General features: G+C 70.1%; 79 protein-coding genes and 1 tRNA gene (2 of these 80 running past the window's edge). 53 read left to right on the top strand and 27 right to left on the bottom strand.

The window, feature by feature from the left end:
• A tRNA-Val gene (locus N7L95_RS05995) sits at nt 1–41 on the top strand; it begins 34 nt to the left of the window's first position.
• A gap of 101 nt (nt 42–142) precedes the next feature.
• On the opposite strand, the gene N7L95_RS05990 is transcribed toward N7L95_RS05995, so the two are convergent.
• Nucleotides 143–532 (bottom strand): hypothetical protein, encoded by a 390-nt coding sequence (locus N7L95_RS05990; protein ID WP_301258908.1) that lies wholly within the window; start codon nt 530–532, stop codon nt 143–145.
• 260 nt (nt 533–792) lie between these two features.
• On the opposite strand from N7L95_RS05990, the gene N7L95_RS05985 reads away from it, so the two are divergent.
• From N7L95_RS05985 to N7L95_RS05870, 24 genes are all read left to right on the top strand, one after another.
• The gene (locus N7L95_RS05985) at nt 793–2,514 is read left to right on the top strand and encodes a DUF2138 family protein (RefSeq protein ID WP_301258907.1); all 1,722 of its coding nucleotides are present in this window, start codon (nt 793–795) and stop codon (nt 2,512–2,514) included.
• Nucleotides 2,511–3,230, top strand: a complete 720-nt coding sequence (locus tag N7L95_RS05980; protein ID WP_301258906.1) for a DUF1175 family protein — start codon at nt 2,511–2,513, stop codon at nt 3,228–3,230. The genes N7L95_RS05985 and N7L95_RS05980 overlap by 4 nt, the downstream gene beginning before the upstream one ends.
• 3 nt (nt 3,231–3,233) lie before the next feature.
• Complete coding sequence (locus N7L95_RS05975) at nt 3,234–7,940, top strand: MG2 domain-containing protein (protein WP_301258905.1); 4,707 nt, start codon at nt 3,234–3,236, stop codon at nt 7,938–7,940.
• 29 nt (nt 7,941–7,969) lie between these two features.
• Nucleotides 7,970–9,715 carry a DUF2300 domain-containing protein gene (locus N7L95_RS05970; protein ID WP_301258904.1) on the top strand — a complete coding sequence of 582 codons (1,746 nt, stop codon included), beginning with the start codon at nt 7,970–7,972 and terminating at the stop codon, nt 9,713–9,715.
• Nucleotides 9,716–10,477 (top strand): YfaP family protein, encoded by a 762-nt coding sequence (locus N7L95_RS05965; protein ID WP_301258903.1) that lies wholly within the window; start codon nt 9,716–9,718, stop codon nt 10,475–10,477.
• Nucleotides 10,452–11,276 (top strand): YfaP family protein, encoded by an 825-nt coding sequence (locus N7L95_RS05960; RefSeq protein ID WP_435870063.1) that lies wholly within the window; start codon nt 10,452–10,454, stop codon nt 11,274–11,276. Before N7L95_RS05965 ends, N7L95_RS05960 begins: the two co-directional genes overlap by 26 nt.
• A gap of 25 nt (nt 11,277–11,301) precedes the next feature.
• Nucleotides 11,302–11,916, top strand: coding sequence for a hypothetical protein (locus tag N7L95_RS05955; RefSeq protein ID WP_301258901.1), 615 nt, complete (start codon nt 11,302–11,304; stop codon nt 11,914–11,916).
• An 11-nt stretch (nt 11,917–11,927) separates the two neighbouring features.
• Nucleotides 11,928–13,298 (top strand): AMP-binding protein, encoded by a 1,371-nt coding sequence (locus tag N7L95_RS05950; protein ID WP_301258900.1) that lies wholly within the window; start codon nt 11,928–11,930, stop codon nt 13,296–13,298.
• Nucleotides 13,295–13,864: a nicotinamide riboside transporter PnuC gene (pnuC, locus tag N7L95_RS05945; RefSeq protein ID WP_301258899.1), complete on the top strand. Its 570-nt coding sequence runs from the start codon at nt 13,295–13,297 to the stop codon at nt 13,862–13,864. The genes N7L95_RS05950 and pnuC overlap by 4 nt, the downstream gene beginning before the upstream one ends.
• Nucleotides 13,861–14,916, top strand: coding sequence for an AAA family ATPase (locus N7L95_RS05940; protein ID WP_301258898.1), 1,056 nt, complete (start codon nt 13,861–13,863; stop codon nt 14,914–14,916). The genes pnuC and N7L95_RS05940 overlap by 4 nt, the downstream gene beginning before the upstream one ends.
• Before the next feature lie 352 nt (nt 14,917–15,268).
• Complete coding sequence (locus tag N7L95_RS05935; protein WP_435870090.1) at nt 15,269–16,186, top strand: DUF2167 domain-containing protein; 918 nt, start codon at nt 15,269–15,271, stop codon at nt 16,184–16,186.
• 72 nt (nt 16,187–16,258) lie between these two features.
• The gene (locus N7L95_RS05930) at nt 16,259–16,876 is read left to right on the top strand and encodes a CDP-alcohol phosphatidyltransferase family protein (protein ID WP_301258896.1); all 618 of its coding nucleotides are present in this window, start codon (nt 16,259–16,261) and stop codon (nt 16,874–16,876) included.
• Between the two features lie 77 nt (nt 16,877–16,953).
• Nucleotides 16,954–18,711 carry a bifunctional alpha/beta hydrolase/class I SAM-dependent methyltransferase gene (locus tag N7L95_RS05925; protein WP_301258895.1) on the top strand — a complete coding sequence of 586 codons (1,758 nt, stop codon included), beginning with the start codon at nt 16,954–16,956 and terminating at the stop codon, nt 18,709–18,711.
• 9 nt (nt 18,712–18,720) lie between these two features.
• Nucleotides 18,721–20,028 carry a phosphatase PAP2/dual specificity phosphatase family protein gene (locus N7L95_RS05920; protein WP_301258894.1) on the top strand — a complete coding sequence of 436 codons (1,308 nt, stop codon included), beginning with the start codon at nt 18,721–18,723 and terminating at the stop codon, nt 20,026–20,028.
• Nucleotides 20,025–20,471, top strand: a complete 447-nt coding sequence (locus tag N7L95_RS05915) for a hypothetical protein (RefSeq protein WP_301258893.1) — start codon at nt 20,025–20,027, stop codon at nt 20,469–20,471. Before N7L95_RS05920 ends, N7L95_RS05915 begins: the two co-directional genes overlap by 4 nt.
• Before the next feature lie 29 nt (nt 20,472–20,500).
• Complete coding sequence (locus tag N7L95_RS05910; RefSeq protein ID WP_301258892.1) at nt 20,501–21,112, top strand: lysophospholipid acyltransferase family protein; 612 nt, start codon at nt 20,501–20,503, stop codon at nt 21,110–21,112.
• On the top strand, nt 21,109–22,068 hold the full coding sequence (locus N7L95_RS05905; RefSeq protein ID WP_301258891.1) for a phosphatidate cytidylyltransferase: 960 nt from the start codon (nt 21,109–21,111) through the stop codon (nt 22,066–22,068). Before N7L95_RS05910 ends, N7L95_RS05905 begins: the two co-directional genes overlap by 4 nt.
• A 315-nt stretch (nt 22,069–22,383) precedes the next feature.
• Entirely contained in the window at nt 22,384–23,790 is a 1,407-nt protein-coding gene (locus N7L95_RS05900) for a TIGR03013 family XrtA/PEP-CTERM system glycosyltransferase (protein WP_301258890.1), read from the top strand.
• Nucleotides 23,791–23,830: 40 nt separating this feature from the next.
• Nucleotides 23,831–24,466: an XrtA/PEP-CTERM system exopolysaccharide export protein gene (locus tag N7L95_RS05895; RefSeq protein ID WP_301258888.1), complete on the top strand. Its 636-nt coding sequence runs from the start codon at nt 23,831–23,833 to the stop codon at nt 24,464–24,466.
• A gap of 151 nt (nt 24,467–24,617) precedes the next feature.
• Complete coding sequence (locus N7L95_RS05890; RefSeq protein ID WP_301258887.1) at nt 24,618–26,165, top strand: XrtA system polysaccharide chain length determinant; 1,548 nt, start codon at nt 24,618–24,620, stop codon at nt 26,163–26,165.
• Nucleotides 26,166–26,180: 15 nt separating this feature from the next.
• On the top strand, nt 26,181–27,272 hold the full coding sequence (locus N7L95_RS05885) for an XrtA-associated tyrosine autokinase (RefSeq protein WP_301258886.1): 1,092 nt from the start codon (nt 26,181–26,183) through the stop codon (nt 27,270–27,272).
• Nucleotides 27,273–27,406: 134 nt separating this feature from the next.
• Complete coding sequence (locus N7L95_RS05880) at nt 27,407–28,840, top strand: TIGR03016 family PEP-CTERM system-associated outer membrane protein (RefSeq protein WP_301258885.1); 1,434 nt, start codon at nt 27,407–27,409, stop codon at nt 28,838–28,840.
• Between the two features lie 8 nt (nt 28,841–28,848).
• Nucleotides 28,849–30,933, top strand: coding sequence for an XrtA/PEP-CTERM system-associated ATPase (locus N7L95_RS05875; protein ID WP_301258884.1), 2,085 nt, complete (start codon nt 28,849–28,851; stop codon nt 30,931–30,933).
• Between the two features lie 727 nt (nt 30,934–31,660).
• Nucleotides 31,661–33,295: a right-handed parallel beta-helix repeat-containing protein gene (locus N7L95_RS05870; RefSeq protein ID WP_301258883.1), complete on the top strand. Its 1,635-nt coding sequence runs from the start codon at nt 31,661–31,663 to the stop codon at nt 33,293–33,295.
• 139 nt (nt 33,296–33,434) lie between these two features.
• Here the strand turns inward: N7L95_RS05870 and N7L95_RS05865 are convergent, their stop codons facing one another.
• Entirely contained in the window at nt 33,435–35,363 is a 1,929-nt protein-coding gene (locus tag N7L95_RS05865; protein ID WP_301258882.1) for a CocE/NonD family hydrolase, read from the bottom strand.
• A gap of 387 nt (nt 35,364–35,750) precedes the next feature.
• Between N7L95_RS05865 and N7L95_RS05860 the strand changes: the two genes are divergently transcribed.
• Nucleotides 35,751–36,896 (top strand): glycosyltransferase, encoded by a 1,146-nt coding sequence (locus tag N7L95_RS05860; RefSeq protein WP_301260081.1) that lies wholly within the window; start codon nt 35,751–35,753, stop codon nt 36,894–36,896.
• A gap of 370 nt (nt 36,897–37,266) precedes the next feature.
• On the opposite strand, the gene N7L95_RS05855 is transcribed toward N7L95_RS05860, so the two are convergent.
• Nucleotides 37,267–37,761: a serine acetyltransferase gene (locus N7L95_RS05855; RefSeq protein ID WP_301258881.1), complete on the bottom strand. Its 495-nt coding sequence runs from the start codon at nt 37,759–37,761 to the stop codon at nt 37,267–37,269.
• Nucleotides 37,745–38,980, bottom strand: a complete 1,236-nt coding sequence (locus N7L95_RS05850) for a glycosyltransferase family 4 protein (protein ID WP_301258880.1) — start codon at nt 38,978–38,980, stop codon at nt 37,745–37,747. The genes N7L95_RS05855 and N7L95_RS05850 overlap by 17 nt, the downstream gene beginning before the upstream one ends.
• 395 nt (nt 38,981–39,375) lie before the next feature.
• On the opposite strand from N7L95_RS05850, the gene N7L95_RS05845 reads away from it, so the two are divergent.
• From N7L95_RS05845 to N7L95_RS05825, 5 genes are all read left to right on the top strand, one after another.
• The gene (locus N7L95_RS05845; protein ID WP_301258879.1) at nt 39,376–40,713 is read left to right on the top strand and encodes an O-antigen ligase family protein; all 1,338 of its coding nucleotides are present in this window, start codon (nt 39,376–39,378) and stop codon (nt 40,711–40,713) included.
• A 63-nt stretch (nt 40,714–40,776) separates the two neighbouring features.
• Complete coding sequence (locus N7L95_RS05840; protein ID WP_301258878.1) at nt 40,777–41,946, top strand: hypothetical protein; 1,170 nt, start codon at nt 40,777–40,779, stop codon at nt 41,944–41,946.
• Nucleotides 41,947–41,985: 39 nt separating this feature from the next.
• Nucleotides 41,986–43,164 (top strand): glycosyltransferase family 2 protein, encoded by a 1,179-nt coding sequence (locus tag N7L95_RS05835; RefSeq protein WP_301258877.1) that lies wholly within the window; start codon nt 41,986–41,988, stop codon nt 43,162–43,164.
• 58 nt (nt 43,165–43,222) lie between these two features.
• Complete coding sequence (locus N7L95_RS05830) at nt 43,223–44,293, top strand: Gfo/Idh/MocA family protein (protein WP_301258876.1); 1,071 nt, start codon at nt 43,223–43,225, stop codon at nt 44,291–44,293.
• A complete protein-coding gene (locus N7L95_RS05825) occupies nt 44,290–45,297 on the top strand; it encodes an NAD-dependent epimerase/dehydratase family protein (protein ID WP_301258875.1) in 1,008 nt (335 codons plus the stop codon). The genes N7L95_RS05830 and N7L95_RS05825 overlap by 4 nt, the downstream gene beginning before the upstream one ends.
• A gap of 261 nt (nt 45,298–45,558) precedes the next feature.
• On the opposite strand, the gene N7L95_RS05820 is transcribed toward N7L95_RS05825, so the two are convergent.
• Complete coding sequence (locus tag N7L95_RS05820) at nt 45,559–46,695, bottom strand: glycosyltransferase (protein ID WP_301258874.1); 1,137 nt, start codon at nt 46,693–46,695, stop codon at nt 45,559–45,561.
• A 154-nt stretch (nt 46,696–46,849) separates the two neighbouring features.
• On the opposite strand from N7L95_RS05820, the gene N7L95_RS05815 reads away from it, so the two are divergent.
• Nucleotides 46,850–48,466, top strand: a complete 1,617-nt coding sequence (locus N7L95_RS05815; RefSeq protein ID WP_301258873.1) for a right-handed parallel beta-helix repeat-containing protein — start codon at nt 46,850–46,852, stop codon at nt 48,464–48,466.
• A 259-nt stretch (nt 48,467–48,725) separates the two neighbouring features.
• On the top strand, nt 48,726–50,555 hold the full coding sequence (locus N7L95_RS05810; protein WP_301258872.1) for a right-handed parallel beta-helix repeat-containing protein: 1,830 nt from the start codon (nt 48,726–48,728) through the stop codon (nt 50,553–50,555).
• A 132-nt stretch (nt 50,556–50,687) separates the two neighbouring features.
• Here N7L95_RS05810 and N7L95_RS05805 read toward each other — a convergent pair whose 3' ends face one another.
• On the bottom strand, nt 50,688–51,701 hold the full coding sequence (locus N7L95_RS05805) for a helix-turn-helix domain-containing protein (RefSeq protein ID WP_301258871.1): 1,014 nt from the start codon (nt 51,699–51,701) through the stop codon (nt 50,688–50,690).
• Between N7L95_RS05805 and N7L95_RS05800 the strand changes: the two genes are divergently transcribed.
• On the top strand, nt 51,700–53,160 hold the full coding sequence (locus tag N7L95_RS05800) for a cytochrome P450 (RefSeq protein WP_301258870.1): 1,461 nt from the start codon (nt 51,700–51,702) through the stop codon (nt 53,158–53,160). The two genes, N7L95_RS05805 and N7L95_RS05800, sit on opposite strands and share 2 nt — an antisense overlap.
• Nucleotides 53,161–53,280: 120 nt before the next feature.
• Here N7L95_RS05800 and N7L95_RS05795 read toward each other — a convergent pair whose 3' ends face one another.
• The 8 genes from N7L95_RS05795 to N7L95_RS05760 all read right to left on the bottom strand — a co-directional run bounded on the left by N7L95_RS05795 (nt 53,281) and on the right by N7L95_RS05760 (nt 74,268).
• Nucleotides 53,281–53,799, bottom strand: a complete 519-nt coding sequence (locus N7L95_RS05795; protein WP_301258869.1) for a GNAT family N-acetyltransferase — start codon at nt 53,797–53,799, stop codon at nt 53,281–53,283.
• A gap of 296 nt (nt 53,800–54,095) precedes the next feature.
• On the bottom strand, nt 54,096–55,634 hold the full coding sequence (locus N7L95_RS05790) for a lipopolysaccharide biosynthesis protein (protein ID WP_301258868.1): 1,539 nt from the start codon (nt 55,632–55,634) through the stop codon (nt 54,096–54,098).
• 98 nt (nt 55,635–55,732) lie between these two features.
• Nucleotides 55,733–56,866 carry a glycosyltransferase gene (locus tag N7L95_RS05785; protein WP_301258867.1) on the bottom strand — a complete coding sequence of 378 codons (1,134 nt, stop codon included), beginning with the start codon at nt 56,864–56,866 and terminating at the stop codon, nt 55,733–55,735.
• A 36-nt stretch (nt 56,867–56,902) separates the two neighbouring features.
• On the bottom strand, nt 56,903–57,919 hold the full coding sequence (locus tag N7L95_RS05780) for a polysaccharide deacetylase family protein (RefSeq protein WP_301258866.1): 1,017 nt from the start codon (nt 57,917–57,919) through the stop codon (nt 56,903–56,905).
• A gap of 484 nt (nt 57,920–58,403) precedes the next feature.
• A complete protein-coding gene (locus N7L95_RS05775) occupies nt 58,404–59,072 on the bottom strand; it encodes a 4'-phosphopantetheinyl transferase family protein (RefSeq protein ID WP_301258865.1) in 669 nt (222 codons plus the stop codon).
• Between the two features lie 342 nt (nt 59,073–59,414).
• Nucleotides 59,415–60,302: a serine aminopeptidase domain-containing protein gene (locus N7L95_RS05770; RefSeq protein WP_301258864.1), complete on the bottom strand. Its 888-nt coding sequence runs from the start codon at nt 60,300–60,302 to the stop codon at nt 59,415–59,417.
• A complete protein-coding gene (locus N7L95_RS05765) occupies nt 60,299–61,114 on the bottom strand; it encodes a serine aminopeptidase domain-containing protein (RefSeq protein WP_301258863.1) in 816 nt (271 codons plus the stop codon). The genes N7L95_RS05770 and N7L95_RS05765 overlap by 4 nt, the downstream gene beginning before the upstream one ends.
• The gene (locus N7L95_RS05760) at nt 61,111–74,268 is read right to left on the bottom strand and encodes a non-ribosomal peptide synthetase/type I polyketide synthase (RefSeq protein ID WP_301258862.1); all 13,158 of its coding nucleotides are present in this window, start codon (nt 74,266–74,268) and stop codon (nt 61,111–61,113) included. Before N7L95_RS05760 ends, N7L95_RS05765 begins: the two co-directional genes overlap by 4 nt.
• Nucleotides 74,269–74,801: 533 nt before the next feature.
• Here N7L95_RS05760 and N7L95_RS05755 point away from each other — a divergent pair.
• Nucleotides 74,802–75,836, top strand: coding sequence for an NAD-dependent epimerase/dehydratase family protein (locus N7L95_RS05755; RefSeq protein WP_301260080.1), 1,035 nt, complete (start codon nt 74,802–74,804; stop codon nt 75,834–75,836).
• An 83-nt stretch (nt 75,837–75,919) separates the two neighbouring features.
• On the opposite strand, the gene N7L95_RS05750 is transcribed toward N7L95_RS05755, so the two are convergent.
• On the bottom strand, nt 75,920–76,492 hold the full coding sequence (locus N7L95_RS05750) for a fasciclin domain-containing protein (protein ID WP_301258861.1): 573 nt from the start codon (nt 76,490–76,492) through the stop codon (nt 75,920–75,922).
• A gap of 497 nt (nt 76,493–76,989) precedes the next feature.
• Here N7L95_RS05750 and N7L95_RS05745 point away from each other — a divergent pair, with 497 nt between their 5' ends.
• The 5 genes from N7L95_RS05745 to N7L95_RS05725 all read left to right on the top strand — a co-directional run bounded on the left by N7L95_RS05745 (nt 76,990) and on the right by N7L95_RS05725 (nt 80,361).
• Nucleotides 76,990–77,229 (top strand): hypothetical protein, encoded by a 240-nt coding sequence (locus N7L95_RS05745; RefSeq protein ID WP_301258860.1) that lies wholly within the window; start codon nt 76,990–76,992, stop codon nt 77,227–77,229.
• 49 nt (nt 77,230–77,278) lie between these two features.
• Nucleotides 77,279–77,548 (top strand): hypothetical protein, encoded by a 270-nt coding sequence (locus tag N7L95_RS05740; protein ID WP_301258859.1) that lies wholly within the window; start codon nt 77,279–77,281, stop codon nt 77,546–77,548.
• Nucleotides 77,545–78,291, top strand: a complete 747-nt coding sequence (locus N7L95_RS05735) for a S1 family peptidase (protein ID WP_301258858.1) — start codon at nt 77,545–77,547, stop codon at nt 78,289–78,291. Before N7L95_RS05740 ends, N7L95_RS05735 begins: the two co-directional genes overlap by 4 nt.
• Nucleotides 78,292–78,395: 104 nt before the next feature.
• Nucleotides 78,396–79,229 (top strand): N-formylglutamate amidohydrolase, encoded by an 834-nt coding sequence (locus N7L95_RS05730; RefSeq protein WP_301258857.1) that lies wholly within the window; start codon nt 78,396–78,398, stop codon nt 79,227–79,229.
• A gap of 10 nt (nt 79,230–79,239) precedes the next feature.
• A complete protein-coding gene (locus tag N7L95_RS05725) occupies nt 79,240–80,361 on the top strand; it encodes an NAD(P)/FAD-dependent oxidoreductase (RefSeq protein WP_301258856.1) in 1,122 nt (373 codons plus the stop codon).
• Between the two features lie 58 nt (nt 80,362–80,419).
• Here N7L95_RS05725 and N7L95_RS05720 read toward each other — a convergent pair whose 3' ends face one another.
• Nucleotides 80,420–81,457 carry a quinone-dependent dihydroorotate dehydrogenase gene (locus N7L95_RS05720; RefSeq protein WP_301258855.1) on the bottom strand — a complete coding sequence of 346 codons (1,038 nt, stop codon included), beginning with the start codon at nt 81,455–81,457 and terminating at the stop codon, nt 80,420–80,422.
• Nucleotides 81,458–81,563: 106 nt separating this feature from the next.
• Between N7L95_RS05720 and rpiA the strand changes: the two genes are divergently transcribed.
• A complete protein-coding gene (rpiA, locus tag N7L95_RS05715; protein WP_301258854.1) occupies nt 81,564–82,223 on the top strand; it encodes a ribose-5-phosphate isomerase RpiA in 660 nt (219 codons plus the stop codon).
• 81 nt (nt 82,224–82,304) lie between these two features.
• On the opposite strand, the gene N7L95_RS05710 is transcribed toward rpiA, so the two are convergent.
• The 5 genes from N7L95_RS05710 to N7L95_RS05690 all read right to left on the bottom strand — a co-directional run bounded on the left by N7L95_RS05710 (nt 82,305) and on the right by N7L95_RS05690 (nt 89,283).
• Nucleotides 82,305–82,934 carry a glutaredoxin family protein gene (locus N7L95_RS05710; protein WP_301258853.1) on the bottom strand — a complete coding sequence of 210 codons (630 nt, stop codon included), beginning with the start codon at nt 82,932–82,934 and terminating at the stop codon, nt 82,305–82,307.
• A gap of 40 nt (nt 82,935–82,974) precedes the next feature.
• Nucleotides 82,975–85,002 carry a M3 family metallopeptidase gene (locus tag N7L95_RS05705; RefSeq protein WP_301258852.1) on the bottom strand — a complete coding sequence of 676 codons (2,028 nt, stop codon included), beginning with the start codon at nt 85,000–85,002 and terminating at the stop codon, nt 82,975–82,977.
• A 165-nt stretch (nt 85,003–85,167) separates the two neighbouring features.
• Nucleotides 85,168–86,043, bottom strand: coding sequence for a bifunctional methylenetetrahydrofolate dehydrogenase/methenyltetrahydrofolate cyclohydrolase FolD (gene folD, locus N7L95_RS05700; protein ID WP_301258851.1), 876 nt, complete (start codon nt 86,041–86,043; stop codon nt 85,168–85,170).
• Nucleotides 86,044–86,113: 70 nt separating this feature from the next.
• Nucleotides 86,114–86,737 (bottom strand): response regulator transcription factor, encoded by a 624-nt coding sequence (locus N7L95_RS05695; protein ID WP_301258850.1) that lies wholly within the window; start codon nt 86,735–86,737, stop codon nt 86,114–86,116.
• A gap of 11 nt (nt 86,738–86,748) precedes the next feature.
• Nucleotides 86,749–89,283: a PAS domain S-box protein gene (locus tag N7L95_RS05690; RefSeq protein ID WP_301258849.1), complete on the bottom strand. Its 2,535-nt coding sequence runs from the start codon at nt 89,281–89,283 to the stop codon at nt 86,749–86,751.
• A gap of 218 nt (nt 89,284–89,501) precedes the next feature.
• On the opposite strand from N7L95_RS05690, the gene aceE reads away from it, so the two are divergent.
• From aceE to lpdA, 3 genes are all read left to right on the top strand, one after another.
• Nucleotides 89,502–92,204 (top strand): pyruvate dehydrogenase (acetyl-transferring), homodimeric type, encoded by a 2,703-nt coding sequence (gene aceE / locus N7L95_RS05685; protein ID WP_301258848.1) that lies wholly within the window; start codon nt 89,502–89,504, stop codon nt 92,202–92,204.
• Nucleotides 92,205–92,305: 101 nt separating this feature from the next.
• Nucleotides 92,306–94,012, top strand: coding sequence for a dihydrolipoyllysine-residue acetyltransferase (aceF, locus tag N7L95_RS05680; RefSeq protein ID WP_301258847.1), 1,707 nt, complete (start codon nt 92,306–92,308; stop codon nt 94,010–94,012).
• Nucleotides 94,013–94,022: 10 nt separating this feature from the next.
• On the top strand, nt 94,023–95,816 hold the full coding sequence (gene lpdA / locus N7L95_RS05675; protein WP_301258846.1) for a dihydrolipoyl dehydrogenase: 1,794 nt from the start codon (nt 94,023–94,025) through the stop codon (nt 95,814–95,816).
• A 122-nt stretch (nt 95,817–95,938) separates the two neighbouring features.
• On the opposite strand, the gene N7L95_RS05670 is transcribed toward lpdA, so the two are convergent.
• A complete protein-coding gene (locus N7L95_RS05670; RefSeq protein ID WP_301258845.1) occupies nt 95,939–98,134 on the bottom strand; it encodes a sodium-translocating pyrophosphatase in 2,196 nt (731 codons plus the stop codon).
• 239 nt (nt 98,135–98,373) lie between these two features.
• On the opposite strand from N7L95_RS05670, the gene ppa reads away from it, so the two are divergent.
• Nucleotides 98,374–98,913, top strand: coding sequence for an inorganic diphosphatase (gene ppa / locus N7L95_RS05665; RefSeq protein ID WP_301258844.1), 540 nt, complete (start codon nt 98,374–98,376; stop codon nt 98,911–98,913).
• Nucleotides 98,914–99,012: 99 nt separating this feature from the next.
• On the opposite strand, the gene N7L95_RS05660 is transcribed toward ppa, so the two are convergent.
• The 5 genes from N7L95_RS05660 to N7L95_RS05640 all read right to left on the bottom strand — a co-directional run bounded on the left by N7L95_RS05660 (nt 99,013) and on the right by N7L95_RS05640 (nt 105,492).
• Nucleotides 99,013–99,549 (bottom strand): hypothetical protein, encoded by a 537-nt coding sequence (locus N7L95_RS05660; RefSeq protein ID WP_301258843.1) that lies wholly within the window; start codon nt 99,547–99,549, stop codon nt 99,013–99,015.
• A gap of 167 nt (nt 99,550–99,716) precedes the next feature.
• The gene (locus N7L95_RS05655; protein ID WP_301258842.1) at nt 99,717–100,877 is read right to left on the bottom strand and encodes a hybrid sensor histidine kinase/response regulator; all 1,161 of its coding nucleotides are present in this window, start codon (nt 100,875–100,877) and stop codon (nt 99,717–99,719) included.
• Between the two features lie 2 nt (nt 100,878–100,879).
• Complete coding sequence (locus N7L95_RS05650) at nt 100,880–101,500, bottom strand: chemotaxis protein CheB (RefSeq protein ID WP_301258841.1); 621 nt, start codon at nt 101,498–101,500, stop codon at nt 100,880–100,882.
• A gap of 4 nt (nt 101,501–101,504) precedes the next feature.
• Nucleotides 101,505–102,338 (bottom strand): CheR family methyltransferase, encoded by an 834-nt coding sequence (locus tag N7L95_RS05645; protein WP_301258840.1) that lies wholly within the window; start codon nt 102,336–102,338, stop codon nt 101,505–101,507.
• A gap of 10 nt (nt 102,339–102,348) precedes the next feature.
• The gene (locus N7L95_RS05640; protein ID WP_301258839.1) at nt 102,349–105,492 is read right to left on the bottom strand and encodes a response regulator; all 3,144 of its coding nucleotides are present in this window, start codon (nt 105,490–105,492) and stop codon (nt 102,349–102,351) included.
• 281 nt (nt 105,493–105,773) lie between these two features.
• Between N7L95_RS05640 and N7L95_RS05635 the strand changes: the two genes are divergently transcribed.
• The 8 genes from N7L95_RS05635 to N7L95_RS05600 form a co-directional block, all read left to right on the top strand.
• Entirely contained in the window at nt 105,774–108,569 is a 2,796-nt protein-coding gene (locus N7L95_RS05635; RefSeq protein ID WP_301258838.1) for a hybrid sensor histidine kinase/response regulator, read from the top strand.
• Nucleotides 108,570–108,753: 184 nt separating this feature from the next.
• Nucleotides 108,754–109,197, top strand: coding sequence for a hypothetical protein (locus tag N7L95_RS05630; protein ID WP_301258837.1), 444 nt, complete (start codon nt 108,754–108,756; stop codon nt 109,195–109,197).
• A 159-nt stretch (nt 109,198–109,356) separates the two neighbouring features.
• Nucleotides 109,357–110,562 carry an ROK family transcriptional regulator gene (locus tag N7L95_RS05625; RefSeq protein WP_301258836.1) on the top strand — a complete coding sequence of 402 codons (1,206 nt, stop codon included), beginning with the start codon at nt 109,357–109,359 and terminating at the stop codon, nt 110,560–110,562.
• On the top strand, nt 110,559–112,061 hold the full coding sequence (locus N7L95_RS05620; RefSeq protein ID WP_301258835.1) for a sugar ABC transporter ATP-binding protein: 1,503 nt from the start codon (nt 110,559–110,561) through the stop codon (nt 112,059–112,061). Before N7L95_RS05625 ends, N7L95_RS05620 begins: the two co-directional genes overlap by 4 nt.
• Entirely contained in the window at nt 112,042–113,052 is a 1,011-nt protein-coding gene (locus N7L95_RS05615; RefSeq protein ID WP_301258834.1) for an ABC transporter permease, read from the top strand. The genes N7L95_RS05620 and N7L95_RS05615 overlap by 20 nt, the downstream gene beginning before the upstream one ends.
• A 39-nt stretch (nt 113,053–113,091) precedes the next feature.
• A complete protein-coding gene (locus N7L95_RS05610; protein ID WP_301258833.1) occupies nt 113,092–114,048 on the top strand; it encodes a substrate-binding domain-containing protein in 957 nt (318 codons plus the stop codon).
• 19 nt (nt 114,049–114,067) lie between these two features.
• The gene (locus N7L95_RS05605; RefSeq protein WP_301258832.1) at nt 114,068–115,081 is read left to right on the top strand and encodes a sugar phosphate isomerase/epimerase family protein; all 1,014 of its coding nucleotides are present in this window, start codon (nt 114,068–114,070) and stop codon (nt 115,079–115,081) included.
• Between the two features lie 30 nt (nt 115,082–115,111).
• On the top strand, nt 115,112–115,343 hold the beginning of the coding sequence (locus tag N7L95_RS05600) for a Gfo/Idh/MocA family protein (RefSeq protein WP_301260079.1). It continues 899 nt past the right edge of the window; 232 of the gene's 1,131 nt are visible here — the first part of the coding sequence; its start codon is at nt 115,112–115,114; its stop codon lies off the right edge, out of view.

Genomic DNA, 115,343 nt, shown 5'->3' with positions numbered 1-115,343 from the left:
CACGGCAGGGGTCACAGGTTCAATCCCTGTACCACCCACCAATAAGAAGAACGACAAAGCCCTCCTCGTGAGGGCTTTGTCGTTTCTGGAGGGCTGAGGGCTGAGGGCTCCGCGTCGCGTTGCCCAGGTGCGGGGTGGCGAGCTACGCATGCGAATTCGTGAAGCGCTCGAAATCCTGCATGGCGCCGGTGTGCGGGCAGTCCTGCCAGGCCAGCGTGCCCGAGGCAAGGTCGACGGTGTAGAGATCCGTCACTGCCGGGAAGGGCTGGAAGCGGCTCTCGTCCCCTTCGAGGGTCAACACCGCGCCCTGGAAGTGCAGGGCACTGCCGTTGGGGTCGGCGAAGCAGCGTTGCCGCTCACGATCCACCACATACGTGACCGTGCCGAACTGCGCCTGCAGCGTCACATAACGATGGCTGCTGTCGCGCAGGGCGCGCTTGTACCACCGCTCGAAGACGGCGGGGTTCACTGGCCCGCCAATCAACAACGCCATCGCCTCCAGGACCCAGGTCGGCAATTCTTCATGGACCACCGACGCTGCGTCCGCTGCAGGCGTTCGGCTCGTGCCCCTGAAAAGCCGGGCCCAGGCACGCCGAAGTACTTGCATGCTCATCTTTTTCCTTTTGCTGTGATGCTTCTCTCGACTGCACTGCGACATAGTGCGCGGAAATGCCTGCTTCTCGCGCTCGAACCGCTGCCCATCCTCCATCATGGGGGGATGCAGAGCGTGGCTGAGCAGGTATGCTCGCGCGGGCCTCAGATACAAACGGACGCAGAGAGGGAAGGGCAGTTGTGAATCGCAAAGCGCGTTGGTTCGCCATCGGGATGGCGGGCGTGTTGGTGGTGGCGATCGCGGTGGCGGCGCTGACGCGGGGCCGCTTCGCCGGCAGCTTCAATGCGCTGGAGGTGGACCTGGGCCAGCCGGATCTGCTGGTGCGCTCGGCCCGCTTGTCCGCCCTGTCCAAGGACTTGGTCGCCGCGCCGCTGCTGCGCGACATCCTCACCGAAGACTTCGTCCACTACTACGAAGACCACCCGACGCGGCTCTCGCTGCTGGGCACCGTCAAGCGCCTGGCCTATGACCACCAGCTGACCTGGAGCGACCGCTTGGTCGCCACCGTGCTCGACGCGCCCGGCGAGATTGCGCTGTGGCGGGACGGCAAGGGCCGGCCCGAGCACTTCGTGCTGATGCTGGAGCACAACTTGGCGACGCAGGCGGTGCTGCAACTGGCCAAGGTGGCGCTGCCCGATTCGCAGTTGAGCGTGGCCGGTGAGGTCGGGCCGCTGATCGGTCGCAAGAGCACCGTCTATGCAGCGCGCATCAATGCGCGCACCACTTGGTTGTTTGCCTCGCGAGGCGAGCGCACCGTGGTCTTGTCGCATCCCGGCCTGCTGCTGAAGGAGGACGGCTCGGTGTCGGGCCCAGCCGCCGACATTGTGGCGAAGGCCCTGGGCACCGACGCGGGCGAGGTGTCGCCTTTTGCCCGCGACTTCGGTCTGGACGAGCCGCGTGGGCTGCAGCAACAGATCGCAGCGAAGACCGCATTCCTGTCCTTCGGCTACCAGCATTTCTTTCCTGATGTGAAGGCGCTGCGGCTGGACCTGTCGAGCCAAGGCAGCTGGTCGCTGTCGGCCCAGGCCAGCGGTGCTGCGCTGGATCTCTGGCGCGGTGGGGCCACCCGGCTGTGGAGCGCGCTGCCGCGTGCCAGTGCGCTGTGCGCCGCACTGCCGCTCGACCTGTCACGCGCCGAGCCGCTGCTGCAGACGCTGGACGGGGATGCCGGCGTCGCGCTGGCCAAGGACCTGCAGCCGGTGGCCGGCGTTTGCTGGGGCCGCGCCGGTGGACTGTTTGCGCCGACGTTGGCCCTGCAGCTGCGGGACGGTGTCGAAGGCCGGCATGACGAGACGCTGGCGCGCCTGCTGCAGCGGGTCACCGCCGACGCCCGCCGGCCGGCAGCCGACGACGCGGACGATGCCGACGACAGCACCGGTGCTGCCACCGCCGCTCCGTCGGCCGAGCAGGGCGTGCAGGCCAGCACCCTGAGCCGTCCCGCCGGTGGCAAGGTCTGGAAGCGCACGGTGGTGCACGAGTTCGGCGCGGTGAAACACAACGGCCAACGGGCCGACGTCGTCTCCATCGCCCGCCTCGGCCCCACACTGATCGCCTCGACCGATGCACGCGCGGTGGAGCAGGCGGTGGCCGTGGCCGCCAAGACCTACCCGGCCCTTTCGGACAAACCGGTCGACGGCGCGGTGCCGGTGCTCTACATCGACGGCGGCCAGCTGAGCGGGATGTTGGACGCCGAGACCTGGCGCGTGCTCAAGCCGTCGACGGTGCCCACCTTCAGCCGCGTCGCTCGCGAGCTGCTGCCCCCCCGCCTGAAGGCGGTGGCCCGCCTGGGCACGGTGCAGGTGGGCCTGCCGGCCTCGGCCAAGGGTGGCTCGCAAGCCGGCTGGGTGCCGCTGCTGGTGCACCAGGAGGCCGGCAGCAAGCAGGCCGCGGGGACGCCATGACGCTGCTGCGCTTGTCGAGTGGCCGCACCGGCCGGCTCGCTGCTGCGCCGGGCTGGTCACGTCGCCGCCTGCTGCAGGCGGGCCTGCTGGCGTCCTGCCCGATGCCGGCTGCATGGGCCGCGGCGCCTGAGCCGGTGGCTGCGTTGCGGCCGCTGGACGCGGCGCAGTGCCAAGCCTTCCGGCAGTGGTTCGTTGCGTTGGTGGAAGACCAGGTGCTGCGGCCCTCGCCGCGCTGGGTGCACCGCGACTGCGCGGGCCTGGTGCGCTTTGCGGCCGCCGAGGCCTTGCGCCCGCACACGGCGGCCTGGGTGCAGGCGATGGGCTGGAGCAGTGGCAAGCCGCGCCCCCCCGAGCTGGCGCTGGGCGAGGACCAGCGCGGCTGGGCCGGCGCCTGGGCCTTGCCCGAAGGCCGGCGTGCCGCTTACGCACCAGCCATCGCCATCGTGCAGAACAACACCCGCTATGTCGGCAAGAGCCGCACCGACGCATTGCCCGGTGACCTGCTGTTCTTCGACCAGGGGGACGACCAGCACCTGATGGTCTGGACCGGCCGCCGTGTGGCCTATCACAACGGCGCCGAACCCCGGCCCGGCGACAACGGCTTGCGCCAGCTGCCCTGGGAGCAGCTGATGCGCCTGTCCGATACCCGCTGGCGCCCGCATGCCCACAACCCCAACTTCGCCGGGCTGTTCCGCTTCGGCTTCCTGTCGCGCTGAGTCATGCCCTCGACTTCGACCCTGACCCTTTCCGCTTTCCGCCCGTCCCCGCTGCGTCGACTGGGGGCCGGCTTCGCGCTGCTGCTCGCGGCCTTGCTGGCGCTGCTGACGGCCGGCCTCGCCCTGGCTTCCGACGAGGAGGCCGGCTTCCGGCCGCCGCGCGGCGCACCGTTCTTCCTGCTGACCGACAGCAGCTTCTCCAGCACCGACGAAGCCCGCGTGCGGCTGGAGGTGGCCAGTGGCCGCCTGTCGGAGGTGGAGCACGCCGACGGTGCCGACATCGCGCTCTACCGCGTCGAGCGGCCGCTGGACTTCCTGCGCCAGCAGCGCAACCTGCACCGCATCGATGTCAAGGCGGCGGCCCGCCCCGAGGGCCTGGCCAACACGCTGAGCTATCTCTGGGACAGCTGGTGGCGCCGTGCGCGGCAGATCTGGCAGAACCTGTTCAAGGGCGATGTGCGGGTGGCGGTGACCGGGCAGGCGCCGCAGCTGAAGACCTCCAAGGACATCAACAAGGAGACCAGCTACACCTATCCCAGCCCCTACAAGGCGCTGCCGGGCCTGACCGAGGTGCAGCGCCTGCGGTATCCGGTGCAGTTCGCCAAGCCCATCGCACCGCCGGCCGAGCTGAAGCTGGCCGGCTCGTCCAGCGAATTCACGCCGCCGACGGAAGGCAATGTCTACGTGCCGCTGGGCCGCCAGAAGCCGGGCCTCTATGTGGTGGAGGCGGTGGTCGGCCGGCATCGTGCGGTGGCCTTGCTCTTCGTGTCCGACAGTGTGGCGGTGACCAAGACGGCGGGCGACCAGTTCCTGATCTGGACCGCCCTGCGTGAAGGCGGCAAGCCCGCCCAGGCGGAAGTGGTGTGGACCGACCTGGCCGGCGTGCTGGGCTCCGGCCGCACCGACGAGCACGGCGTGCTGGTGGTCGACAAGCCGGTGCCGCAGACCAGCTATGCCTTCGGGGTGGACGGGCAGGGCGGCGTGTTCGTCACCGAGAACTTCTACTACGACAGCGAGATCTACAACGCCAAGCTCTACGCGTACACCGACCGGCCGCTCTACCGACCGGGCGATGAGGTGAACATCCGCCTCTACGGCCGCGAGTTCAGCTCGGCAGTGCGTTCTACCGCCCTGCCGGCCGGCACGGTGGAGGTGCAGGTGCTGGACGCCACCGGCGCGCTGGTGCACAAGGACCGTGTGAACTACCACCCGCAAGACGGTGGCGCGACCCGCTTGCGCCTGCCCGAGAACGCGGTGGCTGGCGGCTATGAGATCGTGATGACGCGTGGCGAGGACAGCTACAGCGCTGCGTTCCGTGTCGCACCGTATGTGAAGCCGCACTACGAGGTGCTGGTGGAGCCGGCGCAAGCCAGCTTCAAGACCGGCGAGAAGATCACTGGCCGGGTGCGCCTGGCCTACCCGGACGGCAAGCCGGTGGCCGGCGCGACGCTGAAGCTGAGCGCACGGGCGCAGGTGCTGACCATGGTCGAAGGCGACCTGCTGTATGGCGGGCTGTTCCCGCTGCAGCTGGCCAGCGACACCGAGCTGAGCACCAACGGTGACGGCGTGGCCCAGTTCGAGCTGCCGCCGGCCAAGGAACCCAGCCGCGTGGTGCTGTCCGTGCTGGCCACCGACGGTGCCGCCACCCGCGTGAAGGCGACCAAGGAGCTGCTGGTGGAGCGCGCCGCGGCCGCCTGGCGGCTGCAGCCCCAGCGCCGTTATGCGGCGCCGGAGGAAAACGTGGCCTGGACCCTGGCGCCCGAGGAGGCGGCGGCCCAGCCGACGCAGCCGGCCAAGTGGGTCGCCCTGCACCAGGAAAGCCAGACCCGCACCGAGGGCAGCCTGGCGGCCGGTGCTCGCAGCCTGCAACTGGCGCTGAAGCGGCCGGGTTCGTACACGGTGGAGCTGCGCGACGCGCAGGACAGCCTGCTGGGCGCGGCACCGTTCTGGGTGTCGGGCGGCGAGCTCAAGCCACCGCAGGGCGCGGTGGAAGTCGTGCTGGACAAGGCGCGCTACCGCGCCGGCGAGACCGCCCGCGCGCTGATCACCTTCCCGGTGGCGGTGGACGATGCGCTGCTGACGCTGGAGCGTGACCGTGTCGAGCAGTACGGCCGCCTGGCCGCGCCGCGCGGCGTGGCCCGCCTGCGTCGCCTCAACGACCGGCAGTGGGAAGCGAGCATCGAGGTGCGTGCCGAGCATGCGCCCAACATCACCTTCTCGGTGGCTTATGTGAAGGGGCAGGAGTTCGGCTTCCAGAACGCCGGGCTGGTGGTGGAGCAGCCGGCCCTGCGCTTGAGCCTGCGCACCGACAAGCCGAGCTATCGTCCGGGCGAGACGGTGGTGCTCGACGTCACGAGTACCGATGCGGCCGGCCGGCCGGCGTCAGCGGTGCTGAGCATCGGGGTGGTCGACGAGATGGTCTACGCGCTGCAGCCCGAACTGGCGCCCAGCGTGCAAGAGTTCTTCTACCACCTGCGCCGCAACAACGTGCGCACCCAGTCCAGCCTGTCCTTCATTTCCTTTGACGAGGCGCTGGACCCGCAGGACGCCAGCTCCATCGGCCAGCAGCGCAACGAGCGCGGCATCAAGCTGCTGGAGCGTCCGCGCCGCGACGAGCGCGACACCGCCTACTTCGCACCGGTGGTGCGCACCGATGCGGCTGGCCGGGCGCAGGTGCGCTTCACCGTGCCCGACGCCCTGACCCGCTGGCGTGTCACTGCCAAGGCGTACGGCACCGGAGGGGCCGATGGGCTGGTGGGCGAGCGGCGGGCGTTTTTCCTGTCCGACCAACCGGTCTTCGCCAAGTGGACCGCGCCGACCTGGCTGCGTGAAGGCGACCGCCCGCAGGCCACGCTGGCCATCTTCAACCAGGGCACGAGCGCGAGCCGGCTGAAGGTGAGCTTCGAGCTGCCCGGCCAGCCGCCCCTGGTGCGTGAGCTGGAAGCCAAGCCGGGGGCCAACTTCCTGGCCACCGAACTGCCGGCGCTGAAGGAAGCGGCCGACGTGAAGGTGGAGATCCAGAGCAACGGCCAGCGGGTCGATGCGCTGCTGACCCGCTTGTCGGTGCTGCCGGTGGCCTGGCAGGGCGAGCAGGAGCAGCTCCTGTCGGTGCCGGCGGGCAGCACCCGGGTGCCGCTGGCGCTGCCGGCCGGGGCCGGCGATGTGCGGCTGCGCGTGCTGCCGAGTGGTGCGGCCTCCTGGTCGCGCGTGGCGGATGCCCTCATCGACTACCCCTATGGCTGCGTCGAGCAGACGGCCAGCCGCATGGTGCCCCTGGCACTGGCGCTGCAGGGCCTGGGTGCCGATGTGCCGGCGCAGTCGCCGCTGCGCCAGCGCCTCTATGCCGCGCGCTTGCGGCTGGCGGCCATGGCAGGCCCGAATGCGGTCTTTGGCTGGTGGGGATCGGGCACCTCCGACAGCGTCTTCCTGAGCGCCTACGCCTACTATGCCGACCAACGTGCCGCCGAGGCGCTCGGCACCAGCCTGCCGGACGGCCATGCCGACGGCCTGCTCGACCTGTACAGCCGCGAAGGCGTGAAGGAGCCGCTGGTGCAGCGGGCCTGGGCGTTGTGGCTGATGCATGAGCTGCAGCTGCCCACCGCCACCATGACCGAAGGCTTGCTCGCCGAGCTTGCCGGCAAGGTGCCGGCGGTGGCCGCACCGGCGGCGGCAAGCGCCGCCAGTGGCGTCGCGGCACCGGCCAGCGCGCCGGTGGCAGCGCCGGCGCCACGGGCCGTCGCGCGTGGTACGGCGGGCGAGCACTGGCTGAGCCGGGACGGCGAGGGCGAAGCCGCCAACGACCTGGCACTTGCCATCGCTGCCCAGCTGGCCCGTGCCGACCGCAAGGAGCTGCCGCCCGCGGTGCGCGCCGCGCTGGAGGCGGCCTATGCCCGGATGGAGGCGTCCGACTCGCTGCTGTCGCAGGCGGTGCTGGTCTGGGCCGGCCGCCGGCCGGTGAGCGGGGAGGCCTTGTCGGCCGCGTTGCAGCGCGCCAGCGAGGCCGAACCCACGGTGGATCGCGCGCTCGCGCTGGCGGTGCTGTCGCGCAGCCAGGGCCTGAGCCTGAAGCCCGAGGCCGCTGCGACCGAGGCGCCGAAGTCGGGCTGGAAGGCCCGCATGACGGCCAGCGGCAACACCGAATACGTGAGCACCGCCGCCCAGCCGCCCGCCGCGGTGGAGTGGAGCGCGCCGACCGCGCAGCCGCTGACCCTCTCGGTGCGCCTGCGCGGCCGCATCGATGCGAGCAAGAACACGCTGGCCGCCGAGGTGACGCGCACGCTGTTCCGGCTCAAGCCCAAGGGCAAGGGCTTCGAGGCGGAGGCGGTGGAGCCGGGCGACGCGCTGTCCACCAGCGAGCTGTACCTCGACATGGTCACCGTCAACTCGCGCCGGCCGCTGTCCTTTGCGCTGGTCGAGCTGGCACTGCCGCCGGGCGCACAGATGGAGCCGAGCACCTGGGGCGTCTCGCTGGTGGATGGCGCCAATAGCGAACCCATCGAGCGGGCGGTGGGCGAGGCCTCCGCCACCGGCTACACCGTGCCGGTCGATGCGCTGGAGGCGGGCAAGTCGGTCGTCTTCCAGCATCTGGTGCGCTTTGGCCAGAAGGGCCGCTTCGCGCTGCCGCCGGCACGGCTGTGGCGCATGTACCAGCCGCAGTCGCAGGCCTTCGAGGCGGTCGAGGGCGGCGTGCTGCGCTGGGAGGTGCGCTGAGGCGGCGCATCCCGGGCAAGGTGGCAGGCATGGCGCATTCCTCTCAGGCGTCCGGCCGCAGGCCGGGGCTGCGGCTGGCCGCCCTGGCGGCGGCCGGCTGCTGCGCCTTTGCCCAGGCGGGAGAACCGGCGCGCGGTGAGCTGCAACTGGCCTGGCTGGATGCCGCCGGCGGCTTCCATGCGGTGGCCCTGGCGCCCGACGGCAGCTCCCGCCCATTGCCGTCCGCTCCCTTCGCGCATGGCGACGAGGTGCCGCTGGGCAGCCTGTGGAAGCTGGCTGCCTATGCGCGGCTGGCCGACAACCCGGTGCGCGAGGGCGACTACACCTGCACCGGCCGGCAGCGCGAGGAGGTCTATTGCTGCGAGCCGGGCCAGCGCATTTCGCGTGGCGCCGCCCTGTGGCGTTCCTGCGGCCTCTATTTCCAGCCCTCGCGCCTGGGCTGGGACCGGCTGCTGCTGGGCGAGACGCTGCAGGCCCTGCCGCCGTCCTTGTCCGTGCTGCAGCAAGCCGGCGGGCTTGGCGAGCGCACCCGGGTGCCGCTGGCCGACTGGCTGGCCTGGCTCGGACGCTGGCCGGCTGCCACGCGCCAGCAGGCCCAGGACGACCTGGCCGGCTACTGGTTGCAAGGCCCGGGCCGCAAGGCGCTCGGCGAGGTGGGCGGGCGGCTGCGCCTGAAGACCTTCACGCTGGAGCGCCGCGAGCCGGGCGCGGCGGGCGAGCGCTGGTCCGGTGCCTCGGGCTGGACGCGCGAGGGCACGCCCCTGTGGATGGCCGCCCGCGGCAGCAGCGCGCAAGTGGTGCCGAGGTGGGCGCCCCTCGTGCTGCGCCACCTCGACGCACAGCGCGAGGCGGGCCAGCCCTGGCCGGCAGCCGACGGCGGCGCGTCCTGCGTCGAGGTGAGCTTCTTCAGCCGCTACCCGCTGCAGGCCATCGAGCCGGCGCCAGCGGCCGAAGGCGTGCTGCCCGATGGTCGATGGCGGGTGCGCTTCGCGAATGGCGTGCAGCTCGACATCGAAAGCCGGCGTGACCTGACATGGCGCCGGGACGCCACGGGGCAGCCGCATCTGCTGGGCCGCTTCACGCTGGACGACTACGTGGCCCGGGTGGTCGACCGCGAAGGCGCCGGCCAGCCCGCTGCTGCCGCCCAGGCCCTGGCGGTGGCGGCCCGCAGCTACGTGCTGGCCAACGGGCAGCCGGGGGCCGGTGGTTGCCTGGCCATTGCCGACAGCAGCGCGCGGCAGCGCGTCGCACCGCGACCGCCCACTGCCGCGGCGCAGGCGGCGGTACGCCACACGGCCGACCTGGTGCTGCAGGGCGCGGAAGGCCGCTACCACAGCACGCGGGCGGGCCGCGACGTGATGGCCTGGACCGACGCCGTGCGAGCGGCGGAGGCCGGGCAGGGCTTCGAGCAGATCCTCGCCAGTGCCTATCCGCGCGCGACGCTGGCCACCGCCGGTGGCCGGGGCAGCCAGGGCTGCGAGCCGCTGCCGCAGGCCGAGCAGTGGCTGGCCGCGCGGCGGGGGCGCTGGCAGCGGCTGCTGGCCGGCGAGGCGGGCTACACCGCGCCACCGCCAGTGCAGGTCTGCCGGTTGCAGCAGGGCCGGGCCCATGCGCTGCGCTCGGCGGCGCGCATCTATGCGGCAGGCCTGCATTCGCTGGAAGACCGGCTGACGCTGGTGCATGAATTTCTCCACCTGGCTTTCTCGGGACACCCCCGGGGCGCCGACGAACACTTCATCGAGCAGCAGGCACGCCGGCTGTTGGGAGTTGATTGAATGAAGCTACTTTGCAAGGCGGTGCTGCTGGCCGCGATGGGCGCGGCACTCGCCGCCCAGGCCCAGGTGGCCGTTGAGCTGCCGCGTGGCGGCTGGCGGGCCACCAGCGGTGACCGCGAGAACGAATTCGTGCAGGAGGTGCACTACCCGGCCTCGCAGGTGCAACTGCGGGCCGACGTGTCGTCGGCGGCCCAGATCCGGGGCCGCATCGCCGGACAGCGCAAGGCGGACGGCCCGGCGACCCTGGTCGTCAATGGCGTGTCGATGCCGCTGGAGACCGACGAATCCGGCCGCTTCGGCCGTCCCTATGCCTTCAGTGCCGGCTCCAACAGTGTCGAGGTGCGCTCTGCCGAAGGGCGCCGCCGCCTGCAGTTCATCGACGGCGGTTCCGGCGCGCGGCCCCGGCTGCGGGTGCTGCTGAGCTGGGACACGCCGGGCACCGACCTGGACCTGCATGTGATCACGCCGGACGGCCAGCACGCCTGGTATGGCCAGCGCGTGATTGCCGGCGGTGCCGCGCTGGACGTGGACGTGACGACCGGCTACGGGCCTGAGATCTTCGCCTCGCCCCGGCCTCAGCGCGGCATCTGGCACGTCTACGTCAACTACTACGGCAGCGGTGGCGACGGCCGGGTCACCAGCACCGCCCAGGTGGCGGTCATCACCGGCGAGGGCACGCCCAGCGAGACCCAGCGCGTGTACCGGGTGCCGCTGCGCGGCACCGGGGACCTTCTCCATGTGGCGAGCTTCAGTGTGCTCTGAACGGCCGCGGTGGCAGGCCGTGCTGGCCTTCCTGCTGGCCCTGGGCGGTGGGGCGGCCAGCCAGGCGGGCGAGGTGCAGCTGGACGGCCCGCGCGGCGGCTGGCGCGACGCCGGCCTGCTGGACGACGAGGACCGCCCCCAGGTGGCCTATCCCTACAACCTGATCGACCGCGGTGCCCAGAAGGGCCGCACGCTGATCCGCGGCCGGCTGCAGGCCATGCAGGGCGAGCGGCGGCCGCACACCCTGGTGGTCAACGGCAACCCCATGCCGCTCTACACCGGCAAGGACGGCGAGTTCGTGCGTCCCTATGCCTTCGGCGCCGGTTCCAACTCCATCGAGGTGCGCAGCCCGGACGGGCGGCCCACGCGCCGGGTGCAGTTCTATGAGACGCGGGGCAACGGCCCCCGGGCTGCGATGCGGCTGATCGCCAGCTGGGACGACAAGCAGGCCGAGGTCGACCTGCACGTCGTCACGCCCGATGGCCAGCACGCCTACTGGGGCTCGCCGGTGCTGCAGGGCGGTGGCGGGCTGGATGTGGACAGTGTCGATGGTGCCGGCCCCGAGATGTTCTCGCTCGCCGCGCCGGTGAAGGGCACCTACCATTTCTATGTGAACTACTGGGGCAACTTCGGCGACGCCGGCTACCACTTCGACGAGACGACGCGCCAGCGCCCGGTCATCACCGTGCGGCTGACGCTGGTGAGCCACGAGAACACCGCCCGCGAGAAGCGCGAGACGGTGGTGGTGCCCCTGCGGCGCATCGGCGACCTGACCTGGGTCAAGTCGGTCGCCTGGTGACGGGCTGAGGCAAGGGGGGCCGGCCATGCATCCACTGCTCGACGTGTTGTCCGGCGTGGCCGAGCCGCGGTCCCTGGTGGTCTGGCTTGCATTGCCGCTGCCGGCCCTGCTTGCCGCCAGCGCCGCCGTGCGCGAGGACCTGCCACGCGCCTGGCGCCGGCTCGGTGCGGCGGCTTTCCTGCTCGCACTGGCTGCCATCGGCCTGCACATCGCGCGGCTGGCCCTGCGGTCGTCGGGCCTGCCAACGGCGCTGTGGCCGCTGGCTGCGCTGGTGCTGCCCTGGCTGCTGCCACCCACGTCGGCGGCGCTTGGCCGGGGGGCGGCGCTGCTGCTGGCCGCCGCCTGGGTGGTGGCGGTCATGGGGTCGCTCGCCCTGCTGCTGGGACGGTGGTTCGACCCCCGGGTGCTGCAGGGCCTGTTGCTGCTGCTCGCCTATCCGCTGGTGACTGTGGCCAGCGTGAGGCACTGGATCACACCGCGTCCGCCCGGCGCGGCAGCACCGCGGTCGTCGTCGACCGTGCCATCGTCACCGCAGGCGACGTCCGTCTCGCCGCGGCCCGCGGACGGCACGCGCCCGGTCAGCGACCGCCTCGCCAGCGACGAGGCCCAGGAAGCGGCCGACAAATACACCCGCGACTGATGGGTAGCGCCATGGCCTTGCTGCCGGCCGACGTGCGTCGCGAGCTGTTCGACCCGCGGCGCTTTCCCCGGCTGTCGGCCCGCGGCCGCGAAATGCTCGCCTGGCTGCGCAGCCACCCGAGCGCACCGCAGTTCCGCAACTACAGCGGCCATCGGCTCGACAGCATGGCCCAGTGGCAGGTGCGCTGGCGCAGCTGGCGGGTGCGCCACGGCCAGGTGGTCATCGGCCCGCAGGGCGAGCCGGCGGCCTGGGTGGCCCGCTTCGTCCGGCGGACCTGGCGCACGGTGCCCCATTGGCAGGGGCGCGGTGCCTGCCCGGCAAGGCTGCAGGACATCGAGCCGGTGACACGTGCCGACCTGAGCGCCCGCATCGACGACTTCGTGCCGCCCGGGCTGCCCCTCGGGCGCGTGCTGTGCTTCAGCACCAGCGGCACCACCGGACACCCGCTGCGCGTGCCCTCGCACCCGCGGGTGGCTGCCGAGTACCTGGCCTACCACCGGCGTGCGCTGGCGCGCTTTGGCCTCGAGCTGCGCGCTGGCACGGGGCAGGTGGGCATCGTGCTGGCCGGCTACCAGCGGCGCTGCTTCACCTACGTCTCGGTCAACCCGCTGCAGGGCGACTGCGGGCTGGCCAAGATCAACCTGCATCCCGGCGAATGGTCGCGCGCGTCGGACCGCGCGGCCTATCTCGACGCATTGGCGCCCGAGCTGATTTCGGGCGACCCGGTCTCGCTCGTGGAGTTGATGCGGCTGCCGCTGCAGCATCGGCCGCGGGCGCTGCTGTCGACCTCGATGGCGCTGTCGCCGGCGTTGCGCAACCGGCTGGCTGAGCGCTTCGCCTGCCCGGTGCTCGACCTGTATTCGATGAACGAGGTCGGCCCCATCGCTGTCTTCGATCCGGCACTGGACGGCTTTGCACTGCTGCAGCCCCGGCTGCATGTGGAGATCCTGGATGCCCAGGGCCGCACCTTGCCGCTGGGCGAGCCGGGCGAAATCACGGTGACCGGCGGCTTCAACCCCTACCTGCCCCTGCTGCGCTACCGCACCGGCGACCATGGCCGCCTCGAGCGGGCCGCCTGCGGCACCTGGGTGCTGCGCGGCCTGCAGGGCCGGGCCCCGGTCCGCTTTCGCACGGCGGACGGACAGTGGCTCAACAACATCGAGGTCACCCATGCCCTGCAGGACTTGGCCTTGACCCGATACGCCCTGCACCAGCACGCCGACGGCATGCTGCGGCTGGCGGTCGACAGCCTGCTGCCGCTGGACGGCCTGGCGCCCGCCTTGCGTGCCCGCCTCGGGCAGCTGCTGGGGCCACTGCCGCTGCAGCTGGAGCCGCTGCACGCCGACGACAAAGTGCGGCAATACACGAGCGATCTGGCATGACGGCGCTCGAAGTCGCGGCCAATCTCGCCACCACGCTGTCCATTGCATTGGCGGCGCGCAACAGCCTGCACACCTGGTGGCCCGGCATCATCGGTTGCGTGCTGTTCGCCGCTGTGTTCCTGCAGGCCAAGCTGTATGCCGACCTGAGCCTGCAGGTGTTCTTCATCGGCACCAGCGTGCTCGGCTGGTGGCGCTGGCGGCGCGGCGAGCAAGCCGGGCAGCCCCCGGTGTCGCGCGTGCCGCCCTGGCAGGTGCTGGCGATGGCACTGGCGGCCATCGCCGTCACGGCGGGCTACGGCACGCTGCTGCACCGGCTCACCGATGCCTATGCGCCTTACCTCGATTCGGCCGTGCTCGCCCTGAGTGTGGTCGCGCAGCTGCTGTTGATGCAGCGGCGGCTCGAGACCTGGCCGGTGTGGCTGGCGGTGAACACCCTGGCGGTACCGCTGTTCGCCTCCCGCGAGCTGCACCTGACCGCGGCGCTGTATGCGTGCTACTGGCTCAATGCCTGGGTCGGCTGGTGGCGCTGGCGGGCCCAGTGGCAGGCGGCAGGAGCGGGCCGATGACGCAGCGACGCTACCGGCTGGGCCTGGTGGTGGGCAAGTTCGCACCGCTGCACGCCGGGCACGAGGCGCTGGTGGCTTTCGCCGCTGCCCGCTGCGAACAGCTGCTGGTGCTGAGCTACAGCCGGCCGGAGTTCCTGGGTTGTGGCGTCGAGGCGCGCCGCCGCTGGCTGGCCGAGCGATTTCCAGCGCACGACTGCGTGGTGCTGGATGACAGCGCCATCGCCCAGCGCTGTGCCGAACGCCGGCTGCCGCCGCGCGGCCTGCCGCCCAACGATGCGGACGATGCCACGCACCAGGACTTCCTCGGCTGGCTGCTGGCCGAGCTGTTGCAGCGCCTGCCGGACGCCATGTTCGGCAGCGAGGCCTATGTGGCGCCCTGCGCAGCGCGTCTGTCGCATCGCCTGGGGCATCCGGTGGACGGCGTGTTGTTCGACCCGCAACGCCGCACGGTGCCGGTGAGCGCCAGCCGGCTGCGCGCCAGTCCGGCGGACTGGGACCGGCACCTCGCATGGCCGGTGCGGGCGTCGCTGGTACAGCGGGTCTGCCTGCTGGGCGGCGAGTCGAGCGGCAAGACCACCCTGGCCGCGGCGCTCGCGGCACGCCACCGCACCACCTGGGTCCCCGAATACGGGCGAGAGCTGTGGGAGCAGCGGGCTGGCCGCCTGCAAGAAGGCGACATGTTGCACATTGCCCGCGAGCAACAGGCGCGTGAGGATGCGGCACTGCGCACGGCCCGCCGTCACCTGTTCTGCGACACCTCGGTGCTCACCACCTGCTTCTACAGCCTGGCGATGTTCGGCCGGGTGCATCCCGAGGTGTTGGCGCGCGCGGGGCGCCGCTATGCCCTGTTGGTGCTGTGCGCTCCCGACTTCGACTTCGTGCAGGACGGTACCCGCCGCGATGCCGGCTTCCGCGCGCGGCAGCACGACTGGTATCTGCAGGCTCTGCAGGAACGCGGCTGGCCGTTCGTGCTGGCACAGGGCTCGCTGCAGCAGCGGCTCGACCGCCTCTCCGCCTACTTGCCCGAGGGCCTGCCAAGCGAGGGAGGCTGAGCGCTTGCGATGTGGTGAGCCGGTGGCGGGCGAGGGCGGGGCTCGCCCGCCACCTGCCCTTGGCGCTGGCGCTCGATCTGGCCCGCTCACCGCCGCGGGCGGCGCGCGCTCGACCGAGCCCGATGGGCGCACCCATCGTCATCCCGGCCGCTGGCCTGATCCCGCTTCCCCCGTTCGAAGGGTGGTGCAGCGAGAAACGTCTCGCTACCATTTCGGCTCGGAGGGGAAGCGGCCGACACGGCGTTCCTCACACAACAAACAAGCTGCTGATCCTGAGGAACCCATGGTGTCTTCCACCGCCTGCACGTCCGCCCTGGCGGTCCCCGCCTTGCTGAACCGCCTGTCCCCGCTGATGCGCCGCGTGGCCGCCGCCGCGCTGCTGACCCTGGGGGCTGCCGTGCTGCCCGCCGCGCCCGCCTGGAGCGGCGAGGCGGAACCGAACGCTTCGGTGCAGGCCGGCCTCGATGCCGAGCTGGCCGCCGCCAGCCAGGCCGCACAAGCTGCGCAGACGGTGGGCCCGGCCGATATCAAGGTGCGTGACCAGGCGGTGCTGCACCTGCCGAAAGGCTATGTCTGGGTGCCCCAGACCCAGGCCAACCGCCTGATGCGCGCGATGGGCAACACGGTCGACAACCGCATGGTGGGTCTGGTGTTCCCGGCCGGTGAAGAGAAGTGGATGGTGGCGGCCGAGTTCGAGCCGGCAGGCTACGTGAAGGACGACGATGCCCGCGACTGGGACATCGACGAGCTGTACACCAGCCTGAAGGACGGCACCGAAGCCGGCAACGAAGACCGCAAGTCCCGCGGCTTCCAGGAGCTGGAGATCGGCCCCTGGGTGGAGAAGCCCACCTACGACAGCAGCAACCACCGCCTGGTGTGGGCCCTGTCGGTGCGTGACAAGGGCGCACCGGCGGACGGCACGCAGAGCATCAACTACAACACCTATGCGCTCGGCCGCGAAGGCTATGTCTCGCTCAACCTGATCACCGAGCTGAAGGACATCGGCCAGGACAAGGTGCATGCCGCCACCCTGCTGAGCGCGCTCGAGTACAACGCCGGCAAGCGCTACGCCGACTTCGACGCCTCCACCGACAAGGTGGCGTCCTACGGCCTGGCCGCCCTCATTGCCGGTGGCGCGGCCAAGAAGCTTGGCCTGTTCGCGGTGATCGGTGCCTTCCTCGCCAAGTTCGCCAAGGTCGCGCTGCTGGCAGGCGCCGGGCTGATCGCCGGCGTTGCGAAGCTCTTCAAGCGCAAGGCCGCTGCCGAGTGAGGCAAGAAGGGGCAGGTGGTGCGGCGCTGGTGCCGTGCCCCGGTCCCTAAGCCCGTCGGCGTCAGGAGTCGTGTGTCCATCTATCAACTCAAGCCGCGTTTCCAGGCCCTGCTGCGGCCGGCGGTGGCCGGGCTGGCCCGCCGGGGCGTGACGGCCAACCAGGTGACGCTGGCGGCATGCGCCGCCTCGGTGGCCTTGGGCCTGGCGCTTTATGTGGTGCGGCCCGCGCCGGCCTGGCTGGCGCTGCTGCCGTTGTGGCTCTTCCTGCGCATGGCGCTCAATGCGGTCGACGGCATGCTGGCCCGCGAGCACGGCCAGCAGTCACGCCTGGGCGCCTACCTGAACGAGTTGACCGACGTGCTCTCGGATGCCGCGCTCTACCTGCCCCTGGCCGCCTATGCGCCATTCGACGGCTTCTGGATCGCCACCATCGCCTTGCTTGCCGCACTGAGCGAGATGGCGGGCGTGCTGGGCCAGACGCTGGGGGCCTCGCGCCGCTATGACGGCCCGATGGGCAAGAGCGACCGGGCCTTCGTCTTCGGGGCGCTGGCCCTCGCCATGGCCGTCGCCCACCCGCTGCCGCCCTGGGCCGGAGCCATCCTGCCGCTGGTGGCGGCACTGACGGCCTGGACGGTCTGCCGGCGCGTGGCACGCGGGCTCAGCGAGGCGACAGCCCGCCCGCCAGGATGAATCGAGCACGAGGCCCGCATCGGCCGGCGTTTTGCAACGCGGGCCGCGACGCATCGCCCCGCAGGAAGGTTTCCGAAATGACACGCGTACATACAGAACACCAATTCGAAACGCACGATCAGCAGTCGCTCTACTACCGCCGCTGGGCCGTCGTGCCCGGCCAGCCGCGCCAGGGGGTGGTGGTGTTGCTGCACCGCGGCCACGAGCACTCGGGACGCATGGCGCACCTGGTGGACGAACTCCAGCTGGCCGACCATGAGTTCTATGCCTGGGACGCACGCGGCCACGGCCGCTCGCCCGGCCGACGTGGCCACAGCCCGAGCTTCGCGACCTCGGTGCGCGACCTGCAGAGCTTTGTCGACCACCTGGCCCATGTCCATGGCGTGAAGCAGGAAGACATCCATGTGGTGGCACAGAGCGTGGGCGCGGTGCTGGCTGCCACTTGGCTGCACGACTACGCGCCGCGCGTGCGCGGCGTGACGCTGGCATCGCCGGCCTTCCAGGTGAAGCTGTACGTGCCTTTCGCCCGCGCGGGACTCAAGCTGCTGACCGCCTTGCGCGGCGACTTCTTTGTCAACAGCTATGTCAAGGCCCGCTTCCTGACCCACGATGCCGAGCGCATCGCCAGCTACGAGCGTGACCCGCTGATCACACGGCCAATTTCGGCCAAGGTGCTGCTGGGCCTGTATGACGCGGCGGAGCGGGTGGTGGGCGATGCCGCGGCCATCACGGCGCCGGTGCAGCTGCTGATCTCGGGGGCCGACTGGGTGGTGCACGCGGCGCCGCAACACCGCTTCTTCGAGCGGCTGTCCAGCCCGGTGAAGGAAAAGCACGTGCTGCCGGGCTTCTATCACGACACCCTGGGGGAGCGCGACCGGGCCACAGCCGTGCGCTCCATTCGCGACTTCATCCTGAAGCTCGCCGAGCAGCGGCCTCAGCGGCCCTCCTTGCTCGACGCTCACCAGCGCGGGCCCACCTTTGAGGAGTCCCAGGCGCTGGCGCGGCCGCTGCCGGCCAGCTCGCCGCGCGGGCTGTACTGGGCCGCGACCCGGGCCGGCATGAAGCTCGGCGGCCTGCTCAGCGACGGTGTGAAGCTCGGACATGCCACCGGCTTCGATTCCGGCAGCACGCTCGACTACATCTACCGCAACCAGGCCCGTGGCCGTGGCCCGGTCGGCCGGCTGATCGATCGCAACTACCTAAATGCCATTGGCTGGCGGGGCATTCGCCAGCGCAAGCTGCATGTCGAGGAACTGCTGGGCCGGGCCATGCAGCGCGTGCGCTCGCGCCATCTGCCGGTGCAGCTGATGGACATCGCAGCCGGCCATGGCCGCTATGTGCTGGACGCGGTGGCGCAGCAGTCGCAGCGGCCCGACAGCATCCTGCTGCGCGACTACAGCGAGCTCAATGTGCGGGATGGTGCCGCACTCATCCGCTCGCGCGGCTTGCAGGACATTGCGCGCTTCGTGCAGGCCGACGCCTTCGACCGCGCCAGCCTGGCTGCCAGCCGGCCGGCGCCCACCGTGGCGGTGGTGTCCGGCCTCTACGAGCTGTTTGGCGACAACGCCCTGGTGGCCCGCTCGCTGGCCGGCCTGGCCGATGCGATGCCGCCGGGTGCCTGCCTGGTCTATACCAACCAGCCCTGGCACCCGCAGCTGGAGCTGATCGCCCGGGCGCTGACCAGCCACCGGCAGGGCCAGGCCTGGGTGATGCGCCGCCGCACCCAGCAGGAGATGGACCAGCTGGTGGAGGCCGCTGGCTTCCAGAAGATCGAGCAGCGCATTGACGAGTGGGGCATCTTCAGTGTCTCGCTTGCGGTGCGCAACGCCGGCTGAGCGCCCGCGATGATGCGCCTGCCTCCGCTGTGGCGGCCCGGCCTGTGCTGGCTGGTGGTGCTGGCCCCGCTGTTCTTCATCAGCTACGGCGTGGCCAACCACCATGCGGCCGGCTTGCCGGCGGTGCCCAGCATCGTGTTCGACTGGGAGCGCTGGGTGCCGCTGTGGCCCTGGACCATCCTGCCGTACTGGTCCATTGACCTGTTCTACGGTCTGTCGCTGCTCATCTGCCGCGACCGGCTTGAGCTGGCGCACCATGCGCGGCGCCTGTTGACGGCCCAGCTCATCGCCGTCGCCTGCTTCTTCCTGTTCCCGCTGCGGTACTCGGTGAGCAGGCCGCCGCTGCAAGGCTGGTCGGGCCGCTTGTTCGACGCCCTGGCCGGCTTCGACCTGCCCTACAACCAGGCGCCCTCGCTGCACATCGTGCTGCTGCTGATCCTGTGGGACTTCTACCGCCGTCGCACCCGCGGCGCAGCGCGTGCGGTGGTGCATGGCTGGAGCCTGCTGATCGGCGTGTCGGTGCTCACGACCTGGCAACACCACTTCATCGACATTCCCACCGGGCTGCTGGTGGGCCTGCTGTGCCTCTGGCTGTGGCCGCTGGACGGCGCGCGCCCGCAATGGCAGTGGCCTGCCGACGGTGTCCGCCGGCGTCTCGCGCTGCTCTATGGCGCGGGCGCGGCCGCACTGTCACTGCTGGCCGTACTGGCGGGACGGACCGGCTGGTGGCTGTTCTGGCCGGCGGCCTCCTTGCTGCTGGTCGCCTTGTGCTACGCGGGCGTGGGTGCCGGCGGCTTCCAGAAGCGCAGCAACGGCCGCCACACGCTGGCCTCCCGCTGGTTGTTTGCGCCCTATCGGCTGGGTGCCTGGGTCAATGCCCGGCTGTGGACGCGCTGCGTGCCGCCGGCAGCCGAGGTGTGCGACGGCGTCTGGATCGGCCGGCTGCCGCGTGCCGGCGAGCCCGAGCACCGGCAATTCGATCGCATCCTCGATGTGAGCGCCGAGCTCTCGGTGCGCCATCCGCGCCTGCACGCGCTGCCGCAGCTCGACCTGGTGGTGCCCGCGGCGACTCAGCTGCGCGCCGCTGCCGAGCACCTGCAGCGCCTGGCCGGGCAGGGCAGCGTGCTGGTGTGCTGCGCCCTTGGCTATTCGCGCAGCGCCGCCGTGGTGCTGGCCTGGCTCTGCCTCAGCGGCCGCGCACCGAGCGTGGCGGCGGCCGCGGACCTGCTGCGCCGGGCCCGGCCGCAAGTCGTGCTGAAGCCCGCCTTGCTGCTGGCGGTGGCGCAGGCCATTGCGCTGCCCAGCCCCACGCCATGAACGAGACCGGCTCCGCCCCGCTGCCCGAGCAGGACCGCTGCGACTGCGCGGTGACGGCGGACTTCCTCGCCACCTCCCGCTGCTGGGATGGGCTGGCTGCCGGCAGCGCGGCGCTTGCTGCCTGGCTGCTCGCTCGCCAGGCGCCGGCGGCCGGGTGGCCGGCGGCGATGCTCTTGCTGGCGCTCGGCATCGAGCGCTATCTCGCCGTGCGCCTGTCGCTGGACCGCCGGCTGTTCGAGCGCCTGGCGCGGGCCGAGGGCTTGTGTCTGGCCACGCTCGATGCGGCACTGGCCGCGCATTTCCGGCTGCCGCCACACAAGGTCGGCCGGGCACTGGCCCCGCGCATCGCAGGCGCTCGCCGGCTCTACCGCGCTCATGTGGCAGCCGCGCTGGCGCTGTCAGGGCTGGCGTTGGCGGCGCTGGCCGGTGGCGCATGGACCTGAATCAAGCTGACGTCAAGGAGTCGCACTGCATGTCCCGTGTGCATGACCTGATGGCCTGGCCGGTGCGCCTGCTGGTGCTCGCCGCGGTGCGCGCCTGGACCGGCGCGCGCCCGCTGTGGGCCGGTGAGCCGCCAGGCGGGCGCCCCTGCGTCTACTTTGCGAACCACACGAGCCACGGGGATGCCGTGCTGGTCTGGGCCACCTTGCCCGCCCACCAGCGCCGGCGCCTGTGCCCGGTGGTCGACGCGGAGCCGGGCGGGGCCACCGCGCTGCGGCGCTTCCTTGCGCGCTGCCTGTTCGCATGGCCCCGGCCGGCCGGTGACTCCGGCGCTGCCACGCTGCAGGGGCACTCGCTGCTGGTCTTTCCCGAAGGCTGCCGCAATACCGGCGAGCAGGCCTTGCTGCCATTTGCCGCGCCGCTGTACCAGCGAAGGCAGGCGCATCCGGAGATGGATTTCGTTCCGGTATGGATCGCCAACATGCGCCGCGTCATGCCGCCCGGCGAATGGCTGCCACTGCCGCTGGCCTGCACCGTGAGCTACGGCGTGCCGCTGGTACGGGTCGATGGCGAGGACGAGGCCACCTTCCTGGCCCGGGCTGCGGCCGCCGTGCTGGCCTTGCGCCCTGAGGAGGAAACATGATCCTGGATGCCTTGCCACTGCAGGACCCGACCTGGCAGCTCTTCGCCGGCACACTTGCGGTGCTGCTGGTGGCCTCCATCGTGGGTGGCCTGCTCAAGTGGCGTGTCGCCCAGGGCCGGCCCCATGCGGTGATCGACAACCTCAACAGCCGGGTCAACGCCTGGTGGGTGATGGTGGCGCTGCTCGGTGTGGCCTTCACCTTTGGCAAGCCGGGGGCGCTGGTCCTGTTCGCCTTCACGTCGTGGGCCGCGCTGCGCGAGTACATCACGCTCACCCACACCCGGCGGGCCGACCACCTGGCGCTGGCGCTGCTGTTCTACCTGGTGCTGCCGCTGCAGTACTTCCTGATCTGGATCGAGTGGTACGGGCTGTACTCGATCTTCATCCCGGTGCATGCCTTCCTCGTGCTGCCCATCCTCGCCTGCCTGCGCGGCGACACGCGGCGCTTCCTCGAGCGGACCGCCAAGGTGCAGTGGGGTTTGATGATCTGCGTCTACTGCGTCTCGCACGTGCCGGCCCTGCTCACGCTGGAGATTCCCGGGTATGAAGGCCGGCAGCTGCTGCTGGTGGCCTACCTGATCATCGTCGTGCAGGGCAGCGACGTGCTGCAGTACGTGTGGGGCAAGCTGCTGGGGCGGCACAAGATCGCGCCGGAGCTCTCGCCGTCCAAGACGGTGGAGGGCTTCGTCGGCGGCGTGGCGTCGGCCACCCTGCTCGGCGCAGCGCTTCATGGTGTGACGCCGTTCACGCCGCTGCAATCAGCCGCCGTGGCACTCACCCTGTGTCTGATGGGCTTCCTTGGCGGGCTGGTGATGTCGGCCATCAAGCGCGACCGCGGTGTGAAGGACTGGGGCACCCTCATCGAAGGCCATGGCGGCATGCTGGACCGGCTCGACTCGGTGGTCTTCGCCGCGCCGATGTTCTTCCACATCGTGCGGTTCTGGTGGACACCCTGACACATTGTGGATGAGGGGGCTGTGGCTCACTTGCGGTGTCTCAGCTTCATACAGTTCTGTCATGCAAGCACCTGGCTGGCCTTGCTGTTCTTGGGACCTGCGCCACAGCGCCGCATGGCCCACATCCTGCTACCTCCCTTACGTCTCTTGCGAAAGTGTCTGTTTTCGAGCGGAGCGACCCCTCACTCAAGGGGGCGCTAGCCCCTGTTTAAAGGATTGTGCGAAAAGTCCGATTGGGGAGAATGCCGTTGCAAGAGTTTCAGGCTCTTACCGCTCGCCTGTCGTTCGGCCGAGGGAGCTACTAGGGAGGACAGAATGAGGGTGTTCCGGGTTTTTCATCATCATGTCGCGCTATCAACGCTGTTGGAGTTGATCGCGGACAGCCTGCTGTGTTTTCTCGCAGCCCTGTTCATCGCTTCGATGATTCACTGGGTGCCGGGTGACCATGTCAAGGTCGTCGCACAGGCCGACATGTTCTGGCTGGCAGCCGGCTTCGCGCTGGCCATGCTGCTGCTGTATTCCTTTGTGGGCCTGTACCGCCAGGGTGCCGAGCCAATGGGCGCCGGAAGCATCGTGCGGCGCGGACTGCTGGCCCTGTTCATCGGTGCCTGCCTCACCTACCTGCTGATCGACTCGGTGACCGGCGGCGCCTCGCCGGGCTATGTGGTCGCGCTCGTGATGGCCTACCTGCTGGTCGGCCTGATCGTGGTGCGGCTGGCCGTCTTCATGATGCAGCGCCTGATCGGCGCGCCCCGGGTGCTCATCGTCGGCACTGGTCCCGAAGCGCAGAGCGTGGCGGCCGATCTGGCCGCGCTGCGGCGCATCGAGCGGCGTGTGGTTGGTTTCTACCCCACGTCCACCGAAGGTGCGGCTGCCGTGCCGGCCAACAAGGTGTTCGCGCGCGGGTTGTCCATCGAGGAGGTGGTGGCGCAGAACGATGTGGACGAGATCATCGTCGCGGTGCGTGAGCAGCGCGGTGGCGGCATCCCGGTCGACCAGCTGCTGGCCTGCCGCATTCGCGGCACCCCGGTGCTGGACCTGGCCGGCTTCTACGAGCGCGCGAAGGCCGAAGTGCCGATCGACAGTCTGAAGGCCAGCTGGCTCATCTACAGCCAGGGCTTCGTGCAGGGTCCGGCGCGCACGGTGGCCAAGCGCGTGTTCGACATCGTGACTTCGCTGCTCCTGCTGGTCGTGTCGGCGCCCATCATGCTGCTGACCGCACTGCTGATCCGGCTGGACAGCCCGGGCCCCATCATCTACCGGCAGGAGCGAGTGGGCCTAGGCGGCCGCTCCTTCATGTGCCTGAAGTTCCGCAGCATGCGCAGCGATGCCGAGAAGGACGGCGTTGCCCGCTGGGCCACGCAGAACGACTCGCGCATCACCCGGGTGGGCGCCTTCATCCGCAAGACCCGCATCGACGAGCTGCCGCAGCTGCTGAGCGTGCTGCGCGGTGAAATGAGCATGGTCGGCCCGCGGCCCGAGCGGCCCAGCTTCGTGCAGGAGCTGAAGGAGCAGATCCCGTTCTACGACCTCCGCCACAGCGTCAAGCCCGGCGTGACCGGCTGGGCACAGATTCGCTACCGCTACGGCGCCTCGGTGGACGATGCCCGAAAGAAACACCAGTACGACTTGTACTATGTGAAGAACAACTCCCTCTTCCTGGACCTTCTGGTCCTGATCGAGACGGTGAGTGTGGTGCTGTTCCGCGAAGGCGCCCATTGAGCGCGACAGTGACAGCGGTCCGGTTAGGAGGAAATCGTTGATGTGGAATTCGAGCTCGGGCGGCATGCGTCGCTCCCTGCGTGTCTGGCTGGCTGCCGCTGCTGCCGCCTTGCTGACGGCCTGCGGCACCACCGGCCAGTACCCGCCGGCGCCGGTCTCGGCACAGACGCCGGACCACCGTTATCAGATCGGTGCGCTCGACACCCTCAATATCGTCGTCTGGCGCAATCCCGAGCTGTCGTCCACCGTCTCGGTCCGGCCGGACGGTCGCATCTCCACCCCGCTGGTCGAAGACGTGATGGCCGCCGGCCGCAGCCCGGCCGAATTGGCTCGCGACATCGAGAAGGTGCTGGGCAAGTACGTGCGTGATCCGGTCGTGACGGTGGTGGTCAGCAACTTCCAGGGCACGTTCTCGGAGCAGATCCGCATCGTCGGCGAGGCCGCGCGCCCGCAGGCCGTGCCGTTCCGGCAGAACATGACCTTGCTGGACGTGATGATCCAGGTCGGTGGCCTGACCGACTATGCCAATGGCAACGGCGCGGTGCTCGTGCGCGGTGCCGAGGGCGGCAAGCAGTTCAGCGTGCGACTGAAGGACTTGCTCAAGCGGGGCGACATCTCCGCCAATGTCGACGTGAAGCCGGGCGACATCATCATCGTGCCGCAGAGCTGGTTCTGAGCCCGCAGGGCCGGACAGCTGCCGCGGGTGCGCCTGGGCCCGGCTCATCGCGGGCCGGGGGCCATGCTTGTGGCAGGGCGCGAATCGTAAACCGAGGTGGGTGCCTCGCGCCGTTGGCCGGCGCGGGGCCAGGAACAGGGTCTGAGACGGTATGAACGAATATGTTCGCCAGGCCGCTGGCGTGCTGTACGAGGTATGGCAACGCCGTTGGATCGCGTTGTTGGTCGCCTGGGCGGTCGCGCTGCTGAGCGGCGCGGTGATCTTCGTCTACAAGGACCGCTACGAGGCCACCGCGCAGGTCTACGTCGACACGCAGACGGTGCTCAAGCCCCTGATGGCCGGCCTGGCCTTCCAGCCCGATGTCGACCAGCAGGTGCGCATGCTGGCCAAGACACTGATCTCGCGGCCGAACGTCGAGAAGCTGGTGGACACGCCGGAGATGGACCTCGCCAGTTCCGACCCCAAGTTGCGCGCGCGGACCATCGACGCGCTGATGAAGAAGATCCGCGTCACCCCGAGCGGCGGCGGCAACCTCTACACCATCAGCTACCGCGACAGCGACGGCCAGCGCGCCCATCGCGTGGTCGAGGGCCTGGTGAACCTGTTCATGGAAGCCAGCATCGGTGGCAAGAAGCGCGATTCGCAGGAAGCCAGCCGCTTCATCGACGAGCAGATCCAGGAATACGAGTCCAAGCTGGTGGATGCCGAGAACCGCCTGAAGGATTTCAAGCTGCGCAATTTCGGCCTCACCGGCATGTCCAACCAGGACTACTTCGCCCGCATGTCGACCTTGTCGGACGAGGTCAACAAGCTGCGCATCGACCTCAGCGCCGCCGAGCGCTCGCGCGATGCGCTGCGCAAGGAGCTGAACGCCGAGGAGCCGCAGCTGCCCCCCGAGGCGATGTTGCCGGCCGGTGGGCCGGTGGTGTCCGAGCTCGATGCCCGGCTGGACGCCCAGCGCCGCCAGCTCGATGACCTGCTGCGCCGCTACACCGATGATCATCCGGATGTCATCAGCGTGCGGCGCACGATTGCGGCCATCGAGCAGCAGAAGAAGCAGGAAGTCGACGCGCGAGCCGTCAGCGGCCGCGGCCGGCAGGCGGCGGCGACCAACCCCGTGTTCCAGCGCATTCGCATTGCGCTGGCGGAGGCCGAGGCCAACGTCGCCTCGCTCAGTGGCCAGCTGAGTGCGCAGCAGACCCGGCTCGAGCAGATCCGCGCGCTGGCCGGGCGGGTGCCGCAAGTCGAAGCGGAGCTGGCCCAGCTCAATCGCGACTATGAAGTGATCCGGAAGAACTACGAGCAACTGGTGTCTCGCCGTGAGGCCGCCTCGCTGGGCGTGAAGATCGACCAGTCGTCGCACCTGACCGATTTCCGCATGGTGGAGCCGGCCCGCGTTTCGCCGGGGCCGGTGTTCCCGAGCCGCAAGATCCTGGGCTTGCTGGCCATGCTCGGCTCGGCTGCGGCCGGCTGCGTGGCAGCCTTCCTGATGACGCGGCTCTTCCCGTCCTTCCACGACGAGAAGGCCCTGCGCGAGTTGAGCAAGCGCCCGGTGCTCGGCAGCGTCGGGGTGGTTCAAACCGACGAGGGGCGGCGCAAGGAGCGGCGCGAGCGGCTGCAGTTCGCTGGCGCGGCCGGCGTGTTCTTCGTCGCCAATATGGCGTGGGTCGGCTGGATCACCCTCCAGGGCCGGGTCTGAGGACGGGTGGCAAGCATGAGCATCATCGAACTGGCCGCCAAGCGGCTCGAAGAACTTCGCCGCGCCGGCGTGGAGGTGCCCTGGGCGCCTTCGGAATTCGGCAGCTGGGATCCGCAGGAGCCGAGCGAGCCCATCGTGCGGCGGGTGCCGCCGCTTGGGGGCGCCGAGCCGGCCCCGGTCGCCGTGCCGCCGAGGCCTGCTGTACCCGCTGCGGGGCCGGCCCACGCGACAGCAAGGCCGCTGTCAGCGCCGCCGGCCGTGCCGTTCGCCGAGCCCGCCGGGGCAGCCCGATCCCCCGCCGCAGAGCCGGGCGATGCGCTGGCAGGCTCCGGCTTTCCGGCCTTGCCGCACATCGACGCGCCGGCTGATGCCGGCGCGGGCGCCGAGCGCCGCTCGCGCAGCGTGGCGCTCGACCTCGACCGGTTGGCGCGTGCCGGCTACCTGGTGCCGGGCCGACCGGAGGCCGAACTGGCCGACGAGTTTCGCGTCATCAAGCGCCCCTTGATCAAGAACGCCCAGGGCCAGTCGGCGGCGCCGCTGCACCGCCCCAACCTGATCCTGGTGACAAGCGCGATGCCTGGCGAAGGCAAGAGCTTTTGCGCCATCAACCTGGCGCTGAGCATCGCGATGGAGGTCGACAAGACCGTGCTGCTCGTCGATGCCGACGTCGTCCGACCGGCCGTGATGAGCCGGCTCGGCCTGGGCGTCGACCGCGGGCTGCTGGACGTGCTCAAGAACCCCGGGCTCGACCTGTCCGAAGTGCTGCTGCGCACCAACGTGCCCAAGCTGTCGGTGCTGCCGACCGGCGCGCCGGGCATCAACTCGAACGAACTGCTGGCCAGCAGTGCGATGGAACGTCTGCTCGACGAACTGGCCACACGCTATGCCGACCGCATCGTGATCTTCGACGCGCCGCCGCTGCTGCCGACCACCGAATCCCGGGTGCTGGCCACCCGGGTGGGGCAGGTGGTTATGGTGGTCGAGGCGGGCCGCACGACCCGTGCGGCCGCCACCGAAGCGTATGCGGCGGTGGAAAGCTGCCCGGTGGTGATGTCGGTGCTGAACAAGACGCGCGGTCCGGCTTCGGTCGCCCGTTACGGCTACTGAGCCGGGGACGACGCATGCCTGGTGCGCACCGCCCTTGCTTTCCCTTGCTGCGCCTCACGCGGTCCCTGCAACTGGCCATGTGCTGCCTGGCGGCGACGCCGGCCGGCGCGCAGCCGTTGCGGGCTGAGGCCGATGTGACGACGACCCTCACGGCCACCAGCAACAGCACCTATGGCCAGAGTGGCAAGGCCCATGGCGATGTGCTGCTCGACGTCGCACCACGCTTGCGGCTGCAGCGCGACGGTGCGCGGCTGAAGCTCTCGGGCGAGGTGGGCGCCAATGCGGTGCACTACGCACGCGGCACGCTGGCCGACCGGCTGCTGCCGAATGCCCGCCTATCGCTGGAGTCGCAGCCGGTGGAGCAGTGGCTGCGGCTTGACGCCAATGCCGCCGTCGAGCAAAGCGCTTCCGACGCCTTCGCCGGCCAGCCCGAGGCAGGCTCTTCGCTGAACCAGGCCACCACCAAGCGGCTGCGGGTGGCGCCTGCCATCGACCGGCGGCTATCGCCCACCTTGGCGCTGCTGGCACGCAGCGAACACGCCTGGACCCGGCGCAGCGGTGACGACAGCGCCACCAGCGCCGGGGGCGACCGCGTCTACCAGCAACAGCAGCTGGTCCGCCTCAGCCGGCAGCCGCTGCCCTTTGGTGGATCGGTGGAGTATTCCCGCGACGATGCTTCCTATGGCGGCGACAGCATCTCCGCGCTCGAGCTCGAGGCGATCCGCCTGGTGGCCAGCTATGCGGTGGACCCGGAGCTGGTGCTGAGCCTGGTCGCCGGCCATGAGCGCAGCGCCTTCCTGGGCACCGACGAGAGCGACGCCATCTACGGTGCCCGGCTGCAATGGTCGCCCACCGAGCGCACCGAGCTGCAGGCTGCGGTGGAGCGTCGCTTCATGGGCACCGGCTGGAACCTGCAATGGCAGCACCGCTCGCCCTTTGTCGCCCTCACCGTGCGCGCCAGCCGCCAGCCGGTGGCCCTCAGCACGTCCCAGCGGCTGGGCAGCAGTGGCGGCGACACCGCATCCCTGCTGGATGCCATCCTGACCACGCGGCACCCCGATCCTGTGCAGCGGCGCCAGCTGGTGCAGGACATGATCGCCCGCCTGGGCCTGCCGGCCCAGCTGTTGCGCCCGGTGGAGCTGTTCTCGAACTATGCACAGCTGGAGCAGGACACCTCTGCCAGCCTGGCCCTGCTGGGGCGGCGTACGACGCTCACTGCCACCCTGTACGTTCGCAAGCTCGAACGGCTGCGGCGGGCCGACGACCCCCTGGCCGACCTGGGCGGCGGCAGCGCGGACAACGAACAGCGCGGCATCGCGTTCAACCTGAACCGCCGCCTGAGCGCCACCACACAGGCCGACCTCGGCTTGTCCTGGGCACGGGTGGTGGGGCAGGGCTTGCTGGAAGGCTCGCGCAGCCATGAGAAAGTGCTGCGTGCAGGTTTGCACCACAATCTGTCGCCGCAGACCCAGGTCAGCGTCGGCCTGCGCCGTGCGCTGCTCGACTCCAGCGTGACCGGCTCAGCTCAGGAATCCGCCGGCTTTGTCGGCCTGGGCCACCGCTTCTGAGAAACCTCATGTACGAATCGCACTTCGGCTTTTCAGGCGCGCCCTTCCAGCTCAACCCGGACCCGTCGTTCTATTTCGACAGCCGCGGCCATGCCAGCGCGCTGGCCTACCTTCGTTTCGGCGTTTACCAGGGCGAGGGTTTCATCGTGGTCACCGGTGACATCGGTGCCGGCAAGACGACGCTGGTGCGCACGCTGCTCGGCGGGCTCGACCGCCAGCAGGTCGTGGCCGCCCAGGTGGTCAGCACCCAGCTCGAATCGGGTGACCTGCTGCGCGCAATCTGCACCGCCTTCGGCATTGCGCCGGCCGGCAAGACGAAGGCCGAGCTGATTGCCAGCCTGGAGGCTTTCCTCACCGCGGTGGCGGCCAGCGGCCGGCGCGCCTTGCTGGTGGTGGACGAAGCCCAGAACCTCAGCCTGGAGGCGATCGAAGAACTGCGCATGCTGTCGAACTTCCAGCTGGAGCACCATGCGCTGCTGCAGAGCTTCCTGGTCGGGCAGCCGGAGCTGCGCAAGCTGCTCGAATCGCGCGCGATGGAGCAGTTCCGCCAGCGGGTGATCGCGTCCTGCCACCTGGGCCCGCTTGACGTGGTCGAGACCCGGGCCTATGTCGAGCACCGCCTGCGCCGTGTCGGCTGGCAGGACCGTCCCTCGTTCGATGACGCGGCCTTCGAGGAAATCCACCGCTGGACCGGCGGTATCCCGCGTCGCATCAACCTGCTGTGCAACCGCCTGCTGCTCGGGGCGTACCTCGGCAACAGCGACGAGGTCAGCGCCACGCTCGTGATGCAGACGGCCCGCGAAATGCGGGGCGAGGTCGGCGAGACGACGCTGGTCGCGGCGGTTTCCAAGCCGGCGGCGGCCGAGTCCGGGGCCGGTGATGATCCGCTGCCTGCCTTGCCCGCCGAAGCGGTCCGCGAGCTGCATGTGGCCGGCGTGTCCCTGCAGCGGCCGATCGTCTGCCTGGTCGACTCACCGGCCAGCTACATGAAGGCCTGCGCCTTCGCGTCCGAAAGTGCCAGGCAGCCCGAGCTGCCGGCGGTCGTGACTTTCAATGGCGGTCTGCAGGCCGACGTGCGCCTGCCCGGTGAGCTGGCCGAGGTCTTGCCGCGGCCGGCGCTGGACGTCCACCTGCAGGCCCGGGGTGAGCGCTTCGGTCCTCGCGCAACGCAGGTCCTGGCTGCCTTCGACCAGCTGTTGCTGGAGCTGCAGCCCGCCGCGGTGATGGCCATCGGCAGCAATGACGATGTGCTCGCCTGCAGCCTGGCGGCGCACAAGGCCGGCGTGCCGGTGGTGCGCGCCGAGGCAGGCAGGCGCAGCGGCGATCCTTTTGGCGCCGACAGCAATGCCATCCTGCTGGACCGCCTGGCCACCGCCCTCTACACCAACGAGCTGAGCACGCACTACACCCTCTACCGGGAAGGCATTCCTGCCGACCGGGTGCACTGCTTCGGCAACCTGATGCTCAACCTGCTGCACCTGGCGGTGCCGGCAGCTGCCGAGGCGGAGGCAACGCTGCAGCGCGAGACCGCTGCAGCCCGCGGCCTCAAGCCGCAAGACGGCTATGTGTTGGTCACCTTGCAGTTCGAGCCGGAATCGACCCGGGTTGAAGTCCTGAGCGACCTGGTGTCCGGCTTTGTCGCGATGCCGCCGGACCTGCGCGTGATCTGGCCCATGCAGGACGAGACCCGCTCGGCGCTCGAGCGGGTGGGCCTGGGACGCTGGATCAAGAACAGCAAGATCGATGCGCTGAGCGGGCTCGGCTACCTGGAACGCCTGGGCCTGCTGCAACGCGCCAACTGCCTGCTGGCCGGCGGCGATGCCGACCTGGCCGAGGAGGCGCGCGCGCTGGGCGTCCCGGTGGTGCGCCTGGTTGCCGCCGGCCATCCGGCCGAGTTCGGCGAGGCCGGTGCGGTGCACGAGGTGCAGCGCGCCCTGGCCCTGGTGGGCGAGGCGGCCGCTCGCACCCGCCCGCGGCAGGAGGAGGCCGGTTACTGGGACGGCGGCCCCGCCGCCCGCATGGCGGAGCACCTCAGTGCCTGGCTGTGGCAGGAAGACGCTGCCATTCACCCGCAGGCCAGCCTGCGGTCGTGACCAGCGGCGCCGCCCGGCGGCGCCCTTTGTGCAGCCGCGACCGGCTGCGGTGGTTTGACACGCCGCTTGGCTTTGTCGCTGCCGGCTGACGAGAAACCGGGGGAATGCCAATTTCCTGCGGTCAGACCGTCAGAAACGTGAACTGCTTCACACATCGAGTTGCGTGGGACACATTTCCACGAACTCGCGCCACTTTGTAACCCCTGGAGGCGGCTAGCGCATCGGCTGTGCCTGCCTCCAGGAGAACCCTAGGTTTCGGTATAGCTGGCGATGCGGCCGCCCCAGGCCCTTTGCAGCGAGGGTGAACACTTGCCGCGGCAAGCACATGTCGTTACGGGAGCGTTACTTCGCTTACAGAAGAGCCCTAAGCCCCACCTAGCATTCCGCCGCATTCAAAGGAGTACCCGCCGGACATTCGCGGCGGACACAGGACCAGCGCCAATACAAGAGGTGGCCGACCCGCTCCCACGCGGTGAGCCCCTGGCACTGGAATAGGCCGACGGATCGAGGCAGCGCCCGCTGCCCCAGGACGCCGGCCGATATGTGGGGTCATTGGGGTTTCGCCGTGAATAAAGATCTGACCAAACGCGCCCGCCTTGCCTGGGCTGCTCACCTGTTCGCCTCTTGCGCCGTCCTGTCCGCCTGTGGCGGGGGCGGAAGCGATGCTTCCACGGACGAGGCGCTGTCCTCCGCCAATGCGTCCGAAGGCCAGGAGCGCGAAGACGCCATGGGTCGTCGCTGGTACTGGGACGGCAACACCTGGGTCCGCAAGCCGGCGGCCCCCACGCCGCCCGCGCCGACGCCACCGGCCCCCACGCCGCCCGCACCGACGCCGCCTGCGCCGACGCCGCCCGCTCCGACTCCTCCTGCACCGACGCCGCCTGCACCCACGCCCACGCCGAATCCCGCTCCTGCCCCCGCTCCCGAGCAGCTGGCGCTGAAGGCCTGCCAGCCGTCCGGCAAGGGCAAGGACTACCAGGTCGGCACCGGCGCGAACCAGCTGAAGGAACTTGACCAGGTGCCCTGGGACAAGCTGGCCGCCGGCGACACCGTGCGCATCTTCCATCGCGCCACTCCCTACCGTGGCAAGGTGCTGCTGGCCGCGCAGGGCCGCGCCGACGCACCGGTGCGTGTCTGCGGCGTGCCGAGCGCCAGCGGCGAGCGCCCCATCATCGACGGCAAGGACGCGGTGGCCCGCCGTGGTCTGGCCTATGGCCATGAGCTGCATGAGTCGCGCTCGGTGATCGTCGTCAACCGTCTGCAGACCGAGGCGTGGGAGGCGTATCCCAAGTTCGTCCAGATCGATGGCCTGCACATCCGCGGCGCGCATCCGAAGAACCAGTTCACCGACAGCAACGGCCAGCGCCGCAACTATGTGGAGTTCGGTGCCTGCATCTGGGTCGAGCGCGGCCACAACGTGGTGATCGCCGACAACGAGATCGACGACTGCACCCACGCCATCTTCAGTAACTCCAAGGAAGACGGCGACTTCGCCGTGACCCGCAACCTGCGCATTGCCGGCAACTACATGCACGGCAACGGCGTGGCCGGGGTCGAGCTGGTGCACAACACCTACATCCAGAGCGTGGGGGTGGTGTACGAGTTCAACCACTATGGTCCGCTGCGCAGCGGCGCCTATGGCAACCAGATCAAGGACCGGTCGGCCGGCGCCGTGATCCGCTACAACCGGCTCGAGGGTGGCGCCCACTCGATCGACCTGGTGGAAGCCGAGGACTACTTCCAGGCTGTCAAGGCCGATCCGAGCTATCGCAAGACCTACGTCTACGGCAACCAGATCACCAAGGACGGCACGCAGGGCACCACCATCCACTACGGTGGCGACCATGGCGGCAATGAAGCCAGCTACCGCAAGGGGACGCTGTACTTCTTCAACAACACGGTGCACATCGGCGGCAACGGCTATGCGGTGATCTTCCAGCTCTCGACCATCGACGAGAAGGCCGAGGTGTGGGACAACGTGTTCAGCTTCGCGCCCACGGTCGACTACCCCCGGATGCGCGAGAAGCAGGACAACGAAGGCGCGTACGCCGATCCGTCGAAGGCGGGCGGCATCGTGAACCTGTACCGCAACTGGATCGATGCCCGCTGGAGCGATGCCGGCCCGTGGCACACCGTGGGTGGCAAGCTCAACGGCGCGTCGAACCTGATCACCGGTACCGGCACGCCGATCGATCTCAAGACCTTCGTGCCGCTGGCCGGCAGCAAGCTGGTGGATGCCGCCAAGGGCGCGCCGGTGGCGCCGACCGGCTTCCCGGTGCAAGCACAGCTGGACGGCAGCGCGCTGCCCACCACCCGCACGGTGAAGGGCGCGGCGATGGACCTCGGCGCAGTGGAACGCTGATGCGGGCGGGCAGGGCGCTGGCCCTGCCACCTGCAGCCCGGACAACGCCCGGCGGCGACCCGCCGGGCGCCTGGCGGCCAAGTGCCGCCGACCGCCCGGGCGGGGCCGCCTGCCCCTGGCAGGTGATGATCATGAGCGACTACGGTCGCTCATTTTTTTTGGCGTCGCCGGCGCGAGAAGTGCCGGGCACGGCCGCAGCGGCGTCCGGATCCTCCGGCAGGATGGGCAGCTCGATGTAGGACGCCCGTTCCCCGCCATGGAAGACCTGGTTGCGAGCCAGCAGGACGCCGACCTCGTTCAGGTTGGCCCGGCCGGTGTTGCGGTTGCGCTCCAGCCGGGGGAAGCTGCTGCTGGTGATGTGCAGCCGCAGGCGATGACCGGCGGGCAGCCGGTAGGCGATGGAGCGCATGTCGATGCTGATCTGCTGCGGCTCGTCGCGAGGCAGCGGATGCGGCGATGCGTAGCCGTCCCGGTAGCGGGCGCGCAGCACGCCCTCCTGGATGGTGGTCGCCCGGCCGTCGGGCCACACATGGACCAGGCGGGCGATGAAATCGGTGTCCGGCGCGCTGGACGCGATATGAAGCTGCGCCTTCAGCCGGCCCGCGATCTGCAGCGGCGCTTCCAGCGGCTCGGACGTGTAGAGCAGCACATCCTCGCGCCTTTCGATCGGCCGCTGGTCGGCGGGCCCCGGGCGCTGCGCCGGATCCCCGGTGCAGCAGATCGCCCCGCCGACCGATGGCACCGGGTTGTCCGGGTCGTAGACGTAGCTGTCGGCCCCGGCGATCTCCGGCGCACGGCCGGGTGCCAGCGTGCCGGCGCCATCACCCATGCTGCCGTTGGCCCGGCCCTTGCCGCCCAGGTACCAGCGCTGCGGCCGGGCCTGGGGGGGTGGCCAGGCGTCAGCGGTGTGCCAGCCCCCCTCGCCCAGCATGTAGTAGAGGTAGGGCGGCATCTGCGCGAGGCCGTCACCCTTGCCCAGCAGCCAATGGTCGAACCACTTCAGGTACCACTCCCGGTAGGGCTGCTCGGCGTTGGGAATCTCCAGTTCGCCGTAGCGGCCCTGGGCCGCGTTTTCCTCGAAGTTGCAATGGTTGCCGGGCGCGATCACCACATGCTGCGGCACGCTGACCGCGGCCTGGCGGCGCGCATGCTCGGCCATCAGCAGCGTTTCCTCGACGGTCTGGTCGCCCCAGCTGTTGATGACCAGCGCGGGCGTGCTGAAGCGGTCCGTCTCATCGACGTAGCCCAGCTCGCGCCAGCGCGGGTCCAGCAAAGGGGTCGTCATGAACCAATCGTAGGCGTTGGGGCCCGGGCGGTGGCGCTTCAGCAGCTCGGCCACCGGCAACCCTTCGAGGGCCTGCAGGCGGTCGAGTGCGGCGGGGGGCGGCACCTCGGAGGAGCTGGCGCCGTGGTCCAGGAACCACCCGAAGCCGCTGGCCAGCGCGAACACGCCGCCCTCGAACCAGCCGTAGTGTGGATGGTCGCCACCGAGCGAGCCAAGCATGCCGCCGGCGCCCATCGGGATCATGGCGCGGTGGGCGGGATGGCGGGCGCGGGCGAGCGCCAGCTGCACTTCGCCCAGGGCCGAGCAGCCGTAGCTGCCGACCTTGCCGTTGGACCACGGCTGCCGGACGATCCAGTCGAGGGTGTCCACGCCGTCCTCCATGGCGTGCTGCCAGGGCAGCAGCTCGCCGCCCGAGGCGCCGGTGCCGCGCAGGTCCTGCACCAGCACCGCATAGCCGTGACGGGCGAAGAACAGGCCGGCATTGAGGCCTTCGGCATAAGCGAGCCGGTCGTAAGGCAGTCGCACCAGGACCGTGCCGCGCGGTTCCTTGCCCGCACGCGGCAGGTAGAGCGAGCTGGCCAGTTCGGTGCCGTCGCGCATGCGCAGGCGCAGGTCGTGCTGCACCGAGATGCCGGTCAGCAGCGCCCGGGCGTCGGTACGCCAGTGCAGGGGCACCCCGTCCAGCAGTTCGTGGCGATAAGCGGTGGCCACGGCCAGCGCGGCGGCCGTCACCGCCAGGATGGCGAGACTCCAGCGCTTGCGACGATTGCGTGCAGTAGCCATGTCTGTCTGAGAGAGGGAAGGTGGATCGCCGCGCTGCGGGCTGCAGCGCCAGGACGCGCATGGTAGTGGGGTCCAGCCGCGGGCGCAGCCCTGTCTAGCCTGGCAGGCGCACCGAAGATGCCTTCGCAGCGGAAAGCACGGCGCTTGCGCGATGGCCGCCACTATGGGCAGCCCGGCGGGGCCCGGCAATCCCTCATCCAGGCGGCCGCCGCTGCTGCGGCAGGCCGCCTGGCACATGCACAATGCCGGGCTCGACATGGGGAGGGGAAGATGCAGGGCTCGGACACGGCAATTTGGAGAAGCGCTGCTTCGTCCTGCGTCCTCGAAGGTGGGGTGGGCGGGCCGGCCGCGCAAGCGCGGCGCCTGCGCATTGCGCTCGTGACGCCCATGCTCCCGGTGCCGCACGACCAGACCCGCGGCCGCTACATCCACGAGACGGCGCGCTCGCTGGCCCGCTTGGCGGATGTGAAGGTCTTCTTCCAGACCATGCGCTATCCCGACGTGCCGCTGCTGCGGCCGCGCAGCTTCATCTATGGCGAGGTGGAGCGCGGCTACACGCTGGACGGCATCGATGTCGACGCCTTCGACTACCCGGCGCTGCCGGTCATCTCGCGGGTGCTCAACGGCCACGTGGCGGGCTGGGTGCTGAAGCCGCGCGTGCAGGCCTTCAGGCCCGACGTGGTACTGGCCTACTGGGTCTATCCCGACGGCTATGCCGCGGTGCGAGTGGCCCGTGCGCTGGGGGTGCCCTGCGTGGTCGGGGCGCTTGGCTCGGACATCCATGTGCGCAGCGGCATCAACGTGGTGATGACGCGCAAGACCATCGCCTCGGCCGACGCACTGCTCACCGTGAGCGAGGCCATGCGTCGCGCTTCCATCCGCGACTACGGTGCCCTGCCTGAACGGGTGCACACCATCGTCAACGGCTTCAACACCTCGGTGTTCCGCCCCGGCAGCCAGCTCGAGGCCCGCCGTGAGTTGGGGCTGGCGGAAGATGGCCGCTACATGGTCTTCGTCGGTCGCTTCGTCGAGGCCAAGGGGGTGCTCGAGCTGCTCGACGCCTTCTCGCAATTGGCGGCCCAGGACCCGAAGCTGCGCCTGGTGCTGATCGGCGACGGCGTGATGCGCGATGCGTTGATGGCGCGGGTGGCTGCGTCGGGCCTGTCCGAGCGCGTGCTGGTGCCCGGTGGCGTGCCGCCGCTGGAGGTGGCGCGCTGGATCCGCGCCTGCGACCTGCTCACCCTGCCGAGCTGGTCCGAAGGCTATCCCAACGCGGTGGTCGAATCGGTGGCCTGTGGCCGGCCGGTGGTGGCCACCGACGTGGGCGGCACCGCCGAGATCGTCGACGAGCGCAATGGCATCCTGGTGCCGCCGCGCGATGTGGAGCGGCTGCGCACTGCCTTGCGCGAAGCCCTGGACCGCCAGTGGGACCACGAGGGCATCGCCGAGCGCATGCGCCGCACCTGGGACGATGTGGCCGTCGAGACGCTGCAGGTCTGCGAGTCGGTGGTCGCGCTGCGGCGCAAGACCTGAACCATCGTTCCTGAACCTCTCGGGGGCCACCGCGCCGCCACCGCCACCGCGCCGCCACCGCGCCGCCACCGCCACCGCCACCGGCAGCGTCGGAGCGGACGAGGTCTCGGTCCGACGACCCCGCCAGGCGGTGATGCAGGGTGGACGGCATGTGCGCCCACCCCTGATGCTGATGCGGGCTGGCCGCAACTTGCAGGCCACCTGTGATGGTGGCGTGATGGTGGATCTTGCCGGCCGGTCATGCGGCGCGCCGTCACGGTGGGCGATGACAAGGGGGTGATGCCGGTGCACGGCGCGCTGCGTGGCTGACGCAAGGCGCATGCCCCGGCGCGCAACCGCAGGCCGCGCGGCGCGGAGGAAGCGCGCCGTGTCAGCGCATGCGGGCCGGGATGCCGACGGCAGTGGCACCGTCGGGCACGTCGTGCAGCACCACGGCGTTGGCGCCGATGCGGGCCCGGTCGCCCACCTGCAAGCCGCCAATGACCTTGGCGCCCGAGCCGATGAACACGTCGTTGCCAAGCCGCGGGCAGCCGCCACGGTTGTCGCCGATCACGACGCTGCTTTCCAGCCAGACATTGCTGCCGCCTTGCACGCTGGAGTTGATCACCACGCCCACCGGGTGGATCAGCACAAAGCCCGGCCCGAAGGACGCGCGCACGCCGATCACGCAACCGTTGAACCATTTGTTGAGGACGTGCGGCACCAGGGCCAGCGGCGCCAGCCGCCAGCGCGCCAGTGCGGCCTGCAGCCGGTACAGCGCGTTGGCGGAAGTGCCGTCGGCCATCACGGCCTTGAGCAGCGAGCAGCGCTCGCCGTACTGCGAGTAGAGGCGCTGCTTGGCGCGCAGGTCAGCCAGCAGCAGCATGGCGGGCGGGCAGGGCGGGGGTGTCGGCGACGCTGTGCTTGAAGTCGATCAGCTGCAGCACGTTGTTGCGCCATTGCCGCTCGGCCGCGATGTAGGCGCGCGCCGCCTGGCCGACGCGGGCCAGTTCCGCGGCATCGGTGCTGCGGGCCAGCACCGCGTTCACCGCGGCGTCCAGGTCACCGGCCTTGAACATCCAGCCGGTGCGGCCTTCGCTCAGCACTTCCTGGATCGGAGAAAAATCAGGGGCGATCGGCGGAATGCCACAAGCCATGAACTCGAACAGCTTGACTGGCGAGGTGTAGTCGCCAGCGCTTGGCAGTACCGCGAGGTCCATCGCGGCGAGCAGGCCCGGCACCTCGTCGTGAGAGACGCGGCCGGTCAGGATGACCTGGTGATCCAGCCCGCGGTCATGCACGAACTTGGCCACCGTGTCGAAGGTGGCGCCGTCGCCCACCAGCAGCAGCTTCAGGTGAGGGGCGGTGGCCAGCCGGTCGGCGATGCGGTAGACGAACTGGTCGATCGCATGCCAGGGCACGAAGGCGCCCAGGTAGCCGCACACCACGCTGCCCTGCAGGCCGTACTTGGCACGGGTGTCGTTGCGCTGGGCCTCGGTGAAGCTGAACTTGTCGATGTTCGCGGCATTGGGTGTCACGATGGCCGGCGCCATGCGACCGTGGGCCTGCAGCACCCGGTCGCGGAACAGGCCCGACACGAACACCAGCCCGCTGGCATTGCGCAAGGTCCAGCCTTCGATGCGCTTGGCCAGGCCGCCCAGGTGCAGCGGCCGCACCCGGTGCACCGCCGCCGAGTCGTTGATCTCGAGGATGATGGGCAGCCCGCGGCGCTTGGCAATCCACACCGTCACGAACAGGAACAGCGAGTAGCGCTCGTAGATCAGTTCGACGTCCGGATGCCGGCCGAGGTAGCGCAGGATGCGCCAGCCGGCCACCGCGTTGTAGGCCAGCTCGGCCAGCTCGAACAGCGGCTCGGGCAGGCGGGTGACGATCTTCATCCACCATTTCGCCTGCTGGGTCGGCGACATCGCCTTGGGGCTCGCATAGGGGTCGGCCCCCGGCACCGACACCACGTCGACCGCGACGCCCAGCGCACGCAGCGCATCGGCGATGCCGCGGATGTGCACACCCTCGACGGCCTTGCCTTGGGTTCGATGGTGGTACAGCACCCGTTTCAGCGGCGGCGTTGTCGTGTTCTCTGTCATGGGTCTCGGCCCCGCGATGCGGGGGCCCTGTTGGATGGCGGGAAGCAGGACGGCAGCGGCGGCGCGGATGCATGGCCGACCGCAGCCGGTCGGGGGCTGCCTGCAGGAGGCGCCTATCATAGGGGCGTGCACCCCCTCGGACAGGCCCGCCCCCCGCAGGCGCGGGGGGCAGATTCTCTGCAGCAGCAGGCGCACTCCCTTTAGCATTGGCACCGCTTGATACAAGGGGCAGGGTCGGGCCATCGTGGCTGGCCGAGCCCTGTGCAACGGGGGGCGGCGTGCCATGTGCCGAGGGTCGCGACGGTTCCTCTGCCGATCTCCCCTTCCAATCACTGCTCCGACACAAACACGAGGTGGGTGGGCGCCCGCGTCAGGCGCGCCTTCGAGTCCAGGCCATGAGCTTCGCCGTCTTCCTGTTGTATGTGGTCTGCAATTTCCTGCGGCCCATCGAGCTGCTCGCACCCGGGCTGGCGGAGCTGCGGCCGATGTTCTGGCTCTGGCTGCTGGCCTTCATGATGGCGCTGGGGCGCAGCGTATCGCGGCGCGAGTTCGCGGCGCGCGGCGTGCACATGGCGCTGCTGGGCAGCTTCACGGTGATCCTGGCGCTTTCGCAGGTGGCCAACGGCTGGGCCGGTGGCGCGATGCAGGCGGTCAGCCAGTTCAGCACCTCGGCCTTGCTCTTCGTGCTGGTGTGCATGAACGTCACCACCGTGCAGCGGCTGAGGTCCACCTGCATCGCCCTGGCGGTCACGATGGTCTTCGCCGCCTGTGTATCGATCTACTCGTACCACAGTGGCTACCGGGCCGACGAACTGGTGCTGCGGCAAGGCGGCTTCAGCGGCGAGCGCGGCGATGGCTCCACGCCGGACGAGAGCACCGTGCCGGCGCAGGACCAGTCGGGCCTCTACATGTGGCGGGTGCGCTGGCTGGGCTTTTTGAACGACCCCAACGACTTCGCCCAGATCATGGTGGCGACCCTGCCGCTGCTGTGGGCCGTCTGGATACCGGGGCGGCGCTGGCGCATGCTGGCGCTGCAGCTGCTGCCGAGCGCGGCGCTGCTCTACAGCATCTACCTCACGCAGTCGCGCGGCGCACTGCTGGGCGTGGGGGCGGTGTTCGCCATGTGGCTGCAGGGCCGGCTCGGCCGGGTCAAGAGCATGATCATGGTCGGCACGCTCGGGCTGCTGGCCATCGCGGCCAGCATGGGAGGCGAGCGCGCCATCTCCTCGAAGGAGGGCTCGGCCGGCGAGCGCATCGAGGCCTGGAGCACCGGCCTCATCATGTTCAAGTCGCATCCGCTGTTCGGGGTGGGCTTCGGCAACTTCACCGAGCACCATGAGCTGACAGCGCACAACTCCTTCGTGCTGTGCTTCTCCGAGACCGGGCTGCTCGGCTTCTTCACCTGGATGGGCATGCTGGTGATCGCGTTCAAGGGCATGAGCCTGGTGCTGCAGCGCCTGCCGGCGGACACCGAGGAGCATCGCCTGGCGCGGCTGCTGCGGCTGGCCCTGGTGGGCTTCCTGGCTTGCGCCTGGTTCCTCTCGCGCACCTACCAGTCGACGCTGTTCTTCCTGCTGGGGCTGTGCGTCGCCGTCTGGCATTGCGCCGGCCACCGTCTGCAGCCGGCCGGTGACCTGGCGCTGCAAGGCTGGGCCGGCAGTACCTGGAAGGCCATGCTGGTCACCGTGCTGGCCGTTTTCACCTTCGTGCGCATCCACTATGCCGGCGGCTGAGCCGGCCCGGCGGCGGCCGGCTTCGATTGCCCTTCACATCCTCTCTGCTGAACCGACCACTACATGAACATCGTGCTCCTGATTGTCCTGGCACTGCTGGCCGGCGTGGCCGCCGTGGTGTTGGCCTACCTGCGCCAGCGGAACATCTCGGTGTGGCTGCGCAGCTACCTGCGGCAGGACTGGAAGCCCGAGGCGCCGGCGCCCGGCCTGAAGCACCTGATGTTCTGCTTCGTCGACCACTATGAGCCGGGCTGGCAGCAGCCGGGCTACGACGTCGAATGCGCCCGCGTGGCGCGCTGGCGGCGCGACTATCCGGCCCTGTGCGCGCTGCACCGCGACGGCGATGGCCGGCCGCCGGTGCACAGCTTCTTCTACCCCGAGGAGGAGTACCGGCCCGAGCACCTGGACGCGCTGGTGGAGATGTGCCGCATGGGCATCGGCGAGATCGAGATCCACCTGCACCATGACAACGATACCGAAGCCGGCCTGCGAGAGAAGCTGCGCCGCTTCACCCGGCTGCTGGTGGACCGCCACGATGCGTTGCCGGTCGACCCCGCCACCGGGCAGCCGCGCTGGGCCTTCATCCACGGCAACTGGGCGCTGGACAACTGCCACCCACACGGCAGCGGCTGCGGGGTCAACAACGAGCTGGTGGTGCTGCGCGAGGAGGGCTGCTACGTGGACTACACCTACCCGGCTGCACCCGATCCCTGCCAGACCAGCACGATCAACAAGATCTACTACGCGAGCGATGACATCCACCGTCCCAAGTCGCACGACACGGGCGAGCGCGTGAAGGTGGGTGGCCAGCCGGTGGGCGACCTGATGCTGATCCAGGGGCCGCTCGGCTTCATGTGGAAGCACCGCAAGTTCGGCCTGCTGCCCCGCATCGAGAATGCCGACGTGCGCACCAGCAACCCGCCCACCGCGGCGCGGGTGGATGCGTGGGTCGACTGCGGCATCCACGTGCAGGGCAAGCCGGACTGGATCTTCGTGAAGGTGCACACCCACGGCACGCAGGAGCGCGACATGGACACGCTGCTCGGCGAGCCGATGCACAAGGCCTTCAGCCACCTGGAAAGCCGCTACAACGACGGCCGCGAATGGAAGCTGCACTATGTGAGCGCCCGCGAGATGTACAACATCGTCAAGGCGGCCGAGGCCGGCCTGCAGGGCGATCCCAATGACTACCGCGACCATGTCGTGCCGCGGCCGGCCTATGCACCGCGCTGAGCTGGCCATGGCCTCGCCCTTCGATCCGCGGGCCCGCTGATGGTGGCGGTGCTGGTGGTGGCCTGCCTGGTGGCGGTGCTCTATTCCTACCTCTTCTACCCGGTGGTGCTGTTCGTGCTGGGCGCCGCCGTGCAGGGGCGGCGCGATGCCGCCCGCGTCTTCCGCAAGACCGAGCGGCGCGCCTCGCTGAAGCAAGCCGAGCTGCCGCAGGTGGCCATCGTCATCTCGGCCTTCAACGAAGAGCGCCACATTGGCGAGCGCATTGCCAACCTGCTGGCACTCGACTACCCGGCCGACCGCTGGCGCGCCTACATCGGCTCCGACGGCAGCAGCGACGCCACGGGCGCCATCCTGTCGGCTTGCCAGGACGCGCGCATCCGGGCCTTCGTCTTCGAGCAGAACCGCGGCAAGGCCAGTGTGCTGAACGACCTCGTTTCGCGCACGCAGGAGCCGGTGCTGGTGTTCTCGGACGCCAACACCTTCTTCGAGCCAGGTGCCCTGCGCAAGCTGGTGGCGCCGTTCGAAGATCCGCGGGTGGGCGGCGTCAGCGGCGAGCTGCGCCTGCAGGGCAGCAGCGGCGACAACCAGGACAGCCTCTACTGGCGCATCGAGCAGTTCCTGAAGTTCTTCGAGGCGCGCATCGGCGGCCTGCTGGGTGCCAATGGTGCCATCTACGCGATCCGCCGCTCGGCCTGGAAGGTGCTGCGGCCGGACACCATCTGCGACGACTTCTGCGTGGCGATGAGCGTGGCAGCGGCCGGCCAGCGGCTGGTGTACGAGCCGTCGGCCTGGGCCGAGGAAGCGACGCCGGAGGCCATCGGCGAGGAGTACCGCCGCCGCGTGCGCATCGGCATCGGCAATTTCCAGGCGCTGTGCCGGCATCCGGAATACCTGCTGCGCACGTCCTGGGCCACCGCCTTCGCCTACCTGTCGCACAAGGTGTTGCGCTGGGTGGCACCGCACCTGCTGGTGCTTGCCTTGCTGGGGTCGGCCTGGCTGGGGCTCCACTCGGTGGGCTGGCGCGTGTTCGCGCTGCTGCAGCTGGGCGGCTACCTGGCGGCGGCGGCCCTGTTCGCCGGCAGCGTGCGGGGGGTCAAGCTGCCCTCGCTGCTGCGGCTGCCGGCTTTCCTGTTCGCCTTGAACTGGGCGTTCCTCGTCGCTTCGCTGCGATATGCCACCGGCCGCTACAGCGGGTCGTGGCGCCGCAGCAGCCGATGAACGCCGGGCGCCACCGGACAAGCGCTAGTTTTCAGAGACATTGGGGAGGAAGCACAAGGTGTTTCGGGTCGGAATCGTGGGCTGCGGCAAGATCGCCGACGGCCATGTGGAGCAGCTGCGGGCCATCGGCCGCGCTGAAGTGGTGGCGGTCTGCGACCGCGAGGCCTTGATGGCCGAACAGCTGGCCGTGCGCCTGGGCATCCCCGGGCGCTACACCGACCTGCAGCAGATGCTGCAGAACGAACGGCTGGATGCGGTGCACATCGCCACGCCGCCGGACTCGCACCTGGCGCTGGCGAAGATCGCCTTCGCGGCGGGCTGCCATGTCTTCATGGAGAAGCCCTTCGCCCTCACCGAGGCACAGGCGCAAGCCATCGTGGACGTCGCCAACGAGGCCGGCCGCAAGGTCGGCGTCAACTACCTCTACAACTTCGAGTGGCCGGGCCTGGAGCTGCAGCGCCTGCTGGATGCCGGTGCCCTGGGCGAGCTGGTGCACCTGGACACCGCCTATGGCTACAACCTCGCGGGCGATTACGGGCTGGCCGTGATGTCGGACCCCGCCCACTGGGTGCACCGCCTGCCCGGCAAGCTCTTCCACAACGTGCTCGACCACGTGCTGGCCAAGGTGGTGCCGCACCTGGGCGACGAGGTGCAGACCCAGGTCTGCGCCTTCCGCCGCCGTGAGCCCACCGGCAACCCGGGAGTGGACGCAATGCCCGACGAGCTGCGCTTTCTGCTGCGCAGCGGCCACCTGACGGTGTCCGGGCTGGTCAGCGCCCATGGCCGGCCAGTGGCCCACACGCTGCGGGTGGTCGGCACGCGCGACACGGTGGAGCTGGACTATGCCGGCCGCACGCTGGTGCGCAGCGCCCGCCAGAGCCAGCCCAGCGCACTGGGCCGCAGCTTCGTGCCCTGGAGCCAGGGCCGCCAGTTCTTCAAGAACGGCTGGCGCAATGCCGGGCAGTTCCGGCGTCATGAATTCCATTACTTCCAGTGCATGCGGGTGCTGCTCGACCGCTTCTACGACGCGGTGGAAGGCAAGGGCGCCGACCCGGTGCCGCAGGAACAGATCATCCGCGTGTGCCGGGTGATCGACCAGATCGTCGAAGGCATCGGGGCCGCAGCATGAAGATCCTCCTCACCGGCGCGGCCGGTTTCCTCGGCAAGCAAATCGCCCGCAGCCTGCTGGCAGAAGGCGCGCGTGACCTGCGCCTGCACGTGCGCCACACCGCGCCGCGTGGCCTGCTCGACACACTGCAGCGCGACTTCCCCGAGGCCCACATCGAAATCGGCACCGGCAACCTGCTGGCCCGTGGCAGCCTCGACGAGCTGGTGCGCGGCGTCGACTGCATCGTGCATGCGGCGGCCGGCATGCGGGGGGCCGCGGCCGACATGTTCGCCAACACCGTCATCGGCACCCGCAACCTGCTCGAAGCGGCGGTTGCCCAGGGGGTGCGCCGGGTGGTGCTGATCAGCTCGTTTGCGGTGTTCCGCACCGAGCACCTGCCCGCCGGCGCCACATTGGACGAGACCGCGCCCACCGAGGAAGTCGGCGTCGAGAAGGGGCCTTACGGCTATGCCAAGACCCGGCAGGAGCAGTTGTTCGCCGAATTCCAGCGCGAGCACGGCTTCGACTCGGTGGTGCTGCGGCCGGGTGTCATCTATGGCCCCGGTGGCGGCGCGCTGTCGCCGCGCGTCGGGCTGAAGGCGATGGGCTTCTTCTTCAGCCTGGGCGGCAAGGCCTTGCTGCCGTTGACCTATGTCGACAACTGCGCCGACGCGGTGGCTCGGGCGACGCTGCATGCCGCGCCGGGCAGCGTCTTCAGCGTGGTGGACGACGACCTGCCCAGCTGCCGCAGCTACCTGCGCCAGTACTGCCGTTCAGTGCAGAAGATGCGGGTGCTGCCGGTGCCGCACTGGGCGCTGGCACTCGGTGCGCGCTGGCTGTTGCGCTACCACAAGGCCTCCAAGGGCCAGCTGCCGGCGGTCTTCACACCCTATGTCGTGCGGTCGATGTTCACGCCGCTGCAGTACAGCAATGCGGCGCTCAAGCGCATCGGCTGGACGCCCCGTGTTTCGACGGCTGAGGGCATGCGGCGCTCCTTCGAAGCCTGGCGCGCTCAGCTCGGTTGAGCGGGCCCGGGTGGCGGGGCCGCTGGTTGCGGCCCGGTCAATGCATGCAGTGCATGCAAGGGAATGCAGGTAAAGGCAGGGCAGGGCAGGCAAAGGGAGGGCGGGGCAGGACGCCGACACCCTCCGGGTCGCCCACCCACCCATGGGCCTGGTTGACCTTGGGGTGCTGCAGACGCAGTGCGGCTGCAGCAGGATCGGCGCATGAGCCCGCCGATGGATGGCGGGTGGCTGTGCACCCGCCCGCGGCCGGCGCCCTCGGGATCAGGCTGCTTGCGCAGCGCCCAGCGGCTGGCCGGCCGCCTTGGCATAGAAGCGGTCGTAGGCGGCACGCAGGGTGTCGACCGACGCATGGCTGCGCACCCAGGCCGCCGCTTGCTCGCCCAGCCGGCGACGCAGCTCGGCATCGGCCAGCAGGCGGCTGAGGGCGGCGTGCAGCGCGGGGCCGTCGGCCGGTGGCACCAGCAGGCCGGTCTCGCGGTCAGTGACGATCTCGGGATTGCCGCCGACCCGGGTGGCGACCACCGCCAGCCCGGTGGCGCACGCTTCGAGCAGCGCGATGGAGACACCCTCGGTCAGCGACGGCATGGCAAACACGTCGAAGGCCGGCGTCAGGTCGGCGACGTTGGAGCGCTGGCCGGCAAACAGCACGCGGTCGGTGACGCCGAGCTGGCGGGCGCAGTGGCGCAGCTCCTGCTCCAGCGGGCCGGAGCCGATCAGCACCAGGCGGGTGCTGGGGTGTTCGGCGACAAGCGTGGGCATCAGCTCGATCAGCAGGCGCTGGTTCTTCAGCGCCACCATGCGGCCCACCGCGCCAATGACCCGCTCGCCGGCGCCCAGGCCGAGCGCGTGGCGCGCCTGGGCCCGCCGCTCGGCGGAACCTAGGAAGCGGTCCACCGGGATGCCGTTGAGCACCGTGGTGGCCTTGGCCGCCGGCACGATGCCGTCGCCAACGAAGCGGTCATGCACCTGGCGCCCCACCATCGCCACACCGGCCGTGCGGCGCAGCGACCAGCCGTAGAAGAGGTTCAGGCGCCGGTTGTTCAGCCGGGTGCCCATGTCATGGCAGGTGCCGACCAGGGTGGGCCGCCCGCTCATGCCGCACATGGCGGCGGCGGCGTAGTAGTTGGGCACGAAGCTGTGGGCATGCACCACCTCCACCCGCCGCTCGGCGACCGAGCGGCGGATGCAGCGCAGGGCCCGCATGTCGAAGGGCTTGCACTTCTCCGCGACGATCACGTCGAGGCCGTGGTCCAGCAGCTCGGCCTTGTAGCCTTCGGTGCGGTGCAGGCACAGCACCGACACATCGAGGCCATGGCGCTTCTGCGCAATGGCGAGGTCGGTGACGACGCGCTCCAGTCCACCGTGATCCAGGGACTCCAGGATGTGCATCACTCGCATAGAAAAGGCCGGCCGGGGTGTGAAAGAAGAGCCCGTTACTGTAGTGGAAGGGGGCGGCTCCGCGCGGTCTTGCGGCCCGCTCATCCGGGGGGTGCGGGTCGCCTGCAGGCCCGCCAGACCGCACAATGGGCGCCCCATGCTCAGGGAGACAGGGATGACGCCGTCCGGCCAGATTCACCGACCCCGTCCTGCCAGCTTGCTGGCGCTGCTTGGCGGCGCGCTGCTGTCGCTGGCTGTCCATGCCGCCGGCCCGGTGGGCCTGCCGCCAGCGTCGACACTGCTGCTCGACCAGAACGCAGCGGCCCTGTGGCCGCCGCCGTTGCCCGCCGTGCGGCGCGATGCCTGTGCGGGGCCCCTGAAGGCGGGTGCCGGCGGCCGCACGATGGACGTCGGACCGGGCAAGCCCTTCACGGAACTCGAGGACGTGCCGTGGTTGCAGCTCGGTCCCGGGGACGTGGTCAACATCCACTGGCGCCCGCAGCCCTACCGCAGCAAGATCGCCTTGCGGGCCCAGGGCCGGCCGGAGGCACCGGTGATCATCAACGGGGTGACCAACGCCAAGTGCGAGCGCCCGGAGATCAGTGGTGAATCGGCGGTGACGGCGCGCGACGCTGCGCGGGCCAGGTTCTTCAGCAAGGAGCACAGCGAGTTCCTCGGCACCGTCTTCCTGTACCGAGGTCCGCAGGACAAGTGGGGCCACCGGCCCAAGCACCTGATGATCCAGAACCTGAAGATCACCGGTGCGCACAAGAAGAACAGCTACACCGCGCAGGACGGCTCGACCGGCCGCTATGCCAGCGGTGCGGCCGGCATCTATGCCATCGTCGCCGAGCACCTGACGATCGACAATTGCGAGATCACCGGCAATGGCAACGGCATCTTCATCAACAGCCGCTCGGTGGACGAGGCCAGCGCCTACATCACGGTGCGTCGCAGCCGCATCCATGGCAACGGCAACAGCGGCAGCTGGCTGGAGCACAACCTGTATGTGCAGGCCGCGCGCACCCTCTACGAGGGCAACTACATCGGCCAGCTGGTGCCGGGCGCGCTCGGCTCCTCGCTGAAGGACCGCGCCAGCGGCACGGTGGTGCGCTACAACCACATCGTGGCGGCCGCCCGCGCGCTCGATCTGGTGGAGATCGAGGACGGCGTGAAGCAGGTCAGCGACGACCCGCTCTACCACCAGGCCTGGGTGTTCGGCAACCTCATCGTCAGCGACTGGAACAACCCGGGGCAGTCCTCGGTCAAGCTCATCCACTGGGGCGGTGACAACAGCCCGGATGCCTTCCGCCACGGCACGCTGCACTTCTATGGCAACACGGTGCTGCTCAATGTGGAGCAGCAGAAGCAGTTCTGGTACGTGACGCTGTTCGACATGCCCGAGGCGCGCCAGACGGTCTCGGCCCGTGGCAACGTCATCGTCAACCGGAACACCGCCGAGCTGAGGCTCGGCACCGACAACGGCACCATCGAGCTGGCCGGCACCAACTGGATCAGCAGCGGCTGGCTGGTGGGCGACCGCAAGTCGCCGGTGGCGCTGCGGCGCAACGGCTACCTCGTGCTGGGGCGCGACCCGGGGCTGGACGCCGACGCGCGCCCGCGCGAAGGATCGCCGGTGATCGACAAGGCCACCGCCTTGCCGCCGCCGGCCAGCGGCCCGGTGGCGGTGGAGAACCTGGCGGTGCGCTACGAGTATTCGCCGCAGGGCGGCTATGTCGAGCGGCAACGCCGTGGCAAGGGCTATGACCTCGGCGCCTTCGAACAACGGTGATCTGTCACTCGGCGCGCCAGATACTTCAGATGAGAAACAAAACATTACACCGCGAAAGGTATTTCCGCTTACGCTGGCGCACCTGAGAAGAGGGTTGAGCTGTAGAGGGAAGGGCTCGCTGACGGGCGCCGCCGGAGCGCTGCGGGATCGCTGTGCACCTCCCGGCCCGCAGGTTGTTGGGGGCGGAACGACGCACTGTCGTTCCGATCGGGCACCGGCCATCGCGCCGTGCCGAAGAAAAAAGAAAGAGAGCAAAGGCATGAGCCTTGCGCAGCGACGTAAATGGGTGTTCTCGGCCTGGCTGTGCGTGACTGCCGCATTGGCAGCTTGCGGTGGCGGTGGCAGTGACAACGGGTCCGCCGGCAATGACGGCAGCGGCATGCCAAACCAGGTGGTGCCACCGGCGCCGGAGCCGGCCGCTTCCGGCCCGGGCTCCCCGGCGCCGACGCCGGACCCGGGTGCGCCGACCCCGCCCGCCCCGACACCCAAGCCGCCCGCGACGCCGAAGCCGCCGCCGCCTCCGCCGCCCCCGGCACCCACGCCGAAGCCTCCGGCGCCGACGCCTCCCGCGCCCACACCGCCGGCGCCGACCCCTCCGGCGCCCACCCCCAAGCCGCCTGCGCCGGCACCTGCACCGAGCAATGCGCCGCCGGAGCTGTCGCTGACCGCCTGCCAGCCGTCCGGCAAGGGCAAGGACTACCAGGTCGGGCCCTATGCCGGCCAGCTGGCCGACCTCGACCAGGTGCCCTGGGAGAAGCTGGCTGCCGGCGACACGGTGCGGGTCTTCTATCGTCCGGCGCCTTACCACGGCAAGGCCATCATCGCGGCGCAGGGCCGGGCCGATGCACCGGTGCGCCTGTGCGGCGTGCCGGGCCCGCAAGGCGAGCGGCCGGTCCTCGAAGGCAAGGACGCCGTGGCTCGCCGCGGCCTTGCGTATGGCCACGAGCTGCATGAGTCGCGCTCGGTGATCGTGCTCAACCGCTTCCAGACCGAAGCCTGGGAGGCCTATCCCAAGTTTGTCCAGATCGACGGCCTGCGCATCCGTGGTGCGCATCCGAAGAACCAGTTCACCGACACCCACGGCCAGCGCCGCAACTATGTGGAGTTCGGTGCCTGCGTCTGGGTGGAGCGCGGCCACAACGTGGTGATCGCCAACAACGAGATCGACGACTGCACCCACGCCATCTTCACCAACTCGAAGGAAGACGGCGACTTCGCCGTGACCCGCAACCTGCGCATCGCCGGCAACTACATCCACGACAACGGCGTGGCCGGGGTCGAGCTGGTGCACAACACCTACATCCAGAGCGTGGGGGTGGTGTACGAGTTCAACCGCTACGGCCCGCTGCGCAGTGGCGCCTATGGCAATGCGATCAAGGACCGCTCGGCGGGCGTCGTGATCCGCTACAACCGCATCGAAGGCGGTGCCCATTCGCTGGACCTGGTGGAGGCCGAGGATTACTTCAAGGCCGTCAAGGACGACCCCACCTATCGTCATACCTATGTGTATGGCAACCAGATCACCAAGGACGGCACGCAGGGCACCACCATCCACTATGGTGGCGACCATGGCGGCAATGAAGCCAGCTACCGCAAGGGGACGCTGTACTTCTTCAACAACACGGTGCACATCGGCGGCAACGGCTATGCGGTGATCTTCCAGCTCTCGACCATCGACGAGAAGGCCGAGGTCTGGAACAACGTGTTCATGTTCGCGCCCACGGTGGACCACCCGCGCATGCGCGAGAAGCAGGACAACGAAGGCGCGTATGCCGATCCGTCGAAGGCGGGCGGCATCGTGAACCTGTACCGCAACTGGATCGACGCCCGCTGGAGCGACTCCGGCCCATGGCACACCGTGGGCGGCAAGCTCAACGGCGCGTCGAACCTGATCACCGGCACCACGGCACCGGTTGACCTGAAGACCTTCGTGCCGCTGGCCAACAGCCCGGTGCTCAATGCGGCACAGGCCACGCCGACGGCGGGCGCCAGTGCCTTCCCGGTGGGCTTCCAGCTCGACACCGCCTTCCTGCCGAAGGCGCGCACGGCCACCGGCGGTGCCCTCGACCTGGGGGCGGTGGAGCGCTGACGAGCGTCCGCCGGCTGGGGCTGCGCTCGTGGCCGGTTGCCGGCGGCAAGGCGCTGCCTGGAGGGCGGCCGGGCTCGTCCGGCCCGCGCCGCGCCAGAGGCGCTGCGACACGCCCCGTGGCCGGCCCGACCTTCATTGCCAGAGCCGGTAGGCCCAGAAGGCGGCCTCGCCGTGGATGCGCCGCCGCAGTTCCTCTGGGGAGAAACCGGTCATGCGCCGCGTCACGCGGCTGAGGTGGGACTGGTCGGCATAGCCGCAGTCCGCTGCCAGTTCGGCCCAGTGCAGCCGGTCCTCCGCCTCGGCGGCCATGACCTCGAAGAACGCCCGCTCGATGCGGCCGATGCCTTGCAGTTCCCGCATCGGCTGGCCGGCCCATTGCTTGATGCGGCGCTCCACCTGCCGCAGGCTGCGGCCGGCAGCGCTCTGCGCGGCACGCATGGCCAAGCCCTGCGCCCAGTCCTGGTAGCGGTGGCCGTCCAGGCCGTGCCTGGGCCGCACGGCCTGCCAGCGTGGCTCCAGGAAGTCCTCGATGAGGCGCACCCGGGTTGCGTCGTCGGTGGCGGTCGCCACCGCCTCGCACATGGCACACCAGTCGGGCGGCAGCACCCCGTTCGCATCGACGATGCGGTTGACGAAGATGGCCGGGTCGAGGCCGGTCATGGACTGCAGCGCATCGGGCATCAGCAGCAGCATCATCCCGTGCAAGGGCCCGGGGTTCCAGCTCACCGAGGGCTGATTGAACGGCCCGGTCAGCACCACGCGGGCGACGACCGGCTCGCGCGGGTCGTCGAGGCGGGCCTCGCGCTGGGGGAACGGGCCAAGCACCCGCTCGGTGCTGCCGTGCAACGTCCAGGCGATGGAGCACAGCGGCGTGGCGGGAAAGTAGTTCAGCCGCTGCTCGGGCTGCAGCGCCGCGCCGCGCGTGTCGCGCGCCATGATGGCGCGGATGCAGGCGCTCAGCGACAGGCGCGGTGCCCAGAGGCGGTCGATCGGGGCCGGCGCAGCGGCGGGGGCAGGCATATCCGGGCAGTATAGGAGCGGGCGGCCGGTGTCGGTCGCGGCGCGCTGGCTGGGCGGCACATCGCCGGGCGCCATGTCGACATCGTTCAATACGGTGCCCGGCAGGCGTCGCACCATCCGCGACATGAACGCGCACCTTGACACGCCCCCTGATGACTGTGCCCCTGGCCGGCTTCGCCCTCATGTCCACCCCGGCGGCCTGCCACCGGGGCCGCCGACCCGCTGGTGGGGGCTGCCCTTGTTGCGCGCCATGCGCGCCGACTACCTCGGCTTCACCCGCCGCCTGCAGGAGCGCTACGGCGACACCGTCGCGATGCGGCTTGGCCATGAACGCACCCTCGACCTCTTCAGCCCCGAGGCGGTTCGCGAGCTGCTGGTGGACCACGCTGCCCACTTGGTCCGGTGGGAGCGTGGCATCGAGGTGTTCGAGCAGGTGTTCGGCCGCAGCGTGCTGGTGACCGAGGGCGCTGCCTGGCAGCGCCAGCGCCGCATGCTGCAGCCGGCCTTCACGCCGCGCAAGGTGGCTGCCCAGGCCGGCCTGATGGTCGCGGCCATCGCGCCCGCGCTGGAGCAGGCGCTGCCGGCGGGACCGACCGGCGGGCTGGTGGACATGGAGGCGCTGTTCCAGGGCCTGGCGATGGATGTGATCCTGCGCACGCTGTTCAGTCGCTCGGCCGCGGAGGACATCCGCGGGGCAGCCGAAGCCACCCAGGCCCTGTCGCGCGTGGCGATGCAGGAGATGTTCATGCCGATGACCTTGCCTGACTGGCTGCCCCTGCCCGGCAAGGCCGAGAAGCGCCGGGCCCTCAGGCGGCTGCGCGAGCTGGTGGGCCGCCATGTTCGCGATCGCCGGGCCGCGATCGCGGCGGGCCGGCCGGTGCCGCAGGACGACCTGCTGGCGCTGTTGCTGAACCTGCGTGACACGGAGGGGCCGCAGGCCACCGGTGGGTCTCTCAGCGATCAGGAGGTGTTCGACCAGTGCATGGTCAGCTTCCAGGCCGGCCACGAGACCACCGCCACCGCCTTGCTGTGGTGGAGCCGGCTGATGGCGGAGCATCCGGCGGCGGCGGCACATGCCCGGGCCGAGGTGGACGCGGTGCTGGGCGGCAGGCCGCCGCGGCCGCAGGACCTGCCCGCCTTGCCCTGGTTGACCGCCACGCTGAAGGAGGCGATGCGCCTGTATCCACCGGCCGCGGCCCTGATGTCGCGGCGCACCACGGCGGACGTGCAGGTGCAGGGCTGGCTTGTGCCCCGAGGCACCATGGTGCGCATCACGCCCTGGGTGCTCCAGCGCGACCCGCGCTCCTTCGCCGAGCCGGATGCCTTCCGGCCCGAGCGCTTCCTGCCTGATGCGCCGCCGCCGCCGCGCGGCGCCTGGATGCCGTTCGGCACCGGGCCGCGGGTGTGCATCGGGCAGCATTTCGCGATGCTGGAGATGAGCATCATCGCCGCCATGTTGCTGCAGCGCTGCACCCTGGCGCTGCCACCGGGCGCCGGGCCGGCGGTGCCGGTATTCAACGTCACCTTGCGGCCGCAGGGCGGCTTGCAGCTGATGTTGGTGCGACGCAGCGCCGCGCCGGCCTGAGGCGGTGGCCCGCCGCTGCGGCTTCTGTCTGTGCTGTCGCGGCGCCTGGCGCATCCTGCCCGGCGATGCGATGGGCCGTGGGCCCGATGGCGGGCTGCCAAGAGGCAGGCGCCTGGTTCTTCAGCGTCGCGCGTCGAACGCCGGGCTGTAGCTGACGGTGCCCGAGGCCATTGCGCCGTGCAAGGCCATGGCCATGAAGTACTCGGCCGGCACGCCGGGCAGGCGCAGCGCCGGTTCGGCCCGGAAACCGAAGCGCGAGTAGTAGCGAGGCTCACCGAGCACCACGCAGCCCGCGGCGCCCTGGGCGCGAAGCGCGGACAAGGCACACAGCACCAGTCGCGAGCCCACGCCCCGGCCCTGGTAGCCGGGCCGCACCGAGACCGGCCCCAGCCCGTACCAGCCGGCACTGCCGTCCGAGACAGTGACGGGCGACAGTGCGACATGGCCGATGATCTGCCCGCGCTCCTCGGCCACCCACGAGTGGAGCAGCTCGCCAGACGCGCGCAGGGCCCGGATGATGTGGTGCTCGGTGTGGCTCGAGTGGCCGACGTCGCGGAAGGCGGCGATCGTGACGGCCTCGATGGCGGCCACGTCCGCCTGCGTTTCCGGGCGCATCTCGAAGCGGGGGCCGTCGGGCATGGGAGCTGGGAAGCTGGGCATCAAGGCTGGCGCACAAGGCGGGTCTGCGGGGCGATGATGGCGGCGCGTCGACTGTCGTCCAGCGGTGGTGCACAGGGTGGCAGCGCCCGAGCCGATGAACGGCAGGACGCCGCGTGGAAGCGGGAAGGCCCCAGAAGCCGGTTCACCCCGGCTGCTGCAGCAGGGAGCGGCTCAGCGTCGATGCGCTTCGTGGCGGCGTCCGTCCGCCGCCCGTGCTGGCCTTGCCCCCATCGACCGCTTGAAGCAGCCCGCCTCGTTGGCAGGCTGCCCGCGCTTCAGGCCGGGCGCGTCCAGCGGTCCAGCCAGGCTGGCACGCCGGCCAGGAAGGAGAAGCGCCGTGCGGCTGAACCGATCACTTCCAGGTCGCGCGCATACCAGACGCGCAGCAGCAGCGAGCTGGCCAGGTAAGCCAGGCCGTAGACCACGCCGGCCAGGCCCTGTCCCAGCGGGCCGTGCCAGGCCAAGGCCACCGGCGCCGCGACGGCCAGTGCACAGCCGGCGGCCAGGAACATGCGCCCCAGGTCGGCAAAGGGCAGCCGGATCTTCAGGGTGACCACCACAAAGCCGGCCACCACCGCCAGCACCACCAGGCTGGAGACCGCATGCGCCGCCACGGCACCGAGGATGCCGAAGCGCGGCACCAGCAACAGGGCGGCCACCGCGCTGAAGGCCACCGAGAACACCGACACCCCGGCCCGCACGCGCTGGTTGTCGGTGGTCGAGAGGAGGGCGCCGAAGGTGCCCTGGGTGAGGGTGAGCCCGCCCACCACGACCATGACTTGCAGCAGGAAGGCGGCCTGATGGTAGGCCGGCCCGTACATGATGGAGATCACCGGCGCGGCCCAGAAGGCCCCCACGCCGGCCAGCAACAGGCCGAGGTACTGGAAGTAGCGGGCGGCGTCCGAGGTGATGCGGCTGACCCGGTCCACGCCGCCAGCGCCGTAGGCATGCGCCATGGTCGGCATCAGGATGGAGGTGAGGCCGGAGGACAGCAGGTCCACCCCGCCGCGGGTCAGTGCGGCTGCGATGGTGAAGAAGCCGACCGCCTCGGCCCCGACCATGGAGTTCAGCAGGTAGGTCTCGAAGGACTTGTTGCTGAGCGCCGCGGCGAAGGTCAGCACCACCGTCCAGTAGAGGTGCGGCCGCACCCGCTGCAGCAGTGCCGGATCGCTGGCACCAGCGGCGCTTGCCACGCCGGCCTTGCGCGACCAGATGGCAATCACCACCGGATGCGCCAGGCTGTGCAGCACGAAGATGACGAGAAAGCCCATCAGCCCGGCGCCTGCGAACATGGCGCCGACGGCGGCCACCATGCTCGCCACCGCCAGCAGGCTCACGCTGCCCGCTTCAAGGCCAAACAGCCCGTGGCCCTTTGCCACCGACACGCCGAACAAGTACCAGGCGCGCGCCACCGCCGCAGTGAGCGCCAGCGCGGCGAACACCATCAGGTTGCCGTCCCAGCCGGCCGGCTTGAGCCAGGGCAGCACCGCGAGGAAGACGGCCGCCACGCCAAGCACCGCGGCCCACTGCCGTGCGCTGAACCAGCGGTGCAGCTTGCGCGCGGCGTCGGCCTCGCCGCGGCCGACGCATTCGGAGACGAAGCGGATGGCGGAGGTGGTGAGGCCGTTGTTCATGAACACGACCAGCAGGCCCGACAGCCAGATGAGATAGGAATAGCGGCCGAAGTCGGCCGGGCCCAGGCTGCGTGCGATGACGGTGTTGGTCAACAAGCCCGCTGCATAGGCCACGTAGGTGGACCCGGTGATCAACAGGGCCGAGCGGAACACCGCTTTGCTGCCGAAGCGGTCACTCATGGCCGCGGCTCCAGAACTGCAAGGAACACAAGGGGCACCGGCGGTGGCCGCGCCGGGGCGCGGCCGTCTCCGGCAGGGGCTGGCGCATGCGCGCCGGTTCAGGGGCAGACACGGTACTGGTCGCGCAAGACGCCCTGGATGCGACCGGCCACCGCATCCCAGGTGAACTGCCGTTCGACCCGTTGCCGCCCGGCCTGGCCCATGCGGCGGGCCAGGTCCGGTTGCCGGCCGAGCTCGATCATGGCCGCAGCGAGGGACGGCGGATGTTCGGCCGCTGCAATCAGGCCGGTGTGGCCGTGCTCGACGATTTCGGGCATGGCGCAGCGGTCGGAGGCGATGCAGGGCAGGCCCCAGGCCATGCCCTCCAGCAGCGAGATGCCGAAAGGCTCATAGACCGAGGGCAGGACCTGCGCGGTGGCTTGCGCGAACAGCTGCTGCAGTTGCTGCGCCTGAGCGGGATCGGACTTGGACAGGAAGCCGGCGAACTGCACGCCGTCCGGCGCCGGTGTGCCCGGCGCGTCGGGCCCCACGATGCTGAGCCGCGCCCGTGGCAGGGCGCGGCGCACTTCCGCGAAGGCGGCCAGCAGGTGTTCACCACCCTTGCGCTTGAACTCGCGGCCGACAAAGAGGAAATGCGGCTCGGCGAAGTCCTGCTGCGGCACCACCGGCAGCGTCGGGAAGTTGATGCCGGCGCCCACCACATGCAGCTTGTCGGCCGGCACGTTGAAGTCCTTCATGAAGGAGTCGGCCAGCCAGGCGCTCATCACGAAGATGCCGCGCATCTGGCCGTAGACCTCGCCTTCCCAGCGCAGGTGGTCCTGGCGCGACCGGTCGCTCAGCAAGCCCTGGTCGTAGTAGCGGTAGCGCAGCGCGGCATTGCCGTCGTGGTAGCCGAACACCGGCGGCAGGCCGCGGGCCGGGCCGGCGCAACGCAGGCGGGCGCCGATCTGCAGCACCGCCCGGGTCTGCGGCCGGCGGCGGATCTCGGCCTGGGCGCGCGCGCTCAGCGCGGTGAATCGCGCCGGGCTGGAGTTGTAGCGGCTGCGCCAGCGCTCGCGGGGCCAGCTGAGCGCCGCCAGCTGCAGCAAGCGTTCATGCGGGCGCGACAGCTGGACCTGCAGGGCATCCTGCAGCACCCCGCGCTGGCGCAGGGCGTCGAAGAAGAACTTGGACGAACCCGACCAGCTGCGGGGATCGAAGGGAGGTTCGAGGCTGATGCCCAGGACGGCCATAGAAGAGTGGGTTTCCGGTGAGGGGCCTGGTGGGCCTCAGGCCGCCGAGCGGCCGCTGCTGGCGGCACCCGCGGTCGGGGTCGGCACGAGCTGGGGCTGGGAATGACAGGACATGCGCATCAAACGCGCGACGAACATCGCCGGATGACGATCGGGTGGACCAAATCGCGGCAACTGGAAGCGGTCGGTCTCGCGGGTGGCCACGCCCCAGGCGGTGGACACCGCCACCCGGTAGCCGGCCTGCCGCACAAGATCGATGTGCTCGCCGGTGTAGTCGAGCTGTGGCTTGCCGTTGGGATAGGCGAAGCAACGCGGCGCCTCGTCCAGCAGCGAGGCCAGCGCATCCCGGTTCACCGCGATCTCGTGAGCCGCTTCGGCCCGGTCGAGCCGGGCGAGGATGGGGTGGTCGCGGGTGTGGCCGCCGATGGTCATGCCCTGGCGTGCCATGTCGCGCACCTGCGACGAGGTCATCATCAGGTCGTCCGGCAGCGGCTCGCCGACCTGGGCTTGCAGCTCGGCGCAAAAGGCCTCACGGGCTGTCAGGCCCATGTATTTGATCTTCTGCACGATCTCGTCGGCCAGCCGCAGCCGGGCCGCCGTGCCATCCGCATGGCGCAGGCCCAGGCCGATGCTGCCGAGTTGCAGTGGCCGGCCCTGCAGGCGGCGCACGCATTCGATCACGGTGTCGTTGAACATGCGGCCGCCGTCGACGAAGCCGGTGGCAACGAAAAACGTGGCGGTCAGGCCGAACTGCTTCAGCAGCGGCAAGGCGATGTCGTAGTTGTCGCGGTAGCCGTCGTCGAAGGTGATGCAGGCCGCCCGTGGCGGCAGCGTGCCGGCCTGCAGGCGATCGGCGGCTTCTTCGAGCGGCAGCACCGTGAAGGCCTGCGACAGCGCCCTGAACTGGTCGGCCAGCCGGGCGGCATCGGGCACGTCCGGCAGCAGCGGGTCGTGGCGGGGCACGACGCGGTGGTACATCAGGATGGGCAGCGGCGAGCGGCTGCCGCCGGGGTAGGTCAGGCGCGCCGCGGTGCGCAGGAGGGCGGCGGCCATCGAGCGGTCGGGCCTCGTCATCGTCGGCAGGCCGGCTGGCGCCAGGGCGTCGCCGCCCGCGGTGAAACGGGTGCCGCTGTCGCCGCGACCACGGGCGCAGGCCGCCGGCCTGGCAAGGGTCGGCCCGGCTTGCCTGCAGGGCAAGGGGACCAGGGCTGGAAAGAAGGTGTTGTGCGACATGTGCTTGCCAAGGTCCAGATCACCATCGACTCGCGCTTTATCTTGTTGTGGATGAACATCACGCCCAGGCTGGGAGCCGCCGGCGGCAGGCCGGTCGGGCCCTTGCCCCTTGCGCTGCTGGAAGGGGAGCCGCCCGCGCCTTGGCGCAGGGGCCCTGCAGCTCGCTCCCCGTACAACACGTCGCGGCTTGTGTGAGTTTTTTCATTGCCAAAGCCGCGGCGGTGTGAGCTGCCCCTCTCGCGGCGGACTATATCTGCCGCTGTTCGCCCCAGCCCGGAGGCCCCCCTCAATCCAGGGGCCCTGATCAGGGGGTGGACTGCCATGCCACCGACAGCATCGCCACGCCGCCGTGCTGCAGCGATCGCAGCTCGACTGCAAACGGGCCGTCGCGGCCCGGCATCTCGACCCGGGTGGTGGTCGGCGCCAGGCCGGCATGGAAGCTGGCGGCCGGCAGGCTCAGGCCGCTGCCCAGGGCCTTGAGGCAGGCTTCCTTGCGGGTCCATCCACACAGGAAGGCGGCTTCACGCTCGGCCTCGGGCAAGGCCAGCAGTTCATCGTTCTCCTGCGGCGTGAAGTTGCCGCGCGTCAGGGCCACCACATCCGACATCGTACGGATCACCTCGACATCCACGCCGACTTCGCCGCCCGGCGCCACCACCACCGCGGCCCAGTCGCCGCTGTGGCTGAGGTTGAAGCTGAGCCCGGGGGCGTCCAGCAGGTAGGGCTTGCCGTGCGGGCCCTGCTGAAAGCGCAGTGCCGCAGGCGGCAGGCCGCTGGCCTGGGCCAGCCGCTCGCGCAGCAGGCAGTGCGCAGCGGTGAAGCGGCGCTGGTCGCGCTCGAAGACGAAACGGGCGGCGCGGGCGCGTTCCTCGTCGGACAGCACCTGCTGCCGGGTCGCATCGGGCCAGGCGTCCAGCGGCGCCAACCAGAGTCGCAGCGGCGGCCAGCCGAGGCGATCGCTCAAGTCCATCATGGGTTGCAGGCCCTCCTGCCTGTGGCGTTGCTCGCATCCATTGCCGGTCCCTTCGCAGCGGACGCCCCGGCGCCACACGTCACGAGGCGATGGGCGCCGGTCCGCACTGGCGGCCGTCGCGCCCAGCCATGGTGGCACGCTGCCACCGAGGGGCCGACGGCGCGGCCCGCGACGGGGCTGCAGTGCGGCTCGCTCCGGCTCCGAGGGAACCACCGGGCCCGCAGTATCGGTGCGAGCTGCCCTGTCCGGGCCGCCTTGCAGCGCCTGCTTGCAATTCAGCGCGTTCCGGCCACACTGCGCGGCAGTCGCAGTGCCGGCCGCTGCGGGCGGCCGGCGTGCCGATCACCGGCCCTCGGCCAGTGCCCTGTCCTGCAGCCAGCGGCTCACCGTCTCCAGGAAGCGTTGCTGCGATGTCGGCAGCGTGAGCACATGGTCGCACTCGGGCAGCCATTCATAGGCGACCTTGTCGACGAAGCCGAAGCGCTGGAAGCTGTCGTGGAACTGGCGGCGGTAGTTGTAGGCGCCCGGCTCGCCGCCGGAGAAGATGAAGAACAGCTCGACCCGCCGGGCCAGCAGCCGATGGATGCGCTCGGCAAAGACCGCCGGCGCGGGCACGCTGGAGCGGCCGAAGATGCCCACCGAGGCGGCCACGCGAGGGGCAGGCGCCGGCAGGCCGGCGGCCGCGCCCGCGGCACGCCGGCCCGGCAGCAGCGCGGCGGCGCGCGTCGCCAGCTTGCGCGCGATGCCGCGCGCGCCCAGGTTGCGGGCGCGGTGCAGCAGGCGCAGCGCGCCGGTCTTCCAGGTTGGGTAGACATAGGCGTCGAACAGCACCACGCCCTTGAGCCGCGCGTCTTCCAGTGCGGTGAGGTGGCCGATGTCGGCGCCCGAGCACATGCCGATCATGTAGAAATTGCGGCGACCGTGCCGGGCCTCGGCGGCATCCATGGCGGCACGCGTGTCGGCGACGAACTGCTCGGCCACCGGCAGGGTGGAGGCAGAGCGCCCGCTGTCGCCCAGGCCGTTGGTGTCGAAGCGGAAGGTCGTCACCCCCAGCGTGGCGAAGTGCCGGGCCAGCTTGACGTTGATGCGGTGCGGCCCGATGCGCGGGATCACGCCCGCATTGCTGAGCAACACCATCACGTCATCGCGGACGGCCGGGCCGGGACGGGGGGCGGTGAAGGTGCCGACAAGGTTCTGTTCTGGCCCGAAGACGATGGTTTCTTCTGTCATGCTCGCTGCGGCAGGCCGTCCAGCAGGAAGGCCTGGATCTCACGGGGAACGATGGCGGTGCCACGTGCGTCGCCCGACATCCAGTCGATGGTTTCTTCGATGGGGCGCAGCAGCGGTTCGGGCAGGCCCGCCGCGCGCAGCGCCCGGGCCTGCGCGGGCTGCACGCCGCAGCGCAGCGGCAGGCCACGGGCCAGCAGCGCCTGCATCGGTTGGACGTCGAGCGACTCGATCTCCCGCACCATCGCAGCGCCCATCTCGAACCCGATCACCGACCCGGGCAGGGTCGGTTCCTGCACGCGGCCTTCACGCCGCAGGCGCGCCCAGGGCGCCTGCATCTCGCGCGCGACTTCCCGCCGGTGGGCTTCCAGCAGGGCCGACAGGTAGGCCCGGCCCTCCAGCACCGGCTCCCAGAGCAGCACCTGCCCGGGTGGCCTGCTGGCCCGCAGCGCGGCCCGGGCGGCCAGCGTGGCGCCGAGCCCGACGCCGAACAGGTGGAGCGGCGCGCCCGCGGCGCAGGACTCGAGTTCGCGCCAGGCCAGCAGGGTGTCGCCAGTCCACTGCTCCAGCGTTTGATCGGCGCCTTCGCCTGGCGAGTCGCCGCTGCCGTGATAGTCGAAGCGCAGCACCGTGCAGCCTTCGCGGCAGAGGCGGTTGGCCAGGGCCTGGAACATCTGGTTGGTGCGCACGGCCTCCTGGCCGAAGGGCTTGCACAGCAACAGGGCGGCGCCGTCCTCGGCGGGCAGGTCGGGCCGCTGCAGCATGCCGACCATCTCGCGCCGGGGCCCGCCAAAACGTCTGACTTCCATGCTCATGAGCGGGAGCCCGTGGTGTCGCTGTCGCCCGGGCCCTTGGCGTTGCCTCCGCGCCGCGGCAACCAGCCGCCCAAGCGGGCCAGCATGCCCTTGGCCGGGGCTTGCGGATCCGCTGCCGCGATGGACGAGCCGGCGCTGCCCACGGCCGCAGGCGCCTCATAGCTGGCAGCCAGCTGGGCGAGGGTCTCGAAGACCAGGCGGCGCGCGTTCACCTGCTGCTTGAAGCGCTGCTCCAGCCGCGAGACGGCCTGCATGGCCAGCAAGGAGGTGCCGCCCAGGTCGAAGAAGTTGTCCTTCGGCTGGATGTGGGGCACCCGCAGCAGCTCCGCCCAGACCTGGGCGACGGCTTGCTGCGCTTCGGTGAGGGCCGGCGCCGCCGCGGCGCCGGGTGCGGCCATGGCAGCCGGGGCCGGCGTGACGTGTGGGGCGGCGCTTGCCGTGCTCGCCGCAGCAGGGGTCGGCGTGACCTGTGCGGGCTTGGCGGCGGCTGGCGTGGCGGCCGGTGCCGACGTGGGCTGGCTGGCAGGGCGCGCGGGTGTGGCGACGGCCTGTGCCGGCAGCACCTGCGCGTCGGTCAGCGCGAGCAGGCGCGCTGGCAGTGCCTTGGCCAGGTTGTCGCGCACGGCGGCGGCTTCGAGCCGGGCTCCGGCGGCGGGCCGGACCTGCAGCACGATGCGGCGCTCGCCGGGCCGTGCCTCCCGGATCTCGGCCTGCACCTGGGTGGCGCCCGACTGCTCGCGCAGCGCTTGCGACAGCCGGGGCAGCGAGAGCGGCCAGCCGTCGAGTTGCAGCGGGGCGTCCTCATTGGCCAGCAGCTCCAGGCGGCCGTCCTGGCGACAGCGTGCCAGCGCACCACCGGCGGCCAGTCGGCCGGGCTGCCCGGGCGGCACCGGCCGGCCCTGCTCATCCTGCAGCTGCAGGGACGGACGCAGCGGGTGGCCGGCGTCGTCCACATCCTGCGCGGTCACCGGGCCGGCGCAGGCAGGCAGCCCGCTGGTGTCGAGCACCGCGTAGTGCCAGACCTCGCAGCCGGCCGCCTGCAGCTCGGCGAGCAAGGCGGGTGAGCTGTCGGCGGCGTCGACCAGCGCGCATGCCGGCAAGGGCAGCGGGCGGGCGTCGAGCCAGCGCCGCCAGCTCGGCGACCCGGCCAGGGCCAGCTGCAGCGGGCGCTTGTCGGCGAGCGCGGGCAGGGTGGACGCCTGCAGGCCGGCCAGCAGCGCTTCGCCGCCGGCGGCCAAGGCCAGGCACACCTCGAAAAGCTGCTGCGCGCGGGCACCACCGTCGAAGCTGGCGATGGTGTCGCCGGGGGCGAGCTTGAGCTCTCGCGCCAGGCGCGCGGCCGTGCCAAGCAACAGGGCCGGTGCGATGGGCGCCTGCGGATGCTGCGGCCGTGCCGTCCAGTCCTGGCGCGGCAGCTTGGGCTGGGCGGTGGCGGACGCGGGCTGGCCGGTGATGGCCTGCACATCGAGCCAGGTTGCGCTGACCGGCACGTGGATGCGGAAGTCTTCGTCGGACACCACGCAGGCAGCCGGCGTGCGGGCCAGCGCTTCGCGCATGGCCGGCGCGCTGCCGTGCGGATCGAGCGGCAGGCAGCTGGCTCCCAGGCGCAGCACGGCGAGCGACACGATGGCGGCGGCCAGCGGGTCGCGCACGTTCACCGCCACGCTCGCCGGCTGCTGGCCGAGTTCGGCCAGGCGCTGCTCGGCCGCTTGCACCCGGCGCGCCAGCTCGGCATAGCTCAGCTGGCGCTGCGCGCCGCGCAGGGCCAGCCGCTGTGGATGCGCGGCGAGCCAGCCATCGAGCAGCGCTGCGGGTGCCACCGTTGCTTCAGCGGCCGGCTCGACCCGCTGCGGCAGGGGCAACGCGGCGGCACCCTCGGCCAGCAGCTCGTCCAAGCGGCGCTGCGGCTGGCTGGCGAAGGCGTCGAGCAAGGCCAGGAAGCGGTCGCGCAGCCAGGCCGCGGTGCGGTCGTCGAAGAGGTCGGCGTTGTATTGCACGCCACCCTCGATGCCGGCGGGGATCTCGACCAGCCAGAGGTTGATGTCCTCGGTGGCCCCCTTTTGCATCAGCTTGATGCGCTCGTGCTGCAGCGGGCCCCAGTGGCTCTGGCGCTGGCGGGCGTCCTGGAAAGAGAACATCACCTGGTAGAGCCGGCCGCGGGCGCCTTGCTGGCGCCCTTGCAGCTGCTGGGCCAGCACTTCGAAAGGCACGTCCTGGTTGGCGAAGGCGTCGACCAGCAGCTTGCGGGTGGCGCGCACCCAGTCGAGCGCCGACAGCGAGGTGTCGACCGCCGGGCGCAGGGGCAGCATGTTGTTGAAGAAGCCCATCACACCTTCGAGCTCAGCCATCGGCCGGCCGCGCACCGGCATGCCGATGGCCGGATGCGGGTCGTTCAGCCATTGCGACATCAGCGCAGCATAGGCGGCGAAGGCGACGATGCTCAGCGTGGAGCCGGTCTGCTTGGCCAGGCCGCGGATGCGTTCGGCCTGCACCGTGTCGAGCTGCAGCCAGGCGGTTTCGCCGCGGCCGCTGCCGCCGAACTGGCGCGGCCGGTCGGCCGGCGGCTCCATCGAGGGCGGCAGGCCCTCGAGCTGATGCTTCCAGTGCTGCAGCTGCGCTTGCAGCTCGTCGCTGCGCAGCCAGTCGGCATGCCACTGGGCGAAGTCGCCATAGCTCACCGGCGGCTCGGGCAGCTGCGGTGCCTGGCCGTTGCGATAGGCCTCGTAGAGGGCCGACATCTCGGTGTAGAGGATGTCGAAGGACCAGCCGTCCCACACCATGTGGTGCGGCATGAAGAACAGCACATGGTGGTCGTCCGCCAGGCGGAACAGCCGCGCCTTGTAGAGCGGTGCCTGGTCCAGCGCGAAGGTCTGGGCGGCCAGCGCTTCGAGGCGGGTGGCCAGCGCCGCTTCGCGCTCGGCCTCGGGCAGCACACTCAGGTCTTCCAGCGGCAGCAGGCGGGTCTCGACCTGCTCGTGCAGCTGCTGCACATAGCCTTGCGCGCCGCGCACGATGGCCGTGCGCAGCGCGCCCTGGCGGCGCACCATTTCGCCGAAGGCGCGCTCGAAGGCGGACAGGTCCATCGGGCCACGCAGGCGGTGGCAGGACGGCGCGTTGTACATCACGCTGCCCGGGTGCATCTCCTCGATGAAGCGGATGCGCTCCTGCATCAGCGTGAGGGGGGCCTGGCTCTGGTCGGCGCGCCGCACGATGGGGGCACGCTGCGCACTGGCCTGGCCGCTGCCGCGCTGCTGCTCGATGGCCTCGGCCAGCTTCTCGACCGAGGGCGACTCGAACAGCGTGCGCAGGTTGAGCTGCAGGCCCAGGTCGCGGTTGAGCTGGCCGACCAGCCGGGCGGCCAGTAGCGAATGCCCGCCGAGCGAGAAGAAGTCGTCGCGAATGCCCACCTGTGGCAGCTTCAGCACGGCCTGCATGGCGGCCACCAGGGTCGCCTCGAGTTCGGTGCGCGGCGGGTCGATGTGGCGTTGCTCGTCAGGGACCGGGGCGCTGGGCGCCGGCAAGGCCTTGCGGTCGATCTTGCCGTTGGGCAGCAGCGGCAGCGCCGGCAGCGGCACCACGTACTGCGGCAGCATGTAGTCCGGCAGGTCGGCGCGCAGCGCTTCACGCAGGCGGCCCGGCTCGGGCGTGGCACCGGCCTGTGGCACGAAGTAGGCCACCAGGCGCACGTCGCCCGGGCTGTCCTCGCGCGCCACCACGACGGTGCGGGCGACGCCGGGCAGGGCCGCCAGGCGGGCCTCGATCTCGCCCAGCTCGATGCGGTAGCCCCGGATCTTCACCTGGAAGTCGAGCCGACCCAGGTGTTCGATGCTGCCGTCCTCCCGCCACTTGCCAAGGTCGCCGGTGCGGTAGAGGCGGGCGCCGGGATGGCTGCCGAACGGATCCTGCACGAAGCGCTCGGCGGTCAGTTCGGGGCGCTTGAAGTAGCCGGTGGCCACGCCCGTGCCGCCAATGCAGATCTCGCCTTCGATGCCCACCGGGCAAGGCTGCAGCCGCTCGTCGAGGATCCACACCTGGGTGTTGTCGATGGGCCGGCCCACGGTGATGCGTTGCGCCGGGTCGCTGATGCGCGCAAGGGTGGACCAGACGGTGGTCTCGGTCGGCCCGTACATGTTCCACAGCTCGATGCCCTGTGCCAGCAGGCGGGTGGCCAATGCCGGGGGCAGCGCCTCGCCGCCGCACAGCGCGCGGAAGCCGGCAGGAGCCTGCCAGCCGGCGTCCATCAGCATGTGCCAGGTGGTGGGCGTGGCCTGCATCACGTTGATGCGATGCTGGACCACCAGGCGGCCCAGCACCTCGCCATCCATCGCTTCCTCGCGCTGGGCCAGCACGACGCAGGCGCCGACGGTCAGTGGCAGCATCAGCTCCAGCACCGCGATGTCGAAGGACAGCGTGGTGACGGCCAGCAGCCGGTCGCCGGCTTGCAGGCCCGGCTCCCGCTGCATGCTCGCCAGGAAGTTGCAAACCGCGCGCTGCGGCAGCACCACCCCCTTGGGCTTGCCGGTGGAGCCGGAGGTGTAGATGACATAGGCGGTCGCATCGGCCGGCCACTCCGGCGAGGCGGGCGGTGCGGTGTCGGGGGCGGCTGCGATGGTGGCAGCATCGTCGTCGATGCGCAGCTGGCGCTCGCGCGGCATGCCGGCCAGCTCCGCATGAACGGCCTCGGTGATGACCAGCTTCAGGCCGGCGTCTTCGGCCATGTACTGCAGACGTTCGCGCGGAAAGCCGGGGTCCAGCGGCACGTAGGCCGCACCGGTCTTCAGCACGCCCAGCAGGGCCGGCACCAGCTCCGGGCCGCGGCCCAGGCACAGGCCGACGCGGTCGCCCGCCGCCACGCCGCGGGCCTGCAGCAGGCGGGCATAGCGGTTGGCTCGGCTGTCGAGTTCACGGTAGCTGAGGCTGCGGCCCTGGGCGACCAGGGCCGCAGCCTGCGGGGTGCGCGCGGCCTGCTCGGCAATCCATTGCTCGACACGAGGCCGGGCTGGCAGCGGCCGGTCCGTCGCGTTCCAGTGGCGCAGCCGGGGCTCGACGACCGCGGACGGTACTGCGACAGCGGCCGGTGCGCCGGAAGCCGTCGAGGAAGTGCCGGTGGTACTGATGGCACTGCCGTCAACACCGGTACTGGCGACACTGGCGCTACTGGCGCTACTGGCGGTAGTGGCGGTAGTGGCGGTAGTGGCGGTAGTGGCGGTGCGGCTGGTGGCTGCCCGGCTGTCGGTGGCGGAGGCCGCGAGCGGCAGCGCACCGACGGTGCTGTCCAGCTCGGTGGCGAGGCCGCGGATGGCCGCGCCCAGCGCGTCCACCAGGTCGCGGGCGCGGTGCGCGCTGAAGAACTCGGTGCTGTAGTGCAGATCGAGTGTCAGCGCATCGTCCTGCTCGTAGAAGTTGAAGAACAGCTCGCTCAGGGTGCCGCGCTTGCGCCCTTCGTGCAGCGTGGCGCCCAAGGGCGCAAAGGCCGACAGATCGACCTTGGGATTGAGGTTGAAGAACACGCCGGTCAGCGCGGGCCGGTCGCCGGCACTGCGCAGGCCGAGGGCGCGGGCCACGGTGCCCTGCGTCATCAGCGGGTGCTCGAGCGCGTCCATCAGGTGGTCACGCACTCGTTGCAGCAGCTCGGTGCCGCGGTCGGTGTCGTGGCAGCACAGGCGCAGCGGCAGGTCGAGCACGCCGTCGGCCATCAGCGGGCCACGACGTTGCAGGCTCTGGCTGGCGTAGGGGATGCTGACGAGGAACTCGTCCTGGCCGGCTTGGCGCCGCAGCATGGCGGCCAGCGCTGCCAGCAGCAGTTGGAACAGCGTGGCACCGGATTGGCGGGCTTGCGCGCGCAGCCGGGCCAGCGAGTCGCCGTCGAAGCGGGTGCGCAGGGTGTCGGCCGTGTAGCGACGCTGCGCGGGCGGCACGAGATCGCCCAGCTCCAGGCGCGCGGGCGGCTGGTGCAGCACGCGCTGCCAGAACTGCAGCGCCTGCTGGCCGGCCGGACCGTCCATGCGGGCCAGCTCCTGCTGCGCAAAGACGATGGGCGAGTCGGCCGCCGGCAGCGTCGGCGCGATGCCGTGGCTGCGTGCGCGGTAGGCCGTGGCCAGCTCGGCATTGAAGACGCTGGAGGCCCAGCCGTCGAACACCAGGTGGCTGGCCACCAGGTGTACCACCACCCGGCCATCGGCCAGCTGCAGCAGGCTGACTGCCGCCAACGGCGCCTGCTCGAGCGGGAAGTCGCGCGTGCTGGCTTCGCTGCAGAAGGCGTCCAGGGCCGCGTCGCTGTCCGGGCGGGCACGCAGGTCGATCTCGCGCACCGGCACCGGGCCGGCGGCGGCCAGGCGCTGGAGCGGCTGCTCCGCGTCGAAGGACAGGCGGAAGGCGGCATGGCGGCCCAGCACGTCCTGCAGGGCGGCCTTGAGGGCGGGCATGTCGATCGCGCCACGCAGGCTGACGCAGAAGGACTCGTTGAGGGCTCGCCGCGCATGGGCATCGAAGCCGGCCGCCAGCCAGCGTTCCGTCTGCCCTGGCGAGAGCGGGCCTTCGGTGGTCGGCTGGGCCTGCGGCTTGTCTCCGCCGCCCCGCGGCGGCGGGGGCGGCGTGCCGTCGCGCGGCAGGATGAAGCCGAGTGCCATCAGCTCGTCGAGCGCGCCGGTGAAGACCTCGAAGATGCGGTCGACCTCGGCCTCGCCCATCGCCTCGGTCACGAAGTGGCCGAACTGTTCGTAGAGGTGCAGGCCATGGAAGCGGGCCAGGTAGTAGAAGAGGCTGACGTACTTCTGGTTGTCGTCCCACTGCAGCCGCCACAGCGAGGCGCAATGCACCGCCTTGACCGGCGCGCCGCGCACGGCGAAGGCGGTGTTGAGGCGGTCCACCAGGCGCTGCGTGCGGTCGTTGAGGGTGCGATAGAACTCCCGGCCGCCGCGCTTGAGGTGCAACAGCGCGGCGCGGCCGGCGGCCAGCGCCAGCGGGTGGCGCACGAAGGTGCCGGCAAAGTAGGTGACGCCGGCTTCCGGGTAGGAGGCATCGCCGTACTGCCAGTCACCGCCGTCCAGCGCGTCCAGCCAGCGGGCGCCGCCGGCGATGGCGGCAAAGGGCAGGCCGCCGCCGATCACCTTGCCATAGGTGGCGATGTCGGCCCGCACGCCGTAGAACTCCTGCGCTCCGCCGGGGGCCAGGCGGAAGCCGGTCACCACCTCGTCGAAGATCAGCGCGCATTGGCCTGCGTCGGCGATCTCGCGCAGCGCGTGCACGAATTCGCGCGGCTGCAGCGTGGGCAACTTGTTCTGCACCGGCTCGATCATGATGGCGGCCAGCTCGTGGGCCCGCTCGCGCAGCACGCGCAGGGCGCCTTCGCTGGCGTAGTCGAGCACCAGCACGTTCTCCACCGCACTGGCGAGGATGCCGGGTGCCGCCGACAGCGAGCGCAGCTGGCGGGTGCCGCGCACGATCACTTCGTCGAAGATGCCATGGTAGGAGTTTGTGAAGATCGCGATGGTCTTGCGCCCGGTGACGGTGCGGGCGATGCGCATCGCGCCCATGACCGCTTCCGAGCCGGTGTTGCAGAAGGCCACGCGCTGCATGCCGGTGAACTCGGCAATGAGCTGTGCCACTTCGGCCGCCATCGGATGCTGCGGGCCCACCTCGATGCCGCGCTGCAGCTGCTCCACCATCGCCGCCACCACCGACTCGGGCTGGTAGCCGAGCAGGTTGGCGCCGAAGCAGGACAGCAGGTCGATGTACTCATTGCCGTCGATGTCCCACACCCGCGCACCCTTGGAGCGGTCGGCCACGATGGGGTAGACCAGGTCCTTCCACAGCGGGTTGAAGCCGGTGACCACGCGCGGGTCGGCCATCAGCTTGCGGTGCTGCTGGCTGAAATGCTTGGACTGGCCGGTGCGCCCGTTGTAGCGCTGGATGAAGTCATCCAGCCAGCGGCGCTGCTCGGGCGTGAAGTCCTGGCGGTTGTCCAGCGTGATGCGGGCGGAGGCGCCGAAGGGCTTTTCCACCAAGGCCTTGATGGACGGCTGGGCCGGCTCGTTTGCAGTGGCTGCGGGGGCGGCGCCTGCGGTGGCGGCAGGCGCCGGCCCGGCCACCGGCGCGGGCAGGGCCGCTGGCGCCATGGCCGGCACCGCTGCACCGGCCAGTGGCTGACCGGCCAGCACGGCGAGCTGCTGGGACATCAGCTGCATTTGCTGCTGGATCACCAGTTGCAGCCCGCTGGCCGCGCCCGGCTGGCCCGGCCCGACGGCCAGCTGCATCACCGGCAGGGCAGCCTGCGGCAGGACCGGCGAGGCATTGGCGACCGCTGTGGCCGTCGGCTCGCCGGCCGGGGCCGGCGCGGCAACGGGAGCGGCCGGGGCCGCCGGTGCGAAGCGGTCGGCCGGCAGCTCGGCGTCGAGGAAGCCGGCCAGCTTGTCGACCGTGTCCAGGTCCTCGAGCAGGCGGCGGAAGCGCAGCTTGAGGCCGAACACCCGCTCCAGCTCCAACGTTGCCTGGGTCAGCGAGAGCGAGTCCAGGCCCTGGTCGACGAAGCTGGCGCCCGGGCTCATCTCATCGGCGGCCAGTCCGGACACATCGCTGAGGATGCGCGTGAGTTCCTGGGCTAGGCGGGGGAGTCGGCTCATGGTCGTGGCAGCCTCGGCTGGGGGCAAAGAAGAAGGGGCGGCGGCGCTTGTGGCACCGCCGGCGGAGACCGCGAGGGCGGCCTGTGCAAGGGGCCGGCGCGCGAACCAGTGGCGCTCGCCGGCGAAGGGGTAGGTCGGCAGCGCGACGCGGCGGGCACTGGCGGCCACCGGCCAGGCCAGCTCCGCGCCGGCACACCACAGGGCACCCAGGCCGGCCAGCGCATTGACGGCCGCATCACCCGGCGCCTGGGCCGGGCCGAGCAGAGGCACGATGCGAGGCACCGCCTGGCCTGCCGTGCGGTGCTGGCGCAGCAGCGCGGTCAATGCCTGGCCGGGACCGACTTCGACGAAGACGGTCTCGCTGTCCTGGGCCAGCTCGGCTTGCACCGCGCGGCTGAACTGCACGCTGGCGCGGACCTGGCGGGCCCAGTAGTGAGGGTCGGTGGCTTCGTGCGCCTGCAGCGGCGCTCCGCTGACGCAGGAATACACCGGCAGGCGCGGCGCCCGCAGCACCAGCGGCTGCAGGGCCGCCGCCACCTGGGGCAGGGCCCCTTCCATGGCGGCACTGTGGAAGGCATGCGAGACCCGCAGCCGGGTGCTGCCGATATCCTGCGCCTCGAGCTGGCGCGCGAAGGCGTCGATGGCGTCGAAGCTGCCAGCCACCACGGTGAGCGACGGCGCGTTCTCGCCGGCGATCTCCACGCCTTCAGGCAGCAGGGCGCGCACGGTGTCACCGGCCGCACGCACCGCCAGCATCGCGCCGGGGGGCTGCTCGAACATCGCCTGGCCGCGCGAGATGACGGCCGTCATTGCATCGGCGAGCGAGAAGACGCCGGCCTGGCAAGCCGCGGCGTATTCGCCGACGCTGTGGCCGATCAGGGCCTGGGGCTTGACTCCCAGCGTGTCCAGCCAGGCCGCCAGCGCATACGACATGCAGAACAGCGCCACTTGGGCATGGCGGGTCTCGGCCAGGCGCTCGGCGACCGCGCTGTCGTCGGGAGCCGCCGTCACCAGCCAGGCTTTGAAGTCGCTGCCCAGGTGCGGCTCGGCCAGCGCCAGGCAGCGGTCGAGTGCCTCGCGGAAGGCCGGTATCTCGTCGTACAGGCCGCGCGCCATGCCGGGATGCTGGGCACCCTGGCCCGGGAACAGGTAGACCAGCCGCGGACGGCCCTGGGCCGCCGTGGTGTGGCGCAAGGCCCGCAGCGCATCGACCGCGTCCGACCGATCGCGTGCAACGACGGCCAGGCGCTGCGCCATCGGCTGGCGGCCACGCATGAGTGTGCTGGCCACGTCGGCCAGCGACAGCCCGGGATGCGCTTCGAGATGGCGGGCCAGGTCGGCCGCACGCTGCAACGCAGCCTCGCGTGTCCGGGCCGACAGCGGCAGCAGGAACGGGCCGGCGGCCTCGGCGCTGGGGGCGGCAGGCGGGGCTTCCTCGATCACCAGGTGCGCATTGGTGCCGCCGACGCCGAAGGAGCTCACCGCGGCCCGGCGCGGCTGCTCGCCACGCGGCCACGGCGTGTGGGCGGCGATGACGTGGAAGGGCGTCGCGGCGAAGTCGATCTCGGGGTTCGGCCGCCGGAAATGCAGGGTGGCCGGAATGGCTTCGTGGTGCAGGGACAGCGTGGCCTTCACCAGGCCGAGCACGCCGGCCGCGGCGATCGTGTGGCCGAGGTTGCTCTTCAGCGAACCGATGCCGCAGTACTGTGAGTCGGCGGTATCCGGCCGCCAGGCGCGGGTGAGGGCGGCAATCTCGATCGGGTCGCCCAGCGCGGTGCCGGTGCCATGCGCCTCCACGTAGCCGATGCTGCGCGCGCTCACGCCGGCATGATCGAGCGCCATCCGGATGGCCGCCGCCTGGCCGCCGACGCTGGGCGCGGTGAAGCTGGCCTTGTCGCCACCGTCGTTGTTCAGACCGACACCGCGGATCACGCCGTAGATGGTGTCGCCTTCGGCCAGCGCATCTTCCAGGCGCTTGAGCACCACCACCGCGCCGCCGCTGCCGAAGACGGTGCCGCTGGCCTCCGCGTCAAAGGGCCGGCAATGCCCGTCGGCGGATTCCATGCCGCCTTCCACATGCAGGTAGCCGCCCGCCTGCGGCACGATGACGGTGGCGCCGCCGGCCAGCGCCACGTCGGCCTGGCCGTCGGCCAGCGCGTGCCAGGCCTGGGCCACCGCCACCAGCCCGGTGGAGCAGGCGGTGTGCACGCTGACGGCCGGCCCGGTCAGGTTCAGCCGGTTGGCCACCCGGGTGGCGACATAGTCCTTCTCGCTGGCCAGCATGGTGGCGAACTCGCCGAACTGCTGCGCCAGCTCCGGGTTCTCGGCGCGCAGCGCGGTGATGTAGCTGTTGTTGGCCACGCCGGCGTAGACGCCCACCCGCGCGTCGCCCTGTCGCGGGTCGATGCCGGCATGCTCCAGCGCGCTCCAGCAGAGTTCGAGGAAGAGGCGCTGCTGCGGGTCGAGCACGCTCGCTTCGCGTGCCGAGATGCCGAAGAAGGCCGCGTCGAAGCGGTCGGCATCCTGCAGCACGCCACGTGCGGCGACGAAGTTCGGCCGCCGGCGCAGGGCCTCGGGCACCGAAGGATCGAGCTCCTCCGGCCTGAAGTGGCGGATGCCTTCGCGTTGCTCGACCAGCTGCTGCCAGAAGGTGTCGAGATCGCTCGCCTCCGCCGCCCGCACTGCCATGCCGACGATGGCGATGCCGCCGCCCGGCGAGGCCGGACGACCGGCCCCGGCCCGGCGTCGGCCGACGCCCTGCGCGCCGCGGCACAGCCCGGCCAGGGTCGGGCGGTCATAGACGTCGGCAACGGCGAGGTGGTCCACACCGTGCTCGCGCAGCCGCGTCACGAAACGCAGCACCAGCAGCGACTTGGCGCCCAGCTCGAAGAGGTTCGATTCGTCGTCGATGTGGGCCAGCCCCAGCAGGTCCTGCCACAGGGCGCGCACCAGCGCGGGCAGGTCGGCGGCGCTGCCGGCCGGGGCCTCTGCCTGCGGCAGCGGCAGGCCGCGACGATCGATCTTGCCGCTGGGCGTCATGGGCAGGCGTTCGAGCGTCAGATAGCGCACCGGCACCATGTACTCGGGCAGGCAGCCGCGCAGGTGCTGGCGCAGCGTGGCCGGCAGCATGTCGGCCTCCGCGCCGTCGCGGGGCACCACATGCGCCACCAGCTGGCGGCCGACGCCGGGCAGCTCGGGCGCCGTCACCACCGCGTCCCGCACCTGGGGGTGGCGCATCAGCGCCAGCTCGATCTCGCCAGGCTCGATGCGAAAGCCGTCGACCTTCAGTTGCTGGTCGGCACGGCCCAGGTAGGTATAGACACCGTCGGCGTCGCGACGCACCAGGTCGCCGGCCAGGTACCAGCGGCCCTGCAGTCCGGCCAGGTCATTGCGGAAGCGCTCGGCGGTGAGTTCAGGCCGGCCCAGGTAGCCGTGAGCCAGCGTCTGGCCGCCCAGCAGCAGCTCGCCGCTGTCGCCGCTCTCGGGCGCCAGCGTCTCCGGATGCCGCAGCGCCAGCCGCACATGTGGCAGAGGTCGGCCGATGGGCGGAATCTCGGGCCAGTCGCGGGCGCTGCCGCACAGCTCGAAGGCGGTGACCACATGGCTTTCGGTGGGCCCGTAGTGGTTGTGCAGCACCGCCTGCGGCAGCTGCTCGAACAGCGCGCGGATGGCGGGCGTCACCTGCAGCTGCTCGCCGGCGCTCACCACGTCGAGCAGCGCCAGCGGCGGCTGTCCGCGGGCGGCCTCGGCCAGCATCTGCAACGCCACGTACGGCAGGAACAGCCGCTGTACGCGTCCTGTGAGCAGGGCCTGGTGCAGGCGCTGCGGATCGCGTCGCTCGGCCTCGGGCAGCAGCACCAGCGTGCCGGCGCAGGCCAGCGTCGAGAAGATCTCCTGGAAGTGCACATCGAAGGACAGCGGTGCGAACTGCAGCGTGCGCGCCGGCAGCCCGAGCCGCTCGTGCGCGGCATGCCAGGCCACCAGGTGGCGCAGCGGTCCGGCGCCCATGGCGACGCCCTTCGGCCGGCCGGTGGAGCCGGAGGTGAAGAGCACGTAGGCCAGGTCGGCCTCGGCCGCATGCGGCAGCTCGCTGCGGGGGGCCGGGTGTTCCAGGGTCGGAAAGTCGCCGGTCAGCGCTTGCAGCCGGGCCAGCGTGGCCGGCTCGCCAAGGACCGCACGTGGTTGCGCGTCCTGCAGCATGGCCTGCAGGCGATCGCCGGGGTAGGCCAGGTCGAGCGGCACATAGCCGATGCCGGCTTCGACCGCGGCCAGGATGGCCACGATGGTGTGGGCAGAACGGGTCGCCGCAATCGCCACGCGCTCGCCCGGCCTGATGCCGGCGGCCTGCAGGCGGCCGGCCAAAGCAGTCACCGCATCGAGCAGGGCCGCATAGTCCAGGGTGCCGTCCGGTGACTCCAGTGCAGCCTGTCCGGGCGCATGCCGGGCTGCCCGCCGGAGCCAGTGGCCCAGGGGCGGCGGTGCCGGGTCATTGACCGCGCTGCCGGGCTCTGCCCTGTGTCCGTCATCGCGCATTGTGGTGCTTCTCCATCGCATGCAGGTTCAGCCCGCAGGCTGGCGCGCCGGGGCTTGCCGCGGCGCCAAAAGTCGTGCCGCCCCACCAGCCTGAAAGGGGTGGGGCGGAGGATGTCGCGGGATTATGGGTGCGGGGTTTCCCTCAGGGGGCCCCCTGAATGAGTGAGTCGGTACTCCTCCTGGCCACCGCCCCGCCACCCCGGAGCGCCGGGAAGCGCATGGGTGCTGGGCTGACGCAGGGCTTTCAGCGCCTGATGCGGCGCCCCCTCAAATAGGTGAGTGCTGGGCCTGTGCACATTGCCGATACTCGTCAGCCACTGCCGCTTCTGCCGGGGCCCTGTTCTGCTTGCCTCTGCTGCGGTGCTGTCGTTGCGGCCTCGCTCCGGCGTTTCATTCCCCCGACATCTTGGACCACTTCGCCTGTTATTTACTGCAGCGCGCACGGCTGCCTTTGCCGTGGCTGGGCCGTCGCCCGGCCGCATTGGCGCGGCCAGGCTGCGCCTGCCGGAGCCTGTCCGGTGCTGGGGGTGGTGATGCGTAGTGTGCGTGGCCGGCTGGCGCAGGGGCAGCGCCATTGGCTGCTCACCGGCAGTGCCGGCTTCATTGGTTCACACCTGCTGGAGGCCTTGCTGCGCGCGGGCCAGCGCGTCACCAGCATCGACAACTTCTCCACCGGCAGCCGCGCCACGCTGAACAGCGTGCGGCAGGCGGTGGGCGAGGCGGCCTGGTCGCTGCATCGCTTCGTGCAGGCCGACTTGGCCGATCCTGACATCTGCCACGAGCTGTGCACCGGCGTCGAAGTGGTGCTGCATCAGGCCGGCATCGACGCCGCACCCTGGTCCATCCGCGATCCGCTCGGGGCTCACCGCGCCAATGCGACATCCTTCGTCAACCTGCTGACGGCAGCCTGTGCCTGCGATGTGCGTCGCTTCGTCTATGCCGCGTCGAGCACCGCTTATGGTGATGCGGCCGCGGTGCCAGCCACCGAGGAGCGCATGGGCCGACTGCAGACGCCGGCGGCGGTGAGCAAGTACGTCAACGAGCTGTATGCCGACGTGTTCTCGCGCTGCTATGGCATCGAGACCGTGGGGCTGCGCTACTTCGAGGTGTTCGGCCCGCGCCAGGGCGAGCATGCCGACGGCAGCTGCGCCCGCCTGATCCCGCGCTGGACCCGCGACATGTGGCTGGGCCGCCGTTGCGTGATCGAAGGCGACGGCGAATCCTCGCGCGACTTCTGCTACATCGGCAACATCGTCCAGGGCACGCTGCAGGCGGCCTTGTCCGAGCACCCCGAGGTGATCAACCAGGTCTTCAACATCGCAGCCGGCGAGCGCACCACCTTGAACCAGCTGCACGCCCTGATCGCCCAGGCCTTGGGGCGCGAGCATGCGGGCCTGCGCATCACCACGCCGCAATACGAGGAAGCCGAGGCGGTGCAACTGCGACATGCCCTGGCCGACATCTCCAAGGCGCGCCGTGTGCTGGGCTACCAGCCGGCCTACTCGCTCACGCAGGGGCTGGAGATCTCGGTCGGCGAGTACATCCAGCGGGTGCCGCAGACGGCCTAGCCTCGCCCTGCATGGCAGTGGCGCCACCAGCGCCGGCGGCTCGCCGGCGCGAGAGGCCGGCCCGCATGGCCTCTCGCCTGTGATCACGCATGTGCCACGGCGGCTGGCTTCCCGGCTGATCGCCGATGCAGGCCGAGTCCCTCGGGAATGATCACTTCCGAAAGAATGTGGAGCACCCCGTTGCGGGCGTTGACGCTGGGTGCCGTGATGCGCCCGGCCCCATAGCGAGGGCCGCTGCTTTCGGCGAAGGTGCAGACGCGGTCGCCGCGCAGTGTGCGCACCCGGCAGCGGCCGAGATCCCCCGCCTGCAGCACATCCGGGCTCACATGGTGCGAGAGGATGGCCGCGGCCATCCTCGGGTCGGCCATCATCGCGCGCAGGAACTCGCGCGGCAGTGCGGCGAATGCCGCATTGCAGGGGGCGAACAAGGTGAACGGGCCGGGGCTGGCCAAGGTGGCTGCCAGTTGGGTGGGCTGTAGCAGTGCGGCAAACAGCTGCAGGAGATGACTGCGCCGCACGTGCGCCAGCAGGTCGCTGGCGGAATCATCGGTGGCTGCGGCGATCGGCGGCAGCGTTTTGTCCCGTGACGGGAAGAACAGGGAGGACGACAAATGTTTTCTCTGAAAGGAGCCCTCGGTGAGAGCTGGCAACACCACGGGCGAAGCCTTTGCACGGTGTTGGAGGTAGGGCCGCAGCGCCTGGCGGGGTCGCTGCCTGATCGGCCCGGAAAGGGACGCGATCCGAGACCGAAGGAGGGGCGGCCTGGGTTGGAGAGGGGCCGCCGATTGACGGCCCGGGCGCGGCGCAGCATGCGCAGTGCAATGCAGGGCCAGCGGGGCATGCCCTTTGCGTCGCCGGGGGCGAACTGCGGGAAGAGCAGGCCGACCCTAACACTCGGCCCTGCATTTGGAAAGCCTTTTATTTTTCCAGGCGTGCCGCCCACCGGGCGGCCGGGCCCGCGGTGCTTGGTGATGCCCACGCGCCGGCTTGGTCGCAGGCCGGCGCACCGCGCGCAGCCTCGATGTGCCCGGCCAGCCGGCGCTTCGGATGCGCAGGGCCGGAAAGGTGCGGGCCAGGGCGTCGTGTGGCGGGCCGGGGGGCAACCCTCCAGCAAGGGGACATTCTCGGCAGCAGCAGGTGGTATGGTGGGCCCATGAAGGAACACATCATGCGTAGACCCCTGTCTCTGACCCCGCCCTTGCGCCGGGAAGAGTTGCGCGATGGCCTGCTCTCGGCCGTCGACATGCTCAAGCGTCGCCGGGCTGCCGATGTGCCGGAAGGCTATCTCGAAGACTATGTGGCGCTCAAATGGCTCGAGTGGTGCGGTGGCGGGCTCAAGCTCACCACTGTCGGCGAGAACATGTGCAGGCAGCTCACGGCTCGCCTCGCATGACCCTTCCCAGGGCCGGGGGCCGGCTCGTCGAAGCCCGCTGTGGAGGGCGATGATGAACAACCTCGGGGAGGCGACCGAACGCATCTGCGAACTCAAGGGCAGCCTGTTGGCGCTGCAGGCGTTCGCGTCGGCACTCGCACAAGTGCTGCCGGCACAGATGCGCTGTGAACTCGGCCTGGCCTTCGACGCCCACACCGAGGTGGCGAGGACGGTCATGCTGCATGCGCCCATCTCCGAGCACACCATCGCCGCCTTCGAGCGCGACGTCCGGCGCACCCTGGCCATCATCGATGACCAAGCCGGAGCCGACCGGCAATGAGCGTGCGCCGCACCGTCGAGACGATCCTGCTCACGTCGGTGCGGGTGGCGACCTTCCAGGGGCAGCAGAGCAGCAGCAGCGCGAGCGGCTTCTTCTTCAAGCGTGACGACCGGCTCTACCTGGTCACGAGCCGGCATGTACTGGCCGATGCCAAGAGCGGGCACCATCCGGATCGGCTCGAACTGGACCTCCACACCGACGCCGTCGACCTGACGCAGGTCACCACCTTCTCCATCCTCCTGTATCGCGACGGGCAGAGCATCTGGCGCCAGGCGCAGGACACCGGTGGCGAGGTGGACGTGGCCGTCATCGAGCTGGACCAGCGTGCCTTGCCCCAGCACGCCGTCCTGCATTGCTTCACCCCGGCCCACCTGCTGGGCACGCTGTCGTCGATCGAGGTGGGCACGCCGCTGCTGGTGGTGGGCTTTCCCCTTGGCTTCCATGACACGCTGCACCGCCTCCCGGTGGTGCGGCTGGCCTGCGTCGCGTCCTCGTTCGGGGTGCGTTTCCAGGGGCAGGGCTATTTCCTCACCGACGCCCGGACCCACCGGGGCACCAGCGGTGCCCCCGTGGTGATGAGAAAGGCCGCATCCGGAAGCAGCGACGACCCGCTGCCGTGGGCGCTGCTCGGCATTCATTCGTCGCGCATGGACATGGGTGACCGCGACCTCGCGCAGGACGAGGCACTCGGCCTGAACTCGGCCTGGTACGCCGACATCCTGATGACGCTGACGCAGCCCTGAGGCCGGCGCGGCTGCCGGACGGCACCCGGCGTCCGAGGCCGTGCAGTGGACGCCATCCGTGCTTGCCACATGCCGATGGTGAGGCAATGCACCACAATGCCAGGATGCGATACGTCTCCAGCTCGCCGGGCACCACCGCGGTGGTGCTCGATTCGCCGCACAGCGGCACCTGGTATCCCGACGATTTCCGCCCCGCCTGCGACCTGACGGTGCTGCGCCGGGCGGAAGACACCCACGTCGAGAAGCTCTACGACTTCGCGCCGGCGCTCGGCGTGGCCTGGATCGAGGCGCATTTCCCGCGCAGCTACCTGGATGCCAACCGCGCGCTCAGCGAGTTCGACCCGGAGCTACTGGACGAGCCCTGGCCGCACCCGGTGGAGGCGGGCTCCAAGGTGCGTCTCGGCAAGGGCCTGGTCTGGCGCCTGACCGACGAAGGCGTGCCGATCTACGACCGCAAGCTGAGCGCGGCGGAGGTCAGCCAGCGCATCGAGCGCTGCTGGCGCCCCTACCATGCCGCCGTCGCCCAGGCTATCGATCAGGCGCATGCCGCGCACGGCTACGTCATCCACATCAACTGCCATTCGATGCCGTCGGTGAGCGCCTCCCATGCCACCGAGTTTCCGGGCCTGGTGCATGCCGACTTCGTCGTCGGCGATCGCGATGGCACCAGCGCCGCCCCGGCGCTGACCCGATGGATCGCCGAGTTCCTGCGGGCCCGCGGCTATGCGGTGGATGTGAACCATCCCTACAAGGGCGTCGAACTGGTGCGGCGCTACGGTGACCCGGCGCATGGCCGCCATTCGGTGCAGCTGGAGATCAACCGCCGCCTCTACATGGACGAGCAGAGCCTGGCCCTCCTGCCTGGGCATGCCCGCTTGAAGCAGGTGTTGAAGGACTTGGTGGCGGGCCTGGTCGGGCTCGACCCGCGGGCCTGCTGAAGGGACGGCGATGGATCAGGTCGATGCAGTGGTGGTCGGCGCCGGAGTGGTGGGCCTGGCGGTGGCGCGCTCGCTGGTGCAGCGGGGTCTGGAGACGGTGGTGCTGGAGAGCGAGACCGCCATCGGCACCGGCACCAGCTCGCGCAACAGCGAGGTGATCCATGCCGGGCTCTACTACCCGGCAGGGTCGTGGAAGGCACGCTTGTGCGTGGCAGGCAAGGCGAGGCTGTACGACTACTGCGCCCGGCGCGGCGTGGAGCACCGTCGCTGCGGCAAGCTGGTGGTGGCGAGTGCCGAGGCGCAGCGGCCGCAGCTGCAGCGCCTGATGGCGCAGGCAGCGGCCAACGGGGTGCAAGACCTGCGGCTGCTGTCAGCCGCCGAGGCGGCCGAGCTGGAACCGGCGCTTGCCTGCGTGGCGGCCGTGTTGTCACCCTCCACGGGCATCGTGGACACCCATGGCCTGATGTTGGCGCTGTCCGGCGACATCGAAGCTGCCGGCGGCGCAGTGGCTCTGGCCTCGCCGGTGCAGCGGGTGCGGCCGGGCGGGCCCGGCCTGGTGCTCGAAGTGGGTGGCGAGGCGCCGATGGAGCTGGGCGCGCGCTGCCTGGTCAACGCCGCGGGGCTATGGGCGCCGGCCCTGGGGCGGCGCATCGAAGGGCTGCCGCCCTCCGCCGTGCCGCAGGCCTACTTTGCCAAGGGCAACTACTACGCTCTGGGTGGCCGGGCGCCTTTCTCGCACCTGGTCTACCCGGTGCCGGAAGCCGCCGGGCTCGGGGTGCACCTCACGCTGGACCTGGCCGGCCAGGCGCGCTTCGGGCCGGACGTGGAGTGGGTGCAGCCGGATGCCGACGGTCGGCTCGACTACCGGGTCGACCCCGGCCGGGCCGAGCGGTTCTATGCTGAAATCCGCCGCTACTGGCCGGCCCTGGCGGACGGCGCGCTGCAGCCGGCCTACAGCGGTATCCGGCCCAAGATCCAGGCGCCCGGCGAGCCGGCCTGTGACTTCCTGATCCAGGGCCCGGCCGAGCACGGCGTGGCGGGCCTGGTCAACCTCTTCGGCATTGAGTCGCCGGGCCTGACGGCCTCACTGGCGCTGGGCGATGCGGTGGCCGAGCTGCTCGCCGCAGGCTGACCTGCAGGTGTTCGGCCGCGCCGGCAGCATCACGCCGCCGGCCGGCATGCTGGCCGCCTCAACCTCGCCGCAGGGCGAGCGCCGCCTCGCGCACCAGTGCCGGGCCGCGGTAAATCAAGCCGGTGTAGATCTGCACCAGGTCGGCGCCGGCGGAGAGCTTGGCACGCGCATCGTCGCCGCTCATCACGCCGCCAACGCCGATGATGGGATAGCCGGCCCCGAGGGCCGCACGCAACTGGCGGATCACGCGGTTGCTGGCCTCGAACACCGGCCGCCCACTCAGCCCCCCGATTTCGCCGCCGTGCGGCAGGTGCTGGACCGCGTCGCGGGCGATGGTGGTGTTGGTGGCGATCACGCCATCGATGCGGTTCTTCTGCAGGGTCTGGGCGATCACCTGGACCTGGCCGTCGTCGAGGTCGGGTGCGATCTTCACGAACACCGGCACCCGCCGGCCCTGCGCCGCGGCCAGCGCCTCGCGGCGCTCTGCAATGGCGCCCAGCAGCCCGTCGAGCGCCTCGTCCGATTGCAGCGCTCGCAGGTTCTTGGTGTTGGGCGAGGAGATGTTGACCGTGACGTAGTCGGCATGCGGATAGACGCCTTCCAGCCCGAGCAGGTAGTCGTCCACCGCCCGTTCGATCGGGGTGGCGGCGTTCTTGCCGATGTTGAGCCCCAGGATGCCGCCCTGGCCACGGAAGCGCGCCTGCCGCACGTTGGCGATGAAGGCGTCGAGCCCGTCGTTGTTGAAGCCCAGGCGGTTGATCAGCGCGTCGGCCTGCGGCAGGCGGAACATGCGCGGCTTGGGGTTGCCTGGCTGGGCCTTGGGCGTCACGGTGCCGACCTCGATGAAGCCGAAGCCCATGGCCGCCAGCCCGTCGATGCAACGGCCGTTCTTGTCCAGCCCGGCTGCCAGGCCAACCCGGTTGGGGAACCGCAGCCCGGCCACGCTCACCGGGTCATCCACCCTCGGCTGGCCGTACAGGCAGGCGAGCGGCGTGCGTTGCACGCGCGCCAGGGTGCCGAGCGTGACTTCATGCGCATGTTCCGGGTCGAGTCCGAACAGGAAAGGGCGGGCGAGGGCGTAGGGGAGCAGGGCCATGTCGAGGAAGTGCAGGGCGCTGGATGTGTCCGGGTGTGAACAGCGCGCCGGTCTTGGGATAATCCGGCCATTGTCTCAAACCGGGGGCGGTCCACGCCTTCAAGTCATGACCCAGGATGAACTCAAGGCCCTGGTGGGCCGCGCGGCGATCGATTACGTGGTGCCCGGCACCGTGGTGGGGGTGGGCACCGGCTCGACGGTGAACTGCTTCATCGACGAGCTGGCCAAGATCAAGGACCGCATTGCAGGCGCGGTTTCCAGCTCGCAGAAGAGCACCGAGCGCATGCAGGCGCTCGGCATCAAGGTGCTCGACCCGAACACCGTCGAATCGGTGCCGGTGTACATCGACGGGGCCGACGAGATCGACCGCGGCGGCCACATGATCAAGGGCGGCGGCGCGGCCCTTACCCGCGAGAAGATCGTGGCGGACATCGCCGAGCGGTTCGTCTGCATCGCCGACGCCTCGAAGCTGGTGGACACCCTGGGCGGCTTCGCGCTGCCGGTCGAAGTGATCCCGATGGCCGCCGGCCAGATCGAGCGGCGCTTGCGCGCCCTGGGTGGCGAGCCGCGCCTTCGGGAAGGGGTGGTGACCGACAACGGCAACGTGATCCTCGACGTGAAGGGCCTGTCCATCACCGACCCGGCTGCGTTGGAAGCCGAAATCAACCAGTGGCCCGGTGTCGTCACCGTTGGCATCTTCGCTCGCAACAAGGCCAGCGTGTGCCTGCTGGGCACGCCCGAGGGGGTGCGCAAGCTCGAGTTCTGAGCCGGCCGCAGCGCTGCGGCGAAACCGGCATGAAAAAGCCGCCCTCAGGCGGCCTTGTGCACAGCCGGCCGGCTGGCCAGCTCAGAACTTGAAGCCCGGCGGCGCATTGCCGGCGGCCGGTGGCGGCGCGGCCGGTGCGGTGCCTGCCGCCGGTGCGCTGCCTGCGGCCGGCGCCGCGGTACCGGGCGCCGGCGGTGGTGCCACTGCCACCAGCGGGCTCGGCGCGGCGAACTGGTAGCTGGCCGGCAGCGTCGACTGTTTCGGATAACCGGCGGTGTCGAGGTAGGACCCCCATTCCTGAACCGAGAACCCGCGGATCTGCTGGCCACCGACCTGCAGCATCGGCAGGTCGGTGCCACCGCTCAGGCGGTTGAAGGCGCGGATGTCCTGGTCGGACGTGACGGTTTTCTCGGTATACGGCACCCCCCGCTGGCGCAGCAGCGCACGGCCGCTGTCGCAACCGGGGCAGTCGCGGGTCGTGTAGAGCGTGACCGGGAAGCGGTTTGCCACCTGACGCAGCTCATAGGGCAGGCCGGGGCCGGCGGGTGCCGGCGTGCCGGACGCGCTCAGGGGTTGAACCTTGGTGGTTTCGGCAGGCGGCCGGTCGGTGTAGCTGACCTTGCCGTCGGGGCCGATCACCTTGTACAAGGCGTGCGCCGGCCCCATGGCCAGCAGGCACAGCGGCAGTGCCCAACGCGCGATCCGAGACATGACGATTTTCCTTTCGCCTGGTGCGAAGCCCGCGATGCTATCAGGCCATGCCCTGGTGGCGTAACAGGGCGTCGATGTTTGGCTCCCGACCGCGAAATGCTTTGAAACTTTCTTCCGCCGGACGGCTGCCACCGACCTCCAGGATGGCTTCCCGGTAGCGGCGGCCGGTCGCCACATCGAGCACGCCCGCTTCCTCGAACGCGCCGTAGGCGTCGGCGGACAGCACCTCGGCCCACTTGTAGCTGTAGTAGCCGGCCGCATAGCCGCCGGCAAAGATGTGCGAAAAGCTGTGCTGCATGCGGTTGAAGGCCGGCGGAATCAGCACCGCCACCTCGCGCCGCACCTCGTCGATGACGGACTGGATGCGCTGCTCGCTGCCCGGCTCGGCATGCAGCCGCATGTCGAACAGCGCGAACTCGATCTGGCGCAGCGTCTGCATGCCGCTCTGGAAGTTCTTGGCGGCGATCATCTTGTCGAACAGCTCGCGCGGCAGCGGCTCGCCGCTGTCGACATGGGCGGTCATGTGCTTGAGCACCTCCCACTCCCAGCAGAAGTTCTCCATGAACTGGCTGGGCAGTTCGACGGCGTCCCATTCGACGCCGGAAATGCCGGCCACGCCGATGTCCTCCACCTGCGTCAGCAGGTGGTGCAGGCCGTGGCCGAATTCGTGGAACAGGGTGATCACGTTGTCGTGCGTCAGCAGCGCCGGCTTGCCGCCGACGCCCTCTGCGAAGTTGCACACCAGCTGGGCCACCGGTGTCTGCAGGCGGCCGTCGCCTTCACGGTCCGGCCGTGCCCAGCGGCCACGCACGTCGTCCATCCAGGCGCCGGAGCGCTTGCCGGGCCGGGCATAGGGGTCGAGGTAGAACTGGCCCACCAGGCGGCCTTGGCGTTCGATGCGGAAGAAGCGCACGCTCGGATGCCAGACCGGCGCCGTGTCCGGGCGGATCGCCACCTCGAACAGCGTCTCGACGATCCTGAACAGGCCTTCCAGCACCTTCGGCTCGGTGAAGTACTGCTTCACCTCCTGGTCGCTGAAGGCGTAGCGCTTCTCCTTCAGCTTCTCCGAGACATAAGCCAGGTCCCAGGCGGCCAACTCGCCCATGCCCAGCTCGCTGCGTGCGAACTCGCGCAGCTCGGCCAGGTCTTTCTCGGCATGCGGGCGGGCGCGGCGCGCCAGATCGCGCAGGAAGCCGGTGACCTGCTCGGGTGATTCCGCCATCTTGGGCACCAGCGAGACCTCGGCGAAGCTGCGGTAGCCGAGCAGCCGCGCCTCTTCCTGGCGCAGCGCCAGCAGCTCGCTCATCAGCGCCGAGTTGTCGTGTTCAGGCGCGCCCAGCTCGGAGGCGCGGGTGGCGTAGGCGGTGTAGAGCTTCTCGCGCAGCGGCCGGTGGCTGCCGTACTGCATCACCGGGAAATAGCTGGGGAACTGCAGCGTGATCTTGTAGCCCGGCTTGCCGTCGCGCTCGGCGGCCGCGCGGGCGGCCTGCTTGGCGTCGTCCGGCACGCCGTCCAGCTCTTCCTCGCTCGCGTAGTGGGCGAAGCTGTCGGTGGCGTCCAGCACATGCTCGGAGAACTTCTGCGCCACCTCGGCCTGCCGTTCCTGGATCGCGGCGAAGCGCTCCTTGGCCTCACCCTGCAGCTCGGCGCCGGACAGCACGAAGTCGCGCATCGCGTTCGACAAGGCCTTGCGGCGCGGTGCACTGAGGCTGGCGGCCTGCGGGCTGGCCGCCAGCGCCTTGTATTTGGCGTAGAGCCGCTCGTCGGCGCCGAGGCGGGTGTAGAACTCGGTCACCTTGGGCAGGTTTTCGTTGTAGGCCGCCCGCAGCTCCGGGCTGTCGGCCACCGCATTGAGGTGGCCCACCGCGCCCCAGGCCCGTCCCAGCCGCTCTGTCGCCACGTCCAGCACCGCCGAAATGGCGTCGTACTCGGGCGGCACCGCCTCGCTCACCACCCGCTCCAGAGCGGCCTCGGCCTCCTGCAGCAGTGCGTCGATGGCCGGGCTGACATGCTCCGGGCGGATGTCGGAGAAACGGGGAAGGTCGGTGGCGTCGAGCAAGGGGTTCATAGGCTCTCGGTAACGGTGAGGGCCGCTCGGGGGCTGGCGGCAAGCACTTCAGCGACGGCAGGAGGTTCGCCCCGCAAGGCGAACCCGGTAGATCAGGCAGTCATGGTAGTGGCGCAGACGCTCAATCGATGTTGAGCAACGGATTGACCACGTTTATCACGGTGGTCATTTCCCGGCGCCCACGCCCGGCTGGCCTGCAGCGGCTTCGGCCGCTTCCAGCGTATTGAACAACAGCATCGTGATCGTCATCGGCCCGACGCCGCCCGGCACCGGGGTGAGGGCGCCGGCCACCGGCGACACGCCGTCGAAGTCGACGTCGCCACAGAGCTTGCCCTCGTCATCGCGGTTCATGCCCACATCGATGACCACCGCGCCGGGCTTCACCATCTCGCGGGTGACGGTGTTGCGCCGGCCGACCGCGGCAACGATGACATCGGCCTCCCGTGTGTGGCGTGCCAGGTCCGGCGTGGCGCTGTGGCACACCGTGACCGTGGCATTGGCCTGCAGCAGCAGCAGCGCCATCGGCTTGCCCACTGTGTTGCTGCGGCCGATCACCACCGCATGCTTGCCGCGCAGGTCGTAGCCGATGCTCTCGATCAGCTTCATGCAGCCGTAGGGCGTGCAGGGGCGCAGGCCGGGCAGGCCGGCCAGCAGTTCGCCGGCACTCTGCACCGAGTAGCCGTCGACATCCTTGCGGGTGGAGATGGTGGCGATGACCTTCTGCGGATCGATGTGCTTGGGCAGCGGCATCTGCACCAGGATGCCGTGGATGGCGGGGTCGTCGTTGAGCGCCTCGATGCGGCTGAGCAGCTCGGCCTCGGTGAGGGTGGCCTCGTACTTCTCCAGCACCGAATGGAAACCAGCCTCGCCGCAGGCCTTGACCTTGTTGCGCACATAGACCTGGCTGGCCGGGTCGTCGCCGACCAGGATCACCGCCAGTCCGGGGCGGGTGCCGCCCTGGCCGAGGGCGGCGGCACGTTGGGCGATCTCGGCGCGCATCTGCCGGGACAGTGCGTTGCCATCGATGAGTCGGGCGGTCATGGGGCGGATTCCTCTCGTTCGGAAATGAAAAAGGCCGCTGGCAAGAGCGGCCCCGGGCTGGGTGCGAGCCTCAGGCCTTGGCCTGGGCACCGAGCGCGATCTTCAACAGGTCGGCGACCGTGTTCGCGTTGAGCTTTTCCATGATGTTGGCGCGGTGCGCCTCCACCGTCTTGATGCTGATGCCCAGGTCGTCGGCGATCTGCTTGTTCAGCCGGCCGGCCACGATGCGGTCGAGCACCTGGGCCTCGCGGGTGGTCAGGCGCGACAGCAGCGCGTCGCGGCTGGCCGCTTCCTGCTGTTGCGAGAACAGCGAGCGGGCCTGGTCCAGCATGCGCTCGACCAAGGAGACCAGCTCCTCTTCCTTGAATGGCTTTTCGATGAAGTCCATCGCGCCCTTTTTCATCGTGCTGACCGCCATTGGCACGTCGCCATGGCCGGTGATGAAGACGATGGGCAGCGGCGACTTGCGCTCCAGCAGGCGGTCCTGCAGCTCCAGCCCGCTCATGCCGTCCATGCGGATGTCGGCGATCAGGCAGGCCACTTCCCGGGGGTCGAAGCGCGACAGGAAGGACTCGGAGGAGTCGAAGCACTTGACGCGGTAGTCCTTGCCTTCCAGCAACCACTGCAGTGAATCGCGAACCGCTTCGTCGTCATCGACGACATAGACGGTGCCTTTCTTGGGGATCAAGCTCATGGGCGGGTTCTTCAATGGTTAGCGGAAGGGGTGGTCTCCACCGGCAACGTGAACGAGAACCGGCAACCGACCACGCTCGGGCCATTGTATAAGTTCTCGGCACGGATCCTGCCGCGGTGCGATTCCACGATGGAGCGGCACAGGCTGAGGCCGATGCCCAGGCCATCGGACTTGGTCGAGAAGAACGCCTCGTACATCCGGCCGAGCACTTCTTCCTTGAGCCCGGGGCCGCTGTCGGTGACGCTGAACTCGATCACGCCGCCTTCCTCGGGGGTGTGGCGCGGGATGACGCGCAGCTCCAGGTTGCGGCGCGAGGGCGGCAGCTTGGCGTTGTCGATCGCCTCGGCGGCGTTCTTCAGCAGGTTGAGCAGCACCTGCTCGATCAGGATCGGGTCCACCATCAGCAGCGGCAGCCGCTGCGCCACGTAGGTGTGGATGCCGACGTTGCGGCGCCGCAGCTCGATCATCGCCAGCTCCACCGCGTCCTCGACGATCTCGCGCGCCTGCGCCGGCTGGCGCTGCGGTTCGCTGCGCTTCACGAAGGCGCGGATGCGGTGGATGATCTGGCCGGCCCGCTGGGCCTGCTTGGAGGTCTTCTCGAGCACGGCCAGCAGGTCGGGCGTCTCGATGGTGTTGGCCTTGACCCGCGAGATGATGCCGTTGCAGTAGTTGGTGATGGCCGCCAACGGCTGGTTCAGCTCGTGGGCCACCGAGGACGCCATTTCCCCCATCGTCACCAGACGGCTGGTCACCTGCGCCTTCTCGGCCTGCTGCGCGGCCTGCTCCTCGGCACGGCGGCGGGCGGTGACGTCGGTCGCGATCAGCATCTGTGCCAGCCGGCCATCGGTCCATTGCAGGTAGCGGGCCCGCACGTCGAACCATTTGTCGAGCGACTCGATGTAGACCTCGCGCGGGTCGGAGCCCGCCTCGGTCAGCTCCTGCGTGGGCAGGCCGCTGAGGTTGTCCACGCTGTCGTCGCCGTCGGGCTGGGGCGGCAGGCTGTCGTCGCCGTGCTCGCCGGCGAGCGAGGCGTGGCCGCGCGCGTCAGCGCCGAACCAGAGGCGGTAGGAGCGGTTGGCGAACAGCAGCTCGCCCTGCTGCACGGAGAGCACCGACACCGCTGCTTCCAGCCCCTCCAGCACGGTGGTGAAGCGCTCGTGCGAGGCGGAGAGCTGGTCGCGGATGCGCTTGGCCTCGGTGATGTTGGTCATCGAGGTCATCCAGCCGGTCTGGTGGCCCTTGGCGTCGACCAGCGGCGACACGTACATGCGGGCGTCGAAGGTGGTGCCGTCCTTGCGCATCACCTTCACCTCGATGCCGCCGGCCGGGCTGCGGCCCTGCAGCTCCTGCTCGAACAGCCGGCGGTTTTCCTCCATGCGGTCGGGCGGCCAGTGGGGGAAGGGCGGCAGCTTGCCGATCAGCTCGGCCTCGGAGAAGCCGGTCATCGAGCAGTAGGCCGCGTTGACATAGGTGATGCGGCCTTCCATGTCCATCGCCCGCATGCCGGTCAGCATGGAGTTCTCCATCGCGCGGCGGAAGTTCGTCTCGGCCACCAGCGCGCTTTGCACCTGCAGGCGCCGGCGCATGTGGCGCCAGGTGCCGAGCAGCATCCACACCGTCAGCACGCTGAGCGCCGCCACCATCCAGAACAGGGTGTTGCTGATCAACCCGATCGAGGTGCGGTAGCCCAGCCCGCGCAGGATCAGGCCGTTGCCGACCGGCGCCACCGGGATGTCGTGGAAGATCGATGGCCGCTCGCTGTTCTTCAGCATGCCGCGGGAGGTGGTGCTGGCCAGCACCCGGTCGTTGGCGTCCATCAGGATCATGCCGTGGCGGTTCGCCACCTCGGTCGGCACGAAGTAGCGCAGCAAGGCTTCCACCGAGTACTCGGCCACCACCGTGCCGGCGAAGGCGCTGCGGTCGATCAAGGGCACCTGCACCTGGAACACATGCTGGCCGTTGACCGTGGTGTAGGTGCGCGAGTAGACCGGCTGGCGCAGGTCGCGCGCCGCCTCGAAGGCCCATTCCGGCTCGCTTTTGGTGACCGTGCCGGCGGCGGCCGGCGGAGCCACGGGCGCCTCGCTGTAGCGGCTGCCGTTGAAGGTGTGGCTGGGCGAGAGGTAGCTGGCGGCGGGCGTGCGGTTGCTGGCCAGCCAGGTCAGGCTGACCACTTCGGGTCGCTCGCGGGTGAAGGTGCTGGCCTGGCCGAGGAACTCATCCTGGTCGATCGCCCGGGTGGTGATCTCCCGGGCAATGCGCACCAGCTGCTCCTGGTTCTCGATCAGCCGCAGGCGGATCTGCTGCTGCGTGACCTCGGTGTCGCGCTTGACGGATTCATGCTCACGTTCCAGTTCCTCGGAGCGCAGGTACCAGAAGGCCGCGATGATGGCCGCCAAAAAGAGCAAGACCGAGACCAGCGGGCCCAGCGTCGCGAAGCGGTCCTGGCGGGCCGGCGACTGGCGCCGCCACCACTTGCCGAACAGGCGTCGCGAGCGGGGCGGGAGCTCATGGGTGCTGGGGCGGAAATCACTGGGAACGGCTGGCATATGGGCGGATTATCGAGCCTTTGCCCGGGCCGGAAATGCACGATCGTGCCCCTTGATTTCATGATGTGCAATGCGTTCGCACTATTTGAAAAACCCCTGGTCCTATGACACACTCGCGCACTGCTCACACTGAGAGCCCGTACGCGCGTCCGCCAGCCGGGGCGCAGCCAGGCGCGAGGAGCCGAGCAAGCTCTACCGACCCCTAGAGGAGACACCCAATGTCTGCAGTCCCCCATTCGTTTGGCGGTGCGGCCAACGATGCCGACGCACAAGAGACCCGGGAGTGGCTCGACGCCCTGTCGGCCGTCATTGAGTCCGAAGGCCGCCAGCGCGGTCACTACCTGCTGGAGCAGCTGCTCGAGCATGCGCGCCAGTCCGGCATCGACATGCCGTTCTCGGCCACCACCGGCTACGTGAACACCATCGAGCCCGAGGACGAGGAACGCTGCCCGGGCAACCTCGACATCGAGGAGCGCCTGCGGGCCTACATGCGCTGGAACGCGATGGCGATGGTGGTGCGGGCCAACCGCCTGAATCCGGCCGACGGCGGTGACCTGGGCGGTCACATTTCCTCGTTTGCGTCGGTGGCGACCATGTTCGGCGCCGGCTTCAACCATTTCTGGCATGCCGAGCATGAAGGCCACGGCGGCGACCTGCTGTACATCCAGGGCCACTCCTCGCCCGGCATCTATGCCCGCGCCTACATGGAAGGCCGCATCAGCGAAGAGCAGCTGCTGAACTTCCGCCAGGAAGTGCAAGGCAAGGGCCTGTCGAGCTATCCGCACCCGAAGCTGATGCCCGACTTCTGGCAGTTCCCCACCGTCTCGATGGGCCTGGGCCCGCTGATGGGGATCTACCAGGCGCGTTTCCTGAAGTACCTGCATGCCCGCGGCATCGCCGACACCTCCAACCGCAAGGTCTGGGTCTTCTGCGGCGACGGCGAGATGGACGAGCCGGAATCGCTGGGCGCCATCGGTGTGGCCGCGCGCGAGAAGCTGGACAACCTGATCTTCGTCATCAACTGCAACCTGCAGCGCCTGGACGGCCCGGTGCGCGGCAACGGCAAGATCGTGCAGGAACTGGAAGGCGAGTTCCGCGGCGCGGGCTGGAACGTCATCAAGCTGCTGTGGGGCAGCTACTGGGACCCGCTGCTGGCGCGCGACAAGGACGGCATCCTGCGCCAGATCATGATGGACATGGTCGACGGCGACTACCAGGCTTGCAAGGCCAATGACGGCGCCTTCGTGCGCAAGAACTTCTTCGGCCGCCATCCCAAGGCGCTGGAGATGGTCGCCAAGATGAGCGACGACGACATCTGGCGCCTGCAGCGTGGCGGCCACGACCCGCAGAAGGTCTATGCGGCCTACCACCGCGCGGTCAACCACAAGGGCCAGCCCACCGTGCTGCTGGTGAAGACCGTCAAGGGCTTCGGCATGGGCAAGAGCGGCGAAGGCAAGAACACCGCCCACCAGACCAAGAAGCTGACGGACGACGACATCCGCGCCTTCCGCGACCGCTTCAACATCCCCATCCCGGACGACAAGCTGGCCGAGCTGCCGTTCTACAAGCCGGCCGACGACACGCCCGAGATGCGCTACCTGCATGAGCGCCGCAAGGCACTGGGCGGCTACCTGCCCCAGCGCCGCGCCAAGGCCGACGAGCAACTGCCGGTGCCCGAGCTGAGTGCCTTCCAGGCCGTGCTGGAGCCGACCGCCGAAGGCCGCGAGATCTCCACCACCCAGGCCTACGTGCGCTTCCTGACCGCGCTGCTGCGCGACAAGAACCTGGGCCCGCGCGTGGTGCCCATCCTGGTCGACGAGGCACGCACCTTCGGCATGGAAGGCCTGTTCCGCCAGATCGGCATCTACAGCCAGGACGGCCAGAAGTACACCCCGGTCGACAAGGACCAGGTGATGTACTACCGCGAGGCGCAGGACGGCCAGATCCTGCAGGAAGGCATCAACGAGGCCGGCGGCATGGCCTCCTGGATCGCCGCGGCCACGTCGTACTCGACGAACAACCGCGTGATGATTCCCTTCTATGTGTACTACTCGATGTTCGGCTTCCAGCGCATCGGCGACCTGGCCTGGGCGGCGGGCGACATGCAGGCGCGCGGCTTCCTGCTGGGCGGCACCTCGGGGCGCACCACGCTGAACGGCGAAGGCCTGCAGCACGAGGACGGCCACAGCCACATCCTGGCCGGCACCATCCCGAACTGCGTCAGCTACGACCCGACCTTCGCGCACGAGGTGGCGGTGATCATGCAGCACGGCCTCAAGCGCATGGTGGAGCAGCAGGACAACGTCTTCTACTACATCACCCTGCTCAACGAGAACTACCCGCACCCGGGCCTCAAGCCGGGCACCGAAGAGCAGATCATCAAGGGCATGTACCTGCTGGAGGAAGGCGCCAAGAAGACGCCGCGCGTGAACCTGCTGGGCTCCGGCACGATCCTGCGCGAATCGATCTTCGCCAAGCAGCTGCTGGAGCAGGACTGGGGCGTGGCGGCCAATGTCTGGAGCTGCCCGAGCTTCAACGAGCTGGGCCGCGACGGCCAGGACGTGGAGCGCTGGAACCTGCTGCACCCGACCGAGACGCCGCGCGTGGCCTTCGTGACGCAGCAGCTGCAGCCGCACAACGGCCCGGTGATTGCCTCCACCGACTACATGAAGAGCTATGCCGAGCAGATCCGCCCCTTCATCCCGAAGGGCCGGACCTACAAGGTGCTGGGCACCGACGGCTTCGGCCGCAGCGACTTCCGCTCGCGCCTGCGCGAGCACTTCGAGGTCAACCGCCACTACATCGTGGTCGCGGCGCTGAAGGCGCTGTCGGAAGACGGCACGCTGCCTGCTTCCAAGGTGGCCGAAGCGATCCGGAAGTACGGCATCCAGGCCGACAAGGTGAACCCCCTCTACGCATGAGCGGACTTGTGCGTCCGCCGCGCTAGCCACTGGGCCGCGCCGTCCCCGCCAGGCCGGGGCGGCGCGGCCGTGCGCGGACGCCGATCAGGAGTGACAAGAACATGGCATTGGTCGAAGTGACGGTTCCCGACATCGGGGACTTCAAGGATGTCGAGGTCATCGAGGTGCTGGTCAAGGTGGGTGACACCATCAAGGTCGAGCAGAGCCTGGTGACGGTGGAGAGCGACAAGGCGTCGATGGAGATTCCCTCCACGCAGGCCGGCGTCGTCAAGGAAATGAAGGTCAAGCTCGGCGACAAGATCAACCAGGGCAGCGTGCTGCTGGTGGTGGACGCCGAAGGTGCTGCGGCCGCCCCGGCTCCGGTGGCTGCAGCGCCCGCGCCTGCTGCTGCGGCGCCCGCGCCCGCGCCGGCCACGCAGGCCGCGGCGGCAGCGCCGGTATCGGCGCCAGCCGCCAGTGCCGGCCCGGTGGACATCACCGTGCCCGACATCGGCGACTTCGACGAAGTGGCGGTGATCGAGGTGCTGGTGCAGCCGGGCGACACGATCAAGGCCGAGCAGAGCCTGATCACGGTGGAGAGCGACAAGGCCTCGATGGAGATCCCGTCCTCGCACGCTGGTGTGGTGAAGGAGCTGAAGGTCAAGCTGGGCGACAAGGTCAGCAAGGGCAGCCTGATCGCCGTGGTCGAGGCGGCCGGCGGCGCGCCGGCCGCGGCTGCAGCGCCCACGCCCGTGGCGGCGCCGGCCGCGGCCGCTGCACCGGCGCCGGCCGCCGCGGCCAGCCCGGCCGAGCTCGCCAGCGCGCCGGTCGAGCGGGTGGTGCCCACCGCGGCGCTGCCGGCGCATGAGCCGAGCGCGCCGCAGGGCAAGCTGCCGCATGCCTCGCCCAGCATCCGAAAGCTCGCGCGCGAGCTCGGCGTGCCGTTGGCCGAGGTGCCGGGCAGCGGTCCCAAGGGCCGCATCACCCAGGAAGACGTGCAGGGCTTCGTCAAGGGCGTGATGGCCGGCGCCGTGCAGACCCAGGCGCAGAAGGCCAAGGCGCCCGCGGCGGCCGCGGCTGGGGCGGGCGGTTCGTTGCCGGGCCTGCTGCCGTGGCCGCAGGTCGACTTCACCAAGTTCGGCCCGGTCGAGCGCAGGGACCTGTCGCGCATCAAGAAGATCTCGGGCGCGAACCTGCATCGCAACTGGGTGATGATTCCGCACGTCACCAACCACGAGGATGCCGACATCACCGAGCTGGAAGCCTTCCGGGTGCAGCTCAACAAGGAGTACGAGAAGTCGGGCGTCAAGGTGACGATGCTGGCCTTCCTGATCAAGGCCTGCGTGGCGGCGCTGAAGAAGTTCCCCGAGTTCAACGCCTCGCTGGACGGCGAGCAGCTGGTGCTCAAGCAGTACTTCCACATCGGCTTCGCGGCCGACACACCCAACGGGCTGGTGGTGCCGGTGATCCGCGATGCCGACAAGAAAGGCATCGTCGCCATCGCCAAGGAAATGAGCGAGCTGGCCGCCAAGGCGCGCGACGGCAAGCTGGGTCCGGCCGACATGACCGGCGGCTGCTTCTCCATCTCCTCGCTCGGCGGCATCGGCGGGACCTACTTCACGCCCATCATCAATGCGCCCGAGGTGGCCATCCTGGGCGTCTGCAAGTCGAGCATGAAGCCGGTGTGGGACGGCAAGGCCTTCCAGCCGCGCCTGATCCTGCCGCTGAGCTTGAGCTGGGACCACCGCGTGATCGACGGCGCCTCCGCCGCCCGCTTCAACACCTACCTGGCCAATGTGCTGGCGGACTTCCGCCGCGTGATGCTGTAAGGAGCCGCCCGTGGCAGTGATCGACATCAAGGTGCCCGACATCGGGGACTTCAAGGACGTGGCCGTCATCGAGGTGCTGGTGCAGCCGGGCGACACCGTCAAGGCCGACCAGAGCCTCATCACCGTCGAGAGCGACAAGGCCTCGATGGAAATCCCGTCCTCGCATGCGGGGGTGGTGAAGGAGCTGAAGCTCAAGGTGGGCGACGTCGTCAACCAGGGCTCGGTGGTGCTGACGCTGGAGGCGGCGGATGCCGCCGGCGCGCCGGCTCCCGCCACGGCGGCTGCGGCACCTGGCCCGGCTCCGGTCGCGGCCCCTGCGCCCGGCCCGGCCCCGGCAGCCGCACCGGCGGCCGGCAGCTACTCCGGTGGGGTCGACCTGGAGTGCGACATGCTCGTGCTCGGCGCCGGCCCGGGCGGCTATTCAGCCGCCTTCCGCGCCGCCGACCTGGGCATGAAGGTGGTGCTGGTCGAGCGCTACGCGACGCTCGGCGGTGTCTGCCTGAACGTCGGCTGCATCCCGTCCAAGGCGCTGCTGCACGTGGCGGCGGTGATGGACGAGGTGAAGCACTTCGCCGATCTCGGGGTGGCCTTCGGCGCGCCGACGGTCGACCTCGACAAGCTGCGGGCCCACAAGGCCAAGGTGGTGGGCAAGCTCACCGGCGGGCTGGCGGCCATGGCCAAGATGCGCAAGGTGACCATCGTGCGCGGCTATGGCAGCTTCGTCGATCCGCACCATGTGCAGGTCGAGGAGACGACCGGCGAAGGGTCGGAGAAGACCGGCAAGACGCAGACCATCCGTTTCAAGCAGGCCATCATCGCGGCCGGCTCGCAGGCGGTGCGCCTGCCCTTCCTGCCGCAGGACGAACGCATCGTCGACTCCACCGGCGCGCTGCAGCTGCGTGGCACGCCCAAGCGCATGCTGATCGTCGGCGGCGGCATCATCGGCCTGGAGATGGGCACCGTCTACTCGACGCTGGGTGCCCGCCTGGACGTGGTGGAGATGCTCGACGGCCTGATGCAGGGCGCCGACCGCGACCTGGTGAAGGTGTGGCAGAAGATGAACGCGCCGCGCTTCGACAACATCATGCTGAAGACCAAGACGGTGGGTGCCGAAGCCACCGCCGAGGGCATCCGCGTGAGCTTCGAGGGCGAGGGCGCGCCGAAGGAACCGCAGGTCTACGACCTGGTGCTGCAGGCGGTGGGCCGCACGCCCAACGGCAAGAAGATCGGCGCCGACAAGGCCGGCGTGGTCGTCAATGAGCGCGGCTTCATCCCGGTGGACATCCAGATGCGCACCAATGTGCCGCACATCTTCGCCATTGGCGACGTGGTGGGCCAGCCGATGCTGGCGCACAAGGCGGTGCACGAGGCCCATGTGGCGGCCGAGGCGGCCGCCGGCGAGAAGGTGGCCTTCGATGCCCGCGTGATTCCGAGCGTGGCCTACACCGACCCCGAGGTAGCCTGGGTGGGCCTGACCGAGGACCAGGCCCGCGCTGAGGGCCGCAAGGTCAAGAAAGGCCTGTTCCCGTGGACGGCCTCGGGACGCGCCATCGCCAACGGCCGCGACGAGGGCTACACCAAGCTGCTGTTCGACGAGGAAACGCACCGCATCGTCGGCGGCGGCATCGTCGGCACGCATGCGGGCGACATGATCGGCGAGGTGGCGCTGGCCATCGAGATGGGCGCCGACGAGGTGGACATCGGCAAGACCATCCATCCGCATCCGACGCTGGGCGAAAGCATCGGCATGGCCGCCGAGATCGCCCACGGCACCTGCACCGACGTTCCGCCGCCCCGGCGATGAACTGCGCGCGCCGAGAGGGCCGCTCCCAAGCGGCCTCCCGGCGCCCTCGGTGCTCCTCGGGCGCCTTCGCAGGTCGGCAGGCCCGGGCGGGCTTGCCGTGACGACGCTTCAGTTCAACCAGTTCAGCGCGGTGTGGCAGGCCTGACGGCCGGCTCGGCCCCATGGGCGGGCGCGGGCGTTACCTGCGTCACCTGTGCCAGCTGCGCCACCGGTGCGGCCGGTGCCACCTGTGGTGCCGGCGGCGCCTCGGCCCGGGTGCTCAGCGTGCCGACTGGCAGCAGCGGCACGATCAGCAGGGCGACGATGTTGATGATCTTGATCAGCGGATTCACCGCCGGGCCGGCGGTGTCCTTGTACGGGTCGCCCACCGTGTCGCCAGTGACGGCGGCCTTGTGGGCGTCCGAGCCCTTGCCGCCGTGGTGGCCTTCCTCGATGAACTTCTTGGCGTTGTCCCAGGCGCCGCCGCCGGTGCACATCGAGATCGCGACGAACAGGCCGGTGACGATGGTGCCCATCAGCAAGCCGCCCAGCGCCGCCGGCCCAAGCACCAGGCCCACCACGATGGGCACGGCCACCGGCAGCAGCGAGGGCAGCACCATCTCCTTGATGGCGGCACTGGTCAGCATGTCGACCGCGGTGCCGTACTCGGGCTTTGCGGTGCCTTCCATGATGCCGGGAATGGTCTTGAACTGCCGCCGCACTTCCTCCACCACGCTGCCCGCCGCACGGCCGACCGCTTCCATCGCCATGGCACCGAACAGGTAGGGAATCAGCCCGCCGATGAAGAGGCCCACGATCACCATGTGGTTCGACAGGTCGAAGCTGACGTTCATGCCCCGCGCCTCCAGGGCATGCGTGTAGTCGGCGAACAGGACCAGGGCGGCGAGCCCGGCCGAACCGATCGCATAGCCCTTGGTCACCGCCTTGGTGGTGTTGCCCACCGCGTCCAGCGGGTCGGTGATGGCGCGCACGCTGTCGGGCATGTCGGCCATCTCGGCGATGCCGCCGGCGTTGTCGGTGATGGGGCCGTAGGCGTCCAGCGCGACGACGATGCCGGCCAGGCTCAGCATCGAGGTGGCCGCCACCGCGATGCCGTACAGGCCAGCCAGCAGGAAGGACGCAACGATCGCCGCACAGACGAACAGCACCGGCCAGGCGGTCGACTTCATGCTCACCCCCAGCCCGGCGATGATGTTCGTGCCGTGCCCGGTGGTCGAGGCCTGGGCGACATGCTGCACCGGCGAGTAGTCGGTGCCGGTGTAGTACTCGGTGATCCAGACCAGCAGGGCCGTCAGCAGCAGGCCCACCACCGCGGCGCCGAACAGCCGCAGCTGGGTGCCACCTTCGTAGATGGCGTTGTCGGGAACCACCCAGAGGGTGATGAAGTAGAACCCCACCAGCGCGATGGCGCCGGAGACGATGAGCCCGCGGTAGAGCGCGGCCATCACGTTCTTCATGCTCGGCGTGGCCTTCACGAAGGCGCAGCCGACGATGGAGGCGATGATGGAGAAGCCGCCCAGCGCCAGCGGGTAGACCGCCGCCTGCATCGGTGCGTTGGAGAGCATCAGTGCGCCCAGCACCATGGTGGCGATCAGTGTGACGGCATAGGTCTCGAACAGGTCGGCCGCCATGCCGGCGCAGTCGCCGACGTTGTCGCCGACGTTGTCGGCGATGACGGCCGGGTTGCGCGGGTCGTCCTCGGGAATGCCCGCCTCGACCTTGCCCACCAGGTCGGCACCGACGTCCGCCCCCTTGGTGAAGATGCCGCCGCCCAGGCGAGCGAAGATGGAGATCAGCGAGGCTCCGAAAGCCAGGCCCATCAGCGGCTTCAGCACGTCCGACAGCGGCGCGCCCGGATCGCCCAGCGCAGTGAGCGACCAGAACAGGCCGCCCACGCCGAGCAGCCCCAGCCCGACCACCAGCAGCCCGGTGATGGCGCCGCCCCTGAAGGCGACGTCCAGCGCGTCGTTGATGCTGCGGGTGGCGGCCTGCGCCGTGCGCACGTTGGCACGGACCGAGACGTTCATGCCGATGAAGCCGCAGGCGCCGGAGAGCAGGGCGCCCAGCACGAAGGCCGCCGCGGTGCGCAGGTCGATGAACAGACCGATCAGCACCGCGAGCACCACGCCGACGACGGCGATGGTCCGGTACTGCCGGGCCAGATAGGCGGCCGCCCCCTGCTGCACGGCTGCTGCGATCTCTTGCATGCGGGCGCTGCCCGCGTCTTGTCTGAGGATCCAGCTGCGCGACACGAAGCCGTACAGCACTGCGGCAAGGCCGCAGACCAGCGCGAAATAAAGCGCCAAAGAGGTCGACATGAGGCGGTCTCCTTCCTAGAGATGAACAATATCTAGCGGAAATGAGCAACGCGCCTGGGTCTGCTGCCCGGTCGCGAGCCGATGCTACGGGAAGCACGTGACCCCCGCAATGCCGGCCACGCGTGGCCCCCTGCTGCTGGACACAGTTGCGCACCAAGTCGCTGCCCGGGCCGCGTTCGCCGGACGGTAAGGAGCCGCTACACTGCGGGTTTTCCCCCTGCAACCCAAGCAGCAGCACCATGAGCCTTCACAACGTCACCCCCGGCGCCAAGGCGCCCGAGCAGTTCAACGTGATCATCGAGATCCCGATGAACGCCGACCCGATCAAGTACGAAGTCGACGAGGACAGCGGCGCCCTGTTCGTCGACCGCTTCATGGGCACGGCGATGCACTACCCGTGCAACTACGGCTACATCCCCCAGACCCTGGCTGACGACGGCGACCCGGTGGACGTGCTGGTGATCACGCCCTTCCCGCTGATCCCCGGCGTGGTGGTGACCTGCCGCCCGATCGGCATCCTGAAGATGGAAGACGAGGCAGGCGGCGACTCCAAGCTGCTGGCCGTGCCCATCGACAAGATCCTGCCGATCTACAAGCACTGGCAGAAGCCCGAAGACATGAACGAGCTGCACCTGCACCGCATCCAGCACTTCTTCGAGCACTACAAGGACCTGGAGCCCGGCAAGTGGGTGAAGGTGAAGGGCTGGGAAGGCACCGAGTCGGCCATCGAGGAAGTGCGCGCCGGCATCGCGAACTTCGCCAAGTCCGGCAAGAAATAAGCAAGGCAGCCCACCCCTGCATGCAAAGGCCGGCGCTTGCCGGCCTTTCTGTTTGGGTCGGGAGCCCGCAGCGCTGCAGCGGGTGAGGGGGCGGCGGACTCAGCGCCCGGCCGGCTTGCGGCCCATGGCCTGCATGCCGGCCCGCCCGGTGCCGGGAGGGGGCAGCGGGCTGCCGTCGGCCGGCGCCTCGCCCAGCACGGGGATGTCGCCGACCACTCGTTCGTCGAGGTCGTGCGCGCGGCCTGGCTCGCCTGCGCCGGCTGCTCGGCGCGGAGCCCGCTGCTCGTTGCGCACATGGATGTCCACCGCCTGGCGGCGATGCAGGATGTCCAGGGCAATGCCACAGGCGCGTTCGGTGTCGGCCCGCACGGTGAGCACCAGGCTGCCGCGCTCGACCGCGTCGCTGTAGAGGTCGCCGTGCTCGCTGTGGCCGAACAGCGAGCGGAAGATGTCGCCGACCGTCTCGGCCACCGCGTGGCCCGGGGCCTCGGTGTCGCTGCGGTCGGCGTCGGCGGCGCCGGTTCGCGAATCGAGGAGCCGGATCGCGTCCTCGGCAAAGCCGCTGCGGATCAGATCCTCGCGCGTCTGGCGCGCTTCAGCGCCGTCCTCGAACACGCCCACCAGCACATGTGACATGGCACTCTCCCGTCGGCTCATGAGACCGGCCCGCTTGGGGCCCCGAGCCGGGTTCCGGCAACCAACAGGCCCGGCACCGGTGCTCGGGGTGCCGCCTGCCGCCCTGCGGCAGGCGCTGCAGTCAGCGGCAAAACTTGCGGCGACCGGTAAAAGCTGCCGGCCGTGGCTCAACTGAAGAGCGAGGGCGGAACGTTCAGCTGCGGCAGCGGTGGCGGCGCGTTCTCGAGCGCGCAGGCGGCAATGCCGTCGCGTGGGATGCTGATGAGCACCGAGGTGCCGCGCTCGGTGCTGGAGCTGGCGCGCACCGTACCGCGATGCGCCTTGACGAACTGGTCCACGATGTAGAGCCCCAGGCCGAGGCCGGCTGCCGCTTCGTTGCCGCCGCGGAAAGGCTCGAACACCATATCCAGCACCTCGGCGGGAATGGCGCCGGGGTTGTTGACGCGCACCTGCAGCGACTCTTCCTCGCGGCCGTCCAGCGTCACGACCACCTCGCCCTCGGGATCGCCATGCTCGAGCGCGTTGCCGATCAGGTTGGACAGCACCTGCGACATGCGGTCGATATCGAAGCTGCCCTGCATGTCGCCGATCACTTCCACGCGCAGCCGCGCCTGCCTTGGGTTCTCGACGAACTCGGCTGCAATCTGGGAGCACACCTCGGCGAGGCTCGCCGACTGGCAACGCAGTCGCATGGCGCCGGAACGCAGGCGCGAGACGTCCAGCAACTGCTCGATCATGCGCGACATGCGCGCGCCGCTGGACTTGATGCGCGCCGCAGCCGCCTTGGCCGTTTCGTCGGTGCTCAGGCGCAGCAGCAGCTCGGCGCCCAGCCGCACGGCCGACAGCGGTGTGCGCAGGTCGTGGCTCAGCACGGCGGTGAACATCTCGTTGATCTGAAGCGCCTGCTTCAGCTCTTCCATTTGCTTGGCGAGCTGGCGCTTCTGCGCGTCGAGCTCGACGAAGACATTCACCTTGCTGAGGATCACCTGGGCGTCCACCGGCTTGTGCAGGAAGTCCACCGCGCCCGCCTCGTAGCCGCGGAAGGAGCGCTGCTGGTCCTGCGGCGCCGCCGTCAGGAAGATCAGCGGCACATGCCGGGTGCGCGGGGCGCCGCGCATCAGCTCGGCGAGCTCGAAGCCGTCCATGCCGGGCATGCGCACGTCGACCAGTGCCACCGCCACTTCGTGCACCAGCAGCAGCTCGAGCGCGTCAGGGCCGCTGCGCGCCTTGAGCACCTGCAGTCCGGGGCGGGCCAGCAGGGCTTCCATCGCGGTGAGGTTCTGCTCCACGTCGTCGACAACGAGGACCCGCGTCTGATGTGCATTCATGATCAAGTGCTAGGCAATTGTGTGGCCCGAAGCGTCGGCGACAAGGCCGCCAGCGCACGGGCCGTTTCGTCAATGGTGAGGATGGCGTCGGCCCCGGCCAGCTCGAGGGCAGAGCGCGGCATCGTGCTGGCCACCGCAGTGGCCGGGTCCTGCACCCAGGCGCAGCCGCCGGCACGGCGCACCGTACGCAGGCCGAGGCTGCCGTCGCTGCTCGCGCCGGTCAGCAGGATGGCCAGCAGGGCCGGGCCGTAGACCACGGCGGCCGATTCGAACAACGGGTCGATGGCCGGCCGCGAATAGTGCACCGGCGCATCGATGGACAGCGCCACGATGCCGGGCGGCTCCACCAGCAGATGGTAGTCGGGCGGCGCCACATAGACGCTGGCGGCTTTCAGCGGCTCCTTGTCCTCCGGCTCGTTCACCGGCAGCGCACAGCGTGCGCCGAACAGCGGCGCCAGCCGGCTTGGCCGGCCGGATTGGATGTGCAGCACCAGCAGCACCGGCGCGCCGAAGCCGGCGGGCAGGGCGGCCAGCAACTGGCTCACCGCCTCGATGCCGCCGGCGGAGGCGCCGATGACGACCGCCTCGATGCCGGTGGGCAGGCGCAGGGGAGGGTGGCTCATGGCGTCAGCGCAGCCGGTAGATGCGTTGCTGCGGCAGCAGCTCGTCGAAGGCCGACTCGTGCGAGGTGAAGCGCAGCGTCTCGCGGGAGCCGAGGCCGAGGAAGCCGCGCCGCACCAGTGCCTCGCGGAACAGACCAATGGCACGCTCCTGCAGGCTGCGGTTGAAGTAGATGAGCACGTTGCGGCAGGACACCAGGTGCACCTCCGAGAAGACGTGGTCGGTTGCCAGGCTGTGGTCGGCGAACACCACCTGCGCCCGCAGCTTGCGATCGAAGGCGGCGGCGTCGTAGGCACACACATAGTAGTCGCTCAGCGACTGCTTGCCGCCGGCCAGGCGGTAGTTCGTGCTGAACTGTGCCACCCGGTCCAGCGGATACACGCCGGCCTCGGCCTGTCGCAGCGCCTCGGGATTGATGTCGGTGGCATAGAAAACGGTGCGTGGCAGCAGGCCTTCCTCGTGAAAGAGGATGGCCAGCGACCACAGCTCTTCGCCGCTGCTGCAGCCGGCCACCCACACCTTCACCGAAGGATAGGTCTTGAGCACCGGCACCACCTCCTCGCGCAGCGCGCGGAAGTAGTCGGGGTCGCGGAAGAAGTCGCTCATCTGCACGGTGAAGTACTGCAGCGCCTGCGCAAACACCTCCGGCTCGTGCAGCAGCCGCTCCTGCAGCTGCGACAGCCGGCTGCAGCCGAAGCGGTCCATCGCCTGGCGCACCCGCCGGCGCAGCGAGGCCACCGCGTAGTCGCGGAAGTCGTGCTGGTAGGTCAGGTAGATGCCCTGCAGCAGCAGCTGGATGCCAATGTCGAACAGCCGCGGATCGTCTTCTTCCTGCACCATGCGGCCGGCCTCACTTGCGGACCCAGACGCGACACAGCGAAACGAGCCGGTCCACGTCGATGGGCTTGGAGATGTAGTCGTCGGCGCCGGCCTCCAGGCAGCGCAGCCGGTCCTCGGGCATGGCCTTGGCGGTGAGGGCGATCACCGGCAGCTTGGCCAGTTGCGGGCGGGTCCTCAGCTCGCGGATCGCGGTCAGCCCGTCCATCTCCGGCATCATGATGTCCATCAGCACCAGGTCGATGTTGGCGCCATCGGCGTCCAGGCGCTGCAGCGCCTCGCGGCCGTTGCGGGCGATGGCCAGGGTGGCACCCAGCGGCTCCAGCACGCTGGAGAGCGCGTAGACGTTGCGCACATCGTCCTCGGCCAGCAGGATGGTGCGGCCGTCCAGCACCACGTCGCGCTGACGCGCCTGCTTGAGCAGCCGCTGATGGTCGGGTGGCAGGGCCGACTCCACGCTGTGCAGGAACAGGGTGACCTCGTCGAGCAGGCGGTCCGGCGAGCGGGCGCCCTTGATGATGATGGAGCGCGAGTAGCGGCGCAGGCGCTGTTCCTCGTCGCTGGTGAGGGTGCGGCCGGTGTAGACGATCACGGGCGGGAAGGCGTAGTCGCCGCCCTCGGCCATCTGCTCCAACAGCTCGAAGCCCGAGCCGTCCGGCAGCGACAGGTCGGTCACCATGCAGTCGAAGGTCTGCGCCGACAGCTGCGCCAGCGCATCCTGCACGGTGCCCACCGCGGTGATGCGGGCCTGGTCGCTGCCAAGCAGCAGGCCGATGTTGTCGCGCAACTGCGCATCGTCTTCCACCACCAACACCTGCCGCACTTGCTGCCGGAGCTTGTCCTCGATCTTGGCCAGCGCTCCCAGCAACTGCTCGCGCCCGACCGGCTTCAGTGCATAGCCGATGGCGCCCAGCTCGAGCGCCGTGTGGGCGCGGTCGTGCAGCGACACCATGTGCACCGGCAGGTGACGGGTGGACGAATCGCGCTTGAGCTGCTCCAGCACGCCCAGCCCCGACTGGTCGGGCAGGCCGATGTCGAGCAGGATGCCGCTCGGTTGCAGCTCGCGTGCCAGGCGCAGGCCTTCTGCGCCGTTGTTGGCCACCACGCAATCGAAGTCCTGCTCATGGGCCAGGTCATAGAGCACGCGGGAGAAGCGGGCGTCGTCCTCGATGACCAGGATGAGCCGCTGTGGCCGCGAACGACGGCTGCGGTCGTCGTCGAAGGCCGGCGGAGGAATGGGCGCCAGGGGCGGGTCGGCCGGCTGCTGGCGTGCAACGGCAGGCAAGGGCGCCGGCACCGGCGGCGCCACCACCGCCGTGACCACGGCCGCTGCCGGTGCCGGGTGGGGGGCGGGCGCTTTGGGTGCGGATGCCGCCGGCTGCCATTGCACCGGGAGTTCGAGGGTGAAGGTGCTGCCCTGGCCGGGCGCGCTGTCGAGCAGGATGCGGCCGCCCAGCAGCTCGGCCAGCTCCTTGGATATCGACAGGCCCAGGCCGGTGCCGCCGTACTTGCGGCTGGTGGAGCCGTCCGCCTGACGGAAGGCCTCGAAGATGACCTCGTGCTGGTGCTCGGGAATGCCGATGCCGCTGTCGCGCACGGCAAACGCGACGCGGCCGGGGCCGGCCGACGACACCGTCAGGGTGACCTCGCCCTGCGCGGTGAACTTGAAGGCATTGGACAACAGGTTCTTCAGCACCTGCAGCACGCGCTGCCCGTCGGTCAGCAAGGCGGACGGCGCGTTGCGCGCCACCTCCACGCCGAAGCGCAGCGACTTTTCCTCGGCGATCGGCATGAAGGTGTCCTTCAGCCGTTGCAGCAGGCCATCGAGCTGCAGCGCCTCGGCATGCACCTCGACATGGCCGGCCTCGATGCGGGAGAGGTCGAGGATGTCGTTGATGAGCGTGAGCAGGTCGTTGTTGGCTGCATGCACCGAGGTGGCGTAGCGCACCTGCTCCTGGGTGAGCGTGCCTTCCTTGTTGTCGGCCAGCAGCTTGGACAGGATCAGCGCGCTGTTGAGCGGCGTGCGCAGCTCGTGGGACATGTTGGCCAGGAACTCCGACTTGTGCCGGTTGGCCGCTTCCAGTTGCTCGGCGTTCAGCTGCAGGGCGCGCTGGACCACCAGCAAGTCCTCCTTCTGGCGCTCCAGCCGCTGGGTCTGCTCCTCCAGCAGCACATTGCTCTGCTCCAGCTCGGTCTGCTGCAGCTCCAGGCGGGCCTGGGAGTCCTGCAGCGCCCGGGCCTGCGCTTCGAGCTCCTCGTTGGACACCCGCAGTTCCTCCTGCTGGGCCTGCAGCTCCTCGCTCTGTCGCTGTGTTTCCTCCAGCAACTCCACCAGGCGTTCGCGGTAGGCCGCGGAGCGCAAGGCCTGGGCGATCGGATCGCCCACGGCGTTGGCCAGCGCGAGCAGCGACTGCCGCGCTGGCGGCGGCGTCACGAAACCCAGCTCCAGCACGCCCAGGGTGTGGCGGCTGTGGCGGATCGGCAGCAGCAGCACGGCACGCGGAGCCCCATGGCCGAGCGCTGATGCCACCCGCAGGTAATGCTCGGGCAGATGTTCCACCAGCTGAGGCTGCTCTTCACGTGCCGCTTGGCCGGCCAGGCCATGCCCGAGCTCCAGGCGCTCGGGCGGACCCTGCGCTGGATCGCAGGCGAAGGCGCCGGTGCGTACCAGCACCTGGCCTTCCAGCCGGTACAGCACGCCCACCTGGGCACCGACATAGCGGGCCAGGGTGGCCAGCGCGTTGTCGGCCACCTCGGTGCGGCTTTGCTCGCCCACCAGCGCCTGCGCCACGATCGTTTCACCGCCGTTGACCCACATTTGTGCCTGCTCGGCTTGCCGCACGCGCAGCACCCGGGCCACCAGCAGGCCCACCACCCACATGGCAGCCATCCCGACCGAGCGGTTGATGAGCGCCAGTTGCGCTGACACTCCGGCCGGCGAAATGAGCCAGCCTGCCACGGTCAGCACGGTCGAGGCAGCAGCTGTCGCCAGCGGCACTCCCGGGCGCGGCTGGAACAGGCAGAGGGCCACGGGCACCAGATAGAGCATCCACTCGGTGACGCCGAGCTGCGTGACGGCGTCCACCGCAAAAATGCCGGCGGCAATGCCGGCGATCAGCAGATAGAGGAGGGCGTGTCGAGTGTGTTCAATGGGCATGGCAAGTGGGTCGGAGGACGGCTCCCGGCAGGGTCGCCGGCGGCAAGTGCGGCGATTTTTACAGTCAGCGGTGCTCGATTTGTAAAAGGAAGATGCAGTGTGGTGGCTGTCCGGACTCCCCAGAGAAGCTGGCGTGCCTGCGTAGCAAATAGCAGTCCTGCTCTTCTGCGGGCTCTCGCTGGCCGCCCCCGCGCAAACACGCCCTGCGGCCTCTCGGGGCGCAGGCTAGACTCACCGGCTTCGACACCTCTGGCCACCCGCGCGCGGCGGCCGCACTCCGGATGCGCACCGTTCCGCTGCAACAACGCCTGCTGCTGCTCGCGGTGGCCGGCATCTTTCCGCTCGCACTCGGCTCCGGGGCGGCCCTCGTGGCGCTGGTGAAAGAGCAGCGCCACCAGGCCCAGCAGGCCACCTTGGACGTCACCCGGGCGCTGGCCAGCGCGGTGGACGCGGAGCTGCGGCGCAACATTGCCGTGCTGGAGGCGCTGTCGGCTTCGCCGCTGCTGGATGCCGGCGATCCGGCCGCTTACGACGGGCAGGCCCGCCGGGCGATAGCCAGCCTGCCGGACTGGCGCAACCTGATCCTGAGCGACGTGGAGGGCCGCGTGCTGGTGCACACCGGCTACCCGGGCGGCCACGGCATGCCGCGCCAGGTGGTGGAGCCGGACAGCCTGCTGCAGGTGGTGCGCAGCGGCCGGCCGTCGGTGGGCCGCCTGGCGGTCGGGCCGCGCGGGGAGTGGGGCGTGCCGGTGCGCGTGCCGGTACGCCGAGAGGGGCGGCTGCGCTATGTGCTGACCGGGGTGCTCAAACCGGCAAGCTTCCTGGCCGTGGTGCAGGCCCAGAAGGTGCCGCCCGACGGTGTGGTGGCGGTGTTCGATGACCGCAATGCCCGGGTGGCGCGCTCGCGCAGCCTGGACCAGACGGTGGGCCGGCCGCCGTCGCCCACCCTGGCCCAGCTGCTCGCCTCGCCGGCCGACGAAGGCGTGGGCGTCACGCGGGCAACCGAGGGCGACCGGGTCTACACCGCCTACGTGCGGTCACCGGCGACCGGCTGGACGGTGGCTGTCGGCCGGCCGACAGCGGCGGTCGAGGCCGAGGCCACGCGGGCGCTCGCGACCTATGGCGGTGGCTTCCTGCTGTCGCTGGTACTGGGCGTGGCACTGGCCCTCGCCGCGGCGCGCCGCATCAGTGGCCCGATCGACGAGCTGCGCCTGGCGGCGCTCGCGGTGGGCCGAGGCGAGCTGCCGCAACTGCCCGCCAGCGACATCCTGGAGGTGCAGTCGGTGGCCGATGCGCTCGGCGCCTCGGCCAGCCAGCGCGCGCGCAGTGAAGCCGAGCGTGAACGCCTGCTCGGTGCCGAGCGCTCAGCTCGTGCCGCGGCCGAGCAGGCCCGCGGCCGCCTCGAGCTACTCGCGTCCTCGGGCAGCGAACTGTCGAATTCGCTGGAGTCGCGCACCACCTTGCAGGCCGTTGCATCGGTGATGGTGCCGGCCATCGTGGACTGGTGCTGCATCGACCTGCTGGATGCCGAGGGCGGCCTGCAGCGAGCCCTGGCCTACCACGCCGATGCCGAGCGCAGCCGGCAGGCGGTGGAACTCGGCCTCCGGTGGCGCGGCGGATCGGGCACCCCTGGCACGCTGGCCTGGGCGGTGGCGACCGGAAGCGCCCACCATGCGCAGTTCGACTCGCCCGAGGACCTCGAGGCGATCGACGATCCGCAGTTTCGCGAGTTCGCCCGGGGGCTCGGCATGCGGGCCCATTTTGTGGTGCCCCTGGTGGCGCGTGGCCGCATCATCGGTGCGCTGGGAGCCGTGCAAGCCGAGTCCGGGCGCGCGCTGAGCCGCGACGACCGTGCGCTGATCGCCGAGCTCGCGCGGCGCGCGGCGCTGGCGCTGGACAACGCGCGGCTCTATGCCGACGCCGAAGCGGCTCGCGAGCAGGCCGAGACGGCCAACCGCGCAAAGGACGAATTCCTTGCCATGCTCGGACACGAATTGCGCAACCCGCTGGCCCCCATCACCACCGCGCTGCACCTGATGGCGCGGCGCGACGAAGGGCACCACACCTTCGAGCGCGGCGTGATCGAGCGGCAGGTGGCCCATCTGTCCCGCCTGGTGGACGACTTGCTGGACGTTTCCCGCATCACCCGCGGCAAGGTGCAGCTGGAGCTGGCGCCGCTGGAGCTGCAGGCCGTGGTGGAGCGCGCAATGGAACTGGTGGAGCCGGCCGGGAAGGACCGCGCCAGGCCGGTGGAGCTCGCGCTGCCGGCGCAGCCGGTGCGCGTCGAGGGCGACCCGGTACGCCTGGTGCAGGTGGTGTGCAACCTGCTGACGAACGCGCTCAAGTTCACGCCAGCGGACGGCCGCATCACGCTGCGCCTCAGCGCAGCTGCCGGCCAGGCGGAGCTGGCGGTGGAAGACGAGGGCAGCGGCATCCCGGCGCAACTGCTGCCGCATGTGTTCGAGCTGTTCGTGCAGGGCGGCCAGGCGCTCGACCGGCGTGCCGGCGGGCTCGGGCTGGGGCTGGCCATCGTTCGCACGCTGGTGGCCATGCATGGCGGCACGGTGAGCGCCAGCAGCGAGGGGCCCGGCCGCGGCAGCCGGTTCGTCGTGCGCCTGCCGCTGCTGGGGGCCGGCCCGCCGGCGGGCACGAACGAGGCAACGACGCCGGCGGCGGCAGTGCCCGATGCCCCGCGCGCCCGCATCCTGATCGTCGACGACAACCTGGATGCGGCCAATTCGCTGGCCCTTGTGCTCGGCGATGCAGGCCACCAGGTGAAGACCGCGGCAGATGCGGGCGCCGCCCTCCAGGTGCTGCGGTCCTTCGACGCGCAGGTGGCGGTGCTCGACATCGGCCTGCCCGGCATCGACGGCTACCAGCTGGCCAGTACCTTGCGCGCCGACCCGGGCCTGGCCGGTCTGCGGCTGGTGGCGCTCACCGGCTACGGCCGCGAGCCGGACCGGGCGCGTGCCCTCGAGGCCCGGTTTGACGAGCACCTGGTGAAGCCGGTCGCGATCCCGCGCTTGCTGGCCGTCATTGCGCACCTGCTGGGCGGCGGGCAGGAGATTCGCGGGTAGCGGCTGCGCAGCAGGCCTGCAGACCGGCGCGCTCTCGCGGGCGGCGCGGTGAGCGCGGGCCGGGCCTGTCAGGAGCGTCCTACAGCCGGTCGGCGTTGGCGGACGACAGCCTGGTGGCCGTCCGACAGGGCGGCGGCTCGTGCCACCCTAGACTGGTGCGAGCCAAAACGACCAGGAGCTTTGCATGAACGCCTGTCTTTCCTTGCCCCGCCGCCTCGCCCTGGCTGCTGCCGGCGCACTCGTTGCAGCTGCCCCGGTGTGGGCCGCTGATCCGCCACCCTCGTCGCAGGAGCGCTATCGCGCCGAGCGGGCCGCCTGCGAGAGCGGCTGGTCGCACCAGGACCGGGCCACCTGCTTGAAGGAAGCCGGCGCCGCACGCGAGGAGGCGCGTCGTGGGCAACTCGATGGCGCCAACACGCAATACCAGCGCAACGCCATGGCCCGCTGCGACGCCCTGCCGCAGGCCGACCGCGCAGATTGCCAGGCCCGCGTGCGTGGTGAGGGCACCGCCCGCGGCAGCGTGGAGGCCGGCGGCATCTACAAGGAAACCGTGACCCGGGAACTGCCCGCCGCGGCGCCCGTCGCCCCGGCGCCGGTGCAGCCGGCAGCCTCCTCCTTGCAGCCCTGACGCCGGCAGGCGGCCCTCGGGTCGCCGGCTTGCGGCATCATCGTCCCACTTCGGCCAGTATTTGGCCAAACATCAGTCTTGAGCAGCCGAAGTCGGCTGCCTAGCATCTGCTTCGCCACGGTCCGCTGCAAGACGGGCCGGGTTCAGGAGACCCGCTTGATGGATTGGGACGATCTCTCGCCTGCCGAGTTTCGCGTTCTCGAGACCGTGTTCTGGTCCGGAGGCGCTTCACGTCATGAATTGGCGGGGCAGGCGGACTTCTCGAAGAGCAAGGCCAATGCGGCGGTCGCCGCCCTGGTGGAGCGCGGCCTGCTGGAGGAGGTCGGCCCACAGCCCTCCACCGGCGGCCGGCGGCCCGAGCTGCTGCGGCTGGCCCATCGCATGGGCGTCCTGCTGGCCATCGACCTCGGTGCCACCAGCCTCGCGCTGGCCGTGATGGCGCCGGACCTGACGGTGCTGGCGTACCACAGCGAGGCGGCCGACGTGCGGGCTGGCCCCGGCGTGACGGTGTCGCGCGTGCGCATCCTGCTGCGCCAGCTGCTGCAGCAGGCGGGCGCCAGTGCCTCGCAGGTCATCGGCATCGGCATGGGCGTGCCCGGGCCGGTGGAATTCGACAGCGGCTTGCTGGTCAACCCGCCGCTGATGCCGGGCTGGGAAGGTTTTTCGATCCGCGAATACCTGCGCGAGGACTACCGCGCCCCGGCCTTCATCGACAACGATGTGAACCTGATGGCCCTCGGCGAGCTGGGCCGCCTTCAGCGACGGCTCAGCGATTTCCTGGTGATCAAGGCCGGCACCGGCATTGGCTGCGGCATCGTCTGCCACGGCGAGGTCTACCGTGGCGCCGAGGGCTCCGCCGGCGACGTCGGCCACATCTGCGTCGACCATGACGGCCCGCGCTGCCACTGCGGCAACCTCGGCTGCGTGGAGGTGATGGCCGCCGGCCCGGCGCTGGCCCGCATGGCGATGGAGGCGGCGCGCGCCGGCGAGAGCGCCATGCTGGCCGAGCGCCTGCAAGCACAGGGCACGCTGACGCCCGAGGACGTGGCCCAGGCCAGCCGCTCGGGCGACGTGGCGGCCAATGCCATCATCCAGCGCAGCGGGCAGCTGCTGGGGCGCATGCTGGCCTCGCTGGTGAACTTCTTCAATCCTTCGCACATCTTCATTGGCGGTGGGCTGGCGCGCATCGGCCCGCTGTACCTGGCCTCGATCCGGCAGAGCATCTACCAGCGCTCGCTGGCGCTGTCCACCCGCCACCTGCAGATCGAGTACGCGCCGCTCGGTGAGCGTGCCGGCCTGTCGGGCGCTGGCGTGCTGGCCCTGCAGGAAACACTGCGCCTGCATCGCCGGGGGAGAGGGCGGTGAGCACCACGCCGCACATCGCTTTCGACGCCATTGCCAAGGCATTTGGTGCGGTGGCGGTGCTGCACGGCGTGAGCTTCGAGCTGGCGCCGGGGCGCGTCTACGGGCTGCTGGGCGAGAACGGCGCCGGCAAGTCCACGCTGATGAAGATCCTGGCAGGCTACGAGGCGCCGAGCAGCGGCACGCTGCGGCTCGACGGCCGGCCCCTGCGCCTGGCGGGCCCGCGGGAAGCGGAGGCGCTGGGCATCGTGCTGATCCACCAGGAGTTCAACCTGGCGGAGCACCTCAGCATCGCGCAGAACGTCTTCCTGGGCCATGAGCTGCGGCGCGGCTGCTGGCTCGACGATGCCGCCATGCGGCGCGAGACCGCGGCGGTGCTCGAGATGGTCGGGCTGGCACGCGACCCCGACACACCGGTGCACCGCCTCATCGTCGCCGAGAAGCAACTGGTGGAAATCGCCAAGGCGCTGTCGCGTCAGGCGCGCGTGCTGATCATGGACGAGCCGACCGCCACCCTCACGCCGTCGGAGACCGAGCGCTTGTTCGGGCTGATCGACCGGCTGCGCCGGGAAGGCCGTACGGTGCTCTACATCTCGCACAAGCTCGACGAGGTCGAGCGCATCACCGACGAGGTGCTGGTGATGCGCGACGGCCGCTTCGTGACGCGGGTGCCCACCCCGGCGCTGAGCCGCCAGGAGATGGCGCGCCTGATGGTGGGCCGCGAGCTGAGCGACCTGTTTCCGCCGCGCGAGCCCTTGCCCCGGGAGGCGGCTGCCGCGCCTGCCCTGCTGAAGGTGTCGGGACTCGGTGTGCCAGGCTGGGCCGAGGGCATCGATTTCGAAGTGCGCGGCGGCGAGATCCTGGGCTTCGCCGGCCTGGTGGGTGCCGGCCGCACCGAGCTGTTCGAGGCCCTGGTGGGCCTGCGGCCGATCTCGGCCGGCCAGGTGGAGCTGCAGGGCCGGCGGGTGCGCTTCCGCGATCCGCGCGCCGCCGCCGCCAGCGGCCTGACCTACCTGAGCGAGGACCGCAAGGGCCGCGGCCTGCACCTGAGCCTTGGCCTGCGCGAGAACCTCACGCTGATGGCCCTGCAACGCTATGCAAGGCCGCTGCTCGACCTGCCGGCCGAGCAGCGCGCGCTGCAGCGCGCGGTCGACGAATTCGGCATTCGCACCCGTGCCCTCACGGTGCATGCCGGCGCGCTGTCCGGCGGCAACCAGCAGAAGCTGGCCCTGGCCCGGGTGCTGCACCCCGACCCCCGGGTGGTCGTGCTGGACGAGCCGACCCGTGGCGTGGACGTGGGTGCCAAGCGCGACATCTATTTCCTGATCCAGCGGCTGGCGCGGGAAGGCCGTGCCGTCGTGGTCGTGTCGTCCGAGCTGATGGAGCTCATCGGCCTGTGCCACCGCGTCTGCGTGATGCGTGCCGGCCGGCTGCAGGCCACGCTGGGAGCCGAATCGTTGAGCGAAGAGGAGCTGATCGCCCATGCCACCGGAACTCGCTGACCATCGTGCCGCCGGCGCCCCGGGCCGGGCCGGCCGGGCGCTTGCGCGGCTGCACGCGCTGGGGCCGCTGCTCGGCCTGGCGCTGCTGTGCGTTGCAGGCGCTGCCCTCAACAGCGACTTCGCCTCGCTGGACAACGCCATGAACGTGCTGACCCGTACCGCCTTCATCGGCATCATCGCGGTCGGCATGTGCTTCGTGATCATCTGCGGCGGCATCGACCTGTCGGTCGGCTCGATGGCCGCCCTGATCGCCGGCAGCATGATCCTGCTGATGAACAAGCTGGCGCCGGCGCTGGCTTCGCCGCTGGCGGTGGTGGCCCTCGGCATGGCGTTCGCCTTGCTGCTTGGGGCGCTGTTCGGCCTGGCGCACGGGCTGCTGATCACCAAGGGGCGCATCGAGCCCTTCATCGTCACGCTCGGCACGCTGGGCATCTTCCGCGCCTACCTCACCTACTTCTCCGATGGCGGCGCCCTGACGCTCGACCTCGCGCTGTCGGACGCCTACAGCCCGGTGTACTACGCGAGCCTGCTGGGCGTGCCGGTGCCGGTGTGGGTGTTCCTGGCCGTGGCGCTGCTCGGCGGCCTCATCCTCAACCGCACGGCCTATGGGCGCTATGTGCAGGCCATCGGCTCCAACGAGCAGGTGGCCCGCTATGCGGCAGTGGACGTGGACCGGGTCAAGGTCCTCACCTATGTGCTGCTGGGCAGCTGCGTGGGCATCGCCACCTTGCTCTACGTGCCACGGCTGGGCTCGGCCTCGCCGACCACCGGGCTGCTGTGGGAGCTGGAGGCGATCGCCGCGGTCATCGTCGGCGGCACGGCGCTCAAGGGCGGCAGCGGCAGCATCACCGGCACCGTGATCGGCGCCGTGTTGCTTTCAGTGATCAGCAACATCCTCAACCTCACCAGCCTGATCAGCGTGTACCTGAACGCGGCGGTGCAGGGCTTTGCCATCATCCTGGTCGCCTTCCTGCAGCGCGGGCGACGCTGAAGGCCGCATTCTCGCTGCACCCATAACGGAGACAAGCCCATGAAGTTCATCCAGCGTCTTCTCTCGGCCGGCGCCATCGCCCTGGCCGCCACCTGCGGGCCCGTGCTCGCGCAGTCCAAGCTGACCCTGGGCGTGGCGATTCCCGCGGCCACCCATGGCTTCACGGGCGGCATCGTCTGGTGGGCCCAGCAGGCCAAGAAGGAGCTCGAACAGCAGCATCCCGGCCTGCGCATCATCGTCAAGACCGCCGGCGGCGCGCCGGAGCAGGCCAACCAGCTGCAGGACATGCTCACCGTCAACAAGATCCGGGCGCTGGTGATCTTCCCCTTCGAGTCCGCCGCGTTGACGCAGCCCGTGGCCCAGGTGAAGCGCAAGGGAGTCTATGTGACGGTGGTCGACCGCGGGCTGACCGACAGCAGCGCGCAAGACGCCTACGTGGCCGGCGACAACACCGCCTTCGGCAAGCTGCCGGCCGAGTACATCGCCCGCCGCCTGGAAGGCAAGGGTAACCTCGTGGCGCTGCGCGGCATCCCCACCACGCTCGACAACGAGCGCATGGACGCCTTCAACAGCGTGCTCAAGCAGCACCCGGAACTGAAGTTGCTGGACGCGAAGTACGCCAACTGGAACCGCGACGATGCCTTCAAGGTGATGCAGGACTACCTGACCCGCTTCAAGCAGATCGACGCCGTCTGGGCCGCAGACGACGACATGGCGGTCGGCGTGCTGCGCGCCATCGAGCAGGCCCAGCGGCGCGACATCCGCCTGGTCTTCGGCGGCGCGGGGGCCAAGGGCATGGTGAAGCGGCTGATCGACGGCGACCCGCTCATCCAGGCCAACGTGTCCTACTCGCCCAAGTTCATCTACGACGCCATCAAGCTCACTGCCGAGGCCAGGCTGAAGGGCGAGAAGCTGCCGTCCACCACCATCATTCCCTCGGTGCTCATCACCCAGGAGAACGCGCGGCAGTTCTACTTCCCCGATTCGCCCTTCTGAGCCCCTCCAAGGAGTCTCCATGGCACGACCGATCGCACTCTTCACCGGCCAGTGGGCCGACCTGCCGCTGCGCGAGCTGGCCCCGCTGGCCAAGCGCATGGGCTACGACGGGCTGGAGCTCGCCTGCGCGGGCGACCATTTCGATGTGCAGCAGGCGCTCGCGTCGGACGACTACGTGCAGCGTCAGCGGGCGCTGCTGGAGTCGCACGGCCTGCAGTGCTGGGCACTCAGCAACCACCTGGTGGGGCAGGCGGTGTGTGACCGCATCGACGAGCGCCACCGGGCCATCCTCCCCGAGCGGCTGTGGGGCGACGGCGATCCTGAAGGCGTGCGGCGGCGTGCCGCCCGCGAGATGCAGGACACCGCGGCTGCGGCGGCCCGCTTCGGGGTGAAGACGGTCACCGGCTTCACCGGCTTCACCGGCTCATCGATCTGGCATGCGGTGTACGGCTTCCCGCCGACCTCGCAGGCCTATTGGGATGCTGGCTACGCCGACTTTGCCGAGCGCTGGCTGCCCATCCTCGATGCCTTCGACGCCCACGGCGTCAACTTTGCGCTGGAGGTGCACCCCATCGAGATTGCCTTCGACATCGCCAGCAGCCAGCGCGCGCTGCAGGCGGTGGGCGGCCACCGGCGCTTCGGCTTCAACTTCGATCCCAGCCATTTCGCCTACCAGGGAGTGGACTATGTGAAGTTCATCCGCAGCTTTCCAGACCGCATCCACAACGCCCACATGAAGGACGTCTGGTGGGACCGTGGCGACGGGACGGTGGGGGTCTTCGGCGGCCACACCAGTTTCGGCGACCCGCGGCGCTACTGGGACTTCCGCAGCGTCGGGCGCGGCAGGGTGGACTTCGAGTCCATCATCGTCGCACTCAACGACATCGGCTATGCCGGCCCGCTCAGCGTGGAGTGGGAAGACAGCCGCATGGACCGCGTGCACGGTGCCACCGAGAGCGCGGCGTACTGCCGCCGGCTCGACTTCCCGAGCGCCGGCCGGGCCTTCGACGCCGCCTTCGACACCCGACGCTGAGGAGCCGCCGTGCAAGCGCTACGTTATGCGATGGTGGGCGGCGGCCGCGACGCCTTCATTGGCGCGGTGCACCGCCAGGCCCTGGCCCTGGACGGCCGCTGGCAGCTGGTGGCCGGCGCCTTGTCCTCCGACCCCGAGAAGGCACGTGCCTCCGGCCGCGACCTGGGGCTGCCGGACGACCGCAACCACGGCTGCTGGCAGGACCTGCTGGAGGACGAAATCGCCCGCCCGCCCGGCGAGCGCATCGACCTGGTCTGCATCG

It is taken from the genome of Eleftheria terrae, assembly GCF_030419005.1.
Classification (GTDB): Bacteria; Pseudomonadota; Gammaproteobacteria; order Burkholderiales; family Burkholderiaceae_C; genus Caldimonas; species Caldimonas terrae.
Note: the sequence above shows the minus strand (reverse complement) of the source record. Positions and strands in the feature narration are given on the sequence as shown.

Coding starts and splice junctions, on each gene's coding strand:
- N7L95_RS05705 (WP_301258852.1), bottom strand. CDS start 85,002: ATGAACCCCTTGCTCGACGCCACCGACCTTCCCCGTTTCTCCGACATC.
- N7L95_RS05950 (WP_301258900.1), top strand. CDS start 11,928: ATGGCCTTGCTGCCGGCCGACGTGCGTCGCGAGCTGTTCGACCCGCGG.
- N7L95_RS05645 (WP_301258840.1), bottom strand. CDS start 102,338: ATGGTGCAGGAAGAAGACGATCCGCGGCTGTTCGACATTGGCATCCAG.
- N7L95_RS05900 (WP_301258890.1), top strand. CDS start 22,384: ATGAGGGTGTTCCGGGTTTTTCATCATCATGTCGCGCTATCAACGCTG.
- N7L95_RS05745 (WP_301258860.1), top strand. CDS start 76,990: ATGAAGGAACACATCATGCGTAGACCCCTGTCTCTGACCCCGCCCTTG.
- N7L95_RS05730 (WP_301258857.1), top strand. CDS start 78,396: ATGCGATACGTCTCCAGCTCGCCGGGCACCACCGCGGTGGTGCTCGAT.
- N7L95_RS05935 (WP_435870090.1), top strand. CDS start 15,269: ATGCGCCGCGTGGCCGCCGCCGCGCTGCTGACCCTGGGGGCTGCCGTG.
- N7L95_RS05960 (WP_435870063.1), top strand. CDS start 10,452: ATGTGGCGAGCTTCAGTGTGCTCTGAACGGCCGCGGTGGCAGGCCGTG.
- N7L95_RS05835 (WP_301258877.1), top strand. CDS start 41,986: ATGGTGGCGGTGCTGGTGGTGGCCTGCCTGGTGGCGGTGCTCTATTCC.
- rpiA (WP_301258854.1), top strand. CDS start 81,564: ATGACCCAGGATGAACTCAAGGCCCTGGTGGGCCGCGCGGCGATCGAT.
- N7L95_RS05760 (WP_301258862.1), bottom strand. CDS start 74,268: ATGCGCGATGACGGACACAGGGCAGAGCCCGGCAGCGCGGTCAATGAC.
- N7L95_RS05615 (WP_301258834.1), top strand. CDS start 112,042: ATGCCACCGGAACTCGCTGACCATCGTGCCGCCGGCGCCCCGGGCCGG.
- N7L95_RS05970 (WP_301258904.1), top strand. CDS start 7,970: ATGGCGCATTCCTCTCAGGCGTCCGGCCGCAGGCCGGGGCTGCGGCTG.
- aceF (WP_301258847.1), top strand. CDS start 92,306: ATGGCATTGGTCGAAGTGACGGTTCCCGACATCGGGGACTTCAAGGAT.
- N7L95_RS05690 (WP_301258849.1), bottom strand. CDS start 89,283: ATGCCAGCCGTTCCCAGTGATTTCCGCCCCAGCACCCATGAGCTCCCG.
- N7L95_RS05610 (WP_301258833.1), top strand. CDS start 113,092: ATGAAGTTCATCCAGCGTCTTCTCTCGGCCGGCGCCATCGCCCTGGCC.
- N7L95_RS05805 (WP_301258871.1), bottom strand. CDS start 51,701: ATGTCGCGGATGGTGCGACGCCTGCCGGGCACCGTATTGAACGATGTC.
- N7L95_RS05875 (WP_301258884.1), top strand. CDS start 28,849: ATGTACGAATCGCACTTCGGCTTTTCAGGCGCGCCCTTCCAGCTCAAC.
- N7L95_RS05740 (WP_301258859.1), top strand. CDS start 77,279: ATGATGAACAACCTCGGGGAGGCGACCGAACGCATCTGCGAACTCAAG.
- N7L95_RS05625 (WP_301258836.1), top strand. CDS start 109,357: ATGGATTGGGACGATCTCTCGCCTGCCGAGTTTCGCGTTCTCGAGACC.
- ppa (WP_301258844.1), top strand. CDS start 98,374: ATGAGCCTTCACAACGTCACCCCCGGCGCCAAGGCGCCCGAGCAGTTC.
- N7L95_RS05845 (WP_301258879.1), top strand. CDS start 39,376: ATGAGCTTCGCCGTCTTCCTGTTGTATGTGGTCTGCAATTTCCTGCGG.
- N7L95_RS05820 (WP_301258874.1), bottom strand. CDS start 46,695: ATGCGAGTGATGCACATCCTGGAGTCCCTGGATCACGGTGGACTGGAG.
- N7L95_RS05825 (WP_301258875.1), top strand. CDS start 44,290: ATGAAGATCCTCCTCACCGGCGCGGCCGGTTTCCTCGGCAAGCAAATC.
- folD (WP_301258851.1), bottom strand. CDS start 86,043: ATGACCGCCCGACTCATCGATGGCAACGCACTGTCCCGGCAGATGCGC.
- N7L95_RS05915 (WP_301258893.1), top strand. CDS start 20,025: ATGAACGAGACCGGCTCCGCCCCGCTGCCCGAGCAGGACCGCTGCGAC.
- N7L95_RS05670 (WP_301258845.1), bottom strand. CDS start 98,134: ATGTCGACCTCTTTGGCGCTTTATTTCGCGCTGGTCTGCGGCCTTGCC.
- N7L95_RS05695 (WP_301258850.1), bottom strand. CDS start 86,737: ATGAGCTTGATCCCCAAGAAAGGCACCGTCTATGTCGTCGATGACGAC.
- N7L95_RS05815 (WP_301258873.1), top strand. CDS start 46,850: ATGACGCCGTCCGGCCAGATTCACCGACCCCGTCCTGCCAGCTTGCTG.
- N7L95_RS05870 (WP_301258883.1), top strand. CDS start 31,661: ATGGGTCGTCGCTGGTACTGGGACGGCAACACCTGGGTCCGCAAGCCG.
- N7L95_RS05905 (WP_301258891.1), top strand. CDS start 21,109: ATGATCCTGGATGCCTTGCCACTGCAGGACCCGACCTGGCAGCTCTTC.
- N7L95_RS05735 (WP_301258858.1), top strand. CDS start 77,545: ATGAGCGTGCGCCGCACCGTCGAGACGATCCTGCTCACGTCGGTGCGG.
- N7L95_RS05955 (WP_301258901.1), top strand. CDS start 11,302: ATGCATCCACTGCTCGACGTGTTGTCCGGCGTGGCCGAGCCGCGGTCC.
- N7L95_RS05850 (WP_301258880.1), bottom strand. CDS start 38,980: ATGACAGAGAACACGACAACGCCGCCGCTGAAACGGGTGCTGTACCAC.
- N7L95_RS05840 (WP_301258878.1), top strand. CDS start 40,777: ATGAACATCGTGCTCCTGATTGTCCTGGCACTGCTGGCCGGCGTGGCC.
- N7L95_RS05640 (WP_301258839.1), bottom strand. CDS start 105,492: ATGCCCATTGAACACACTCGACACGCCCTCCTCTATCTGCTGATCGCC.
- aceE (WP_301258848.1), top strand. CDS start 89,502: ATGTCTGCAGTCCCCCATTCGTTTGGCGGTGCGGCCAACGATGCCGAC.
- N7L95_RS05975 (WP_301258905.1), top strand. CDS start 3,234: ATGCCCTCGACTTCGACCCTGACCCTTTCCGCTTTCCGCCCGTCCCCG.
- N7L95_RS05605 (WP_301258832.1), top strand. CDS start 114,068: ATGGCACGACCGATCGCACTCTTCACCGGCCAGTGGGCCGACCTGCCG.
- N7L95_RS05865 (WP_301258882.1), bottom strand. CDS start 35,363: ATGGCTACTGCACGCAATCGTCGCAAGCGCTGGAGTCTCGCCATCCTG.
- N7L95_RS05800 (WP_301258870.1), top strand. CDS start 51,700: ATGAACGCGCACCTTGACACGCCCCCTGATGACTGTGCCCCTGGCCGG.
- N7L95_RS05775 (WP_301258865.1), bottom strand. CDS start 59,072: ATGATGGACTTGAGCGATCGCCTCGGCTGGCCGCCGCTGCGACTCTGG.
- N7L95_RS05925 (WP_301258895.1), top strand. CDS start 16,954: ATGACACGCGTACATACAGAACACCAATTCGAAACGCACGATCAGCAG.
- N7L95_RS05855 (WP_301258881.1), bottom strand. CDS start 37,761: ATGCTGCTGCTGGCTGACCTGCGCGCCAAGCAGCGCCTCTACTCGCAG.
- N7L95_RS05785 (WP_301258867.1), bottom strand. CDS start 56,866: ATGGCCGTCCTGGGCATCAGCCTCGAACCTCCCTTCGATCCCCGCAGC.
- N7L95_RS05635 (WP_301258838.1), top strand. CDS start 105,774: ATGCGCACCGTTCCGCTGCAACAACGCCTGCTGCTGCTCGCGGTGGCC.
- N7L95_RS05770 (WP_301258864.1), bottom strand. CDS start 60,302: ATGACAGAAGAAACCATCGTCTTCGGGCCAGAACAGAACCTTGTCGGC.
- N7L95_RS05765 (WP_301258863.1), bottom strand. CDS start 61,114: ATGAGCATGGAAGTCAGACGTTTTGGCGGGCCCCGGCGCGAGATGGTC.
- N7L95_RS05940 (WP_301258898.1), top strand. CDS start 13,861: ATGACGCAGCGACGCTACCGGCTGGGCCTGGTGGTGGGCAAGTTCGCA.
- N7L95_RS05780 (WP_301258866.1), bottom strand. CDS start 57,919: ATGGCCGCCGCCCTCCTGCGCACCGCGGCGCGCCTGACCTACCCCGGC.
- pnuC (WP_301258899.1), top strand. CDS start 13,295: ATGACGGCGCTCGAAGTCGCGGCCAATCTCGCCACCACGCTGTCCATT.
- N7L95_RS05795 (WP_301258869.1), bottom strand. CDS start 53,799: ATGCCCGACGGCCCCCGCTTCGAGATGCGCCCGGAAACGCAGGCGGAC.
- N7L95_RS05650 (WP_301258841.1), bottom strand. CDS start 101,500: ATGAGCCACCCTCCCCTGCGCCTGCCCACCGGCATCGAGGCGGTCGTC.
- N7L95_RS05790 (WP_301258868.1), bottom strand. CDS start 55,634: ATGAGTGACCGCTTCGGCAGCAAAGCGGTGTTCCGCTCGGCCCTGTTG.
- N7L95_RS05980 (WP_301258906.1), top strand. CDS start 2,511: ATGACGCTGCTGCGCTTGTCGAGTGGCCGCACCGGCCGGCTCGCTGCT.
- N7L95_RS05965 (WP_301258903.1), top strand. CDS start 9,716: ATGAAGCTACTTTGCAAGGCGGTGCTGCTGGCCGCGATGGGCGCGGCA.
- N7L95_RS05660 (WP_301258843.1), bottom strand. CDS start 99,549: ATGTCACATGTGCTGGTGGGCGTGTTCGAGGACGGCGCTGAAGCGCGC.
- N7L95_RS05885 (WP_301258886.1), top strand. CDS start 26,181: ATGAGCATCATCGAACTGGCCGCCAAGCGGCTCGAAGAACTTCGCCGC.
- N7L95_RS05810 (WP_301258872.1), top strand. CDS start 48,726: ATGAGCCTTGCGCAGCGACGTAAATGGGTGTTCTCGGCCTGGCTGTGC.
- N7L95_RS05920 (WP_301258894.1), top strand. CDS start 18,721: ATGATGCGCCTGCCTCCGCTGTGGCGGCCCGGCCTGTGCTGGCTGGTG.
- N7L95_RS05630 (WP_301258837.1), top strand. CDS start 108,754: ATGAACGCCTGTCTTTCCTTGCCCCGCCGCCTCGCCCTGGCTGCTGCC.
- N7L95_RS05655 (WP_301258842.1), bottom strand. CDS start 100,877: ATGAATGCACATCAGACGCGGGTCCTCGTTGTCGACGACGTGGAGCAG.
- N7L95_RS05860 (WP_301260081.1), top strand. CDS start 35,751: ATGCTCCCGGTGCCGCACGACCAGACCCGCGGCCGCTACATCCACGAG.
- N7L95_RS05755 (WP_301260080.1), top strand. CDS start 74,802: ATGCGTAGTGTGCGTGGCCGGCTGGCGCAGGGGCAGCGCCATTGGCTG.
- N7L95_RS05890 (WP_301258887.1), top strand. CDS start 24,618: ATGAACGAATATGTTCGCCAGGCCGCTGGCGTGCTGTACGAGGTATGG.
- N7L95_RS05725 (WP_301258856.1), top strand. CDS start 79,240: ATGGATCAGGTCGATGCAGTGGTGGTCGGCGCCGGAGTGGTGGGCCTG.
- N7L95_RS05720 (WP_301258855.1), bottom strand. CDS start 81,457: ATGGCCCTGCTCCCCTACGCCCTCGCCCGCCCTTTCCTGTTCGGACTC.
- N7L95_RS05910 (WP_301258892.1), top strand. CDS start 20,501: ATGTCCCGTGTGCATGACCTGATGGCCTGGCCGGTGCGCCTGCTGGTG.
- N7L95_RS05710 (WP_301258853.1), bottom strand. CDS start 82,934: ATGTCTCGGATCGCGCGTTGGGCACTGCCGCTGTGCCTGCTGGCCATG.
- N7L95_RS05895 (WP_301258888.1), top strand. CDS start 23,831: ATGTGGAATTCGAGCTCGGGCGGCATGCGTCGCTCCCTGCGTGTCTGG.